Consider the following 115,047-nt stretch of genomic DNA (forward strand, 5'->3'; position numbering starts at 1 on the left):
AGTTTACTTTGAAGCCTTCACTCGTGTTGGTCAGGCATCCGCTCCCTGAGTCCTTCCAGTACTCATAGGTGTATCCGCAATGCATGTTCGTGCCGTTGTTGCAGACCTCCTTGTCGGGCTCCGTGCACGCCACGGGCATGCCGCCGGTCGAGCTCGAGCTCGTGGTCGCGCCCGCGCCCCCGGTCCCGTCCGAGCCCCCGGTCCCGCTCGCCGCCGTCGTCGTCGTCGCGCCGCTGCTGGTCGTGACGCCGGTGGTCACGCTGCTCGACGCGTCCGAGCCCCCGACCCCGCTGGTCGTCGTCGTCGTCGTCGTCGCCGTCGTCGTCGTCACGCCGCCGCTGGTGACGCCGCCCGTGGTCACGCTCCCCGGCCCAGCCGAGCTGCCGCCCGACCCGGGATCCCCAGAGCCATCGTCCGACCCCGAGCACCCCGCGGCAACGAAACCTAAAACCAAAGCGAAAGTTTGTAGTGAAGCTAGACGCACAGATCCTCCTTGGCTTGATGACGCTAATTCCCGGCAGCCGACCTTTTGATCACGGCTTGCACCAGCGCTCGGCGCCGCAACGACCCAGAGCGGCGTTCCAGCCGCCCGTCCCAGGGCCAGCCCTAAGGCTCGACCCGGCCAAGCATCGAACAAGGCAGCAAAACCGTTTAAGGTAGGTTTACTAACAGTGATCGAGACGAGCCGCCCGTGGCCAACCGCTCGGCATAAGTGGGTAGAAAAAGCAAAACGCTTCGAGCGTGTCAAGGCGAATGGCCCTGCTCTCTTCAGCCGACAGGAGGCTCGCTTTCGCGATCTGACTCCCTCGGGAGCGCTGGTGCGAGCGCTCGCTCCCGGTGGTTTTCCTCCCCGGCGAGGCCCCCGCCCGGGCGCGTCCGAGCTCTGCCGCCGTCAGGTTCTCGCGCCGCGTCGCCGCGGAGTGAGGTCGAGCTTCGCCATCGCACCGGTCCCTCGTCCAGCCCACCGCGGGCCGCCCTCGCTCCCGGAGGTCTTCCCCAGCAGAGCGCGCCCGTGCTGCGGCTGGAGATCGGACCGGCTGGGAGGATCCCGCGGAAACCCTCGTTCACAGGGAGAACGGCTCGCTGCTCTCCGGACGAACACGAGGCGCGCGCGTTCGTCGGCGAGCTCGGCGCGCCGCGCAGGGCGCCGCGCTCGCGGCGGCGGCGCGCGGGCCGGCGGCGCACGGGGATCCCGCGGCGCTGACCGCGGTCTCGATGGATGGATAGGATGGATCGCGCCCACGGACGTACCCGTCCCTGGCGCCGCCCGTCGGCCGGCGGTCCGTCGTCGCGCTACGGGACGTTCAGCCCGCGCACCACCGCCGGCCGCGCGACGAAGGCGTCGAGCACGCGCTTCACCTCCGTGAAGCCGTCGAATCCCACCACCTCCCCCGCGCCGTAGAAGCCCACGAGGTTGCGCACCCACGGGAAGATCGCGACGTCGGCAATGGTGTAGTCATCGCCCAGCATCCACGCGCGCCCGCGCAGGTGGCCGTCGAGGACGCCCAGCAGCCGCTTCGACTCCGCCACGTAGCGATCGCGCGGCCGCTTGTCCTCGTAGTCCTTGCCGGCGAACTTGTGGAAGAAGCCGAGCTGGCCGAACATGGGGCCGACGCCGCCCATCTGGAACATCACCCACTGGATCGTCTCGTAGCGGCGCGCCGCGTCCTCTGGCAGCAGCTTCCCGCTCTTCTCCGCCAGATACAGCAGGATCGCGCCGGACTCGAACAGCGCGAGCGGCTTGCCGCCCGGGCCCTGCGGGTCGAGGATCGCCGGGATCTTGTTGTTCGGGTTGAGCGAGAGGAACTCTGGCGAGAGCTGATCGTTGGTATCGAAGGAGACGAGGTGGGCCTCGTAGGGCAGGCCCATCTCCTCCAGCGCGATCGACACCTTCACGCCGTTGGGCGTGGCCAGCGAGTAGAGCTGGATGCGGTCGGGATGCTGCGCAGGCCACTTGCGTGTGATGGGGTAGGAAGACAAATCGGTCATACGGGATCTCTTGTCGTTGGAGCCGCCGGAGTGAGGCACTCCGGCCGGCTCGAGGCCGGGACGCGAGGCACTCCCGCGCCCGGGGGAGAGAACATCCAAACGTCTCGGGGCCGTCAAGCCCCAGCAGCGGGGCGCGCGCCGGTTGGCGACGCGACAGCATGGGCGGAGCGTCGCCTTTCTCCGCTCCTTTTTGGGCGATGCTCCGCGACGCCTGCGCTGACACGCCTCCCGTGATCGGATACTCCTCGAGGCCATGTCGCGCCGCCGCAATGCCTTCGTGATGTCCGCTGTCTACGCCGCCATGCTCCTCGCCGTCCCGCTCGCGTGCGGGGACGATCAGGAGCTCGACGCCGGTCCGGGAGAGGGCACCGGCGGCGGCGAGGCCGGCAGCGGCGGGACCGGTGGCGGCGGCGGGCTCGGCGGGCTCGGCGGCAGCGGCGGGCTCGGCGGCAGCGGCGGGCTCGGCGGCGGCGGCGGGGCCGGCGGCAGCGGCGGGGCCGGCGGCAGCGGCGGGGCCGGCGGCAGCGGCGGCGCCACCTGGCAGGGCGATGTGCTCTGTCCGACGTCGTTCGCGTTCGACGCGCCCCCGGGCGCCACGGACGTCCGCGTCCCCGGCGAGTGGAACGGCTTCGATCTCGGCACCGCCCCGGAGCTCGGCGAGGGCGGCGCGCAGGGGCAGCTCGTGGCCACGGTCGATCTGCCGCCCGGGCTGCACGCCTACAAGATCACGTATCGATACGGCGGCGAGCTCGCGTGGGTGCTCGATCCGGCCGAGGGGCGCCGCAAGTACGTGGACGGGATCGAGAACTCCGCCGTCAAGGTCCCTGACTGCCGCCTTCCGGCGCTCTCGGTCGCACAGAGCCAGGTGACCCGCGCCGCCGCCGGAGAGGGCGCCTTCGAGGCGCGGCTCGCGTACCGGGACGGCATCGAGGGCGCGGGCCCGGACGCGGCCGCGTTCGAGGCGATGCTGCAGGATCAGGACGGCGACGCGCGCCCGCTCACCGAGCAGGAGATCTCGGTGGACGAGCGCGGCGACGTGCGGATCGACGTGCGGGGCCTCGACGACGGCAAGCACCGGATCACCCTGCGCGGCGCGACCCGGAGCGGCCGTGTCGGCGAGCCGCTCCGGCTGGTGTTCTGGGTCGAGGCCGAGCCGTTCTCCTGGGAAGACGCGCTCATCTACATGGTCGTCACCGATCGTTACCGCGACGGCGATCCGGCCCTGAACGCGCCCGCCACGCCGGGCGCCGATCCGCGGGGCGACTGGGCCGGCGGAGATCTGGAGGGGCTGCGGCGCTCGATCGAGGACGGCACGCTCGACGCGCTGGGCGTGCGGGCCATCTGGCTCACGCCGTTCCAGGAGAACCCGGCCGGCGCGTACCCGGCGAGCGATGGAGTCCATCAGGTGACCGGGTATCACGGGTACTGGCCCATCAAGGCGCGCGAGGTGGATCCGCGGCTCGGCGGGGCCGAGGCGCTGCGCGCGGTGGTGGCCGAGGCGCACCGCCACGGGATCCGCGTGCTCCAGGACTTCGTGGTGAACCACGTCCACGAAGCTCACGAGTACGTCGCGTCGCACCCGGACTGGTTCCGGACCGGGTGCGTCTGCGGCACGGACGGCTGCGACTGGACGTCTCACGCCCTCGACTGCATGTTCGCGGGGTATCTGCCCGACGTGAACCACACCGTGCCGGAGGCCAACGCCGCGTTCGTCGCGGATGCGGTCTACTGGCTCGACGAGTTCGATCTCGACGGGCTCCGGGTGGACGCCGTGAAGCACGTCGAGGAGATCGCGACGCGCAACCTCGCCGCGGAGGTCCGGGAGGCGTTCGAGCCGGCCGGCACCCGTTACTTCCTGATGGGCGAGACGGCGATGGGCTGGAACGACTGCGCCCCGCCGTGCAACGACGAGAACTACGGGACGATCGCGAAGTACATCGGCCCTCAGGGGCTCGACGGCCAGTTCGACTTCGTCCTTTATCACGGGGTCTCGTACCGCACGTTCGCCTGGGGCGACAGAGGCATGCTGCACGCCGCGTACTGGGTCGAGGACGGGCAGAAGCGGTGGCCGGAAGGCGCGATCATGACGCCGTACATCGGCAGCCACGACACGGCCCGGTTCGCGACGCTGGCCGACTACCGGGGCCAGGACGTCGCGCACGGGCGGGATGTCCCGACCCGCCAGTGGTCGGACACCGCGGAGGCCCCGGACTCGTCCGACGTGTATGCCCGCGTGCGGCTCGCGATGGCGTGGCTGCTGGGCCTCCCCGGCGCGCCCCTGCTCTATTACGGCGACGAGTACGGCGAGTGGGGCGGCGTGGACCCGAACAACCGCAGCCTGTGGCGTGCGGAGGACGAGCTCACGCCGGACGAGCGGGAGACGCTCGATTTCGTGCGCCAGCTCGGCGCCGCGCGGCAGGGCGTCCCCGCGCTCCGCCGGGGCGCCTACGTGAACCTCACCGCCACGGAGGACACGCTGGTCTTCGGCCGCCGGCTCGCCGGGGGGAGGTCCGCGGTCGTGGCGCTGACGCGCGCGGCGACGGCGCAGCGCATCTCGGTCGAGGTGGCGGACGCGCTCGGCCTGCCGGCCGGCGCGGCGCTCAGGGACGCGCTCGGCGGCGGCGCCGAGACCGTCTCCGCGACCGGCGTGCTCTCGATGACCATCCCGCCGGGCGGCGCGGTGATCCTGGCGCCGTGATCCCCGGCGCTTCCGCCTCCGTCGGCGAGCCAGGGCGCCCGGCGCCGCTCAGGACGCGACGCGCACCAGCAGCTTGCCGAAGTTCTCGCCCTTGAGCAGCCCGATGAACGCCTCGGGCGCCTTCTCCAGACCGTCGACGATATCCTCGCGGTACTTGATGCGACCTTCGCGGATCCAGCGGCTCGTCTCCTGGAGGAACTCGGGGCGTTGCTCGGCGAAGTCGCCGACGATGAAGCCGCGCAGCGAGAGGCGCTTCGCGAGCACCTGCTTCATCAGGCCGGGAAGGCGATCCGGCCCGGGGGGCAGCGCGGTGTCGTTGTAATGCGCGATGAGGCCGCACACCGGCACGCGGGCGAAGGGGTTCAGGAGCGGCAGCGCCGCCTCGAACACCTCCCCGCCGACGTTCTCGAAATACACGTCGATCCCGCCCGGGCAGGCCTCCTTCAGGCGCGCTGCCAGGTCGGGGCCGCGGTGGTCGACGCAGGCGTCGAAGCCGAGCTCGCGCACCACGTAGTCGCACTTGCGCTGCCCGCCGGCGACGCCGACCGCGCGGCAGCCCTTGATCTTCGCGATCTGCCCCACGACCGAGCCCACCGCCCCGGAGGCCGCCGCGACCACCACCGTCTCGCCCGGCTTCGGCTGGCCCAGGTTGAGCAGCCCGGTGTAGGCCGTCATCCCCGGCATGCCCAGCACCCCGAGCGCCGTCGAGATCGGGCCGAGCGCTGGATCCACCTTGCGCAGGCCGCTCCCGTCGGTGATCGCGTACGCCTGCCAGCCGGTCCGCCCCTCGACGAGGTCACCCGGCGACAGGCCGTCGACGCTCGAGCGCAGCACCTCGCTCACCGCGCCCCCGACCATCACGTCGCCGACCTCGACCGGCGGCGCGTACGACGGGCCGGCGCTCATGCGGCCGCGCATGTACGGATCCAGCGACAGGTAGAGCGTGCGCAGCAGCGCGCGGCCCTCGCCGGGCTCGGCGAGCTCTTCTTCGATCAGCTGGAAATCGGACGGCCTGGGCTCGCCGACCGGCCGGGCGGCGAGGACGATCTTGCGGTTGCGCTGGGAGGTCATGGTCCGTCGATCCTGCTCGAAACGGGCGCGATTGCCAGCGCGCATCGGCGAGACGCAGGGATCCGGCGAGCGGCGCTCGCGGCCGGCGGGCTGGCCCCCGGCGGCGGGCGGCGGGCCGGCGGACGGCGGGCGGCAAACGATCACGGGAACACGCCGCGCCGGCGCTGTCCGATTGAGCCCCGCGGCCGTCGCGAGTATGCCGAAGCTGCACGATGGAGTCACTCAACGCGATCCAGCTGCCCGAGGAGCTCCGCGAGCCGCCCCCGCGCCCCTGGGCGGCGCTGCGGCACGCCCGGCACCAGCTGGCTGTCCTGGGCTATACGCTGCTCTTCTGGGTGGGGTTCGTCGGGGTCGGCTGGTTCTACCGGCACATCGAGTTCGTCGCGATGCTGCTCGTCTTCTCCTTCGCGGTCATGCCGTTCTTGCTCCTGTATCATGTGCTGAACAGCTACACCGCCTGCCGCCTGGCGCTGCGCGGCGCGCCGTCGGCCGCGCAGATCTTCGAGGGTGTCGTCGTGACGAGGTACGGGACGGTGAACGTCTGGCACGTCGTCGTCGCCGGCCAGCACGTGCGGATTCGCGCGGACGCGCCGCTCCTCAAGAGCATGGTGGTGCTCGTGACGCCGGAGACGAGCGGGGGAAAGCGCCGGATCGGCGTTTATCATCCCAAGATCGGCATCTGCACATCGCTCGTGTGAGCCGCGCGGGCCGCGCGGTTCGGGGGTGAGCGGCGCGCGCCTCGCGGCTCGGGTATTAGCGCGCTCGCGGCGCTGTTGTTGCTGGCGGGCCGCCGTGAGACATTGCTGGCATGCGAGCTGGGTGGGCTTTTCGCGTGCTGGCCGTGGTCGTCCTGGTGCTGGCCGCGGCGGGGTGGATGACCGCGCTCGGGTGCGCGGCGGGGCACGACCGCGCCGCCGCAGCGGCAGCGCAGGTGCAGCACCGGTTCCCGGCGCAGGCCGCCGAGGTGCTGGGCAGCAGCGCGCTCGACGCGCCGTCGGCGAGGGACGGCGGCTTCACGCTGGGCGCGGCGGGTCCGGCCGGGCGCGGGCCACGCCTCCAGGCCGAGCTGCCGCGCGACGGCGGCGGCTGGATGCGGCTCTCGGGCCCGGGCGGCTTCGAGGTGCGGGTGCGGGAGACCGGCGCCTCCGGCCCGGGGGCGATCGTGGACGGCGCGGTGATCTACGGCCGCGCCGGCGGCGCGTCGTTCTGGCGGGCGGCCGACGGCGGCATCGAGGAATGGCTCACCGTGGAGCCCGGCGCCGCGCCGGCAGGCGCGCCCGTGGCCGTCTGGGAGGTCGACGGCGCGGCGCTGCGGCAGCGCGGCGAGGCCGTCGAGGTGGTGGACGCGGCGGGGACCCCGCGGCTGCGCGTCACCGCGCCGCGCGCGTTCGCGGAAGGCGGACGGCCGGTCGCGGTGCGCCTCGAGGCGCGCGGGGCGGAGATCGCGCTGCTGGCCGAGGCGTCGGGGGAGCTCCTGCTCGTGGATCCGCTGTGGCGCCCCGTCGGGATGATGGTCGAGCGGCGGAACGGGGGGCATACGGCCACGCGGCTCGGCGGTGACGACGGGCGGGTGCTTGTCGCGGGCGGCTGGGGGGGCGAGGCCTATGTCGCGAGCGCGGAGCTGTATGACCGGGCGAACGACAGCTGGGCGCCGGCGCAGCCGATGAGCGGCCCGCGCCACGATCACGCCGCCCTGCTGCTGGACGGCGGGCGAGTCCTGGTCGTGGGCGGCGCCGACGGCCCGAGCGCGCTGGCGAGCGCGGAGCTGTACGACCCGGCGGAGGACCGCTGGGTACCGGCGCGGTCGATGAGCGACGCGCGCCAGGGCCCCACGGCGACACAGCTCGACAGCGGGTTGATCCTCGTCGTGGGCGGCTGGAGAGGCGGTACCCACCTCGCGAGCGCGGAGCTGTACGACCCACGGGAGGACACCTGGACCGCGGCGGCGCCCATGAGCACCGGACGCTACGGGCACACGGCGACGCTGCTCGGCGACGGGCGGGTCCTGGTCACGGGCGGCTTCGACGGCTTGGACGCGCTGGAGAGCGCGGAGCTGTACGACCCGGCGGCGAACAGCTGGACGCCGGTGCAGCCGATGAGCTCAGGGCGCTACCGGCACACGGCGACGCTGCTCGATGACGGGCGGGTCCTGGTCACCGGCAGCGCCGAAATCTACTCGGGAGAGGAAGGAGAGGAGGAGAGAGAGGGCGGGCTCGCGAGCGCGGAGATCTACGATCCGGTGAGCGGCAGCTGGGCGGAGACGGCGCCGATGAACTTCGGGCGCTCTCAGCACACGGCGACGTCGCTGGCGGACGGGCGGGTCCTCGTCGCGGGCGGATACTCGGTCGTGGGCGACGCCAGGTGGTCCGGGTACCTGGCGAACGCGGAGATCTACGATCCGACGGCGGGGTCGTGGTCGGATGCGCCGGCGATGGCCGTGGGCCGCAGCGGTCATACCGCGACCCTGCTCCCGGACGGCGGAGTGCTCGTGACGGGCGGCAATCAGGGCGGCGATGAGAACGCCGAGGTCTACGATCCGTCGGGCGCGAGCCCGTGGTCGGAAGCAGCTCCGATGATGCGCTCGCACTACCGGCATACGGCAACGCTGCTGGCCGATGGGCGGGTCCTGGCCGCCGGCGGCTACGGGCTCGGCCACATCCCCATCCCGAGCGCGGAGATCTTCGACCCCATCGCGCGCACCTGGACGGAGGAAGCACCGATGCTCGTCCCGCGCTACGAGCACACGGCGACGCTCCTCGACGACGGGCGGGTCCTGGTCGCGGGCGGCGAAGGGCCCGACTACGTCCCAATCGCGAGCACGGAGGTCTTCGACCCCATCGCGCGCACCTGGACGGCGGCAACGCCGATGATCACCGCGCGCGACGAGCACACGGCGACGCTCCTCGACGACGGGCGGGTCCTGGTCGCCGGCGGCTACGGGGCCGACTATATCCCCGTCGCGAGCGCGGAGATCTTCGACCCCGCGACGCACACCTGGACGGCGGCAGCACCGATGATCACCGCGCGCAACCAGCACACGGCGACGCTCCTCGACGACGGGCGGGTCCTGGTCGCCGGCGGCTACGGAGCAGACTACATGCACCTCGCGAGCGCGGAGATCTTCGACCCCATGACGCTCACCTGGACGGCGGCAGAACCGATGATCGCCGCGCGCTCCCAGCACACGGCGACGCTGCTCGACGACGGGCAAGTCCTGGTCGCCGGCGGCTACGGGGCCGAGTACGGCGGCCTGGCGAGCGCGGAGGTGTACGACCCGGCGACCCATCGCTGGACGGCGCGGGCTCCCATGAGCACCAGGCGATACCAGCACACGGCAACGCGGCTCCTGGACGGGCGGGTCCTGGTCGCGGGCAAGGCCGTATCCGAGAGCCACGGCGGCGCGAGCGCCGAGGTCTACGACCGGGCCACGGACAGCTGGTCTCCGGCAGGGACGATGTACTCCGAGCGATTTGGCCACGCAGCGACCCTGCTGCGCCATGGCAAGATTCTGGTCACCGGCGGTGGGGGCACCGGCGGCGTCCTCGCCAGCGCCGAGATCTACTCCCCCGCCCTCCCCGGCGCTCCCTGCGACACCGACGCGGACTGCGCCGGCGACTCCTGCGTCGACGGCGTCTGCTGCGACGCCCCTTGCGCGGGCGCCTGCATGGCCTGCTCCGCCGCGAAGAAGGGCGCCGGCCCCGACGGCGTGTGCGCGCCCATCCAGGCCGGCGCGGATCCGGACGACGACTGCGCCGCGGAGCCGGCCGCCGCCTGCGGCGCCGACGGCTCCTGCGACGGCCGCGGCTCCTGCCAGCTGTGGGCGCAGGGCACCCCCTGCGGCGCGGCCTCGTGCAACGGCGCCTCCGAGATGGTCGAGGCCCCCCTCTGCGACGGGCTCGGGGTCTGCGCCGAGGGCGACACCCGGTCCTGCGGCGATTACCGCTGCGTCGCGGGCGCCTGTCTCGCGGGCTGCACCTTCGACACCCAGTGCGGCGAGGCCGCCTACTGCGCGGAGGCCGGCGGCGACTGCCTGCCGAAGAAGCCGGTCGGCGCCGCGTGCGCGCTCGCGAAGGAGTGCCTCAGCGGGCTGTGCCTGGCCGGCGTCTGCACGCGCGACAGCGACGATGACGGGGTCGCCGACCACGAGGACAACTGCCCTGAGGTCCCGAACACCTCCCAGGCCAACACCGATGGTGGCCTGTCCGCGGGAGACCCTCTCGGCGACGCCTGCGACGACGACGACGACGCCGACGGCCACCCCGACGCGGCGGACAACTGCCCCCTTGTCGCGAACCCCAACCAGGCCGACGCCAACGGCGACGGGATCGGCGACGCCTGCGATTGCGCGAGCCCGCGCAAGGCCGACGGCAGCCCCTGCGACGACGGCAACGCCTGCACGCAGACCGATACCTGCCAGAACGGCGCCTGCGTCGGCAGCAATCCCTTCGTCTGCCCGCAGCCCGACCCCGCTGTCTGCCGGGTCGCCGTCTGCGAGCGGGCCACCGGCAACTGCGGACAGCGCTACAAGCTCGATCGCGCGCCCTGTCCGGGCGGCGAGTGCATCGCCGGGGGCTGCTTGCTCGCGGAGGGCTCCGGCGGCGGCGGCGCGGGGGGCGGCGGCGGCGACGGCGGCGATGGCGGCGCCGCTGCGTCGACCGGCAGCAGCGGCTCCGGCGACGGCGGCGCCGGCGGCGACGGCGGCGACGGCGGCTCCAGCAGCGACGGCGGCGCGCCGCCCAAGCCCGCCCCGGAGGGGAGCGGCCCACCGCACCTGCACGGAAACGGCTGCGCCGCGGCGCCCGACGCCGGCCCTGGCCCGCTCGGCTCGGCCGCGCCCTGGCTGATCGCTGCGGCCCTGGCCGCCACGCGGTGGCGGCGCCCGGGCCGCAGCCCGGCGACACGGCGCGCGCGCGCCACCGGCGGCGCTTAAGGCCGAGAAGCCGTCGCGGGCAGCGACCCGCGACGGCGCACATCGCGAGCCGCCTGAGCGTCGGTTGCCCCCGCGGAGGCATCCACCAGCGACATCAGGCGCTCATGCGCGAGCCGTGAGCGACATCAGGCGCTCATGCGCGAGCCGTGAGCGACATCAGGCGCTCACGCGCGAGCCATGAGCGACATCAGGCGCTCACGCGCGAGCCGCGAGCGCCACCCCCGTCGACAACGACGCTTCCATGATCGGGAATCGACGCCTCACGCGCGATGCGGCCCCTGCGAACGGACCCGCGATTCAGGATTCGCGCTGATCTGCCCCTCAGGGCAATTGGCATGAGGTCTGCGCCAGGCGCTGCCGGGCGCCCCGTGCCGGGCGCCCGCCTTCAGCCCCCTGCGGGGCGCCCGCCCTCAGATCGCCGACTTCACGAGCCGTAGCCGCTTCTCGGCCTGTCCCCGCTCGCTCAGCCGGAGCTCCGACGCCGCGGGCGCGCGGCGACGCACCGGCTGGTGCAGCCGCGCGCTCGTCAGGATCGCCTCGCACAGGTCGCCGAACTCGTAGCCTGCGGCCGCCGCGATCTTCGGCAGGAGGCTCGTCTGGGTCATGCCCGGCAGGGTGTTCACCTCGAGCACGTACTCGTTCTCTCCGCCGGTCACGAGCAGGTCCACGCGTACCGCGCCGGTGCAGCCGAGCGCCTGCGCCGCCCGCTCCGCCAGGTTCAGGACCCCGCGGTACCGGGTCGGCGGGAGGCGCGCCGGCATGTGATACTCGGTCATCCCCGGCGTGTACTTGGCCTCGTAGTCGTAAAGCCCCTTCTTCGGGACGATCTCGATCGCGCCAAGGACCTTCCCGTCCAGGATCCCCACGTTGACCTCGGTCCCCGCCACGAACCGCTCCACGATGGCGGCGTCGTCGAACTCGAACGCCAGGGCGAGCGCCGACCGGAGCTCCTCGAGCGACCCGGCCTTGGTCACCCCGAGGCTCGACCCCTCGCCGCGCGGCTTGACGATGACCGGGAACCCGAACGAGCCGTGGATCGCCTCGAGCTCATCGAGCTCCTGGTGCGCACCCACAGTGTAGTACGGAGGCGTCGGCACGTTGTGCAGCCGGAACATCTCCTTGGCCTTGAGCTTGTCCATCGCGAGGGCGCTCGCGAGCACGCTCGACCCGGTGTACGGGATCTGGGCGAGCTCCAGGACGCCTTGCACGCACCCGTCCTCCCCGAGCCGCCCGTGCAGGGCCAGGAACGCCGCGTCGAGCCGCGCGCGCTGCAGGGTGGCGCAGAGCTCCGTGCCGAACCGGTCCCCGAGCGTGATCCGGACGACATCGTACCCGCGCGCCTCGAGCGCCTCGGCGACGGCCGCGCCCGAACGCAGGGACACCTCGCGCTCGCCCGACGAGCCGCCCATCACGACGCCGACCCGCCTCCGGACTTGCCGCTCCACCATCGAAGAACCTCCGTCGCCTTCTCGTGAGGACACCAACGCCACGCCAGCGCCTCCCGTTCCAGTCAAACTGCCGGAGAGGTGCGGCGCAAAAACCAAGCCAGCTGCTTTCAAGGCCCCGAAAATCGGCGGCCTTGCAGCGGAGGGCGGTATTCCTGAGCTGTGGTTGAGGAAAACTGCGCCCGCCCGCCGTGTTCACCTGCCCACGGCGCGCTGACGCCCAACCCGGTATCAAGGCCGGCGGCGGAGGTCAACTAAACGGAGCGATCGCGCCGTCGGGGGGCGGACGCGGCCGGGCCCTGTCGCGGGGCCCTCTCGCGGCTTGCTCGGGAGTCGCGGGGCGTCAAGGGCTGCTCCGCGCGGCCCTCCGCACCCGGGCGGCGCGGCCGCGTCGCGCGCTTCGCGCCCGACGACTCGCCACGAGCGGCACACCGGATCTTGGCAAGGTGGGCAGCACCTTCGCCGGCTCACGGCGCGGGCACCGGAGGCACGGAGACACGCCCCTCCCCGCTTACGTGTCTCCGTGCTGAATCGTTGGCGCGGCCGCGCACCGTCGGCGCGCGCGCTCGGCTCGGGCGCTCGGCGCGCGGCGGCGCCGCCGTCAGCGCGGGTGTCTGTCGTCGTTCGCGCCGTTCGAGATAGCCTGATAATTCGTCACCATTCTCCGTAAGTGGCTGCGAAGGAGAGCGGCCGCGAATCCGGCGCGCAAGAGCGCTTTTCTGCCCCGCGGCCTTACACCGTTTGGTAGGCTCCCTCTCAGCCCATGCGGAGAGCTCTTGGCGCCTGTGGGTCAGGTCTGATCCTGCGGAGTTCCTCGGCTCGGTTCCTCAGCTCGGTAGCATCTGCAGCAAGTGTAGCAAGGGACACACCAGCAAGGGACACACCGCGGCGGCCTCATCATAGGACCCCTCGAGCGTGCGCCCTCGAGATGCCAGGGTAGGATACCTGCGTGCTCGTTTCCGATCTCGTCGCCACTTCCGATCGTGTCGCCACGACCTCCAGCCGTCTCGAAAAGATCGGTGCGCTGGCCGATCTCTTGCGCCGCCTCTCGCCCGAGGAGGTGCGGATCGGCGTCGACTGGCTGGCCGGGCGGCTGCGTCAGGGCCGGATCGGGCTCGGGCCTGCGATGGTCACCGAGGCCCGCCGCGCCGGTCCGTCCGCCGTCGAGCCCGCGCTCACCCTGGGGGAGGCCGACGCGGTGTTCACGGAGATCGCGCGCACCTCGGGCTCGGGGTCGGCGGCGCAGCGCCGCGCGGCGCTCGGCGGGCTCTTCGCGCGCGCCACCGAGCTCGAGCGCGACTTCTTCGCGCGGCTCCTCGTCGGCGAGCTCCGCCAGGGCGCGCTCGAGGCGGTCATGATCGAGGCGGTGGCGCGCGCCGCGGGGCTGCCGCCGGCCTCGCTGCGGCGCGCGGTCATGCTGGCCGGCGACGCGGCCGAGGTCGCCAAGGCCGCGCTGCTCGAGGGGGCGCCCGGCCTCCAGCGCTTCTCGCTGCAGCTGCTCCGCCCGGTGCAGCCGATGCTGGCGCAGGCGGCGGACGACGTCGCCTCGGCGCTCGGCGAGCTCCGCGCGGCGGCGCTGGAGTGGAAGCTCGACGGCGCGCGCGTGCAGGTGCACAAGGCCGGCGACGAGGTGCGCGTCTTCAGCCGCAGCCTGAACTCGGTCACGAAGGCGGTCCCGGAGGTCGTCGAGGCGGTGCGGGCGCTCCCGGTCCGCTCGATCGTGCTCGACGGCGAGGCGATCGCCTTCCGCGCGGACGGGGCGCCCCACCCGTTCCAGGTCACGATGCGCCGCTTCGGCCGCACGCTCGACGTGGCCGCGCTGCGCGCCGAGCTGCCGCTCCGGGCCCTGTTCTTCGACGTGCTGCACCTCGACGGCGAGGACCTGCTCGATCGGTCCGGCAGCGAGCGGGCCGCCGCGCTCCGGCAGGCGCTCGACCGGTCGCTGCGCGTCCCGCGCATCGAGCTGCCGACCGACGCCGAGGCCGAGGCGTTCTTCGGCGACGCGCTCGCCCGCGGCCACGAGGGGGTGATGGCGAAGTCGCTCGCGGCGCCCTACGAGGCCGGGCGGCGCGGCAGCTCGTGGCTCAAGGTGAAGCGGGCGCACACCCTCGACCTCGTCGTGCTCGCGGTCGAGTGGGGCAGCGGCAGGCGCCGGGGGCTGCTCAGCAACCTGCACCTCGGCGCGCGCGATCCCGGCGCCGGCGGGTTCGTGATGCTCGGCAAGACGTTCAAGGGCATGACCGACGAGATGCTCGCGTGGCAGACGCAGCGGCTGCTCGAGCTGGAGATCACGCGCGACGCGTATACGGTGTATGTGCGGCCGGAGCTCGTCGTCGAGATTGCGTTCGACGGGGTGCAGGCGAGCCCGCAGTACCCGGGGGGGGTCGCGCTGCGGTTCGCGCGGGTGAAGCGGTACCGGCCGGACAAGGCGGCGGGGGAGGCCAGCACGATCGACGAGGTGAGGGCCATCCATGCGGGGGCGCTGGCGCATGAGGCGGCGGAGAGGAGGGAGGCGGGAGGAGGAGAAGAGATGGGGGGGAGAGAGGGGGGAGAGGAGGAGAGGGGGGATGTGGGAGGGGGGCGAGGGCGAGAGACGGGTACGAAGTCGCGCACGCGCACGCGCACGCGCACGAGAGACGAGCACGAAGACGGGGGACGGGAGACGGGGGACGGAGGACGGGAGACGGGGGACGGAGGACGGGAGACGGGGGACGCTTGATGACCGCAGTCCGCCTCAGCGCGGAAGGTGCGCGAGGAGGATGTCGCCCCAGCCTTCGCTCTTCAGGGCGCCGAAGCCGGTCTGCGCTTCTTCGTAGAAGCTCGTCACGATCGCGAGGTTCCCTTTCGCGTCGATCGCGGAGGCGCCCATGCCGAAGAACCCGTTTTGCGTGTCGCTGATCATCGTGCCGACCTCGACGATCCGCCGCTGCGCGACGAACGCGCCAGTGCTTGGCTCGTAGGTGGCCATGTAGCTTCCCCGCTCGTCCACCACGCCGGCGCCGAGGTCGAAGGGCGCCCTGAGCGAGGCGATGAGCGCGACCCGGCCGTCGGGGGTGAACGAGAGGCTGGTCGAGACGACGCCGGCGGCCGGGAGCGGCTTCGCCCACCGGACCGCGCCGTCCTCGCCGGCGAGCTTCGCGAGGAACGCGCCGCCCGTGTCGCCGATCGGCCCCTCCCCGAGGTCGGCGCCCACCGCAAACTGGCCGGCGATCAGCACGTCGCCGCGCTCGTCCACGAGCAGGGTCTGCGCCTTGTCGCCGAGGCCCATGCCGTGATCCTCGGGCGCGCCGAAGTGCCTCGACCAGAGGTGGGCGCCGTCCTCCCCCGAGTACTTCGCCACCCAGGCTTGATCGCCCCTCAGCCCGGTGATCGTGCCCCCGCCGAGGTCGGCGCCTCCCGAGAAGTTCCCGGCGACGAGGATGTCGCCGTGGAGGTCCACGGCCACGCCGCCGATCGGGGCGAAGGACGAGGCGTATCCGGACAGGTGTCCCAGGTCCCTCGCGAAGCGGATTGTCCCGTCGGCGCCGAACCTGGCGAGCGTGAGGCTGCTCCCGGACTGGGCGGCGACGACGACGTCATCGCCGGGACCGACGGCCACACGGCCTCCGAAGTCGAAGCCGGCGCCGCCCAGGCGGTGCATCCAGCGCGGAGCGCCGCCCCGGTCGAGCGCGAGGACGAAGATGTCGTCTCGCTCCGGCTCGTCCAGCGCGAGGTCGCCGGCCTCGAGCGGTCCGCTCGAAATGTGGCCGACGACGGCGATGCCGTCGTCGGCGTCGACCGCGATCCCCGTGGCCGTCACCAGGCTGCCGCCGAAGCGCTGAACCCAGCGCAGGCCGCCGTCGTCCGCGTACTTGGCGATGAAGAGGTCCTCGAAGCCGGCGAGCGGCGTGGCGCCCGCGCCGAAGTCGGCCGCTCCGCGCGAGCTGCCGGCCAGGACGACGTTCGCGCCGGCGTCGATCGCGAGGGCCATGGCGTCCTCCATGTCGGGTCCCGAGATCTGCCGATGCCATGCCTCCTCTGCCGGAAGCGCTCCCCCGCGCCCACCCGCGCCCCCGCCCCCCACGGCGTCGCCGCCCGCGCCTCCGCCGGATCCCCACGATCCAGCGCTCGCGTCGCCGCTCGAGCTGGCGGCCGGCTCGGTCTCACGGATCTCACCGCAGCCGGAGAGGATGATCGAAGGGGCAAGGATCAGCAGAGCAGACGTGGTGATGCGCATGGTGTGACCTCCGCCGAACAGGCTATGTTCCCGCCGCAGGACCGCCCCTTAATTCCACCTTAAAGCGATTCGCGCACCCCCTCCCACGGCGCCCCCGTCCTCGCTCGCCCGTCGGCTCCGCCGGGGAGCGGGGCGTCACATGCAGTCCGAGAGGAAGTGCGCTCCGCGCGCCTCGAGCGCCGCGATGTTGCTCGCCTGAGCCGCGCAGTCGATCGGGTTTTGAATCACGGACACGCGGGCACCTGGGCTGAAATCCGGGTTGGCGACGAAGGGCGTCAGATCGGACACCGAGTTGTCCGAGAGGTCGAGGAGGTCCAAGAAACGAAGGCTCGCGAGCGGAGAGGCGTCGGAGATACGGTTTCTCCCGAGGAGCACGAATCTCAGCTCGGTCAGGGCCGACAGGGGCGAGATGTCGCTGATCTCGGCGTCGAACACCACGAGATGGGTCAGCGCCTTGAGATCTGACAGCGGCGCGAGCGTCGAGATGGGAAAATTGCCGAGCTTGAGCGCATGGAGGCGGCTCAGCGAGCGGAGCGGGTTGATGTCGCTGACCGGGTTTTTGTAGAGCGACAGCTCCGACAGGCTCGTCAGCGAGCCGAGGGCGGTGACGTCCGAGATGGAGGTGTTGCTCAAGCTCAGCTCTTCCAGCCGGACGAGCGAGCGCAGCGGCTCGGCATCGACGATCCGGTTGCCCCCGAGGCCCAGGGAGCGCAGCTCGGTGAGCGAGCGCAGCGGCGCGAGGTTGCTGATCTGGCTGCCCACGAGTTTTAGGGAGCGCAGCCCCGTGAGCGAGCGCAGCGGCGAGAGATCTTCCAGGCGATCAGCTCCGATGTTCAGCTGGGTGAGGGAGCGGAGGCACTCGATGCCGGAGAGGGAATGGAGCTCCCGAGAGGAGACCTGGAGGAAGTCGATCGACGCGACGTCGGCCGGAAGGAGCGGGCCCTCCGGCTTCGCCACGTACTTGCGCACCGTCGCCTCGAGCGTCGGGTCGATGAACTCGATGGGTCCGGCGCACTCCGCGGTGGCGCTGCCGCCTGTGCCACCGCCGCCGGCGGCATCGCTGCCGCCGCCGCCGCTGCCCGTGCCGCCGCCGCCGGCGCCGCCCGCGCCCGGCTCCTCTCCGGGGTCCGTCCACCCGCCCGCGCCGTCCCCGGACGTGGGGCCAGGGGGATCCTCCGCGCCTGTGGCGCCGCTCGAAGCGACGGGCGGCTCGGGCTCACGGATCTCAATGCATCCGGCGAGGGCGATGGCAGGGGCAAGGATGAGCAGAGCAGAAGCGATGACGTGCATGGCGTGACCTCCGCCGAGCAGGCTAGGTCCCCGCCGCGAGCTCGCCCCTTAATCCTCTCTTAAAGTGATTCGCGCGCTCCCCCTCCCGGCCGTTGCCCACCGATATCCGCAGGCCCCCGGAGAGGGTGATCGTGGGGCGGGGCGGGGTGGGGGATGGGCCGATGTTTGAGGCAGAGACATGGCGCCTCCGGCGCCGTGTCTCTGCCGAGTTCGGCGGGGCCCCCACCCCGCCCCGCCCCACGATCACCCTCGCCGGGGGCCGTCCAGCTGGCAACAGCCCCCTACCGCCGCTTCCCCCCGCCCCCGCCCCCGCCCTCGCCCGTCCCCCCGCGCGAATCGCCCCCTCCCCTCGCGCCCGGCTCCACCGCGACGTAGTGGACGGGCAGCGCCGGATCCAGCGAGTACCCCTCTGCGTCTCGCCGGAGCCACGGCTTCATCCCGAGCTTCCGCAGCTGGTTCATCGCCACGTAGATCCGGTTCGCCGCCGCTTCCGGCAAGATCCGCTCGCCGGGCCACCCCGCCTCCTTCAGCGCCGCGAGCGAGAGCCCCCGACCCGGCGCACACCGCTGCTGCTCGGCCAGCGCGAGGAGCAGGCGCCGCGCCGCGTGGCGCTCGCGCAGATCGTGCCAGCCGCTGCCCGGCGGGCGGACGAAGCGCGCCCCCTCGGTCAGGAGGAGCTCGCGCTCGGCCCCCGCCCGCGCCTCGGTCACGCCGCCCAGCGCGGCCAGGCTGCGCTCCAGGATCCGGAGCAGCAGCCGCACGTCGTCCGAGCGGCTCGCGCTCGACGGCGATCCCTCGCGGGCGCGCGCGATCCTGCGCCGCGCCGCGCCCTCGTGCGCCGCGGCCTCGTCGCCCCGCCCCGCGCGGCGCGCCGCCTGGGCGAGCGCGAGATCGACGAAGCCCGACGCCACGCGCGCGAGCTCCACGTCGGGCTCGTCGCCGAGCTGCGCGAGCAGCCGCTCGGCCGGATCGAGCGCGCGCCGCGCCTCGTCCACCTCGCCCACCGACGCGAGCGCCGCCCCGAGGCGGCAGAGCGCGATCGCCTCGGAGCGGCGATCCCCGACCTCGCGGAGCAGCGCCACGGCGCGGCCGTGGCAGGCGCGCGCGTCGGCGAGGCGGCCCTCCTCGTGGTGGAGCGCGCCGAGGTTGCCGAGCGTGATCGCGAGCAGCCGCAGGTCGCCCACCTCCCCGAGGATCGCGGCCGCGCGCTCGTAGCGCCGCCGCGCCAGCGCGGGCGCGCCGCGCTCCTGCTCGAGCAGGCCGGCGTTCGTCGAGAAGATCCCCTCCTGCCGGCCGTCGCCGATCTCCGCCGCGATCGCGATCGCCCGCTCGTAGTAGGCGGCGGCCTCGGCCTCGCGGCGCTCGTCGTGGTGGAGCGCGCCGAGGTTGCCGAGCGCGCGCCCCTCGGCGCGGCGGTCGCCGAGGGCGCGGTGGAGCGCGAGCGCCTGCTCGTAGTGGTCTCGCGCGCGCTCCATCTCGCGCCGGCCGTGGTGGAGCACGCCGAGGTCGGCGAGGATCCCGGAGAGCAGCGCCGCCTCGCCGAGCGCCGCCGCCTGCGCGCGGGCGCGCTCGAGGTCCTCGAGCGCCGCCTCCGCCTGCCCCCGCAGCCGCCGCGCGCGCCCCCGCGCCGCGAGCGCGCGGGCCACGACGCGCGGATCGGCCGCGAGCGCCTCGGCCGCGGCGAGCGCGCGGTCGAGCAGCTCGAGCTGCGCGCCGAAGGGGCCGCGGGTGCTGAGCACCGGCTCGATGGCGGAGAGCGCCCGCAGCGCGCGCTCGGCCGCGGCGCGAGGCGCTGCGGCGACCGCCTCCTCGGCCCCGGCGCGAGGCGTCGCCGCCGCGGCGAGCGCGCCCTCGGCGACGGCGAGCAGCTCCTCCAGGTCGCCGGCGATGCGGTTGAGCGCGTCGAGCGCGCCGCGCCGCTCGAAATCCGCGGCCGCGGCCTCGCCGGCGGCCAGGTAGAAGCCCGCGTGCCGTTCGGCCGCGGCCTCGCGCTCCCCGCGCTCGGCGAGCTTCTCGGCGGCGAGCTCCCGCACCCCCTCGTAGAGCGCGAAGCGCGTCGCCCCGTCGCTCCCCGGGGGCGCCGCGCGGAGCAGCGACTTGTCGCGCAGCGCCTCGATCCGGTGGATGGCGGCGGCGTCCGGCTCCGCGAGGACGGCCGCGGCCGCCGCGAGCGTGAACGGCCCGCGGAACACCGAGCAGCAGGCGAGCGCCCGTCGCTCGCGGTCGTCGAGGAGGTCCCACGACCACTCGATCGCGCTGCGCATCGTCGCCTGCCGCGCCTCCCTGCCGCGCGCCGCGCCCGCGAGCAGGTCGAGCCGGCTCCCGAGGCGCGCGAGCAGGCCGCGCACGCCGAGCACGCCCTCGCGCGCCGCCGCGAGCTCGATCGCGAGCGGGATGCCCTCGAGCCGCCGCACCAGGGCGGCGACGTCGGCGAGCCGCTCGTCGCCGGCCGGCGCGCCGACGCGGTGGGCCGCGGCGCGGTCGAGGAAGAGGGCCACGGCGGCGCTGCGCTCGGCCGAGCCCTCGGCGGGGAGCTCGAGCGGGCCGAGCTCGTAGCTGATCTCCCCGGGCAAGCGGGTGCGCTCGCGCGACGTCGCGAGGAAGCGTACCTCGGGCGCCGCGCGCACCCACGCGTCGAGGGCGGGCGCTGCCTGCTCGAGCACGTGCTCCAGGTTGTCGAGCACGACGAGCGCCGGCCCCACCGTCGCGAGGGCGCGGCCGATCCGCTCGACGAGCGTCGCTTCCCGGCGCCCTGCCGCGACCTGCGCGCCGATCGCGCGCGCGACCGCGCCGCAGACGGCGCGCAGGTCGCGGCAGGCGGTGAGCTCGCAGAGCCACACGGCCTCGGCCGGCCGCGCCTCGTCCCAGCGGCTGGCGAGCTCCAGGGCGAGCCGCGTCTTGCCCATGCCGGCCGGCCCCCAGACGGTCACGAGCCGCTCGCCGCGGCGGAAGAGCTCGGCGATCGCGGCGAGCTCGCGTTCGCGGCCGAGGAAGCGCGACGCGGGCGCGGCGAGGTGCCGCCTGCGCGGCCGGGCTGCGTCGGCCATGGGCTGACTCTCGATCAGGCGGGAGCGGAACTCAACGCCGGAGCGAGAAGGCGGCGGGGTGCGCGGCGGGGGTGCGGCGGGGAGCGCGGCGGGGGCTCAGGGTCGCCCGAGCGGCGTCACGAGCAGGTTCTTCCGTGTGCCGTCGAGCTCGACCTGCACCTGGATCCCGCGCCGGTCGAGCGCGGAGAGGGGCCGGAGCGGCGTCACCTGGGCGAAGCGGTCGCCGACGGCGCACCAGGTGCCCTGGAGCGCGGGCGACTCGGCGCCTTCCGGGGTGAAGACCACGGCGCCGGTGCGGCAGCCGCCGTCGTCTGCCGCGTAGAGGCCCTCGAGGCTGCCCTGCGCCGCGGGGCGCGCGCGGAAGGCGAGCACCGCGCCGTCGGGCGTGCGCAGCAGGCCGGATTCGCCGCCGGGATCGGCGGTGGCCGTCCAGCCGGCGCTCTCGATCGAGAATGCGCCGCTCGGGTCCTCGGGTCCCTCGAACCAGCGGGTCATGGTCGCGTACGTGCTCGCGCCGCCGCAGACGTAGAGCGTGACCGCGCCCTCGCCGCGCACGACGGCGAGCACGGCGTCGGTGCCGTCGACCGCGCCGACCGAGATGTCGGGCGGCGCGGGCTCGGGGCCGGCCGCGCACGCGGCGCAGAGCAGGGCGCCGAGCATCCCTGTTGCCAGCGCGAGCGCGCGGGCGCTCTTCATGTAGAGACCGATCTCCAGAGAGCGATGAACAGAACCCATGAGACCCGATGTTAATCGAAACCGGGGGCGGCGGGTGCGGGGCTCCGGGGCGGACACCGCCGGTTCCGTGCCCTCGAAGCCAAGGCGGAGCGGCGGGAGCGTTCGCGCTTTGCCCCTTCGGTCATTGACCCGCCAGGAGGCTCTGGTAAGGCCGGCCACCATCTTCGAGCAGGTGGCTCGGTCAATTGGGGAGGGGAAACCGATGAACCATCCTGCCGATCCCGGGCGGAGCGACCGTAGAGTGCCGGTGCGTGTGGGATTTTCGCTACGATCCAGAGAAGGCGCCGGCGGAGGTCACGAACCCCAACGCCGTCGACACAGACGACGAGAGACCGGGGTTGTTGATGAGCGGAGCGGCGACCGAAGTGTTCATGACGCGCCCAGAACAGAAGCGGCTCATTGCATTTCGGAGCACAGCCAAGGGCGAGCCGCGGGAAAAGCGAAGTGCCGTTCCAGTTGCCCTACTGCATGCTTCGACCCACGCGCGCCTCGGGCGCGGGCTCGGCATGGTCCCCGCCGGGCAGCCGCAGCGGTCGCGGCGCGCATCGTCCAGCGCAGCGCCGCCGTCGGCCACCTGGCCGAGCTCGCCAGCACGACGGTGCTGGCGGACCGTGCTGGCGGCCTGCTCTTCATGCGCGCGCTCGGCCGAGCGCTGCCTGCACCAGGAGCAGCAGCGCGTCGAGCTCCACCGGCTTGCTGACGATCCGGAAGGCTCCCGCCTTCGAGCAGCGCCCGACGGACTCATCGGATGCATAGCCCGTGACCACGATGATCGGCAGGTACGGGTTGAGGCGCTTCAAGGCGGCCACCGTCTCGTCTCCCCCCATCCCCGGCATCCGCAGGTCGGTGATCGCAAGGTCGAAGGGCTCCCGCTGTGCCTGCTGGACCGCCGCTTCGCCGCTCTCCGCGGTAGCGACCACGTACCCCTCCGAGGAGAGGAAGACATCCAGCGTGTCTCGAATGTCTTCCTCGTCATCGATCACCAGGACCCGATGGCCGCTGCCCTGGAGCTCGCTAAGGTCGGCGTTCACGTCTCCTCCTCGCATTGATCTGTCGCCCGAGAGCCGGGCAGCCCCATCCGGGCTGTGGCCTCCTCACCGGCTTCCCCTGGACCGGAAGCCTACCGCAACTCTCCAAGTCAGCGACGGTCCCGATCGCGTCGGCGTGCACCTCGATGCCGTTCCGTTGCGAGCGGCCAGCCGGGCCGGGCGCCCAGGTACGCGGCGCCGGCGAGCCCGGGGCGGCCGTGCGCGGCCTGCCGCGCCCCCGCGGGGAGGCCGCCGCGCCCTGATTGTTCGTGAGGGCTACACAGTCAGAGCGCGGCGCGCCGGCTAATCAGCCTGCCCTCGGCGAGCTATTCATCCCGTGTCGAACGACGGAGCGCTCGCCCGATCGGCTGCCCCGGCAGCGCCCGCGGGAAGGGTGGTCGAGCGCTCCCCATCCCCTCGCGCCTCGGCCGACTCCATGCCGGTCCGCGGCGCCCTCTCGCTATCTGGAGACGATCCGCATGAACACGCTCATGAAGTCCTTGATGGGTGCCGCGCTCTTGACGACGCAGGCGATGTCCGTGTCCGCGTGCAGCGGCGACGACGCGAGCGACGGCGACGGCAAGGGCCCCCTCTCCTTGCAGGTCTTCACGGCCGACGAGCCCGGCTTCAACGTCAACTCCACCCTGATCTCGGGCGAGCGCGACGCCATCCTCGTGGACGCGCAGTTCACCCGGAGCCAGGCGCGGCTCCTGAGCGACGCCATCGAGGAGACCGGCAAGCGGCTCACCACCGTGTACATCACCCATGGGCATCCGGATCATCACTTCGGGCTCGAGATCATCCGCGAGCGGTTCCCCGACGCGAAGATCCTCGCCAGACCGGCCGTCGCCGAGGAGATGAAGACGGAGGGCCCCAAGGATCTCGCGCAGTGGAAGCCGGTGTACCAGGACGACCTCACCGACACGCTCGTCGACGCCGAGCCCACCACGCAACCCTCCCTCGACCTGGAGGGCCACGAGATCCGCATCCTCGGCCCGATGCAGGGCGACATCGAGCAGAGCTTCCCCATCCACGTGCCGGAGCTGAACGCCGTGATCGCCGGGGACGTCGTGTACAGCGGAGTCCATACCTGGCTCGTGGACTCTGGCCGGGAGCAGCGCGACGCGTGGATCGAGACCCTGGAGGAGCTCTCCGCGCTCCCCCTCGAGACCGTGATCGCTGGACACAAGGATCCGGCGCGCGACGACAGCCCAGCGGCCATCGCCGAGACGGGCGAATACATCGAGGAGTTCAGCCGCGCCGTCGTCGCGAGCACGAGCGCCGAGGAAGTCGAGCAAAAGATGCTGGAGAGGTATGGTGACCTCGACCTCCCGATCATCCTGCAGCTGAGCGCCCAGGCGGCGTTCAGCGAGGCGGCGCCGTGACCGGCGCTCCAGGTCGCACGATGGCGCTCACGGCCCCGCCCGCTCGCCCAGCTCGGCCTTATGGCGCTCACCGCCCCGCCCGCTCGCCCAGCTCGGCCTTGAGGAAGCGGAGGAACTCGCTGACCTTGGCGGGCGCGTCGCGCCGCGAGGGCACCACGGCGAAGATGCCGCCCTCCGGGAGCGTATGGCTCGGCATGACGCGCACGAGCCGCCCCGCCTGCAGGTCCTCCCGCGCCTGGTAGTCGGGGAGCGCGCCGATCCCCGCCCCGGCGAGCACGAACGCACGCACGGCCACCCCGTGGTTCGCCACGACGCGGCGGCGCATCGACACGGTCTGCTCGTTCCCTTGCGCATCACGGAAGGTGCAGCGGTTCGGGTTCGGCAACGCCGCGTGGGCGACCCAGTCGAGGTTCGCCAGATCGGCCGGCACCAGGGGCACGGACACCCGCGCGAGGTACGCCGGCGAGCCGCACAGGATCTGCGCGAAGCCGCCCAGCGGGACGGCGTGGTGGCTCGAGTCGGCGAGCCAGCCGACGCGGATCGCCATGTCGAGGCGCCGCTCGACCATGTCGAGGATCTCGTCGCTCGTCACCAGATCGATCTGGACGCGCGGGTAGCGCCGCATGAACTCGGTCGCCGCCGGGACGAGCGTCGTCACCGCGAGGTCGAGCGGCGCGGTGACGCGCAGGACGCCGGACGGAGCGCGCTTGAGGCCCTGGAGCTGGGAGTGCACCTGCTCCGCGTCCCGCAGGATCCGGGAGGCGGTCGCGTGGTAGATCTCGCCGGCCTCGGTCAGCGACATGGAGCGCGTCGTGCGCTGCATCAGGGTGACGCCGAGGCTCGTCTCCAGCTGGCGGACGTGCTGGCTGACCATCGATTTGGTCATCCCGAGCACCTGCGCCGCCGCCGTGAACGAGCGATGCTCGACCACGGCCACGAACACCGCCATGCGGTTCAGATCGACACCCATGTTCCCGGGGAGGATGGCACGGAGGGAGCTCCTCGCGACGCGCCCCGCGGCGAGGATCCACGAGCGCGCCAGCCATGCGGGGCGATCGGCCCTCGAGCCCCGAGGCTGGTGTCTGGTGCTGCCATCGCTCAGGTGGACTGAGGAATCCGCGCGATGACCTTGATCTCGAAATCGAAGCCTGCCAGCCAGTTCACGCCGACCGCGGTCCAGTTCGGGTAGGGCGGCTCCCCGATCGCCTTCAGTCGAACGGCGTTCACCGCCTCCCACTGCTTGGCCGGGTCGGTGTGGAAGGAGGTCACGTCGACGACGTCGTCGAACGTGCAGCCGGCGGCCTTCAGCACGGCCGCGAGGTTGTCGAAGGCGAGCTGGACCTGCTTTTCGAAGACCGGCTCGGGCGACCCGTCCTCTCGGCTGCCGACTTGGCCCGAGACGAACAGAAGGTCGCCCGAGCGGATCGCCGCCGAATAGCGGTTGATCTCGTAGAGCGCCTGCCGACCGGCAGGGAAGATCGCATCGCGTTTGGCCATGATTTGCTCCTCTTCAAACAAGGCAGGCCCGACCTCCCGACGCGGCGTCGTTCCGCCGAGACAAGCGAGAGACGTTTGCACTGCTTCAGGGGTTCAGGTCCTCCGCGCTTCATTGCGCGGCACGGTCGTTGATATGCGCCCCGTGTGCCGGTATATAACCCCTACGCGCCGCATGTCAACACGCATACGCGGCGTATGTCTCTCATAGCAGATGGCAGTGATCGCGAGATGACGTGCGCAGATGGTGGAAGGCTTCTACCCGCGGAGCGTGCATGAACGCCGCCCGGCGGCGATCGCTGGCAGTCCGCTCGCGCCCACCGGCGCGCGGCTCATCCCCCGCCTCCCTCGGCCGCGCGCGCCGCGGCCCACCCCTCGCGCGACACGAGCTCGGCCACCCGCGCGTGGACCTCGTCGCGGATCTCCCGCACGCGCTCCACCGGCTTGCCCTTGGGATCCTCGAGGGGCCAGTCCTCACGCCGCAGCCCTGGGACCACGGGGCACGCCTCCCCGCATCCCATGGTGACGAGCAGCGCCGCCTGGCTCGCCAGCGCGTCGGTGAGCCGCTGGGGCTTCACGGCCGAGAGGTCGATCCCCTCCTCCGCCATCGCCGCGAGCACCTCGGGATGAACGCGGGGCCCGGGCTCGGTACCGGCCGAGACGGCGCGCGCCTTTTCAGGGTCGGACAGGGCGTTGAACCACGCCGCGGCCATCTGAGAACGCCCCGCGTTGTGAACGCAGGCAAACAACACGACCTTCATCGAGGTTCCTCCGGAAGAACGCGATCGACGACGCGATCGGCGACCTCGGGCAGGGCGGGGACGAGCCAGCGGAATGCCAGCGTCGCCGCCGCCGCCCCTGCGAGCTGTGCGACGATGAACCCCGGCGCGTCGGCCGGGCGGATGCCGGCGAACGTGTCGCTCGCGGCCCTGGCGAGCGTCACGGCCGGGTTGGCGAACGACGTTGACGAGGTGAACCAATAGGCGGCCGTGATGTACGCGCCCACGGCGAAAGGAGCCGACTCGGCCCGCCTCCGGACACTGCCCCAGATGACGGCGAGCAACCCGAACGTCGCGACGAACTCGCTCGCCAGCTGGGCGAGCCCCGAGCGCTCATGCTGCGACGCCGAGAAGAGGGCCTCTCCGAACATGACGTGCGCCGCGGCGACCCCCGCGAAGGCGCCGGCGACCTGGGCCAGGACGTACGCGGGCACCTCGCGCCAGGAGAGCCCGCCCTGGCTCGCGTCGGCGAGCGTGACGGCCGGGTTGAAGTGCGCGCCGGAGATGGCCCCGAAGGTCAGGATCAGGGCGACCAGCGCGGCCCCCGTCGCGATCGTGTTCGCGAGCAGGGCGATCGCCACGTTCCCGCCGGCGAGGCGCTCGGCCATGATCCCGGACCCGACCACGGTCGCGAGCAGCAGGGCCGTCCCGAGCGCCTCGGCGACGGCCCTGCGGAGGAGATCAGCGCGCGGCGGCATCGCCCTGCTTGGACGGGACGCAGCACGACGGCGCGCAGCACGCGGCATCGGTCTTCGAGGGCATCGCGGGCTGGCTCCCCATCACGGCCGCTTCGCCCTTCACCACGAACACCTCCCACGAGTTGCCGTCGGGGTCCTCGATCCAGACCTTGTCCTGCACCGCATAGCAACAGGCCGTGTCCTCCTCCGTGAACGTCCTGAGCTCCGCGGCCTCGAAGCGCCGCTTGGCCTCGAGCACGTCCTCCGTGCTCGCCACCTGGACGCCGAAGTGGCTCGCGTTGACGCCGGTGCGCGGCGCCTCCTGCATGGTGAGGTTCAGCGAAGGCTCCTTGAGGTCGAACTTCGCATAGCCGGGGCGGCGCTTTGTGGCGCGCACGCCAAAGGCCTTTTCATAGAACGCGACCGAGGCGTCGATGTTGGAGACGTTGAGAGAGAGATGAGGCTTGATGACATTCATCGCACACCTTCCTTCCACTTGCTTCCAAAAAGTTCGAAATAGAGAGGCAAAAAAAATCAGCAGCACGGCTTGCCGCGCTTGCAGCAGTCCTCCCACAGGTACTCCGTCAGCGCGCGGAGCGCCTCGTAGTCGGCGCTGTAGTAGTGAAACGTCCCTTCCCCGCGCGTCCTCAGGACGCCGGCATCGACGAGCCGCTTGAGGTGATGGCTCAGCGTCGAGGCCGCCAGCCCGACGTGCGCCTGGATGTCGCCCGCGGGGGCGCCCTCCATCCCGGCCTGCACCACGAAGCGCAGCACCGCGAGCCGCACCGGGTGACCGAGCGCGGCGAGCTGTTCGGCGTGACGGTCGAGCTTCGACGGCACACACTACTTCTAACATTGTCGAAGTAACCGCGCAAGCCCTCGTCGCAAAAATCCGAGCCGGTGCCGCCGTCCCACGAGGGGTCGTCCCTGGTCCCCGGAGAGAGGGAAGGAAGCACCGAGGCACAGAGGAACACGAAGAGCACAGAGGAACCGAGAGGCCACCAGCGCCGCTCGAGAAATGGGTGGCGCGGCGGCCCTGTGTGTCCGTACAATGACGATTTCTTGAACTGTCAATGAGGCTGGCAGTGGAAAATAGCACCATTGTTCGACGGGCACGCTTCCGCGGGCTCCACCGTTCCTTCTCGCTCGCCCTCGTCACGCTGAGCGTCGCCTGCGGCCAGGCGCCGACCGAACCCGGCGAGGGCACCCCGCAGGCGATCCCGTCCCTGACCGGGGATGTCGCGTTCTCCACGCCGAGCCAGACGTTCAGGGATCAAATCCAGGTGGAGATGTCCACCTCCATCGATGGGGCCGAGATCCGCTACACGCTGGACGGGCAGCTGCCGACCTCGGCCTCCACGCTGTACACGGGCGAGCCCGTGACCCTCACCGCCACGACGCAGGTCCGCGCGCAGGCGTTCGCGGGGGGCGCCGCGCGCGGCGCGGTGAGCACGGGCATCTACATCGCGCGCACCATCGACGCGACCTCCGACCTCCCCATCATGCTCATCGACGGCTACGGCCAGGGCAAGCCGACCGACAAGGAGGTCTATTTCGACGCGGCGGTGATGATCTGGGAGCCGGTCAACGGCGTCGCCTCGATCGCCTCGCTGCCCACGATGGCGATGCGCGGCGGCTATCACGTGCGCGGCCAGTCCTCGATGAACTTCCCCCAGACACCGTACAAGGTCGAGCTGTGGGGCAACGACGACAAGGACCTCGACTACCCGGTGCTCGGCATGCCCGCCGACTCGGACTGGGCGCTGATCCCCCCGTATTACGACCGCACGCTGATCCGCAATCCGTTCACCTACACCCTCGGCCGCGACATGGGCCTGGAGGCGCCGCGCAACGAGTTCGCCGAGGTCTACCTGAACTACGACGCCCGCGTCATCGGCGAAGCCGATTACCAGGGCATCTACTGGATCTCGGAGACCATCAAGAACAACGAGGCCCGCACCGATCTCAAGCAGCTCGAGGAGGAGGACCTCGACGCGCCCAAGATCAGCGGCGGCTACATCTTCAAGTTCGATCAGGCGGCCGCCGAGGAGCCGATGCTCACCTGCACCGGCTCGGATCCGCTCCCGTCGTTCGGAGGCTTCGGCGGCGGCGGCGGGCCCCGCCCCGGCCAGGGCGGCACGTGCTGGATCGATCTCGAGGTGGTGGATCCCGATCCCCTGAACGACGCGCAGGAGGCCTGGCTGACCCAATACATCCAGGAGTTCCACGACAGCCTCCATCAGACGCCGATCGGCGACTACGCGGCGTACATCGACGTGCCGTCGTTCATCGATTACCTGATCATCAGCGAGCTGACGCTCAACGTGGACGCTTACGTGCGGAGCGCCTTCTACCACAAGGATCGCGATCAGAAGATCAAGGCCGGCCCCCTCTGGGACTACAACTTCGCGCTCGGCGGCGTGGGCGCCCAGAGCGCGGCGCCGGAGTCGAACAACGACACCGGCTTTCGCTTCAGCGGCGCGAGGAACGTCAACAACTGGTATCAAAAGCTCACCGCGGATCCGGCCTTCATGGCGCAGGTGAAGGCGCGCTACACGGCGCTGCGCCAGACGCTCCTGTCGGAGGCCGCGCTCGAGCAGCGCATGGACGAGCTGAGCGCGCCGCTCGCGCAGGCCGCGGCCCGCGATCTCGCCAAGTGGCCGGTGTCGGACATCATCGAGTCGAGCGAGGGCTTCCTCGGCGGCCCCACCGCGCCGACGTGGGAGGGGCAGCTGCAGGTCATGCGCGACTTCCTGCGGGCCCGGCTCGCCTGGCTCGACGCCAACTTGCCATGACACGGCGCGAGCCGCCGCCGCCGGCCGCCCCCCGCGGCCCAGGTCAGCCGAAGCGGTAGTGCTTGCGAACCGGGGAGCGGACCTCCCACGTGCAGCTCAGGCCGGCGGGGAACGTCACCAGATCCCCCGCCTGGATCCGCACCGGCGCGCCCCCTCCCGCCGGCGTCACGATCACGTCGCCCTCGAGCAGGTAGCAGGTCTCCGGCTCGTCGTAGTGCCACGGGAAGGTCGACACCTCCTTCGTCCAGATGGGCCAGCTGCGCGCCCCGAGCTTCGCCAGCTGCTCCTCCGACGGACCGTGCTCCAGCTTGATCGACTCCATGGCTCCTCGTCCTCGCTCGATGTGCCCCCAGGCCCCGCTCCCGCGGCGCCCTCCGCCGCGGCCGATGCTAGCAGCCGGGCGCGTCCCGGCGGCACAGGTCGCGCGCCTCGCGCGCCAGCGCCTCCATGCGCCCGAGGCTCCCGCGCAGCGGCTCCGCGCCCTGGCCGGGCGCGGAGAGCAGCGCCTCCACCCGGTCGGCGAAGCCCTCGGGGCACCACGGGAGCGCCCGCGTCCGCTGCAGCGCGCCCTTCTCGTTCGAGACGTAGCGCTCGTTCAGCGCGAAGAGCGCCTGCACCAGGCACGCGGCGGCGCGGAACAGGCAGCCGCTCACGTACATCACGTCGCCGCGCCCCGCGGCCTTCTTCGCGGTGTCGATCGCGAAGCCGGCCTCCCACAGGAACCGATCGAGGAGCGCCCTCCGCAGGGCCGGCGGATACGGCGTCACGAGCGCCTTGAGCGGGGCGAGCACGCCCGCCGGATCGAAGAGCGGCCGGCAGTCGTGGATGTCGGCCAGGTAGTTGGAGCTGAAAAAGCCGTGCGGGTGCCCGGGCTGGTAGTCGCACGTCACCTGCCCCGCGCGGCATTCCTCGATCACGCGCCGCACGCGGGCGAGATCGCGGTAGAGCCAGTCGACGCGGTGCCCCTCGATCTCGAGCCACGCGCCCCCGTTGATCCACGGTCCCCACGCGCCGGGCGGCGTCACCACGTCCCCGGGGTCCGCAGCGAGGAGCTCCCGCGCGAGCGGCGCCACGGCGCCCTCGGCGCCGCCCGCGCAGAGCTCCCGCGCGAGCGCGCGCAGCGCCGGGAGATCGGGCGGGCGCTCCGGCTCGTAGTAGATGCCGAGATCGAGATCCGAGTCCGGGTGGCCGGCGCCGCGGGCGCGCGAGCCGCCCAGCACGACCGCCACGACGCCCGGGATCGCGCCGAGCCGCGCCGCAACGCGCGCCGCAACGTCCAGTGCCTCGCTCACGTCCAGCCGCCTCCTGCCGCTGTGCCCCGCGGCGCGCCGAGCATACCACCAGGCCGCGCCCGGGCGCCCGGACCGGCCGCCGCCGCGCCGCGCCGCCGCACCCCGCCCCGCCCGCTGTGCCTGCGCCCGCCGTTCTGCTAAACGGCATCGCGTGCCCGACCTGATCGTCCACCCGGCGGAGCGGCCGCTCATCGGGAGCGTGCCGGTCCCCGCGGACAAGAGCATCGCCCACAGGGCGCTCCTCCTGGCGGGGCTCGCCACCGGGCAGAGCCGCGTCCGCTGCGGGTCGCTCGGCGGCGACGTCCGCTCGACCGTGGACGCGCTGCGCGCCCTGGGCGTCCGCGTCGAGGAGCCGTCGCCCGGCGACCTCGTCGTCCACGGCGCCGGTCTCTCCGGCCTGCGCGCCCCCGACGGGCCCATCGACTGCGGCAACTCCGGGACCACCATGCGGCTGCTCTCGGGCATCCTCGTCGCCCAGCGCTTCGCCGCGCGCCTCGTCGGCGACGCGTCCCTCTCGCGCCGCCCCATGGAGCGCGTCGCGAAGCCGCTCCGCCTCCGCGGCGGGCGCATCGAGGGGCAGCTCGACCCGCGCACGATCGGCGAGATCACCGCGCCGCTCGACGTCGGGCCGCTCCCCGAGCCGCACGTGCTCTCGTCCATCGAATACGACCTCCCCGTCCCGTGCGACCAGGTGAAGAGCGCGCTCCTCTTCTCCGGCCTCTTCGCCGACGGCCCCACCTTCGTGCGCGAGCCGATCGTCTCGCGCGATCACACCGAGCGCATGCTCACCGCGCTCGGCGTCCCGGTCGACTCGGTCGGCGCGATGGTCTGCCTCGACGCGGCCCGCTTCTCCGGCGATCTGCCGGCGTTCGACCTCGACGTGCCCGGCGACCTCTCGGCCGCCGCGTTCCTCCTCGCCGCCGCGGAGCTCGTGCCGGAGAGCCGCGTGACCGCGCGCCGCGTCGGCCTCAACCCGACGCGCACCGGGCTGCTCGAGGTGCTGCGCGACATGGACAGCAGCGTCGCCGTCGAGATCAAGGGGGAGGCCCTCGGCGAGCCGACCGGCGATCTCCACATCGCCTCCGGGTCCGGCCTGCGCGGCGGGCGCGCGGGCGGCGAGCTCGCGGCGCGCGCCCTCGACGAGCTGCCCATCCTGCTCGGCCTCGCCGCGCGGGCGCGCGGCGTCACCGAGGTGTTCGACGCGCGGGAGCTGCGCGTGCAGGAGACCGACCGGATCGCGGCGATGGCGGCCGTGCTCGGCGCCTTCGGCCTGCGCTGCGAGGAGCGCACCGACGGGCTCCTCGTCGAGGGCAGGCCCGACCGGCCGCTCGACGCGGCCGACGTCGACAGCCGCGGCGACCACCGCATCGCGATGACGGCCGCCGTGCTCGGGCTCGCCGCGCGCGGGCCCACGCGCGTGCGCGACGCGGGGTGCATCGCGACGAGCTTCCCCCTCTTCGTCGGGACGCTCCGCGCCCTGGGCGCGCGCATCGAGGTCGAGGGCGCCCGCGCCGCGTGAGCGAGCGGGCGAGCGAGCGAACGAGGAGGAGCGCAGGTGACCGAACGGCAGAGACAGGACGACGCACGCCACCTCCCGGGCCAGGGCGAGCTCCGGCGGCTGCGCGTCGCCATCGACGGGCCGGCCGGCGCCGGCAAGGGCACGGTCGCGCGGGGGCTCGCCGAGCGGCTCGGCTACCTCCTCGTCGACACCGGCGCGATCTACCGCGCCGTCGCGCTCGCGGTCCACCGCGTCGGCCTCGCGTGGGACGAGACCGGCGCGATCGGCGCCCTCGCCGAGGATCTCGCGAGCGGCGGGCGCATCACGCTGGAGCGCGGCGCGGCGCCCGACTCCACGGACGCCGGCGCCGCGCACGCCGCCGCCGCGCGCGCCGCGTCGGCCGATGGGCCGCCGCACTCGAGCGTGGGCGGCAGCGGCATGCGGGTGCTGCTCGACGGCGAGGACGTCTCCAGCGCGATCCGCGCCCCCGAGATCAGCCTCGGCGCGAGCCGGGTCTCGGCGATCCCCGCGGTGCGCAAGGCGCTGCTCGCGATGCAGCGGCAGGCCGGCGCGGGCGGCGGGGTCGTGCTCGAGGGGCGCGACATCGGCACCGTGGTGTTCCCCGACGCCGAGGTGAAGTTCTTCCTCACCGCGCCCGCCGAGATCCGCGCGAAGCGGCGGTACGACGAGCTCGTCGCGCGCGGCATGACCGTCAGCTTCGAGGCGACGCTCTCCGACGTGCTCCGCCGCGACAAGGCCGACAGCGAGCGCGCCGTCGCGCCGCTCCGCAAGGCCGACGACGCGATCCTCGTCGACTCGGGGCACCGGAGCCCGCAGGAGATCATCGACGAGATGGCGTCGCTCGTGGAGATCCGTGCGCGCGGCGCGTGACGCCCGCGCCGCCGCCGCCGCTACCTTGATCGCGCTCGCGCTCCCGGCCTGCGGGGGCGCGGCGCCGCAGCCCGAGGCGCAGCGCGCGAGGATCCCGGACGGCCCGCGGGTCGTCCGGCGCATCGAGCCGGCCGATCTCCTCCCGGCCGATCTCGATCTCGTGGTGCGCGTCGACGTCGCCCGCATGCGCGCCGGCCTCGGCCAGGCGGCCGCGGACGAGCTCGCGCGGCGCGCGCTCGACGAAGCGCCCGACGAGGCGCCCGACGAGGCGCTCGAGAGCGCCCTCCGGCGCGCCGACGTCGTCTGGCTCGGCCTGCGGCTCGCCGATCTCGAGGCGGGCGACCGCGTCGTCGTCCTGGAGGGCCGGATGGCCGGGCTCGCGCCCGATCCCGATCGCTGGGCGCCGTCGCCGGTCGCGCAGGGCGTGCAGGGCGGCGTCGCCGTCTTCGATCGCCGCGGCGACGGCGTCGCCGCGCGCGCCGACACGGCGCGGATCGTCGCGCTCGGCGATCGCGCCGTCGCGCTCGTGTCCGCGGCCGAGGTGAGCAGCGTCGCGCGCGTCCTCCGCGACGGCCCGGACGAGCGCCGCGGCGACCCGGCCGCCGAGGGGCTCGTGAGCCTCGACCTGCGCGCGCGCCGGCTCCCCGCCTCGCTCGCGCGCCGCTTCCCGTCGGCCTCCGCGCTCGTCGCCGGCGTCGAGCGCGTCCGCGCCGTGGCGTCCCTCACCGACGAGGGGGTGCGCCTCGACGCCGAGATCGTCGGCGTCGATCCGGCCGGCGCCGGGCGCGCCCGGCGGTTCCTCGAGGTGCTGCGCGACAACGTCGAGGATGTGCGTTACGCAGATCTGATGAAGGCGCTCTCGATCGAGCAGGTGGAGCGCACCGTGCGGCTCCGCTGGCTCCTCCCGGCGCCCCTCGTGCTCGCCCTGCTCTCCCGGGGCTCGCCCGGCTGAACCGATGCCCGACACCCTGATCGAAGAACCGATCCGACCGACCGTGATCGACGAGGCCGCGGCGCCCGCGCCGGCCCCGGAGGCCGACCCCGCCGAGGCGACCCCCGCGAAGCCCGACGGCGGCGCCGCCCCGCCGCGCCCCGGCCGGCCGCGGGGGGCCGCGTGCCTCGCCGCGGCGCTCGCCGGCGTCGCGCTGCTCGCCGGCGTCGCGCTCGGCGTCTACTTCTTCTTCTTTCGCTACGAGCCGACGGCCCGGCGCCACATCCCGGGCGACGCGAACATCGTGGTCCGCCTCGAGACCGCGGATCTCGCGCTCTTCGGGCCCGTGCGCCAGCACTTCCTGCCGCTGGTCGAGGAGGCGCCCGCGGGCGCGTCGCGGCGGGCGCGCATCGAGGCGGCCACCGGCGTCGACGTCCTCTCGGACGTGCGCGAGATCGTGATCGCCTCGACCGACGCCGCGAGCTGGGTCGCGCTCGCGGGCGGGCGCATCCCGAAGGGCCGGTTCGTCGCCGGCATGGAGAAGGTCGCCCGCGAGGAGGGCTGGTCCGGCCTCCGCCGCGAGGGCGAGCTCCTGCTCGTCGGCGGCCCGCGCCCGCGCGCCGTGATCGGCCAGGCCGACGACGGCACGCTCGTCGTCGGCACGGACGTCGAGATCGTGAGCGCCGCGCTGCCCGCGTCGGACGAGTGGCAGCGCCTCGATCTGCCCGAGCAGGGCGCCGTCGCCTTCGCGCTCACGGGCGCCGCGTGGTCCGGCGCCGCCGGCGCGGCCTCGCCGCTGCTCCCGCGGGCCGGCGCGCTGTTCCGGCGCATCGATCACGCCTCGGGCACGCTCACGCTCGGCGCGGCGCCCGCGCTCGCGATGCGCCTCGCGCCCGTCTCGGGCGACACGGCCGCGGCGCTCGCCGCGGACGCCCAGGCGTTCCTCGGCAGCCTCAAGCTCGCGCTCGCGCTGCTCCCCGACGTCGCCGGCGCCGCGGCCGCGATCGACGGCGCCCAGGCCGCCGCGCAGGACGATCGCGTCGAGATCCGGACGAAATGGCCCGTCGAGGGCCTCGATCGCGCCTGCGCAGCGCTCGCACAGCGGGCGCGCGAGGCAGCGCACGACGCTGGCAGCACTCCGCGCGCCGCCCCCTGAGGATCGCGCCGCTTTGAGCCAGCGGGCTCGTCGTTTCTCAGGGAAACGACAAAAACCCACCGTGGCTCGGTCGTTGCATTGACAGAGGCCCCTCCTCAGACTACAGGCTCGCCTCTCCCGAGGGGCCGGGTGCATCGGTACGCGTGTGCCTGCCCCTCCGCCGCTCGTGCGTGGCACCAAGGGTCCATGCCTACGCCCGCGCGGCGAATCCCAGGGAAGGAAAGGAAACAAGAACGAACAACATGACTAGTAACATCCATATGGAGGCAGGCTCGTCCGGGGCGAGCATGGAGAGCTTTGCCGCGCTCTTCGAACAGAGCGTGGAAGGGGGCGATTTCGCGCGTGAAGGAGAGATCATCTCCGGCACCGTGGTCGCAGTGAACCGCGACTCCGTCGTGGTCGACATCGGCGGCAAGAGCGAGGGCGTCATCGCGCTGCGCGAGTTCGCGGACGCCGCGGGCCAGGCCGCCGTCAAGGCGGGCGACAAGGTCGACGTCTACATCGAGAGCCGCGAGAACGACGACGGCCTCGTCACCTTGTCGAAGGAGAAGGCCGACAAGATGAAGGTCTGGGATGAGATCTCGAACGCCTGCGAGGCGGACGAGCTCATCGAGGGCACGATCAGCCAGCGCGTGAAGGGCGGCCTCTCGGTCACCATCCGCGGCGGCGTGAAGGCCTTCCTCCCGGGCTCGCAGGTCGACCTCCGCCCGATCCGCAACTTGGACAAGCTGATCGGCCAGACCTACAAGTTCAAGGTCATCAAGTTCAACAAGAAGCGCGGCAACATCGTGCTCTCGCGGCGCGTGCTCCTCGAGCGCGAGCGCGACGAGATGAAGGCCAAGACGCTCGAGACGTTGACGGAAGGGATGACCGTCAAGGGGACCATCAAGAACATCACCGAGTACGGCGCGTTCGTCGACCTCGGCGGCATCGATGGCCTCCTGCACATCACGGACATGTCGTGGGGCCGCGTGAACCACCCGAGCGAGGTGTTCCAGGTCGGCGACGAGGTCCTCGTGAAGGTCCTCAAGTACAACGCCGACACCGAGCGCGTCTCCCTGGGCCTCAAGCAGACCCAGGAGGACCCCTGGAACCACGCCGAGGAGGCCTACCCCGCGGGCAAGAAGGTCCGCGGCAAGGTCATGTCGATCACCGACTACGGCGCGTTCGTCGAGCTGGAGCCGGGCGTCGAGGGCCTCATCCACGTGAGCGAGATGAGCTGGACCAAGAAGGTCAAGCACCCGTCGAAGCTGCTCGAGGTGGGCCAGGAGCTCGAGTGCCAGGTGCTCGAGGTGGACGCGCGCGCGAAGCGCATCAGCCTCGGCCTCAAGCAGCTGGAGCCGGATCCGTGGATGCTCTTCACGGACAAGTACCACCCCGGCGACAAGATCGCGGGCAAGGTCCGGTCGCTCACCGACTACGGCGTCTTCGTCGGGATCGAGGAGGGCGTCGACGGCATGGTCCACAAGAGCGACCTCTCGTGGTCGGTGCGCGTCAACAACCCGAGCGACCTGTACCACAAGGGCGACGACGTCGAGGCGATCATCCTCTCGATCAACCACGACGAGAAGAAGGTCTCCCTCGGCATCAAGCAGCTCTGGGACGACCCGTGGCCGACCATGCTGCAGGAGTACCCGCCCGGCCGCGTCATCGACGACGCGCAGGTGGTGAGCATCGTCGACTACGGCGTGTTCGTGCGGCTGCGCGAGGGCGTCGAGGGCCTCATCTCGCAGAGCGACGTGCAGGAGCCCGAGGACGGCAAGCTCAAGGTCGGCGACAAGGTCAAGGCCGAGATCTCCTCGCTCGACACGGTCGACCGCCGGCTCTTCCTGACGATGAAGAACATCGGCATGGAGCGCCCCGCCCCGGTCCAGCGCCAGCAGCAGAAGCGCAAGGACGACGACGACAAGCCGGTGGCCGGCACGATCGGCGATCTCATCAAGGAGAAGTTCGGCGGCAAGCTCGACCTGAAGTGACGTTGCCCGGCGCGCGGCCCGCCTGATCCGGCCGCGCGCCAGGCGCGCACTCCGCCGCACCGAAGGTACGGCGGGCTGCGGGCGCCCCGGTGCCGCTCGGCTCGCCGTGTGGACCCGATGTCGACGAGAGGCGAGGCCCTCCCCAGGGCCTCGCCTCTTGCTTTTTCCGGGGCGCCGCGGACGATCCCGCCGCGATGAGAGGCCCCCTCGCGCGCTCCGCCCTCGCCGCGCCGGTCCTTGCCGCCCTGGCGCTCGGCGCGCCCCCCGCCCGCGCCGACGGCCCCCTCGCCGGCCCCGCGGGCGGCGGCCCCCTCGCCGGCCCCGCGGGCGGCGGCCCCCTCGCCGCCGGCCCCGCGGGCCCCGTTGCCGGCCCGCGCCCCTTTGCCGGCCCCGCCAGCCCCCTTGCCCGCCCCGCGGGCCCCCTTGCCGGCCCCGCGGCCGGCGACCCCCTCGCCCGCCTCCCGAGCGGCCTGCCCCGTGTGACGTTCCCGGAACGGCCGCTCGCGCGCGCCTACGCGCCGCTGCGCGACCCCGACCCGTGGTTCGGCGATGACAAGGCGCGCCATTTCTGTGCGTCAATCGCCCTCGCCAGCGGCGGGTACGCGCTCGGCGCGCTCGCGACCGACGACCTCCACGGACGGATCGCGGTGGGGGCCGCGGTCGCGCTCGGCGCCGGCCTGGCGAAGGAGGCGTTCGACGCCGCCGGCTACGGCACCCCCTCGTTCCGCGACCTCGTCTGGGACGCGCTCGGCACGTCCGCCGGGCTTGCCCTCTCGGTCTGGTTCGACATCGCCGCCACGCCGATCGCCTTCTGAGGTTCGCGCCCCGGCCCGCGGCCGAGCGCGGGCGTCCCCGGGCGGGCATCCCCCGTGCGAGCCGCGCGAGGACGGCGCGAGGCGCGGGCGGCGATGAGGACGAGGGGGCGACGCGGCGGCCGTCGAGCACGGGCGGTGGTCCCGCGCGCGTGGCCGCCGTGCTAGCGTCTCCGCGACATGGGCAACCCCCTGTGGGCGCCCTGGCGCATCGAGTACATCCTTGCGCCGAAGGGCCAGTCCGACTGCATCTTCTGCGGCATCCCCCGCGCATCCCAGCAAGAACAGCGCGACCGGCTGGTCGTGACCGCGACCCGCCGCGCGTTCGTCATGCTGAACCGCTACCCGTTCGCCTCGGGCCACCTCCTCGTGGTCCCGCACGCGCACGTCGCCTCGCTCGACGCGCTCGAGCCGGCCGATCACGAGGCGCTCTTCCGCCTCGTGCGCGAGTCGGCGACCCGCCTGCGCGCCGCGCTCAGGTGCGAGGGCATGAACGTCGGGATCAACCTCGGCACCGCGGCGGGCGCCGGGATCGCCGAGCACCTGCACGTGCACATCGTCCCGCGCTGGCCCGGCGACACCAACTTCATGCCCGTGCTCGCCGACACGCGCGTCGTGCCGCAGGCGCTCGAGGCGACGCGCGACCACCTGCTCGGCTTCTTCGCCGATCTGCCCGCGTCGCTCGTCGACGACGGCGTCCCGGGCCCGGCCGCGCGCGAGGCGCCGTGAGCGAAGGGCCCTCGCGGCGCACCGTGTTCCTGACGGTGAGCGCCGTCCTGACGGCGGCGCTGCTCATCGTCTCGCACGCGGTGCTGCTCCCGTTCGTGCTCGCGCTCGTCGTGGCCTACGTGCTCACGCCGGCGGTCCTCCGGCTCGAGCGCGCGCGCGTCCCGCGGTGGGCCGCGATCCTCGTCGTCTACGCGCTCGTGATCTCCGGCGTCGCGGGCTTCTTCGCCCTCAGCGTCCCGCGGCTCGTCGCCGAGGGGAAGGCGCTCACCGCCGAGGCGCCGCGGCTCGCCGCGCGGCTCCGCGAGGAGTACCTGCCCGCGCTCGACGCGCGGCTCCGCCGCTGGTCCGGCCGCGAGCCGCTCGCGCCGCCGGAGGCGCCGCCCGCGCCCCACGCGCCGCACGAGGTCGCGCCGGACCCGGCGCTCGGCGACGTCGACGCGCCGCCCGGCGCCCTCGCCGCCCCCGGGGAGGACGGCTTCGAGCGCCCGCCTGTCCGCATCGTCCCCGGGCCGGACGGCTCCTTCGACGTGCGCATCGCCGAGGACGTCGAGATCCGCGAGACCGGCGACGGCGTCTGGCAGATCGCGCCGGCGCGCCCGAAGCACGCGCTCTCGAGCGCGAACATGCTCCAGGAGGGCTACGAGAAGGCGGCCGCCTACCTCAAGGAGAACTCGCTCACGGTCTTGCGCATCGGCCAGGCCATCGCGACCGCGATCTCGCGCGGCATCTTCAACCTCTTCATGACGTTGATGCTCGCGGGGTACATCATCCTGACGCACGAGAAGATCCTGCGCTTCTTCCGCGAGCTCTGGCATCCGAGCTCGCGCGACTCGTTCGATCGCTTCCTGCGCCGGCTCGACCGGGGGCTGTCCGGCGTCGTGCGCGGGCAGCTCCTCATCTGCCTCGTGAACGGCGTCCTCTCCGCGATCGGCTTCTGGCTCTTCGACCTCAAGTACTGGCCGATCCTCTCGGTCCTCGCGGCGGTGATGTCGCTGATCCCGATCTTCGGCTCGATCTTGAGCTCGATCCCGGCGGTCCTCATCGGCCTCACGCAGTCGTTCGGCACGGCGGTCGGCGTGCTCGCGTGGATCGTGGGCATCCACCAGCTCGAGGCGAACTTCCTGAACCCGAAGATCATCGGCGACTCGGCGAAGATCCATCCGGTGCTCGTGGTGCTCGCGCTGCTCATCGGCGAGCACTTCTTCCAGATCACCGGCGCGCTCTTCGCGGTCCCGTGCCTGTCGATCGCGCAGACGGTCTTCCTCCACTTCCGCGAGTCCACGCTCGGCCTCGCCGACCCGACGGCCTCGATCCCGCCGACGCGCGGCGCCGCGCTCGTCGCCCCCTCGATCGAGCCGCTCCCGCCGCTGCGCGGCTTCGAGACGGTCCGCCCAGCGGTCACCCCGCTCCCCGCCTCCACCCCCGAGGGCGACCCCCCCGCGCGCCCCGGCGACCCCGACGCCGCCGCGAGCTAGCCACCCCCCCTTCCACGACCGTAGGCCCCCGGGGAGGGGGGCCGTCGCGAGGGGCGCGCACGGGCTGGTGTCTGAGCCCAATTGACGCCCTGTGTCTGGCGTGCGCAGCACGCCGGGCACAGGGCGTCCCAGGCGAGTTCAGCCCGTGCGCGCCCCTCGCGACGGCCCCCCTCCCCGGGGGCCGGGCAGCTCGTCCGCCCGCCTCCGCTGGCCGCTCCCCCGCAGGCCGGCTATGAGAGCCGCGCCCCGCGAAGCGGCAACTCCGTCCGATCCACGACCTTCGATGAAGACCCCCGGCAAACCCACCCCGAAGAAGCAGAGCCCCAAGCAGCAGCGCGAGCAGGCCATCGCCGCGCTCCGCAGCGGAAAGCCGCCGGCCGACCCCCTCGCCCAGCTGAACCCGCGCTCGCTCGCCCTCCGCGTCGGCATCCCGGCGCTCATCATCTGGGCCATCGCCCTGGCGATCCCCGGGGTCTGGCCGAAGGTGGCCGCCGGCGTCCTCACGGTCGTGGTCGCGGGCGTCATCCTGTGGGCGCTGCGCTTCGCGACCAAGACGCGCGCCGTCGCGCAGATCGTGCAGACCGCCGACACCGCCGAGGCGCGCAAGGACGCGATCGCCAAGCTCGACACCGAGTTCAAGAAGGACGACGCGGCCGCGACGTTCGCGAAGGCGCAGCTCCAGATGCAGGAGGACCCGCGCGCCGCGCTCCGGACGCTCGAGACCATCAACCTCGACAAGGTGATGGCGCCGATGGCCGACGAGGCGCGCGCGCAGCGCGGCATGATCCACCTCATCCTGAGCGAGACGGACGAGGCGCGGGCGCTCGTCGACAAGATCGACATGACCCGCCACAAGGAGCCGAGGATCCGCGCCATGATGGCCGCCATCGTCGGCGAGGCGTGGGCCCGCACCGGGCAGGCCACGAAGGCCGTCGAGCTGCTCGAGACGTTCGATCCGAACGACGACGCGTTCGCCGAGCTCAAGCCGCAGCTGCTCCGCTCGCGGGCGTTCGCCTACGCGTGGGCGAACAACACGAAGCAGATGAAGAGCACGCTCCGGAGCCTGAGCGCGCTCAACCCGCAGTACCTGAGCGGGTTCATCACGAAGAAGAAGAGCCCGATGGGCGTCCCGCCGCGCGGCGTGCACCCGATGCTCGAGAAGGAGGCGTTCGAGATGCTGATGCGCTCCGGCGCCGTCCCGCGCAAGATGCAGCAGGTGAGGCGCGGCTGAGCGCGCCCGGCCGCGGCCGGCGGCGCGGACCGAGCCCACGCGCAACGCGCGCGCCCCCTTGACGCAGGGCGCGCCGAGCCGCTGAGATGCGCGGCCTGATGAGAGGGACCGCGCTGATCTACAGCTCGCACAGCCGCTGCAACATCATCCACAACGACTACATCGCGCAGCGCGCCCTCCGCGGGCGGGACAACAAGCGCGTCCTGTTCCTGCCGATGTCGGAGGCGCCCCGCGACGGCAACGAGCTCGAGCGGCAGGAGTTCGCGTACGGCAACTTCCGCTGGTTCTTCCAGTTCTACGAGCGGTTCGGCCTCGAGCACGTGCCGTTCTACTGGACCAGCGACCTGCGGCGGCAGGACGTCGACGTGCTCTGGGACCTCCTCGGGTCGTCCGAGGTGGTGATCCTCGGCGGCGGCTACAGCACGACGGGGCTCTGGCGGTACAAGCAGCTCGGCGCCCTGTTCGAGGGGGAGCCCGGCAAGTTCGGGCGCATCCTGCACGAGCGCCGGCAGCGGGGCCTGCTCACGGTCGGGTTCTCCGCCGGGGCCGACCAGCTCTGCCAGCACCTCTTCCGCCGCGTGTGGGACAGCCCGGGCGACAGCGACGGGTTCGGGCTCGCGCGCGACACGCTCGTGACGCTCCACCACGAGCCGAGCCGCAACGGCGACCTCTGGCACGCGGCGAGGCGCATGCCCCACTGCTTCGTGTTCGGGCTGCCGAACGACGCCGGGCTCAACGTCGACTGGGGTGTGCTCCCGTCCGGCAACCTCTGGCAGGTCTACGAGCTCATCGTCGACACGACCTGGGACGATCCGGCCGACGCCCTCCACGTGAAGACGCGGCAGGGGGCGCTCATCGATCACTTCGACAACACGGGCCGCCACTGGGCGTTCCACGGCGGCGACCACATCGTGCGGATCACGTCGCAGGACGGCCGCTACGACCGGGCCTGGATGACGGCCGGCGGGAGGCTCCTCGACTACTGGACGCGCGAGCCCGCCGGTCACGGGTCGATCGACGAGATCCTCGCGAGCCACTGATCGGGACGGCCGCGCGCCGCGCCACGCCCTTGCACAGCCCGCCGCCACGCCTGGCCGCGGGCCGACGTTGACGCCCGGCAGGCGGCGCGGCATCGCTCCGGGAGGCCGCCATGCCCGCTCGACCTTGCGCCTTCTGCAGCATCGCCCGGGGCGAAACGCCGGCCCACGTCGTCCTCGACGAGCCGGAGGCGATCGCGTTCCTGGACCACCGCCCGCTCTTCCCCGGCCACTGCCTGCTCATCCCGCGCGCCCACCACGAGGTGCTCACCGACCTTCCGTCAGAGCTCGTCGGACCGCTCTTCGCGACCGCGCAGCGCCTCGCGCGCGCCGTGGAGTCGGCGTGCTCAGCCGACGGCTTCTTCGTCGCCATCAACAACCGCGTCAGTCAGAGCGTCCCCCACTTGCACGTCCATGTGGTCCCGCGCCGTCAGAAAGACGGTCTCAAGGGCTTCTTCTGGCCTCGTCACAAATATGCGGGTGAGCACGAGATGGTCGCCCTGCGCGACGCCATCGTGACGGCGTTGGCTAGCGGTTGAATTCCGTCGCTATAACGGTTATCTGGACGGGGCGCCGACCTGGCTCAGGAGCGAGGCGTCCGTCCCCGACTGCGACACTTTGCCGCACATGGTATGGCCGCGTGGCGTCTTGCGACGAACCGGGCCCGCTGCCAGGTTAGGGAATAGACGGCGTTCGCCCCTGGTTCCAACGCCCGACGCTCTATCCATCCCTGAACGATGCTGGTTCTCCGGTCATTCCTCCCTCGGATCGCGCTGCTCTTCGCGCTGATCCTCGCGCCGCTTACGCTGGTACGGGGGAATATCAGCATCATCGAAGCGAGCAACTCCGATGTTTCGGGGTCGTTTCGGACCGGATCGACCGAGATCGACCAGGTTGATCTCGCTGGACTGCAGCCGTCTGTCCGTGCCGGGGCCCACCGGCTTCGCGCGATGCGCTCGGTACCCGGCGACGGCGCGAGGCGCCCTCGCGTCGCCCTCGTGGCCGATCTCCGGCCCGCCCGCCTCGCCTCCCCCGTCCCCCACCCTCCCGTCCGTCGCCCTCCACCACGTTTCCTGAATTGATCGGCTAGCTCCGTGGCCGAGGCCGCTCGCGGCCTGTCGCGGAGGAGCTGGAAACCGGAGGTGTTCACGACGACTGCCGCGCTGGATCGGCGCGGTCAACGAGAGGGTTTGTTCAAATGCAGAAGCTCGCTGACGGGTTGCACAAGTTCCAGACCGATGTCTGCCGCGGGTATCAGGATCTCTTCCAGCACCTGGCGAGGGGTCAGCGCCCCGAGGCGCTGTTCATCACGTGCTCGGACAGCCGGATCAACCCGAACCTCATCACGCAGACCCAGCCGGGCGATATCTTCATCGTGCGCAACGTCGGCAACATCGTGCCGCCGTACGGCGCGAGCAACGGCAGCGAGTCCGCGGCGATCGAGTTCGCGGTCGCGCACCTCGGGATCAAGCACATCATCGTCTGCGGCCACACGCACTGCGGCGCGATGCGCGGGCTGCTCGATCCCAACGGCCTCGACGAGCTGCCGGCGGTCAAGTCGTGGCTCCAGCACGCGGAGCTGACGCGCCGCCTGGTGCAGGAGAACTACCCCCACATCGAGGGGGAGAACCGCCTGACGATCACGGTCGAGGAGAACGTCCTCGCCCAGATCGAGAACCTCCGCACCCACCCGACGATCCGCGCGCGGCTCGCGCGCGGCGAGCTCTCGCTCTACGCCTGGGTCTTCAAGATCGAGACCGGTCAGGTCTTCCAGTTCGAGCATTCGAGCGGCCAGTTCGCGCCCATCGCCGACGCGGCGCCCCCGTCCGCGCTGCCGGAGACCACGGTCTACCGGCGCGCGGTCTGAGCGCCTCACTGGCACTGACCCAAGACTTACTGGAAGAGAGGGCCTTTCGATGCAGCTTCAAAATGCCATCCAAGCCAGCGCCGGGTCGGAGCACATGGGTGCTCGCGCCCCTGGAGCAGAAGGCACGGCCGCGCCCCGGGGGGAGGCGCACGGGGACAGCACGCCGCCGCTGGACTCGCGCCTCACCGGGAACCTCAAGTACGACATCCCTTCGGGCGTCGTCGTCTTTCTCGTTGCCCTGCCGCTCTGCCTGGGCATCGCGCTCGCATCCGGGGCCCCCCTCCTGTCCGGCATCGTCGCCGGGATCGTGGGCGGCCTCGTCATCCCGCTGATCAGCCGCGCTCAGCTCAGCGTGAGCGGCCCGGCGGCGGGGCTCGCGGCCATCGTGCTCGCGGGCATCACCAGCCTGCAGAGCTTCCAGGCGTTCGCGCTGGCCGTGGTCATCGGCGGCGCGCTGCAGCTCGGGCTCGGCGTGCTCAAGGCCGGCGCGATCAGCCACTTCTTCCCCTCCTCGGTCATCAAGGGGATGCTCGCGGCCATCGGCGTCCTGCTCATCCTGAAGCAGCTCCCCCACGCCATCGGCTACGACAAGGACAACTTCGCCTCCGAGTCGTTCAAGGCCGAGGGCGGCAACACCTTCACGATGCTGGCGCAGGCGCCGCAGGCGATCGAGTGGGGAGCGTTCCTCATCAGCGCCGTCTGCCTGGCCATCCTCGTCGGGTGGGAGAAGTCGCGCCTGGCGAAGATCTCCTGGCTGCCCGCGCCGCTCGTCGCCGTGCTCGTCGCCACGCTCGGCAACGAGCTGTTCAAGGTGGCGGTCCCGTCGCTCGCCCTGGAGCAGAAGCACCTCGTGACGCTGCCCACCGGCGACCTGACCAGCGCGCTCCAGCTGCCGGACTGGTCCGCGATCGCGCGGCCCGAGGTCTGGGTGCTGGGCGTGACCCTGGCGATCGTGGCCAGCCTCGAGACGCTGCTCAACCTCGAGGCGGTGGACCGGATCGACCCGTGGCACCGCAAGTCGCCGCCGAACCGGGAGCTCGTCGCGCAGGGCGTCGCCAACATGATCTCCGGGTTCGCCGGGGGTCTCCCGGTCACGTCGGTCATCGTCCGGAGCAGCGCCAACACCAACGCCGGCGCTCGCACGCGGGTCTCGGCCTTCACGCACGGCGCGCTGCTCCTGCTCGCGGTGGTCTTCGCCGCAGGGCTGCTCTCGCACATCCCGCTCGCGTGCCTCGCGACGATCCTGCTCGTCACCGGCTACAAGCTGGCCAAGCCCGCGATCTTCGCGGAGATGCGCAAGCTCGGCTGGAACCACTTCGTCCCGTTCGTCGTGACGATCGTGGCCATCGTGCTGACCGATCTCCTGAAGGGCATCGCCATCGGCCTCGCGGTCGGCGTCCTCTTCGTGCTGAGGACGCAGATGTCCCGCGTGTTCGACGTGATCCACGAGGGGGCGCGGGTGACGATCCGGTTCAACAAGGCGGCCTACTTCTTCACCCAGGGCAAGCTCGTGGCGCTGTTCGAGCGGCTGCCGAGCGACACCCACGTGGTGGTCGACGCCCAGGGGGCGTCCTACGTCGACCACGACGTCGCGGAGCTCATCCGCCGGTTCCAGCAGACCGCGGCCCGGCGGAATATCCAGGTCGAGATCCGCGGGTTGTAGAGCGGTTCTGAGCGGGGACGGGGACATCGTCCCAGGTCTCGTCCCCGTTTAGCGTTCTCCGCTCCCGCCTTCCCCTCCGTCCCCCGTCTCCCGTCTCCCGTCTCCCGTCTTCGTGCGCGTCTGCGTGCGCGTGCGCGTGCGCGTGCGCGATTCCCCGGAATTAGCGCGCACGCGCACGCGCACGCGCACGCAGACGCGCACGGGAGACGGGGACGGGAGACGACAGACGGAAGACGGGAGACGGGAGACGGGGACGGGGACGGGAGACGAGGCGTCCCCGAGGCACCGCGCAGCGCAGATGAGGGGCGCGAATTTGCCCGCCTGGCCCGTTTCGAGCGACGCTGCGCACGATGCGCCCAGCCCTCGAACCGGTCGACACGATGGACAAGGCTCCCCTCCCTCCCTCCTCGGGTTGATCGTGGTCGCTCGATTCGACAGCGGATCGCCCCGCCGAGCCGCGCGAGGGGCCGGGGACGCCGGGCTCGCCTACGTCGGGGGCGCGCCGCCGCCGCCGCGGCTCGAGGAGATCCCTCGAAAGCCGCTCTGCCTGCTCCAGGGCTACAGCGGGCTGCAGCAGTCGTGCGGAGACCTGTACACGCCGGCGTCGATCGAGGAGCTCCGGGTGCTGTTCCGCATGGCGAAGCGGACGGGGCGCAGGATCACGTTCCGCGCCGGGGGGCAGTCGTTCGACGGGCAAGCGCTGAACGACGACATCGTGATCTCGATGACGCGCTTCACCTCCATCGAGATCGACGAGGAGGGAGCGCGGATGACCGTGGGCGCCGGCGCCACGTGGGGAGCGATCGTGCGTGAGCTCGCCGCCCGCGGGTTCGTGCCGTACACCGTGGTCTCGACGAGCCACGCCACCGCGGGAGGCACGGTCTCCGGAGACTGCCTCTCTCGCTTTTCGAGCACCGGCGGCAAGGAAGGGCATTATGTCGAGCGGCTGACGCTCCTCACCCTCGACGGGGAGCTGCTCTCCCTCGGCCGCGACGAGGGGACGAGCGCGCTGTTCCACGCGGTGATCGGCGGCCTCGGCTACCTCGGCGCGGTGATCGACGTCACGTACCGCGTCGCGCGCGTCGCCCCGGCGGGCACCCCGATCCGGGTCGTCACCGAGGCGACGCGCTGCGGATCGCTCGAGGAGCTCGCCGCGGCGCTCCTCCCGCGCGCCGAGCAGCTCCTGCCCGAGGAGGGAGGGAGCGCGGCCCAGGAGGGGTGGCTCCCCGAAGCGCTCTTCTCCATCGCCTTCCACACCCTCGAGGGCAGCAGGAGCATGGTCATGCGGTCGCGGTACGTCGCGGGGACGTCGCACGCGCTCCGCCCGCTGCTGAACCATCGCCGCAACTACCCGCTCCGCGTCCCGATCGAGTGGCTGATGCGCGCGTCCGTCGTGAGCCAGGCCGTCTGGACGATCATCGACCGCTTCGTCTTCGACGTCTCACGCCCGAACGTCGACGAGCTCATGGGCTATCTGTTCTTCATGGATGGCAACGTGCTCGCGAACCGCATCGGGCAGGCCCTCGGCGCGCCGATGATCACGGCGCAGCAGACCTTCATGATCCCCTACGACCCGGGCGCCCGGGAGGACAGCCTGCGGCGGCTCGCCGGCTTCCTGAACAGGATCGACGAGATCGCGACCCGGGACGGAATCCCGCCGATGCTGCTCGACGTGCTCCACATCCAGGGCGACCGGTTCCTCCTCTCGGCGAACCACGGGACGGACGGGTTCGCGGTCACGGTCGCGTTCGCGGGCAGCGATGACGAGAGCGTGCGCCGCATCCGCCTGCGGTTCACCGAGCTCAGCGCGCACAGCCTCGAGATCGGCGGCCGGGTCTACCTGGTCAAGAACGTCCACGCGACCGCGGAGGACCTCCAGGCGATGTACGCGCACGCGCTCCCGGAGTTCGTCCGACTGAAGCAGCTCGTCGACCCCGACGGGCTCCTGCGCAACGAGTTCCTCGAGCGGGTGTTCCCCGCGCACTTCGCTCCGGCGCCACGGCTCGCCCGCGCGTGATCGCGGCGCGCCGGAGGCGAACCTCCTCCCTGATTTCCGGCATCGGCCCGGACAGCGGCGGAGAATCGCTGGTGGGGATTTTGCATCTTGAGAGGCAGGAGGCCAAGGGGCGCCGGGGGCCATGCATGCCAGTCAGCAGCGGGATCAACCCCTCCGTGCGCGCGGCGCGTGCGGGTGGGCTCGGCGGCTCTCCGGCATGCTCACCCCGCTGGTCCCGCTCGCGGTAGCCGCGTGCCGCGGCGACTGTCCGCGCGTCGAAGCCACGCAGACCGCAGACGCCGCGCAGCCGCGTGCTGACGGCGCGCAGCTTGGCGCTGACGCGCCGCGCGCTGACGCCGCGCAGCCGCGCGCAGGGGTGTCGGCGAGCCCGGCGGAGACCGCGCGACGGGAGAAGCCGTCGAACCCCGCGCCGACGGCGACCGTCGTCCCGGCGCCGTGGCACCTCACGATCCAGCCGACCGCAGGCGACGGCGTGAGGATCGCGAGCATGGATATCCGCAGCTTCACATCCCCCCTGCTGGAGCCGGGCGACGTCATCCTCGCCGTCGACGGGCGGCCGGTCCACTCGATGACGGGGCTGGAGAGCGACCTGCGCGCCTGCGCGCCCGGGGACATGGTGGTGCTCACCGTGCTGCGCAACGAGACCACGATCGACTACGCGATGCTCCAGGTGCCGGCCGACGACGCTCCGGCGTCCGCGCCGGCCAGCGCAGCGGAGCAGGGCCGGCCCGGCGGCGGCTGACCGCGCCCTCGCCTCCGCCGCGGGCGCGATCGAGCGGCCCCGCCCCAGGGCGGACGGCGCGTCCGTCAGCGCGCTCGAGCGCCGCGCCCCCTGGCGGGCGCCGTGGCGCCGCCTCGCTTGCCGCTCAGGAAGGCGAACGCCTGATCGACCTGATCGTCGGTCATCGCGTGCCCCGCGCGCGGCTTGCCGAGCGACCTCGAAGGCCATTTCAGCCGGCGGAGCATCTTCGCGAGCGCGACCTGGTCCCGGTGCGCCGGGTCCTTGCCGCCCCAGCCGACGAAGATCGGCGCGCGCACCTTGGTCTGCGCGCCCGCCCGCTCCAGGTAGCGCGCGCCCGAGCCGCCCGCGAACGCCGCGTAGCCGTCGACCGGCAGCCGCCCGCGCATCGCCAGCGACGTCGCGTAGTACGCGCCGTTCGAGAAGCCGAACACGAGCACCCGCTCGAAGCGCCCGCCCGCGCGCCGCTCGAGCTCCGCGCGCGCCGCGTCCCACTCGGCGAGCAGCGCGTCCTCGTGCGCCGCCTGCGCCGCGGTGGCGGTGGGCCAGCACCACCAGTCTTCCATCGTCTTCGGCCCGATCCCCCTGCGGCCGCGCGGCATCATCACGGCGACGCCGTGCCGCGCGCCGGCCCGCGCGGCGCCCCGCTGTTGCGCCCACTGCCACCCCGAATCGGGCTGAACGACGCCGTGCAGGTAGATCACGAGCACGCGGGGGCCCGGCGCTGCTTTGGCCGGCAGGAAGGCGCACACCTCGCCGGGCAGCGCGGCGAGCTCCGGCGCGCACCACCGCGCCGCCGCCGCGGCCTGCGGCGGCGCCGGCGCGTCCGCCGAGGGCGCGTCCGCCGAGGGCGCGTCCGCCGAGGGCGCGCCCGCCGAGGGCGCGCCGGCCGCAGGCTGGACGGCGCCGTCGCCGCTGGCCGAAGCGGGCGCGCCCGCGGCCAGGAGCGCGGCCAAAGAGAGCACCATCGCGAGCGAGCGCATGCGGGCGCAGTACCATGCCCGCGCCGCCGCCGGGTAGCGCGGCGCGCCCGCCGGCGGCGTGGCGGTCGCCTGCCCCGCTCAGGGATCGAACGAATAGACGTCGTGGTTCCAGAGCTGACCGGGGCCCACGCCGCCGTCGCAGGCGAAATCCCACCCCGAGAACAGGTACATGGTGCCGTTCACTTCCGCGGCGACATGTCGCTTGAGCCTGACCAGCGGATCGCCGCCCGGCGACAGCTTGGTCCACTTCCGCTGAATCGCGCTGTACCGCCAGAGCTCCTCGACGGGGTTCTGCTCGAACGGCGCGCCGCACCCCGACGAGCCGCCCGACACGTCGCCTCCTTGCAGGTACAGGTCCCAGCCGATGACGGCCGCGGCGCCGTAGTTGCGCGGCGGCGTGATGTCGCGCCGCGCGCGCGGCGTCACCTCGGTCCACCGGCGGGTGCGCAGATCGAACTCCCAGGTATCGTCCAGCATCTCGAAGCCAGCGGCGCCCATCGTCTCGCCGCCGTACAGCGTCAGCTTGCCCCGGATCGGCGCCGTCCCCGCCATCGCCTCGTGCCGGCCGCGCGGCGAGCCGGGAGCGCCGGCGGGCACGAGCTCCTTCCACCGGTTCGATCCCAGATCGTACGCCCAGAGATCGTTCATGAACTCGAAGGCGCTGGTCACTCCGCCGAAGACATACAACTTCCCGCCGGCGAACCAGACGTTCGGGCGGGACCGGCCGACCGGACCGGCGTTCTCGGGGTGGATCTCGATCCAGGCGTCCGCGTCGGCGTCGTACGCCCAGAGATCGTCGTACGCGACGAAGTCGGAGAAGTCAGGGCTGTACGTCGCCCCGCCGAACACCAGCATGACGCCATTGCACTCGTCGGCCGCCGCGCCGGCGAACACACGCGGCGGCGGCAGGTCCCCCGCCGGTTCGAGGAGCTCCCAGGAATCGAGCGCGGTGTCGAATCGATAGAGATCGTTGTAGAAGGTGTTCTCGAAGGTCGAGAAGTCGTCTTTCATGCCGCCGAACAGGTAAACGGCGTCGCCGATCGCGGCGACCGCGGGGGTCGAGCGCTCCGTCGGCGCCGGACCGGACGTGACCCGCTTGGTCCACGTGCCGGAAGCCCAGGCTTCGGCTGAGAACAGAACGACCGTCATCGCCGCCAGCGCGACGACGAGGTGCCGCGACGGCTTGCGCGCGCGAGCCGCGTCGGGCGCCAGGCCGCCCAGGCGCCCCCCACGGACGGAACGGGACACGCCCCGTGCCAGGAAATTCTTCATACCCCCTACCCTCCAGCGGCGAGTCCGCTCGATGGCGCACCGCTCGAAACATTCGCTCGGCGACCGCTGATTTGAGCTCGCCGAGGATAGGCTACGCAGATCGATCCCACAAAACAAGAATCGAGCACCGCCCATCGAATGCGCGCCGCCGAGGAGCCGGGCAATGGCTTGCGCACCTTGCACAAGATTACGCACGATTCCGACGCTCAGGCATTGCGCGCGGCAACGCCCCACGGACAGGCGCGCCAGGGACGCGTCTCCTGGCGTGAGAAGAAGAGAAGAAACACAGAGGCGCAGAGGGCACGGGGGAGAAAGGAAGAGAGCAGGGCGAGCGGCCCCGCGGCGCGGGGCGATGCGGATCAGAGCCGCATTTCGACGCCCGCGCCCGACGCGCTCAGCCACGGGGTCACCGAGCCCGCCTTGGGGGGGCTCGGCGCTGACTCGTTGAGCAGCAAGTAGAGCCCGACGCCCACGGTCGCGATGCCGACCCCGCCGAGGACGTCGCCCACGATCCCCTTGGCCCGCGCCGAGCTCGCGTCCGAGCCCGTGCCCGATCGCGCGTCGCTCGCCTGCTTCAAGCCGGAGAGGCCGAGGACGGCGCCCCCGGCGAAGAGCGCGCCGCCCACGCCCATCACGACGACCGGGAGCGTCCGGCTCGGCCCCTCGGAAGCCTCGGCCAGGGGAGGCAGACCGCCCCCGGCCGCCGAGGCCCGCGAGGCCCCGGCGGCGGCCGGCGCGAGCGCGAGCGGGACCTCGACCGAGCCGCCGGCGGCGACGCTGAACCGGGCCGCCGCGGCGCGGTACCCCGGAGCGCTCGCCACGACCTCGTGGTCGCCCGGGTCGAGCTCGAGCACCTGGCCCGGCGCCGCGCGCACCGGCTTGCCGTCCAGCGCCAGGGCCAGCCCGTCGACCTTGCCCGGCGCGACGGCGAGCGTCGCGCGGCCGATGCGCTTTTCGAGCTTCGCCACGGCCTCGCGCGCCGGACCGACGTAGGGCGCGGTCGTCGGCGTCGCCGGCTCGGCCAGGAAGGCGCGAAAGCTGGCGAGCGCGTCGACGAGGCGCCCCGTCTCCTTCTGCGCGACGCCGAGGCTGTACCGCGTGAGGGGCGTGGCCTTGATCTCCAGCGACCGGGCGTACAGCGCCCGCGCCTCCTCCCAGCGCCCCTCGCGGGCGAACTTCGCCCCCTGGACGAACAGCACGCGCGCCGCAGCCACATCCCCCTTGCCCTGCGCCGCCGCGGGGAGCGGGGCCGCGGCGAGGAGCAGCGCCGCGGCGACGGAGACGAGCGTCCGCCTGGATCGCGCAGGAGAATGCGTCCTCATCGACACTCCCCCTCTCGGCAGTGCTTGCCGTGCGGACATCGGTTGTCGCAAGCGCCGCAGTGATTGCGGTTGTTCCAAAGGTTGGTCTCGCAATGGTGCGCCGGGTCCCCGTCGCAATCGGCGAAATGGGCGTTGCAGTGCGCTTCGCCGCCCGAGCTGCTGCTCTCGCCGCCTCCCTCGCCGCTCCCGCTGCCGGCACCGCCAGCGCCGCCGCTCCCGCTGCTCGCGCTCTCGCTGCCGCCGCTTGCGCTGCTTTCGCCCGGGCCGCCGCCGCTCGGGCCCGGGCCGCCGCTGCTTTCGCCCGGGCCGCCGCCGCTCGGGCTCGAGCCGCCGCTCGCGCCCGCGCCGCTCCCGCTGCTCGCACTCTCGCCGCCGCCGCTGCTTGCGCCGCCCCCGCCGGCCGCGCTGGTCGTCGCGCCCGCGCCGCCCCCGCCGGCCGCGCTGGTCGTCGCGCCCGCGCCGCCTCCGCTGGCCGCGCTGGTCGTCGCGCCCGCGCCGCCTCCGCCGGCCGCGCTGGTCGTCGCGCCCGCGCCGCCCCCGCCGGCCGCGCTGCTCGTCGCGCCCGCGCCGCCCCCGCTGGCCGCGCTGGTCGCGCCCTCGCCGCCGCCGCTGGCGCCCTCGCCGCCGCTGGCGCTGCTCGTCGCGCCCTCCGGGCCGCCGGTGCTCCCGCCGCCGCTCGCGCTCGTGCCGCTGCTCCGGCTGAGAGCGCCGCCGCCGCCCCCGTCGCCGGCCTGATCCTCGGGCCCCAGGGCGTCCTCGGCCGCTTCGTCCTTGTCGGACAGCTCGGCGCCGATCAGCGCGGAGCAGCCGCCGGATCCAAGCGGCGCCGCGGCGAGCGCGACCAGGAGGATCAGCAGGTCGCCCGAGGCGCGAACGGCGCGGAATTTCACCCCACGATTGCGCATGACCACCTCAGAAATCGGGCGCCGCCGGCAGCGGCATGGACGTGGACGGAGGCGCCTGACGCGGCGGCTCGGCCCGCTGCGCGCGCGGCTCGGGCCGCTGCCGACGCGGCTCGGCCCGCTGCGGGCGCGCTTCGTCCCGCTGCGGGCGCGCCTCGTCCCGCTGGGCGGGCGGCTCGGCCGGCGCCGAGGGCGGCGCGATCTCGTCCCACGGGTCGGCCAGCTCGCCCCAAGGATCGGCCGGATCGTCCCACGGATCGGCCGGCTCGGCCGGCTGCGCGGGCGGCTTGCTTGCCGGCGCGCGCCGCGCGGCCATCTCGAGGGCGCTCGCGCGCGGCCCCCCGCCCTCGGCAGACACGACGTCGGCCGGAGGCGCGGCCGGGGTCGCCCCCGGCAGCGCCAAGGCAGCGCCCGGCTCGAGGACCGGCGCTGCGGCCGCGACCACCGGTTGCGCGGCGCCCGCGCTCGCGCTCCCGCCCCGCAGGTTCAGGCCCATCACGACGACCACCGGCGCGACGAAGGCGACGAGCACCCCCACCAGCAGCGCCTTCTGGAGCCGCAGCGGGGGCGCGAGCCCGATCGGAGCGGCCGGCACGCCCTCGGGCATCTTGATGGTGCCGCCCCGGCGCCCGGCAGGCGTGGCCGCCGCGACCAGCGTCTTCCCTGCGCCGCGCAGGCGCGGCGCCGCCGCCTTCGGCCCGGACACGGCGCCGGCGACGCCGGTCGTCGCGAAGGCCGGAGCCGGCCGCTCCGCGGTGAGCGGCGACTCCGGCCCCCGCGCGAGCCACTGGTGCGCGAGCGACGTGCCCGCCACGTCCGCCGTGACGCCGCGCTCGACGGCCCAGGACGCCAGCGCGCGGCCGAGCGACCGCATGTTGGGCCACCGCTCGGCCGGCGACTTCGCCAGACCCCGGCGGAGGATCGACCAGAGCTCCTCGTCGCCGGCGCCGAGCTGCGTCGTCGGCACCGGCTCCTTGTTGAAGATGGCCGAGATCACCGCGCCGAGGGTCTCCCCGGTGAACGGCCGCTGCCCGGTGATGAGCTCGTACAGCACCACGCTGAACGCCCAGACGTCCGTCTGCTCCCCGACCTCCAGCTGGCCGTCGGCCTGCTCCGGCGACATGTACTCGGGGCTGCCGACGATCATCCCTCGTTGCGTGATCGCGGGGCTCACCGCGTTGGCCAGCTTGGCAATGCCGAAATCGACGACCTTCGGGACATGGCCGCCCGCGCCGTCCGGCACGACGAGGATATTGGCGGGCTTGATGTCGCGATGAACGATGCTCTGCGCGTGCGCGGCCGCGAGCGCGCACGCCACCGGCAAGAGCATCTGGACCGCCTGCTCCGCCGGCATCCGGCCGTTCGCCTCCAGCCAGTTCGAGAGCGACGTCCCCTCGAGGAGCTCCATCACCAGGAACGGCTCACCCGAGTCGGTCTCGCCGAAATCGAAGACGCGCACGATCGCCGGGTGTCCGAGCCTCGCCGTCGCGCGCGCCTCCCGGAGCAGGCGCTCTGCGGCGTGCGCGTCGAACTGGTCCTCGTGGAGCACCTTGATCGCCACGTCGACGTCGAGCCACAAGCTGCGCGCCCGCCACACGGTGCCCATGCCGCCGGCGCCCAGCCGGCCCACGATCTGGTACTTGCCGGCGAGGACCTCGCCCACGGCGCGCTCGCGCTTCGGCAGCCCGCGGACGCAGGACGAGACCCCCCCCGTGCTCGCATCGCCTCTTCGGGCGATCGCTCTGCTCTGGCCGGGGACGTGGTGCTCGCCGTTCATGGGTCGACCTCCACGAAAGCAAGCGGCGAACCATCCCCCCTTCCCCGGCCTCGGCCGTCGCTGCAGCGACGAAATCCCCGGCCAACGCCCCCTCGCCCGCGCCGCCGGCGGCGAGCTCGGCCTTCAGCCGCGACCTTTCGCGGCAAATAAAGCAAGAATCCTTATTTTTCGAGGGGAATCGGGCACGCGCATCGGTCACGCTGGGGCAATTTGCACCGGAACATGGCAAGCGGGAGCGAGGCCCCTCCCCGGTCCTCTCCAGGGCTTCGATGCCGGGTTCATCGACTCGATCCCTGCGACAGCGCGCTGCCCGCGACTCCTCATCACCGGCGACCGGCCAGGTTCCCCGCCGGCGCACGTCAAAGCGCCGGCGGGGGGAGCAGCCTCCGCGCGACCCCATCAGGAAGATTCCCATGCTGTTGGACGCCCCGCCCTGGGTCGCTCCTCGGTAGGGAGAGCGCTGCCCTGTCGGACGACGTGCCCTGTGGGCGCTCTCCGGTAGGAAGGGCTCCACGCTGTCGGACAACGTGTCCCGAGGACGATCTCCCTCAGGAGGTTCCTCATCGCTGCGGGTCCGCGCTACACTCGACGGCGACGTGGAGTCCACCACCGCACCCAGGACAACCCTGGACGACTCGCTCGGAACGGCCTCGGAACGCTTGCGTTCCAGGAGGCCGACGCCTGGGCTGGTGCTCGTCTTCTCCGTGGACTGCCCTCGCTGCGACGTCCTCCCGCTCAAGGACGGCGAGCTCGAGCTCGGGCGCGGCGAGGTCGGGGGTGTCCCCCTGGACGACCTGCGGATGTCGCGCAGGCACGCGCGCGTGCGCTGGAACCAGGGCCAGTGGGAGGTCGAAGACCTTGATAGCCGGAACGGAACTTCGCTCGACGGCGTGCCGCTGACCGGCGCGCGCGCGGGCGACGAGCTGCGCATCGTGCGCACCGGCTCGTCGGTGTTCGTGATCCAGGCCGACGTGGAGCCGTTCCGGGCGGGGATCTCCACGGCCGGCGGCACGATCCTCGGGCCGACCCTCGCCCGCGCGTGGGACGCGGTCGATCGCGCGGCGCGCTTCGGGACCGCGCTGCACATCACCGGCGAGAGCGGGACCGGCAAGGAGCACGCGGCGCGGGCCTTCCACGCCCTCGGCCCGCGCCGCGGGGGGCCGTTCGTCGCCGTGAACTGCGCCGCCATCCCCGACGGCCTCGCCGAGCGGCTGCTCTTCGGCGCGCGGAAGGGGGCGTACTCGGGCGCCGCGGCCGACTCCGAGGGGTACGTGCAAGCCGCCAACGGCGGGGTCCTCTTCCTCGACGAGGTGGCCGAGCTCGATCTCGGGGTGCAAGCGAAGCTCCTCCGCGCGCTCGAGGCGAAGGAGGTGATCCCGCTCGGCGCCTCGCGGCCCGTGCAGGTCGATTTCGCGCTCGTGTCGGCGACCCACAAGGACCTGCGCGCGCAGGTGGCCGCAGGGAAGCTCCGCGAGGATCTCTTCTTCCGCATCGCGCAGCCGGCGGTCCGCATCCCGCGGCTGCACGAGCGGCCCGAGGAGGTCCCGTGGCTCGTGGACGCGGCGCTGCGGAGCGTGGGTGCCGCCGTCGAGCGCGGCGACGCGGGCGCGCCGCCCGTGGCCCACGCCTCGCTCATCGAGGCGTGCCTCGTGCGGGCGTGGCCCGGAAACGTGCGGGAGCTGATGGCGGAGATCCGCGCGGCGGCGCAGGAGGCGCAGATCGAGAAGAGCCCGGTGGTCCAGGCGCGGCACCTGTCGCCCTCGGCGGGGCAGGCCTTCGCCCCGGCGCAGGCGGGCATCTCGGAGCACCCCTCGGACAGGGGCCGGCGGTCGTCGCTGCCCCCGGCCGGCGAGCGGCCGGCGCGGCGGGCGGCGGCGCTGCCCGCCGACGACGTCATCGAGGAGGTGCTGCGCCGCGAGGGCGGGAACGTGGCGCGCACGGCCCGCGCGCTGGGCGTGCACCGGACCCAGCTCCGCCGCTGGCTCGGCCGGCGCTCGGCGACCGACGAGGTCGCCGGCGACGACGACGACGCGGAGGGGTGATCCGCGGACGCTCCGCCCCGGGGCGCCGGGTGCGCCCCCCCCGGCGCCGGGCGGCGCGCGCTCAGGCGTCCACGTTCACCGCGGTCTGCCGCGTCAGGGCGGTGGCCGAGTGCCCCGCGTGCAGCGTGAACACGCCGGGCTCGACCTGCCAGCGGCCCGCCGCCCAGTGCGCGAAGGCCCGCGGCTCGACGGTGACGGCGACCTCGACCGTCTGATCGGGCTCGGCCTCGACGGCGGCGAAGCCGGCCAGCCAGAGCACGGGGCGCTCGACCTCGGAGCCCGGCCGCGACAGGTAGAGCTGGACCACGTGGCGACCGCGGCGGGGCCCGACGTTGCGCACCTGCACCCGCGCCTCGACCGCCTCGCCCGCGGCGACGCTCGCCGGCGCGTCGATCCCGAGGATCTCCCAGCGCGTGTAGCCGAGGCCGTGCCCGAACGGGTAGGCCGGGGTGACGCCGGCGCGGGCCCAGGCCCGGTACCCGATGTTCAGCCCCTCGGCGTAGATCAGCTTGCCGTGCTCGGGCTTCGTCGACAGCACGGGCACGTCCTCCTGGCGCGCCGGCCACGTCGTGGGCAGGCGGCCGCCGGGCTCCACGGCGCCGAGCAGCACGTCGGCGACGGCGCTCCCGAACTCCTGGCCCGGGAACCACGTGAGGAGCACCGCGGCCACCTCGTCGCGCCAGGGCAGGGTCACCGGCCCGCCCGAGTTCACGAGCACGATGGTCCGCGGGTTCACCGCCGCGACGGCGCTGACCAGCGCGTCCTGGCGGCCGGGGAGCCCGAGCGCGCTCCGGTCGAAGCCCTCGCTCTCGATCGCCTCGGTGGTGCCGACGACCACGATCGCCACGTCGGACGAGCGCGCGAGCTCCACGGCGCGCGCGAACTCCTCGTCGTCGGACGGCGCGGGGACCTCGACGCCGAGGGAGAACGCCACCGCGACCGCGCCCGGCTGGACCGAGTGCGTGAGGGCGAGGTCGAGCTCCTGGCCGGCGGCGAAGGTCAGCTCGGCCGCCCGGTGCGGCGGGGCGAGCAGGGCCGCGGCGAGGTCGTCCTTGTCCGGCGCGATCGCCTCGTCGAGGAGGACCTGCCCGCCGCCGGTGAGGCGGTAGGCGCCCACCCCGGCCACGCCGATCCGGTAGCGGCCGGCCTCGGCGGCGCGGAACCGCGCCGTCACCTCGATGAATGCGGCCCGCTTCGCGCGCTCGTCCCCGATGAACGTGAGGCGCCCCACGCCGCGATGCTCCTCGTGCACGACGTTGCCCTGCGCGTCGAGGAGCCGCACGCGCACGCCGTTCTCGCCGGTCGCGGGGTCGACCACCTGGTCTCCGGCGACGGGCACGAGGCCTTCGTGGATGCGGGCGCCGACGGCGTGGAGCACCTCGGCGCGCTGGCCGAGCGCGGCGCGCAGCCCGTCGAGCGGCGAGACCGCGTAGTGCGGGTGCACGCTGGCGCTGCCGCCGCCCTGGATCCGCCCCTCGGCGGCGTTCGGGCCGATCACGGCGACGCGCCGCAGGCTGGCCGCGTCGAGGGGGAGCGCGTCGCCGTGGTTGCGCGCGAGCACCATGCCGGCCGCGGCGGTCTCGCGGGCGAGGCGGGCGGCGTCGGCGGCGGGGAGCTGGGCCGGCGCGGGGGCGGCCGGCGCGACGCCCTCGAGGGCGCCGACCCGGGCGGCGAGCCGGAGCAGGCGGCGGACCTTGTCGTCGACGGCCTGCTCGGGCACGGCGCCGCTCCGGACGGCGGCGACGAGCGCCTGACCCCACGGCCCTTCCGGGCCTGGCATGGCGAGGTCCATGGCCGCGCGGCCCGCGGCCTCGGTGGAGCGGGTCGCGAACCAGTCCGAGACCACGACGCCGTCGAAGCCCCACTCGTCCTTGAGCGGCGAATCGAGCAGGGCGTTCTCGGTCATGGTCGGTCCGTTGACCGCGTTGTACGAGGCCATCACGAGCCACGCGCGCGCGCCGGCGATCATCCGCTCGAACGGCGCGAGGTAGAGCTCGCGCAGCGTGCGCTGATCGACGCGGACGTCGACGGTGAACCGCTCGGTCTCGGAGTCGTTGGCGACGTAGTGCTTGGGGGTGGCGCCGACGCCGTGGGCCTGCAGCCCGCGGACGTAGGCCGCGCCGATCCGGCCGGTGAGCAGCGGATCCTCGGAGAAGCACTCGAAGTGCCTGCCGCCGAGCGGGCTGCGGTGCAGGTTGACGGTCGGCCCCAGGACGACGTCGACGCCCTTGCGCCGCGCCTCGGACGCGAGGAGGGCGCCGAGGCGCTCGATCAGGGCCTCGTCCCAGGTGGCGGCGAGGGCGGTGGCGGAGGGGAGGCTCACCGAGGGGTCGCGCTCGTCCCAGTGCTCGCCGCGCACGCCGACCGGGCCGTCCGAGACGACGATGCGGCGCAGGCCGATGGCGGGCTCGGGGTAGGTGCTCCAGAAGTCGGCGCCGGTCAGCAGGCGGACCTTCTGCTCGAGCGACAGCGCGGCGAGGGCGTCCGCCACCCGCCGCTCGACGGCCTCGGGAGAATGATCGGTCTTCTGGGGATGAGCGGACTGCGAGTCGGCGACGGCCATGGACCCTCCTGGGAGCGCAGAGGCGAAGCGCGGAGACGCCGCCCCGCGGCGGCGCGCCAGAACGGTACGTAGAACATCAAGGAAACACCAGGTGCACAGGAGAGCCTCGATCGCGCGTGTTGGCGGGCACGCGCGGGCAGGCGCAGAGCCCGCCGCGGGGCGCGCGGGGGGCTGGGGGGCGGATGCCGCCGGGGTGCGAGCGGCGCGCCTGATTCCATAGGTCAGGATGGCCGGCCCGGGGTCCGGTGAGAGAGCTCAACGGCGCGTGATGGGTTTCAGATCGCCACCTTGCCTTCGAGATAAAAGATACACGCGCCCTCCAGCTCGACGCGACCATCGACCAGCCGGCAGACGAGCTCTCCGCCGCGCCTGGAAGCCTGGAACGCGAACAATGCCGTCTTGTTCAGCCGCGCCGCCCAATACGGCGTCAGCGCACAATGTGCGCCGCCTGTGACGGGATCTTCCGGGATCCCCTTGGCCGGCGCGAAGTAGCGGCTGACGAAATCGTACGACGCGTCTCCCGGCGCGGTCACCACGACCCCTGCGCGGTCCATGCGCGCAATCGCAGCGATGTCCGGCGACAGCGCGCGCACGGCCTGCGCATCCTCCAATACCGCGATGTAATTGAATGTATCGGTGAGCACCTCCACCGGAACATCGCCGAGCGCCTCGGCCAGGTTGGGCGGCGGCGTCGTCGGAACAGGCTGTCGAGACGGGAAATTCATGACATAACCGGTCTGCGTCCGCCGCACCGTCAAAGGTCCGCTGGCCGATTCGAAGATCACCTCGGTGCGGCCGGGCTCCAGGCGCTCCATGACGACCGCCGCGCTCGCCAGGGTCGCATGGCCGCAAAGCGGCACCTCCGTCGTCGGCGTGAACCAGCGCAAGCGATAACGCTCCCCGTCAGGGACCAGAAACGCCGTCTCGGCCAGGTTGTTTTCGGCCGCGATGTTCCGCAACAGCGCATCATCCCAAAAGTGATCCAACAGCATCACCGCAGCCGGGTTTCCCGCGAACAGACGGCTCGTGAAAGCATCCACCTGGTAGATCGGTATGATGTTCATAGATGTGTTGCTGCAAATTCAAATCAGCGCGAAGGCCATGACAATGTGGACACCGAGCGCAATGCCCTACATTGCCTGGGCGCGCGTCTCCAGCCATGTCCTAGCGGTTCCATCGACGTGCGGAAGGATGTCTGACCCGCGACTACGGGCACGCGCAGACGCCGCCGTGGTGGGAGCAGCAACCCCGCTTCACGTAGGTGCAGGTCGGCGACAGCGTGCCGTCGCAGCAGCAGACGCGGCCCTCGGACGCCGGCCGCGGTCGCGCCGGCGCAGCTCGCCCGCCGCCCGGTCGCGCCGGGGCGGGCGCGCCTTCGGCCTCGCGCTGCTCCTCGGCGGCCCTCGCAGCCTCGCGCTCGGCGATCAGTCGCCGGCCCTTCACGAGCGACGCGCGCACCTGGGCCGCGCGCTCGTCGCGCGGGGCGGCGCCGGCGAGGTAGCGGAGGAGGGCGTCGCAGGCCGCGGCGTCGCCCTGCTGGGCGCAGGCGAGCTCGCCCGCGGCGAGATCGAGCTCGGCCGCGTGGGCCGCCTCGTCTCGCCGGCGCGCCTCCTCGGCGGCCTCGAGCTCGGCGCGGCGGCGCTCGGCCTCCGCGGCCTCGTCGGCCTGCCGCTGCGCCTCGATCCGCGCCTGGCGCGCCTCGCGCTCCTGCCGGTACCGGGCGACGAGGGCGCTCGCGGCCCGCAGATCGGCCTCGGCGCCCTCGCAGAACGACGCGCACCGGTCGACGCGGTCCCGCGCTTCGAGCTCCAGCACGAGGCAGTCGGGCTCGCTCCGACAGCCGCGCGCCAGGCGGGCCGGGAGCCCGTCGTCGTTGCGCGATCCGCCGCCGGGATGGCATCCGGCGGCGAGGACGGCGAGAGAAAGCCAGAAGACGGCAAGGCGGCTCACTGGGGTGATTCTCGTGCCGCGCGCGAAGGACGTCGAGGCCTCGGGAGGCGGGACCCGAGAAACCCGCAGGAGCACGCGCTCGCGTACGCCGGACGAGGACGGGAGAGGCCGCCACGGCTGCCGAGCCTGCCAACCACGCCGTCGCCCTCGGGGACGACACGGCGGCTCGGGCGTCCGCGATGGGATCGGTCAGCTGCTCGGGCTGACGGTGCAGATGCATAGGTAAGCCATTGAACGTGTAGGTACGTCATCGATGGGGGATGTCTTGTCCCCTGAGCGCAGCGACAGTAGGAAGCTGGGAATGCGTCGACACCTGACGAGCCGCGCTCTCGCCTCGATCGCCGTCACAAGCCTCCTCGCGACGACGGCCTGCAGCTCCGGCGGAGACGAGTCCCCCGCTCCGGACGAGGAGGCCGTGGTCACCGTCGCCCAAGCCCGCGCCCTGACCGAGGGCTCGACGGCGACGGTCGAGGGTTTCGCCACGGTCGCGCCCGGCACCTTCAGCTCGGCGACCAGCGAGCAGGGCTTCGCCCTCCAGGACGCCACCGGGGGGATCTACGTGAGCCTGCCGGACGCGCTCGATTTCGGCCTCGATGCCCGGGTGCGCGTCACGGGGCAGCTCGGGCAGACGGCCCAGCAGACGGTGCTCAACGCCGCGGCGGCCTCGGTCACGGTGCTCGATGGGACCGAATCCATCGCGCCGACGGACGTGAAGACCGGCGACGTCGGAGAGCCCGTCGAGGGGCTGCTGGTCCGCGTGAAGGGTAGCGTGACCACGGCCGTGGAGGACGACCAGCCCTACGGCTTCCAGGTGTACATCGACGACGGCTCGGGCGAGATCCAGGTCTTCGTGCATGTCGTGGACGGCGAGCCCGTCATCGACACGACGTCGCTCGAGGTCGGCCTGGCCATCGAGGTGACCGGCCTCGCCGCGCAGTACGAGGAGACCTACGAGGTCGCGCCGCGCCGGGCAGGAGATCTCGTGCTCGTGGAGCAATGAGCGGGCGCGACGGCGTGTCGAGCGCGAACTCCGCCCCTCAGGGCAGCTCGGATCTCGCCGAAGATCTCGTTGTTGCCGAAAGGGGCGTTCTTTGTCGAACGCGTCGACGGACGTGACGAGAAGGCCGGAGGACGCTGGCAAAGACGAGGAGGCGGCCGTCCTGGCCGCGGCGCGCGCCGGAGACCACGCGGCGTTCGCCGCGCTGAGCGAGCGCTACCGCCGTCGGCTCCGCGCGCACTGTTATCGCATGCTCGGCTCCTTCGACGAGGCCGAGGACATGGTGCAGGAGGTCCTGCTCCGCGCCTGGCGCGGCCGCGAGGGGTTCGAGGGGCGATCGCTGTTCCGCACCTGGCTCTACCGCATCGCCACCAACGCCTGCCTGAACGCGCTGGAGCGCGCCCCTCAGCGGGTCGTGCCGCAGGACGTGGCGCCGCCGGTCACCGCCGCCACCCCGCCGTCCGAGGCGCGCTCCGCGCCGCCGTGGGCGCCGGAGGTCCCGTGGCTCCAGCCGTTCCCGGACGACCTGCTCGACAGCGGGCCGCCGCCCGACGCCGCGGTGGAGGCGCGCGAGACCCTCGCGCTGGCGTTCCTGGCCGCGCTGCAGCACCTGCCGCCGCGCCAGCGCGCCGCGCTCGTCCTGTCCGAGGTGGTGGGCTGGTCGGCGGCCGAGATCGCGGACCTGCTCGAGCTGACCGTGCCGTCGGTGACCAGCGCGCTCCAGCGAGCGCGCTCGACATTGCGCGAGCGCCTCCCCGCCGGGGCGCCGGACGCGTCCGCCGTCGCGCCGGCCACGGAGCTCGAGCGCGCCGCCCTCAAGGTGTTCATGGACGCGTGGGAGCACGGGGACACCGCCGAGCTGACCCGGCTCCTGCGCGAGGACGCGCGCTGGGCGATGCCGCCCGCGCCGCTCTGGTTCGACGGCCGCGCGGCGATCGCCAACCTGCTCGCGCTGTTCCCGCCCCGCTGGAAGGGGCGCGCGTTCAGGATGGTGCCGGTCGGCGCCAACCGACAGCCGGCGGCGGCGGCCTACCTGCGCCCGCCGGGCGAGTCGGAGTTCCGGCTGTCGGGCGTCCACGTGCTGCGCGTCTCTGACGGCCAGATCGCGGAGATCATGACGTTTTCGCCCGAGCTGTGCGCCGGGTTCCGGCTGCCGGCGAGCCTCACCGATTAGTTTTTCGCCGCCTCGGGTCTACGCGGCAGGACCACCAAAAGGAGACCCGAGATGAAGAAAACGACCTCCAGGGACGGCACCACCATCGCGTTCGACCAGACCGGGCAGGGGGCGCCGGTGATCCTGGTGATGGGCGCGTTCAACGACCGGACGACGGGCGCGCCGCTGTCGGCGTACCTGGCGCGGCGGTTCACCGTGCTCGCCTACGATCGCCGCGGGCGCGGCGACAGCGGCGACGCGGCGACGTACGCGATCGACCGTGAGATCGAGGACCTGGACGCGGTGATCCGGGCCGCGGGCGGCGCCGCGGCCGTCTTCGGCTACTCCTCCGGCGCGCTGCTCGCGCTCGGCGCCGCGGCGCGCGGCCTGGCCATCACGCGGCTTGCGCTCTACGAGGCGCCGCCCGCCGGGGGGCCGCCCGCCCAGCCCACAGAGCACGTGCAGGCGCTGGCGTCGCTGGTCGCGGCCGGGCGTCGCGGCGACGCCGTGGAGTACTTCCAGCGGCGCATGGTCGGGATCCCCGACGAGGTCGTGGCCCAGCTCAGGCACGCCCCGTTCCGCCCCGCGCTGGAGGCGATGGCGCACACCCTGGTCTACGACGCGACGATCGTCGCCGACGGGCGCATCACCGCCGCGCTCGCGGAGGTCCGCCAGCCGACGCTGGCGATCGCCGGCGATGCGAGCGCGCCGGTCATGCGCCAGGTCGCCGAGACGCTCGCCGCGCGGCTGCCCGGCGGACGGGCGGAGACGATCGCGGGCGCCACGCACCACATCGAGCCCGCCTTGCTCGGGCCGGTGCTGGAGCGCTTCCTCGACGGCTGAGCGTCCGCGGGGTAGTGAGCGACGCCTCGGCCATGAGCCTCTCGACCGTGCTCCGGGTCCTCGGCCGCGACGACGGCGAGGTCCACAGCGTGTTCCGCACCGGATCGCGCGTGTACGGCACCGCGACCGCGGCGTCCGACGAGGACTTCGTCGCCGTCCTCGCGCGGCGCGACGCGAAGCAGGACCTCGCGTTCGCGCCCGGCGTCAACGTGGTCGTCCACGGCCTCGACACCTTCCGCGACGCCATCGCCGAGCACAGCGTCTTCGCGCTGGAGTGCCTGTTCCTCCCGCCCGAGCACCGGCTCAAGGAGGCGAGGCCGCCCTTCCCGTTCAAGCTCGACCGGAAGAAGCTCGCCGCGTCGGCCGCGAGCCGCTCCGCGTCCGACTTCAAGAAGGCCGGCGCCCGCTTCGACGAGGAGCCCGAGGCCTCGAAGAAGAAGCTCTTCCACGCGCTCCGGGTGCCGCTCTTCGCCGTGCAGATCGCCGAGACCGGCGCCATCCGCGACTACGGCGCCGCGAACCCGTACTGGCGCGAGATCCTCGGGGACGAGCGCCTCGACTGGGAGCCGTACCGCGCGACCTACGGCCCGCTCCGCGAGGGGCTCTGCGCGCGGCTCGCGGCGCTGGCCTCACGGCGGTAGCCGCGCCGGCCTCAGGGCGGCGGTCCTTCCGCGGGCGCTGCCGCGAGCCGCTGCGGCCGGATCTCCTGGTGCATCCAGTGCTCGTCCGTCTGCACGTGCCCGCGCCGCACCCACTTGGCGAGGCACCGCTGGAACGCCGCGTCCGGGAACTCGCCCGCGACCCGCACCACCACCCCCTCGCGCGGGCCGCCGAACGCCGATGGCTCACGCGCCAGCGCGCTCGTCAGCGCCTCGAGCTCGCGCTCGCCCTCGACGCGGCCCCGGAACAGGACAGGCACCGTGGGGAGCCCCAGGTCGTTCGCCTGGGCCACGACCATGTCCCAATCCCAGAAGAGCCCCCGCGCGTCGTCGCGCACGCCGAAGACCAGCGAATAGCCCGGCAGCGCCTCGTATTCGATGGAGTGGACCGCATAGCAATACTCGCAGAAGACCGACGTGCCCTCCGAGAGCAGGTGAGCGATGCGCGCGTGGGTGGCCTTCGCGAGATCGAAGCTCGGGTGAGACGGAGGGCCCGAGTGCGAGCGCGAGAAGACGCTCTTTCGCGTGTACGTGAGGTTGCTCCCGTCGCACTTCTCGGTGATGACGATCTCCACGCCGAGCAGCCCCGACACGTCGGCCATCCTCTTGTCGTCGGACGTGCCGCCCGGCGACCACGGAAGGTGGAACGAGCGCGGGTATTTGGCGGACATGGGAGCGCCAGGGTAGCACCGGCCGCCCGGCGCGGACATGCTACGGTCCTGGCGCCGTGCGTGCCTGCGTCAGCGCGCGCTCGCCAGGGGGTGCTCCACCATGTCCGCTGCGTCCTCGCTCCTCGATCTCCTCACGCCCGATCCGGAGCGTGTCCCCTGGGACGAGCTCCAGGTCTTCGACTGGATCCGCGCGCTCGAGGGCTGCCCGCAGGACCCGATCCACCACGCCGAGGGCAACGTCTGGATTCACACCCGCATGGTGCTGGAGACGCTCCTCGGGCTGCCCGAGTGGCGAGCGCTGCCGCCGGAGGAGCAGCGCGTGGTGTACCTGGCGTGCCTGCTCCACGACGTGGCGAAGCCGGCGACCACGCGCGAGGAGGAAGGTCGGATCACGGCCAAGGGCCACTCGCGCGCGGGGGAGCTGCTCGCGCGCCGCCTGCTCTGGGAGCTCGGCGCGCCGTTCGCGCTGCGCGAGCACGTGTGCGCGCTCGTGCGCTACCACCAGATCCCGTTCTACCTCATCGAGCGGGGCGACGCGCAGCGCATGGCCGCCGAGATCAGCCTCCAGGCGCGCTGCGATCTGCTCGCGCTCGTGGCCGAGGCCGACATCCGGGGGCGCGTCTGCGCGGACATGGGGCGCATTGTCGACAACATCGAGCTCTTCCGCGAGCTCTGCCGCGAGGAGGGGTGTTACCGGGAGCCGCGCGCCTTCGCGTCGGATCACACACGCTTTGTGTATTTCCGCTCCGATCCTGCGGGCGGGCGCCACCCGGACGTGGAGGTCTATGACGACACGCGCGCCGAGGTCGTGGTGATGAGCGGGCTGCCGGGCGCCGGGAAGGACACCTATGTCCGCAACCACTTCGCCGACTGGCCGGTCGTCTCGCTGGACGCGCTGCGGAGCGAGCTGGAGATCGACCCGACCGATAGCCAGGGACAGGTGGTCCAGGCGGCGCGCGAGCGGGCGAAGGAGCACCTCCGGCGCGGGGAGCGGTTCGTGTGGAACGCGACGAACCTGTCGCGGCAGCGGCGCGGGCCCGTGCTGCAGATGGCGGCGGACTACGGGGCGAGGATCCGCGTGGTCTACGTGGAGGTGCCTCGCGCGGTGCTGTTCGCGCAGAACCGGGCGCGGGAGGCGGCGGTGCCGGAGGCGGCGATCCGGCGGATGATCGAGCGGTGGGAGATCCCGGGGAAGACGGAGGCGCACGAGGTCGTGCTGGCGGTGCGCGGAGAGGGGTAGGCGCGCGGGGGAGCCAATCCCGAGCTGACCGGCCCCCGGAGAGGGTGTTCGCCGCGCCGGGGCGACGGCTGGACGGCGCCGGGCGGAGCGCCCCGCCCGGGCCGGCCGGCTGCGCTCGCAGGCGCGACGCGGTAAGCTGCGGTCCGGAGCGACGTATGCCCTTCCAGAGCGAGAACTCCCCCGTCCCGATTCCCCCGCCCGGCGAGGACGAGCTCCCGTACGACGATGGAGAGCCGATGGAGTCCGAGCGCCACCGCGCACAGATGGACATGCTCATCGAGGTGCTGAAGCTCTTCTGGCACGACCGCGACGACGTGTACGTCGCCGGCAACATGGCCATCTACTTCAGCGAGCTGCAGGCGAAGAAGAACGACTTCCGAGGCCCCGACGTGTTCGTCGTGCTCGACACCAACCGGCGCGAGCGCAAGTCATGGGTCGTCTGGCAGGAGGACGGGAGGACGCCCGACGTGGTGATCGAGCTGCTCTCCGAGAGCACCGAAGCCGTCGATCGCGGCGAAAAGATGCGCGTCTACGCGAAGCTCCTGCATGTGCCGGAGTATTACCTGTTCGATCCGTTCTCGGGCGCGCTCGAGGCCTATGCGCTCGATCGGGCCACGCGGTCCTACGTGCCGGTGCCGCCCGAGGCGAACGGCGACGTCGTGAGCGCCTGCCTCGGCCTGCGACTCGGCGTACGCCGTGGCACCTACCTCGGCCGCGAGGCCGACTGGCTGCGCTGGCTCGATGCCCAGGGGCGCGTGCTGCCGACCGCCGAAGAGCAGGCCCGCGCCGCCGAAGAGCAGGCCCGCGCCGCCAGCGACGAGGCGAAGCGGCTCGCCGCCCGGCTCGCGGAGTACGAAAAGCGCTTCGGGCCGCTACCGGGCAGCGGCTCGGACTGAAGCGACGAGCCCCTCTCTGCCCCCACGGCGCCCCCGCGCCCTCCCGGTCCACCCCGTCCGCAGCCCTACGCGCTGCCCTCACCGCCCACGCGCGCATCCCCCAGGCGCCCCAGGATCTCGTCCACCGTCTGCTCGACCGTGAAATCCGATGTGTCCAGCCACAGGCCCAGCCGCGGCGTCTCCTCGCGCAATACGCGGTCGAAATCGAGGACCGCCGAGGTGTCCTGATACCCGCGCTTCGCTCGGCCCGCCTCCCGCGCCGCGACCACGGCGGGACGCGGGCAGAGGACCACCACGTGCAGAGGACGATGCGCGTAGCACCGCACCACCTCGGCGAGCCCAGCGCCCAGGATGATGTCCTGGTGGACGACGGTGAACCCGGCCTCGAGATACAGGTCGGCCGCCGCCGCCGCGATGCGGTACCGGAGCCGCAGCTGCCGCTCGGCCTCCTCGGAGAGCTCGAAACCCAGCTCGGCGCGGCCACCGACGATCATGCGACGAAACACGTCGCCCCGCAGATGCACGCTCCTCGGCAGCCGCTCGGCCAGCCGCTGAGCGACCGTCGACTTTCCAGCGGCCATGAGCCCCGTGATCAGGACGATGGCCGGAGACTCCAGCAGGCTCCCTCGCGCGGTCATGACGGACGATCCTTCCTCCTCGACCCCCCGGCGCTCCCCTCCGCTACCTCCGCCCGAACCCAGGCGCCAGCATCGCCGTCCACCGCGCCGGGCTCTTGATCCGCTCCCGCGCCATCACCGCGTCCGCCACAAGGATCCGCTGCAGCCCCTTCTCGCCGCCGAGCAGCTCGCCCGCCTGACGCCGGGCCGCCGCGGCGTAGATCGGCATGTCCGCGGCGTCGAACCCCGCCGCCGCCGCCTCCAGCTGCGCGATCGCCTCGTCCCGCTCGCCGCGCAGCTCCGCCGCGCCCGCCCGGAGGAGCGGCACGAACGGGTCGGACCACGCCGTCCTCTCCCGGGCGAGCGCGGCCGCGTCCCGCAGCGCCGCCTGGATCAACGGCTCGGGATCGGTCGCGCCCTCGGCCGCGGCCAGCGCCGTGCTCGCGCGCTCCACGTGCGCCATCACCCGGCTGTTCTGCATCATCAGCAGCATCGAGCCCTCGATCTTCGGCCACGCCTCCGCGAGCCGCCTCAGCGCCGCGCCGGCGCGGCCGGCGTAGCGGTCGACGTAGGTCTCGCCGAGCAGCCCCACGAAATGCTCGAGGTGGAACCCCGACGCCGTCCACCGCGACAGCGCCCCCGCGACCGCGCTGCGCGCCGCCGCCACGTCGTCCGACGCGAGCGAGACCCACGCCGCCTGCGCGCCGAAGATCGCCGCCGCATAGCGATCGCCCCGCTGCTCCGCCCCCCGGAGCACCGCCGGCATGGTCCGCGCGAGCGCGTCGATCTGCCCACGGTAGTACCGCATCCACGACGTCATCAGCTGCGTCGTCGCGAGCTCCCAGGCGACGCCGGCGCACCGGTCGCGCAACATCTCGTCCGCCCGCTCGTACCAGTCGGACGCCGCCCGCCAGCGGCCCGCCGTGAACGCCTCGAGCATGCCCGACACCATCATCGACAGGCCGAGGAGGTGCGGGCTGTCGAGCCGCTCCGCGAGCGCGCGCACCGCGGCGACGAGCTCCTCCGCGCGCGCCCGGCCCGGCGACCCGATCATGCACGCGGACGACGCCTCGAACGCGAGCGCGCGGCCGATGCGGTACGGCTCGCCGGCGCGCAGCGCGAGCAGCAGGGCGCGCGCCGAGAACTCGGCGGAGCGGACCATGTCGACCGCCGACAGGCCCACCGTCACCGTCCAGCAGGCGTCGATGCGCGCCAGGTCCTCCGGGCGCACCTCCGCCTCGGGCCGCTCGCGGAACCGCAGGCCCCGGAGGCGCAGCTCCGCCCGGTGCAGGAGCAGCGCGACGAGCGCGCGCCGCGGCGTCTCCGGGAACGACAGGCCGACCGCCGCCAGCACGGCGCGCACGTGCTCCAGCCCCTCGTCGATGTGCCCGCTCCGCAGGTACTGCTCCGCGGCGCGGCGGCGGAGATCGAGCGACCGCGCGCCGTCGTCCCCCTCCGCCGCCGCCGCGTAGAGCCTCGCCGCCTCCGCGCCCTTGCCCGCGTCGACGAGGGCGTCGGCGCACCGCACCTCGAGCGCGCGCCGCTCCGCCTCCGGGACGGCCGCGCCGCGCGGGAGCAGGTCGAGCGCGAGCTCGTAGAGCCGCGCCGCGCGCTCGAACGCGAGCGCCTCGGCCGCCTGCTCGGCCGCGACCGCCGCGAGCTGCCCCGCGCGCGCCCCGTCGCCCGCGCCGAGCCAGTGCCGCGACAGCGTCTCGGCGTCCGCCGTCCCGAGCGCCTCGAGCGCCCGCGCGAGCCGCCGGTGCCGCGCCGCGAGCTGCTCCGGACCGAGCCGGCCGACCACGGACGCGCGCACGAGGTCGTGCGACGCCTCGACGAGCTCGCCCTCGCCGGCGGGCCGCGCGACGATCAGATCCTCGGCGCGGAGGAGCGCCATCGCCGGCGCGCGCTCCTCGCCGTCGACTTTCGCCGCGCGCGCGGCGACCGCCGCGTCGATCGGCTCCCCGGCGACGGCGATCACCTCGAGCAGCCGGAGCGCGTGCTCCGGCAAGCGGTGGAGCCGCGCCCCGAGCGCCCGCTCCCACGCGGCGTCGCCCCGCGCCCCCATGTCGCCCGCCGGCTCCTGCGCGTCGAGGACGAGCTCGCCGAGCAGCCGCGGGTTACCCCCGGAGGCGCGGGCGATGGCGTCCGCCCGCGCGCGGGTGCCCTCGCCGCGCGCGAAGAGGAGCGCGAGCGCGAGCTCCTCCGCCTCGAGCGGCAAGAGCGGCCCGACCTCGATCTGGCGCAGCTCGCCGTCCCGGCGCGGCGGCGGGGCCCACTCGAGGCCGAGCGAGGCGGGCTCGGTCGGCGCGGGGGCCGGGCGCGCGGCCCCCATCCCGTCGAGCAGCGCGCGGAGCGGCGCGCTCGCCTCGACGTCCTCGGCGCGGTAGCTGCCGAGGAACATCATCGCGGGCGCGTCGGGCGGGCGCGTGAGCTCGAGCAGGAGCGCCACGCTGTCGGCGTCGATGAACTGGAGGTCCTCGATCGCCACGACGAGCGGGCTGCGCTCGGCGATGCGCCAGAGCAGCTGCCGGAGCGCCGCGAAGCAGCGCTGCCGCAGCTCCTGCGCGTCGGGCGACTCGCTCACGCGCGGCGCCGACGCGACGGCGGGCACGCGCGAGAGCGCCGGGAACACCCGGACGAGCGCGCGGACGTCGCGCGGCAGGAGCCGCTCCGCCTCCTCGGCGGAGACGCGCCGCAGGAAGCGGCACAGCGACTCCATGACGCCCCCGAACGCCTTGTAGGACTCGGTCGCCCCGCTCGCGCAGCGCCCCCGCAGGACGACCGGCCCCTTGTCGCGGCGGAGCCCCATCAGGAAGTGGTGGATCAGCGCGCTCTTGCCCATGCCCGCGCCGCCGCGGACGAGCACGCAGGTGGGCCGCTCCAGGAAGAGCGCCTCGGCGGCGCGGTGCAGGGCGCGCAGGTGCGGGCGGCGGCCGATGAAGTGCGCGATCGTCGGCGGCACGAGCGAGGGCAGCGCGCTCTCCGGCGCGGCCTCGGCGCCCGACGCGGCCTCGGCGCCCGGCGCGGCCTCGGCGCCCGGCGCTGGCGCTGCGCCCGGCGCTGGCGCTGCGCCCGGCGCTGCCTCGCCCCCCGGCGCTGCCTCGCCCCCCGGCGCTGGCGCGGCGCCCGCCGCTGCCTCGGCGCCCGGCGCCGGCGCGGCGCCGCCCGGGTCCTCCGCTCCGCGCCCCCCGCCCGGCGCCACGGTCACTTCTTGCTCAGGAACGCATCCATCGCCCGGCGGTGCTCGGGGCCGTTCCACTGCTCGGCGAACGCCCGCCGCTCGACCTCCACCGCGGAGGCGCGCAGCGCCTCGCGCACCTTGCACAGCGCCCGCTTCATCGCCGCGACCGAGGTGCGCGGGCTGTCGGCGATGCGGTTCACCTGCGCGATCGCGCGGCTCCGCGCCGCGCCGGTCGGGACGATCTCGCTCACGAGGCCGATCCGGAGCGCCTCGGCGGCGTCGATCCGCTCCGCCGTCAGGAGCAGCCGCGACGCCTCCAGCGGCCCCACCCGCTCGCAGAGCCGCGTCAGCCCGCCCCACGCCGGCGACAGGCCCATCTTGACGTGGCGGAACGAGAGCGCGGCGTGCTCCTCGACGATGACGAAATCGCAGAGCAGGAGCAGCTCGCAGCCGCCGCCCAGCACGTCGCCCTGCACCGCCGCGACGATCGGCACCTCGCTCTCCTCGAACGCCGAGAGGCCCTCGAACATCGCGAGGACGTCGCCGCTCTCCGCGCCGCCCTCGGCGAGCGCGTGGAGCTCGCGGATGTCGCCGCCCGCCACGAAGACGCCGCCGCTCGCGGCGGTGATCACGACGCCGCGCACGCGCGGGTCCGAGGAGGCGAGGCGGATCGCCTCGCCGAGGCGCCTCGCGAAGGCGCTGTCGATGGCGTTCCGGCACTCGGGGCGATCGATGGTCAGGACGACCGCATCGCCGGCCGCCTCGACCCCGAGGGTCACGAGGCGGCCCTCCGCGCGCCCCTCCCGTTCGTCAGCACCGCGGGCTTCCTGCGGCTCGCGCCAGACCCGTTCTCCGCCGCGCGGCTGAGCCGCCGCGTCGGCGGCATGCGCTCGTCGTGGATCACCTCGGCGATCCGCGCCTCGAGCGTGCGGCGGCTGAGGCCGCGCTGCTCCGCCGCGTACCGCTCGGCGTAGCTGATGATCGCGCCCGCGACGTCGACGCCGCTCGCGCGCTCGATCCCCTCCAGCCCGGGCGAGCTGTTGATCTCGAGGATCTTGGGCCCGGAGCGCGCCTCGAGCATGTCGACGCCGGCGACCTCGAGGCCCATCGCCTTCGCGGCGCGGATCGCGACGCTCCGGTAGACGCGCGGCAGCTTCACCCGGTCGCCCTTGCCGCCGCGGTGGAGGTTCGAGCGGAACTCGCCGGGCTTCGCGACCCGCCGCATCGACGCGACCACGCGGCCGCCGACGACGATGACGCGGATGTCGCGCCCCTTCGACTCGCGCACGTACTCCTGGAGCACGATGTCCTGGCCCATGGCCCAGAACGTCTCGAGCAGCGCGTGCACGGCGTGCGGCGTCTCGGCGAGCATGGTGCCGATGCCCTGGGTGCCCTGCTGGAGCTTCACGATCGCGGGGCAGCCGCCGACGAGCGAGAGCGCCGCCTCGACGCCGGCCGGGCTGCGGGCGCAGACGGTGATCGGCACGTTGAGCTTGCGGCGCGTGAGCAGCTGGAGCGCCCGCAGCTTGTCCCGGCTCCGCGCGATCGAGACGGCGCCGTTCAGGACCGGGACGCCCATGAGATCGAACTGGCGGACGACGGCGAGGCCGTAGTTGGTGATGCTGGCGCCGATGCGCGGGATCACGATGTCGAAGCGGGGCACCGCCGAACCACCGACGAGCAGCGACGGCCGACCGCGCGACACCACGATCTGGAAATCGAGCGGATCGATGACGCTGACGTCGTGACCACGCGCGCGCCCCGCGAGCACGATGCGGCTCGTCGAGTAGAGGGACGCGTTGCGCGACAGGACGAGGAATCGCATGTGGCCCGGAGGCTAGCAGAGCCCGCAGACTGCGTGGATGGGTGCGCGAGCCGATTCATGTTTCGCGCCTCTTCTACGAACGGCCCGCGCGGCGTCTCCCGCGGCCCGCGCCGCCCGCGCCGTCCGCGCCGCGTCGCGCGCCGCGCCATCGGCCCCCGTTTTCCATGCGGCCCAGCGCGGCGACGCGCGGGGGCCGCTCGATTTCGGCGCGGCGGACCGGGCGCGGGCGGAAGCGCGGCGGCGCGGCGCTTGCGCTGGAAAATGTTTCGTGTACGAATTTTTTCGGTCCGCCGGCGAGGAGGGGTTCGCGATGTGGCAGCCGTTCACGGAGGAACATCAGCAGTTCAGGAAAACGGTGCGGGCCTTCGCAGAGAAGGAGCTCGCTCCACACGTGGAGGAGTGGGAGGCGTCGGAGTGCTTCCCCAACTGGGTGTTCAAGCGCGCCGGCGAGCTCGGGATCCTGGGCGCGCACTTCCCGGAGGAGCACGGCGGCGCCGGGCTCGACTATTGGTTCTCGGCGGCGAAGGCCGAGGAGCTCGTGCACTGCACGATGGCGGGCGTCTCGATGGGGCTGCTCGTCCAGAGCGACATGGCCACGCCGGTGATCAGCGACATCGGCACGGAGGAGCAGATCGAGGAGTTCCTCCGGCCGGCGCTCGCGGGCGACAAGATCGCGGCGCTCGGGGTCTCGGAGCCCGGGGCCGGCAGCGACGTGGCCGGGATCCGGACCACGGCGCGCAAGGACGGCGACGACTACGTGCTGAACGGCCAGAAGACGTTCATCACGAACGGGACGCGCGCCGACTTCGTGACGCTGCTCGCGAAGACGTCGCCGGACAAGGGGGCCCACGGCTGCTCGTTCTTCCTCGTGCCGACGGCGCTCCGCGGCTTCAACGTCGCGAAGAAGCTGAAGAAGATCGGCAACAAGTCGTCGGACACGGCCGAGCTCTTCCTGGAGGACGTGCGGGTGCCGCGGCGCTACCTGCTCGGCGAGCCGGACCAGGGCTTCGCGTACCTGATGCAGAACTTCCAGACCGAGCGGCTCGTCGCCGCCGTGGGCGCCATCGCGAGCTCGTTCGTGACGCTCGACAGGTCGGTCGAGTACGGGCGCGAGCGGACGGCGTTCGGCAAGCCGATCATCAAGCGCGAGTCGTGGCAGCACAAGTTCGTGGACCTGTACACGCGCTGCGAGGCGGCGCGCGCGTTCGTCTACAAGTGCGTCGACCACTACAACGACGAGCGGTACGTGCGGAAGGTGCCGATCAGCTTCGACACGGTGAAGCTCATCTCGATGGCGAAGATCCTGGCCGGCGACGTGGCGAACGATGTCGTGGACACCTGCCTGCAGTTCCACGGCGGCTGGGGCTACATCGAGGAGTTCCCCATCGCGCGCGCCTGGCGCGACCAGCGGCTCCTCCGCATCGGCGGCGGGACGACCGAGACGATGAAGTACTACCTGGCGAAGCTGATGAACTTCTGAGGGCCGCCCGCCCGATCGGCCACCCCCGGCGGGGACCGCGCGCGGCCCTGCCGGGGGGCGCAGGAGCGGCGAAACGGGCCTGGCGGACGCAAGGCGGACGGAAACGACGCGCCGACGAAAAAAAGTAGAGACAAGCGGAGCGAGAGGCTGTAGATATGCCGCTCCCAACGAACGGGGCTGTAGCTCAGCTGGGAGAGCGCATGACTGGCAGTCATGAGGTCAGGGGTTCGATCCCCCTCAGCTCCACCGATAGGACCGACGGACTCCCGCGGGAGTCCATCACGCCGCGCCTGCCTGCCGGCGTGCTTCTTCAGAGCCTTCTTTAGCTGCGCGTCTCGCGCGGCGCGCCGCCTGGCGCCGCCCCGCGGCTCGGACCGAGCAGCAGGCCGGCGCGGGGGCGCTCAGAACGCGCCGAGGTAACGCGGCGGCAAGCCGACCCGCGGATCGACGTGGAAGGCGCCCGCGTGCACGAGCGCGCGGCCGTCGGCGCCGACGTCGAAGCGGTGGACGACGCCCCCTTCGGTCTCGGCATCCGCGGCGAGGCACCGCCCGCACGCCTCGGCGCAGCGCACCTCGCCGAGGGAGAACGGGAGCTCCTTCGAGCGCAGCAGGACCTCGGGCTCGCCGCGCTCGGGCGCGGAGCCGGCGAGCTCGACCGCCGTGAGCGTGTCGTCGACCGGCCCCCCCTCGCTGAGCGCGTCGCGGCCGAGCGTCGAGAACAGGAGGCGATCCTCGGCGGCGAACGCGACGGAGAAGCCGGGCGTCCCCGCGCCGAGCTCGGCGGCCGTCCAGCGCGCCTCCTCGACGAGGCCCCCATCGCGGCGCGCGAGGACGACGAGGCCGGCCTCGCCGACGTTCGACGTGGCGTCGCCGCCGAACGTCCCGGGGCACACGACCGCGAGCCTCGATCCGCCGGCGGACGCGGCCAGCCCCCCGCACCCGTGGAGCCCCTCGAGCACCGTGACCTCCCGGATCGCGTCGCTGCGCGCGTCGATCTCGACCAGGCGCGACTCGGCCGACGCGACGAAGTCGAGCGAGGTCGCCGTGAGCAGCACGTAGACGCTGTCGCCGACGAGCACCGCGCGGCCCGGCCGGGGGTAGAACGCCGGGTCCTCCCCGGCCAGGGCGGGCGCGAGATCGATCCGGCCGACGATCGCGCGGGCGCCGGGGTCGACGACGAGCACGTCGCTCCCGCCGTCGATCGGCGCGGCGTCCGGGTCGAGGTTCGGCTCGTGGCGCGTGACGTACGCCTTGCCCGGCGAGACCTCGACGTAGTCCTGCGGGTTCGCGCGGAACGCGGTGGCGACGGCGAGCTGCCCCGCGGGCTCGCCGCTCCGGACGTCGATCCACGTGAGCACGGACGCGGACCGGTCGAGCAGCACCAGCCGATCCCCGCGGACCGGCGTCGTCGGGACCACGACGTCCCCCGAGAGCGGCGAGGCGAGGCCGGGCGAGCTCGATCCCGACGAGAGGATCGACGCGGAGAGCGCCGCGCCGTCCCAGCTCACCAGGCTGACGTTCGTGGACTGGTAGTCGCTGCTGACCACGACCGCGCCGCGCCCGCACGGGCCCGCGACGACGTCCGTGCCGCCGGTGCTCGGCGGCGGCTCCGGCGCGTTGCACCCGATCAGCGCGCGCGCCGCCCCCGCGGCGAGGATCGTCCGAGAGAGGGCCCCGAGGGCCGCCCCCCGCCCCAGGTCGATGCGAGACGCCGTCACCACCACACCTCCGTCGCTGCGTGAAAGCTCCGCCCGGGGAGCTCGAGGTTGAACAGATCGAACGTCCTCGCGGCGAAGACGTTCGCGATCGCGAAGCGCGCCGAGACCCGCCGGAGCGCGAGGACCGCGAGCTCCACGTCGACCGTCGCCTGCTCCGGGAGCGGCCGGAGACCCGCGGGGTCGGCGGCGCGCGAGGCGCGGTAGAAGAGCCGCGCCGAGAGCGAGGCGCGGTCGACGCCGAGCCGCGCGGGCTCCGCGTACACCTCCAGGGACGGCGCCGCCACGAGGCGCGCCTGGTACGGGATGAGGTCGTTCGCGACCGCGCGGCCCGGCGAGGTGTCCCGCGGGTCGAGCGCGGTGAGCGCGAGGCCGGCGCGGACGTGGTCGAGCGCCGAGGCGGACGCGGTGAGCTCCAGGCCGAGGACGCGCGCGCTCGCGACGTTGTACGGCCGCAGCACGCCGATGAAGGCGGGGCGGTGCGCGACGAGCCCCGAGGCGAAGCGCGAGAAGCCGAGGATCTCGAGGGAGATCTCGGCGCGCGCGGCCGGCGCCGCCGCGGCGAGGCGGACGCCGAGCTCGGCCGAGAGGCCGCGCTCGGGGGCGAGCTCCGGGTTGCCGACGACGATCGGCGAGCTGCCGTGGAGCTCGCCGAGCGCGGGGACGCGCACGTAGCGGCCGAGGTTCCCGAAGAGGGAGACGCCGCCGCCCGCGAGGCGGAGCCGGGCGCCGAGGCGGCCGCTCGGCTCGAGCGCGTCGACCGGACCGCCGGCGCCGCCGTGGCTCGTCCGGTGGAGCTCCACGGCGCCGAGCGCGTAGCCCTCGAGCGAGGGGATGGGGGCGTAGCGGAGGCTCACCGACGCGCGGGAGGTGGCGCGCGAGGCGCGGAGCGGCGCTCCGCCGACACGATCGAGGGCGATGAGCTCGCGCTCGTGGGCCGCCGAGGCCGAGACGGCGAGGTCGTCGGCCGGGCGGTAGCGGACGGCGGCCTGGCCGGCGCCGCGCGCGCCGCGGCTCTCGACGAGCGGCGACAGCAGGCCGAGCTCGCCCCGCGGATCGCGGACGACCTGGCTCGAGAGGATCGCCGAGCTCGTGAGCTCGAGGCGGCACCGATCGACGCCGCCCGCCTGCGGGCCGGCGCACGGGGCGGCCGCGGCGATCGCGCCGAGCCAGCGCTGCACATGGGCGCGCGCGGCCCGCGCCGGCGTCTCCGAGAGGCCGGTCGCGCCCTGGTCGCGCGCGAAGCCGTTGCCGATCGCCGTGACGCTGCCGCCGCCGGGCAGGCGGTAGCGGCCGACGCTCCAGAGGTCGTAGGCGTCGGCGTCGGCGTTCGGCCTGGGCAGCGCGCGCCCCGTCCGGCGGTCCGTGACGAGGTAGTCGTTGTCGGCGGCGCGCCGGCCGATCGCGATCATGGCGCCCGCGCGCTCGTCGCCGAGGCCCGCCGACGCCCACGCGGCGCGCTCGCCGAAGCTGCCGGCGCCGAGCCCCACGGAGGCGCGGGGCGCGCGCGGCAGCGACGGCTCGAAGAAGATGGCGCCGCCGATCCCGAGGCGATCGGCGTGCTCGGGCGCGTTGCCCCGGTAGACCTCGACGCGCTGGATCATCCAGAGCGGGACCATCGAGAGATCGGCGGTGCCGGTCACGTCGTCGTTGAGCCGGACGCCCGCGAGGTACACCGGCGTCTCGGCGCTGCTCGCGCCGCGGATGGACGCGGTCGCGAGGTCCGACGCGGCGCCCGTGCGGGAGACCTGCAGGCCGGGGACGCGGCTCAGCACCGCGGACGCCGCGGCGCCCGGCGCGCGGAGCTCGTCGCCGCGGATCACGTGGGACGCCGCGGTGGGATCCCGCGCGGCCACGGTGGACGCGCGCTGCCCCTCGACGCGCACCTCGAGCGCCCGGCCGCGCGGCCGGGCCGGCGCGCTCGCGGCCGGCGCGGCGACGGCGTCGCCTCGTTCGTCGCGCGCGCCGCCGCCTTCGCGCGCGCCGCCGCCTCCGCGCGCGCCGCCGCCTCCGCGCGCGCCGCCGCCTCCGCGCGCGCCGCCGCCTTCGCGCGCGCCGCCGCCCGCCGCGCCCTCCCGGCCTCCCGCGCCCGCCTCCTGGCCCCGCGCCCGCGGCGAGAGGCCGGCGGCGGCCACGAGCGCCGCGCAGGCGAGCGCCCAGGGGCGCCTCACGGGCACAGCGCGTGGACGACGCCCACGGCGTCGAGGTCGAAGACGTCGGGCGTGCCGGCGCGATCGGTGATCCGCACGAACCGCGCGAGCGGAACCCCGATCTCGGCCAGATCGAACGGGTCGCCGCCCGCCGACGGCGGGTCGAGCGGATCGATGCCGTTCTCGTCGGGGTTGGCGTGCACGGGGTGCCATCCGGCGCAGCCGTCGTACGGATAGCGATCCGCGGCGCAGGGGAACGCCGACCAGGCGGCGCCGTCCTCGCTCACCTCGACCGTCGCGAGCTCGGCGAACACGCTCGCGGCGTCTTCTTCGCCGCGCGCGAAGGCGTTCTCGAACACCAGGAAATCGGCCCCGGGCCCGTCGACGATCGCGTTGCCCTCGAACGCCACCACGATCGACCCGCCGTCGCCGAGCGAGAGCACGTCCAGCGAGCCGCCGCAGCAGCCGGCGCCCCTCGGCGGGCCGAGGACGACGTCCGGGTACCGGTCCTGTCCGAACCCCTGCCCCGGCCCGAAGCAGGCCGACACCACGCGCGTCGCGAACCGCGCGCCCGGACCGCCGCACGCCGCCTCGCCCGCGCCGGGAGCGCCGCCCTGGCCGCCGGAGAGGCACGAGCCGCCCGCGCCCGCCGCGGCGGGCTCGCCGGCCCCGTCGTCCGGGGGCGCGCCGGCGCCGCCGCACCCGGACAGGACGCTCGCGGAGGAGCAGAGGCAGACGACGAGGGCACGCAGCGACATCCTGGACCTGTTCGAGCGAGCGCGCGCCGCGGCATCTCCACGTCGGCGGCGGCCGGCCTGCCTCGGTCCCGCGAGGATCTGCGTCTCCCCATCTCCCCGGAGCGGGACCTCTTCGGCCGCACGGGCGGCTATCACGGGCCCCCGGGACGGTCAACGCGCTTCCCCGGCCCCCCGCGGGAGGGTAGAAAACCCGAAACATGGCTCTCTCGCCTCCCTGGGTATTCCCGGAGCTCGACGCGAGCGCGGCGGGCGCGGCGCGCGCGCGGCAGGACACGCTGACCAAGCCGCGCGGCAGCCTCGGGGCGCTCGAGGATCTCGCCGTGGCGCTCGCGGGCATCCAGGGCGGGCCGCCCGCGAGCCGGCCTGCGGCCGCGGTGCTGTTCGCCGCCGATCACCCCGTCGCCCGGCACGGCGTGTCGGCCTACCCGGCCGAGGTCACGGCGGCGATGGTCGCGAACTTCGTGCGCGGCGGCGCCGCCTCCAGCGTGCTCTGCCGGCACCTCGGGGTCGAGCTGCGGGTCGTGGACGTCGGCGTCGCCCACCCGTACGAGCGCGCGGGCGGCGCCGGCGCGCAGCTGCGGCGCGACCCGGTCGCCGACGATCCCATCGGCGACCTGCGGGTCGAGGACGCGCTCTCGGAGGCCGTCTACGAGCGCGCGCTCCGCGCCGGCGCCGCCGAGATCGACGCGCTCGGGGGCGACACGCGCGTCGTCCTGCTCGGCGAGATGGGCATCGGCAACACCACGGCGGCGTCGTCCATGGCGGCGCTGCTCCTCGGGCTCGCCCCGGAGGACGTCGTCGGCGCGGGGACGGGCGTCACGGGCGACGCGCTGTCGCGCAAGGTCGAGGTCGTGCGCGACGCGACCCGGCGCGTCCAGGGCGCCTCGAGCGCGTTCCGCGCCGATCCGCGCCGCGTCGTGCGGGCGGTCGGCGGCAAGGAGATCGCCGCGCTCGTGGGCGCCATGGCGCGGGCGATCGAGCGGCGGATGGCGGTGCTCGTCGACGGCTTCATCGTCTCGACCGCGGCGCTCGCGCTCGTCCGGATGGACGCCCGGGCGCGGGCGGGCATGCTCTTCGCGCACCGCTCGGCCGAGCGCGGTCACGCCCACGTCCTCGCGGCGCTCGAGGCCCGCCCCTTGCTGGATCTCGGCATGCGGCTGGGCGAGGCGAGCGCCGCCCTGGCCGCGCTGCCCCTGCTCGACGCCGCGTGCGCCCTCCACGCCGGCATGGCGACGTTCGCGAGCGCGAGCGTGCCCGACCGCGCGCCGCCAGGGACTCCATGACGCTGCCGCCGGTGCTGCGCGGCGCCCGCGCGGCGACGACCTTCCTCACGCGCGTCCCGGTCGGCGGCTTCCCGTACGCGGATGCGGACTGGCGCTGGGCCTCGGCCTGGTTCCCGTTCGTGGGCGCCGGCCTCGGCGCCGTCCAGGCCGCGGCGTGGCTGCTCGTCGACCGGGGCGGCGCGCTCGTCGCGGCCAGCGTCGTCGTGGCGCTGGGCCTGCTCCTCACCGGGGCCTTCCACGAGGACGGGCTCGCGGACACGGCCGACGCGCTCGGCGGCGCCTTCGATCGCGCGCGGCTGTTCGAGATCCTCAAGGACAGCCGCATCGGCTCGTTCGGCGCCGCGGCGCTGATCGTGGTCCTCGTGCTGCGCATCGCCCTGCTCGCGCGGCTCGACGGCGCGGCGCCGGTCGCCCTGGTGCTGACGCAGTGCCTCTCGCGCGCCCCGCCGATCTGGCTCATGGTCGCGCTGCCGTACGTGACCCAGGGCGGCTCGCGCAGCCGGCCGGTCGCGCGGGCGGCGCTCCCGCAGGCGCTCCTCGGCTCGGTGTGGCCGGCGCTCTCGCTCGCCGTTGCGCACGCCGCCGGGGCCGTCTCGGCGGCCGAGGCGGCGGCCATGCTCGGCGCGGCGGCCGCCGCCGCGGCGGTCTGCGGCCTCCGCTTCCGCGCCCGCGCGGGCGGCATCACCGGCGACTTCCTGGGCGCGACGCAGCAGATCGCCGACTGCGCCGCGCTGCTCGCCCTCGCGCTCGCGCGGGGCGGCTGAGCCGCGGGCGCGCCGGCATGGATCCCCTCGCCCCTTCGCTCATCGCGTTCCGCCACGCCCCCGTCGCGCTCTCCGGCGTCTGCTACGGCCGCCTCGACGTCGCCGCGGAGCTCGCGCCCGGGGACGCCGCGGCCGCGATCGAGCGCGCGCTCCGCGACCTCGATCTCCGCCCCGGCGTGGTCTGGTCGTCGCCGCTCTCCCGCTGCGCGCTCCCCGCGGCCGAGCTCGCGGCGCGCCTCGGGGTGCCGCACGCGATCGAAGCGCGCCTCGTCGAGATCGCCTACGGCGCCTGGGAGGGGCGCGCCTGGTCGGACATCGAGCGCGGCGACCCGGACGCGTACGCCGCGTGGCTCGACGGCTGGGAGCGCGTCGGGCCGCCCGGGGGCGAGTCGGCGATCGAGGTCGAGGCCCGGGTGCGGTCGTTCTGGCGGGCGCTCGGCGCGTCCGGGGCGTGCGGCGCGCCCCGCGACGACGCGGCGCACGCCGGTGCGCGCCCGCACCTCCTGGTGGCGCACGCGGGGGTGATGCGGGCGCTGCGCGTCGTCGCCTGCGGCGCCACCTGGCCCGAAGCGATGAGCGCGCCCGCGCCTCACCTCGCGCCCGAGCGCTTCCCGCTCCCCGCGCCCGCCCTTCTTCCGCTGGCGGCCCCCTGAGGGGCGCGTACCCTCCTCGGGCATGACCCCGCACGAAGAGCTCGCGCTCCTGCTGCGCCCGGCGGCTGGAGGCCTCTACCTCGTCTCGACCGGGCGCGCGCAGCAGCTCGAGGTCCAGCGACGGCTCTACGGCGCCTCGACCCAGGACGAGGTCTTCGCCCGGTTCCGCGCGTCGTTCGACCGCATCGCCAGCGCGCGCGCCGTCTTGCTCGGCGTCCCCTCCGACGTCGGCGCCGGGTTCCTCCGCGGCTCCAACATGGGCCCGCAGGCGATCCGGACCGCGCTCCTCGACGCTCACCCGGATTTCCCCGAGCGGGCGCGCGACATCGGCCTCGTCGACATCGGCGACGTGTTCGTCGTGCCGCAGCTCCTGCACGACGACATGCTCTCGGAGGCCCAGAAGGCCGCGTCGCGCCGCGCCCTCTACCCCGGCGTGCCCGAGCCCGTGGCCGCGCGGCTGCCGGTCTCGCCGCTCTCCATCGCCGAGCGCGCGCTGGATCTCGTCTTCTCGATCAACCCGGACGTCGCGCCCATCGTGCTCGGCGGCGATCACTCCACGGCCTTGCCGGTCGCGCGCGCGATCGCGACCGCGCGCGCGCGGGGCGCGCGCCAGCGGCCGTGGGGCATCGTGCAGCCCGACGCGCACACCGATCTCCTCGAGGAGCGGCTCGGGGTCGCGTACTGCTTCGCCACCTGGTCGTACCACGCGAACGAGCTGGTCGGGCGGGGCGGCCGGCTGACCCAGGTGGGGGTCCGCGCCTCTCAGAAGCCGCGCGAGCACTGGGAGAGCCGCTACGGCGTGCGGCAGTTCTGGGCGGCCGAGTGCCGCGCCGATCCCGAGGCGGCGCTCGACGCCATCGTCGCGCACGTGAAGAGCACCGGCGTCGAGGGCGTGTATTTCTCGAACGACATCGACGGCACGGACGCCGCGTACGCCGACGCCACCGGGACCCCGGAGCCGGACGGCCTCTCGCCCGATTTCGTTGTCGCGCTCATCCGCCGCCTCGGGCGCGAGGTCGGCCTGATCGGCGGCGACGTGATGGAGGTGGCGCCGGCGCTCCAGCCGACGCCGGAGAGCGCGGCCCGCACGCTCGCGCTCGCGGTGCGCTACCTGCGCGAGACGATCGAGGCCGTCGTCGGCCGCGCGCTCGCCTGACCCGGCGCTCTCGCCTGGCGCCGCGCGCTCGCCTGGCGCCGCTCAGGGATCGGACCCCTTCGCCGCGGGCAGCGAGGCGTCCCGGGCCCAGTCGCTCCACGACCCCTCGTAGAGGATCGCGTCCGCCCGGCCGAGCGTCGCCAGCGCGAGCAGATCGTGGCAGGCGGTCACGCCCGAGCCGCAGTAGCAGACGACGGTGCTCGCCTCGAGCGCGCCGAGGTCGCGGTAGCGCCGCTCGAGCTCGGCGCGCTCGCGGAACGGCCCGGACGGCCCGCGGAGGTTCTCCGCGAACGGGGCGGAGCGCGCCCCGGGGATGTGGCCCGGGCGCGCGTCGACGGGCTCGGTCTGCCCTTCGTAGCGCTCGCGGGCGCGCGCATCGAGGATCGCCGCCGACGGCTCGCGGCGCAGCCGGTCGACGGCCGCCTTGTCGGCCACTGGGGCGCCGCCGCCGGCGAGCTGCATCGGCGGCGCCGGCGCGATCGCGGGCGCGTCGGTCGAGAGCGGGTGTCCCGCCGAGGTCCACGCCTGGAGGCCGCCGTCGAGCACGCGCCCGCCCGGATGGCCGAAGTAGCGCAGCAGCCACCAGAGCCTGGCCGCGATGGCGCCGCCCGCGTCGTCGTAGCCGACGACGAGCGAATCCGGCGCGACGCCGATCCGGGCGAGCACGCGCGCGAACGCCGCTGCGTCGGGCAGCGGGTGGCGCCCGGGGCCGGCCTGCGCCGGACCGGAGAGGTCGGCGTCGACGTCGAGGTGCACGGCGCCGGGGATGTGCCCGCGGGCGTACTCGTCGGCGCCGCGGCGGCCGCTGAGGTACCAGCGGCAGTCGACCACGCGGACGCGGGGATCGCCGGCGTGCGCTGCGAGCCAGGGGACATCGACGAGGGGGCCGGGGGGCACGGGGAGGGGGTCGCGCATGCGCGGCAGGGTAGCGCTGCGGGGCCGCCGGCGGGGCTCGCGATCGAGCGCCGCGAGGCGCATCGCCGGGTCGCGCTCGCCCGCGAGCCGGCCACATCCCGGCGCCGGCGATGCGCGGAGCCGCCGGCGTTACTGGCTCGCTTCCGCGAACATGTTCGTGTTGCCGGTCTGGTATGCGAATTCGAAGATTACCTGTTTGATCTTCCAGCCGCCTTCTTCCCGGATCAGCCCATAGCGGTAGTGCCCCGCGACCATCCAGTCCTCGCCGCCCGGCGCGCGCGCGAACCGGTGGTACGCGCGCACGTGGCACTCGGCGGAGGCCTCTTTCCCGCTCACCTCGACGTCGATGGGGCCGAGGAAGTGCTGCGAGGCATCGATGGCGCCGTGGAACTTCTTCCAGGACGCCAGCAGGTCGTCGGCCTTCTGTTCGAGGGCCTCGCCGCCGAGGATCGATGAGAAATCGTTCAACACGACATCCGCATAGAAGCCGCGGAGCTCGACCCAGCGCCGCCGGTCGAGGTTGTGAGCGACACGGGTAATGACGCTCCGGATCGCTCGCTCATCCTTCAGATCATCGGACATGGACGGGTCCTTTCGTCGGCAGGCCACGCTCCCCTCGTGCAGCTCGCACGGACCGCCCGGTCAGCCCGGATCGGCGGTCGTGGGGACGTGGCGGCGCGCGCATGGGGGTTCCTACGTCGTACCTCTGGCGGCGCGCCGGAATCAAGCTCGTTCGCGGCTCGTGACGGACACGAGCGCCCTTGCGGGCTAGCCTCAGAAGAGCTTGCCGTAACTGCCCGACAGGAGATAGCTCGCCTTCAGCATCAGTCCGACCTCGTGGGCCGCGCCCGGCCACGGCCCCCACGACGGCCGGTAGTACGGCAGGAGGTATCCCCACCAGCGCTCGTCGAGGAGGTCCATTGGATTCTTGATGGCGGTGGGCGGATAGAAGGGAATCGGCAGGCCCACGGAGACATGGAACGCCGTATCGCTCGCCCGGCCGTCGGGCGAGGCGTAGTTGCCCAGGCCGACGCCCGCGCCGAGGCTGACACCGAAATACACCCCGAGCTCGACGTAACCGTGGGCGAGTGTCCCGTCGGAGATCACGCCGCCCAGCGACGCCGAAACCACGGGATACGGCTGCAGCGTCAGCTCGAGCGGGAAAGCCGGCAGCCACTGCCCGGCAACCCACCGCGCCGCCGCTCCACCGCCAAAGGCGAGCCGCAGCGGAGGGTCGGCGGCGCGCGCGAGGCGCTCCCCGGCCGCGCACGGCGAGAGCAGCGCGGCGGCGACACAGACGCGGAGTGTTGCACGGACCCGCCTCGATCGTCGTCGTGAAGGAGCGAACATCGAGAGCATGAAAGCACGACATGCTCCCTGCCCGGCGCGGGACGTCACGCCTGACCGCCCTGCCCCCCACCCACGTGATCAGGCGGCCGAGGCAGCGCCGACGGCCGAGCGCCAACCCCGCCCGCTGCGTGCCTCGAGCGCGCGGTAGCCCCTTCGAGGCCACCGCCCGCGCGCCCGCCGCTTCCGTGCGATGCCGCCTGCCCGGCTCGCCCGCCCCGCCGCGCTCGCCTACAGTCCACCGGCGAGCGCGACCAGCCCCGAGCCCCACGGAGGCGACCCGTTGAGCCCCATCCTCTCCCTCTGCGACGGCTACCGACTCGATCTCTCCGACTACGCGCGCACCGGCCTGCGCGTCGGCATCTGGGCCTCGTCCGGGCGCGGCAAGAGCTTCGGCGTCGGGGTGTTCTGCGAGGAGCTGCTCGCGGCCGGCATCCCGGTGGTCGCGATCGATCCCGAGGGGGAGCTCCACACGCTGCGCGAGCGGTTCCGCGCGCTCGTCCTCGGCGGCGCCCACGCGGACCTGCCGCTCTCGTCCCGCGAGCGCGCGGCCGAGCTCGCGCTCGCGCGGGTGCTCGACGAAGGCCTCGGCCTCGTCGTCGACCTGTCCGATCAGCCGACGAGCCGCGCCCAGCAGGAGGCCGCGCTCCCGTTCCTCGAGCGGCTCTGGGCGCTCCTGTCCGAGCGCCGCGCGCCGGCGGCCGTCGTGGTCGAGGAGGTGCACCTCTTCGCCCCGCAATCGGGCGCGTCGCTCACCTCGGAGATCCTGCACCGCCTCGCCAAGCAGGGCCGCAAGCGCGGCGTCCTCCTCGTCGTCGCGAGCCAGCGCACGCAGGCCGTCTCGAAGGAGCTCATGAGCCAGCTCAACTTCCCGGCGATCGGCGGCTTCGAGATCGAGCGCGACTACGACGCGGTGAAGGCGCTCGTCGACGGCCACCCGTTCGAGGAGTTCCGCGCGCTCCCGGCCGGCGAGTTCTACCTGCCCGCCGCCGGGCGCTTCGAGCGCTGGCGCGCCCGCCACACCGCCCACGGCGGCGACGCGCCGAGCTGGACCGGCGAGGCCGGCGGCGCGCCGCGGATCGCCGACGCCGCGCTGAGCACGCTCATCGACGAGCTGCGCGAGGCGCTCGCGGGCGAGATCGCGCGCCCGCCTGCGCCGGATCCGAGCGCCGCGCTGCGGGCCGAGATCCGCCGCCTCAAGCAGCAGCTCGAGCAGGCCGACGAGGCGCGCAGGGCGGCCGAGGCCGAGGCCGAGCGGCTGCGCACGGCGCTGCAGGTCGCCGGCGTCGTCAAGGTGGTGATCCAGAACGAGATCGTGGCGCGCGCCAGCCAGAGCGACGGCGCGCGCCCGCAGGCGGCGCCCGCTCCCGGCGCGCCGCCAGCCCCGGCTCCCGGCGCGCTGGCCGCGCACGCCTCCGGCGCGCCGGCCGCGCACGCTCCCGGCGCGCTGGCCGCGCACGCCCCCGGCGCGCCGCGGAGCCACCTCCCAGCGTCGCCAGCGGCCCCGCTCGCGCCGGCGCCGGGCGGCGCGGCCGTGAAGGTCGTCGCGAGGCCCTCCTCGCCGTCGCTCCGGGATCTCGCGATGCCGCCCGCGGCGTTGCTCCAGGCGCGCGGCGTCCAGCGGATGGTGAGCGCCGCGAGGAGCCACGCGCGGCGGCGCTCGCCCCGCTCGGCGGCGCACGTCGCCCTGGCCGCGAAGCTGCTCGCCGGCGGCGCGGCGCTGACCGCGGAGGAGCTCGCCGCTCGCGGCGGCTCGCGCAGCCAGGTCGAGATCCGCCGCGCCGCGCGCGCGCTCGCCGCGCTCGCCCACACGGGCTTCGCCGCGGTCCAGGGCGGCCGTCACGCGCTGAACGAGGCGGCCGTGCTGCGCGCGCTCCAGATCGGCTGAGGGCGAACGGCGGCGGCTCAGCCCTCGCGGCCCCCCGCCGCGCCCGCAGCGCGCGAGGCGCCCCTGCCGGAATCACGGGATCGTGATGTCGACATAGTATCCGGCGCTCCCGCTCGGGACCGTCACGGCGCCGGAGCCGGCGGCGAACGTCCCGTCCGGCGTGAGGTTGGCCGGGTTCTGTCCCAGGGGGAGCGCCTGATACCACGTCAGCCGGGTGATCTCTCCGCCGCCCGTGGCGATCCGCAGCTGCACGTTACCGCTCTTGTAACGGAATCCGCCGCTCACCGGGTCGCTCGAGAACGACGTCCAGGAGGAGCTCACCGGCAGCTGAAACTGCTGCGAGCCGCTCTGCGCCGGCGGCGTGCCGCTGCCGTCCGTGTGGCTGAAGGTCACGCTCTTCTGGCCGAGGTACTGCAGGTTCGCCGTGCTCACATAAAAGTATTCCGTGCCCGCCTGGTAGGAGCCCACGCCGCTCCCTCCGATCGCGAGGGCTCGAAAGAATGGCTGGCCGTTCGAGAAGGTCGCTGTGTACAGCCGCCAAGGAGTCAACATGCCAGGGTCAAGCTGAGCTTCGCTGACCGAGTCGAGCTCCTCGTTCTCTGGTTGCTCCATCCCCTCGGCGACGACGCAGCCCGACGCCGTCAGCAAAACGAAGACCGCCGTCCCCAACCGCATCAACATTCTCTGCGCCTGCATATGAACCGCACCTTCCTATGTATTTTCATGCTCCGGATCCACGGCTCAGCCATGGCATTGCCGCTTTCCTGCATCTCCATCGCCCTGTGGCTCACGCCCGCGGGGCGCCAAGGCCTCCGACGGCGCGGCGCGACGAGGCTCCGCCATCCCGCCGCGAATCCAACAATGGTCTCCTTCGCGCGAGGCTCGCCGTTCGCGCAAAAGCAAACCATCATGCGAGCGCGGCATGACCTGCCGCGCGGCCGATGATACTGCGGTTTTCGCGTGGTGTTCGCCCAAAAAAATGGCGAAATCGTGCGATTCCTGAAAACCTAAAGAGGAGATCGGAAAGCTCCTGCGCGGGCTGCGCGCCAAGCGATTGACCGTGCGTCATGCACCGCCCGGTGAAGTCGAAGGGGACCGACGGAGCGCGCCGGTTCGCCACCGCCGCTTCGTTTCTGAGCGACGCGGCGCTAGCTAGCAGCTGGAAGCGAACATCAGGCGGATCGTCGCGATCGCCCCCAGCACGAACAGCCCCGCGAAGAAGATCGTCCGCTTGCGCCGCAGCTGCTCGGCGGTGAGCCCGCCGCTCTCGGGCGCCTCGTCCGGCGCGATCTCTCCGCTGCCGCGCGCCGCAGACACCCCGGCCAGGCTGCTCGCCCCCGCCGGCGCGCTCGCCGCGCTCGCCGCGCTCGCCTTGCCCGCCGCGCTCGCCGCCGCCGCCGCGCTCGCCGCGCTCGCCTTGCCCGCCGCGCTCGCCCCCGCCGGCGCGCTCGCCGCGCTCGCCTTGCCCGCCGCGCTCGCCCTGCCGGTCTTGTGCGCCGCCGCCGCGCCGCCCGAGGCCTCCGCCGCGGCGCGGCTCCGCTGGAGCTCGCCCTCCGGCGTCGTCGACGCCGCGAGCGCGCGCGGGCGCGGCGGCATGTCCTCCGGGCCGTCGAAGTCGAGGTACTGCACCGAGAGCGAGCCCACCGCGGCGCCGAGCGGACGCGGGGCGCCGCTCCTGCGGAGCGACGGCGCGCTCCGCCGCGCGTCGGGCGCCGACGGGCGGCCCGACGGCCGGTCCCCGGACGCAGCGACCGGCACGCCCGACTGCGCCCTCCCCAGGAGATCCGGCGAGCTCTGCCCCGGCCCGCTCGCCGGCGGGAGCGACGGCGACGCGTGGCAGCCGGCGCCGCTCAGCGAGCCCGTCCTCGCGATGTACGCCTCGACGTGCTCCTTCAGCTCGCTCCTGGCCTCGTCCTCGGCGCCGTGCCCCATCCCGCGGAGGACCTGCTCGAGCTCCTCGGCCAGCTTGCCCGCGCTCGCGATGCGCCGCTCGACGCGGAACTCGGTCGCCGCGTCGAGCGCGTCCGCGAGCGGCGCGCACAGGTCGGGCAGGAGCTCGCGCGCGCGCGGGATCGGCGTCGACGCGACGCGCATGATCAGCTGCGCCTGCGTGTCGGCCTTGCGCACCCGGCTGCCGAGCAGCGCCTCGAGGAGCGTGAGCCCCAGCGAGAACACGTCCGCGCGCCCGTCGAACGGCTCGCCGCGCGCGAGCTCCGGGGGCATGTACGGGAGCTTGCCCTTGAACATGGCGCCGTCGGCCTGCTCGCCCGCGAGGCCCGGGATCCGCGCGACCCCGAAGTCGGTCAGGCAAACGCGGCCATCCCGCGCGATCAAGATGTTGGAGGGCGAGACGTCGCGATGGACGACCGCGTAGCGCCGCCCGTCGGCCTCGCGCAGGCTGTGCACCGCCTCGAGCGCCCTCGCCATCTCCCGGCCGAGGTACGCCACCGCGCGCGGCGAGAGCGCGCCCACCTTCCTGAGCACGCGATCGACGGCGGGCCCGTCGATGTAGTCGAGCGCGAGGTACACGGAGCCCTCGACGTCCCCGAGCTCGATCAGCCGCACCACGTTCGGGTGATCGAGCCGCGCGATCACCTCCGCCTCGGCGAAGAACGACTCCCTCGCCGCGTCGCCGAGCTCGGGCCGCGGGGCCAGCCGCTTCAGCGCGACGCGGCGCCGGGAGCTCGGCGGCTGCTCCTGCTCGGCGAGCCACACCTCGCCCATGCCGCCCTTGCCCAGCATCCGGACGAGCCGGTACTTGCCCGCGAACAGCTCCGGCGGAGGATCGGACTCGGCATGCTTGCGACGCGGGCGTGAGGCGGGCATCTCGGTGTGCGGCGCGGGGCCTCGACGTTCGTCGAGGCTAGCCCTCCTGCGCTGGGTCGAGGGGGTGCAGGGAGCGCATGCCCGATCCTATCGCCGCGCGCGCGCCGCAGGAATCGTCGCGTCGATGCCCGGCGCGGATCCAGCCTGCGTGTACTGCGTCCCGGCTCACCCTCGATCGCGCCGGCCGCCCCGTCACTCCAGCGTCTGCTCCTCGCGGATCGGCTCCCGCATGGTCGTCGCCGGGAACCACTCGAAGAAGCGGTGGATGAGCTGCCGCCGCTCGGGCTCGATGTACTCGAACACCGCGCCCCGGTCGTTGATCTCCCAGAACTCGTTGCTCGTCACGGCCAGGAGCTCCGCGCGGATCGAGCGCAGCCGGTCGGGCCGCTCGTCGCGCATGTCGCGGTAGATCCGCCGCGCGAGCGCCTCCTCGCCCTTCTGCAGGTAGTACGTGGCGAGCTTGACCTGCGCCTTGCGGACGCCGCGGAGCGACGGCTCCTGCTGGTCGAGCTCGGCCTCCTTGTCCACCTCGAGGAAGAGCTGGAGCAGCTCGTCCCGGGCAGGTGCGTGGAGGTCGTACGCGCGCTCGTTGACCACGCAGAGGTCGAACGCGACGGTCTCGGTCAGGAACGCGAGCCCCATCGCGTGCGCCGTCTGCGCGTAGTACTTGAAATACCGAGCGATCTCGAGGACCTGATCCCCCCAGCCCGCCTTGAGCAGCTCCTCGGCGAGGTAGCGGTACTGGTTCAGGTTGTTGTAGGCCGCGGCGATGTCCTTCGCGTTGAGCGAGCGGCGCATGTAGGTGTTGAAGAACTTCACGACGACCGCGACGGCCGCGCGATCGCCCGCGGCGATGGCGGTCTGCCCGATGTAGCGCGTGTCGATCGCGATGCGCGTGATGAGGTCGGGCATCGCCGTGAGCGCCTCGCGGTAGACCATGAGGAACTGGCGGAGCGCCTTGTACTCGAGCCAGGTCCGCGTGGCCGAGAGCTTGCCGAGCGCCTCGGCGTTCATGCTCACGAAGTCGGCGTCCTTGGCGAGGCGGTCGCGGATCTGGAACCAGCGCGGATCGAGCGTCGCCTTGTGCGGCAGGTACGCGACGACGAGCTCCGACAGCGAGTCGACGGTCTTCGACGCGATGCCCTTGTCCTTCTGGTCGATCGCGTTGAGCGCCACGTCGGCGAGCTGCTCCAGCGACGAGAGCGCCGTCACCCGCCGCTCGTCGACCTCGCCGTCGCTCTCCTGATCCGCGGGGCGCAGCGCCTGCTCGATGCCGCTCCGCTTGATCCGCCCGACCACGTTGTCGGGCTCGACGAAGTCGAACACGTACAGGAAGTACGGCGCCATCATGAGCAGGCTCGCGGTGAGCAGCCCCATGGTGACGAGGACGCCGTACGTCGGGACGAAGGCGTGCTCGGTCGAGCCCTCGCCGACGCGGATCGAGAAGTTGACCCACAGCGAGAACACCGCGCTGACGACGAAGAAGCCCATCACGACCATGTTCGTCCGGTCGCGGAAGAACATCTCGGTGATCCGCGGCGTGTACCGGTTCGCGGCGAGCTGCACGATGATGGAGGCGACCGTGATGACGATGCCGAGAATGGCGGCGATGACCTCGCCGATGCCGCCCATGATGTGCTCGGCGTCGCTCGGCGACATGTGCAGCAGCACCTCCCGGATCGGGATGCGCTCGTTCCCGTGCCGCGCGATGTCGAGCAGGTAGACGACCGACAGGGTCGCCATGCTGACGCCGAGGAGATACGACATCGGCCGCAGCCAGATGCGGGCCAAGGCCGCGCCGCCGCGGCGCCTCCCCTCGTCGTCCCCTGCGGTCCGATCCGAGCTCATCACGTGACCGCCGCTCTCTCCACGCGCCTGCCCCCCACGAGCCTGCCCCAGGCGTTCGCCACGACAGGCGGCAGCCCGATTATTTCTTCTCCGGCGGGCTGTCGAGATCTTCAGCGAGGTAGCTGAGGATCACCTCGTCCAGCGACTTCTCGCTGATGAGATCGTCCCCGAAGATCGACGCGCCCTCCTGCGGCCGGTTGGTGGCGAAGATGCTGGCCGGGCGCGAGGCCGCGTAGCGGCCCGAGCCGGGGCTGCCCGCGAAGTGCTCGACCGCGACCGGGGCCGCGGGCGGCGGCGAGGGGTGCTCCGGGTGGACGTTGCTGTAGACGCCGGCGCCGGAGGCCGCGGACTCCGACCGCCGCCCGATCACCGACGCGGGCGGCGGCGGGAGGTCCTGGATCTGCTGGAAGAACGGAGTCTGCGCCTCGGCCGCGGCGCGCTCGAGGGCGTCGAGATCGAGATCGATGGACGGCTCGGACTTCTTGATCTCCGGGGGCGGGCGCACGGCCCTGCCGGTGAGCGGGCTGGCCGCGCGCGCGCCGCTGCCGAGCCCCTGGATCCCGACCGGATCGAGCTCGAGCCGCGGGCGCGCGCTGGCCGAAGCGGGCGCCGGCTCGGGCGCCGCGGCGCGCGCCGGCGGCGCGGCGGCGGGCGCGGGCGCCGGCCTCGCGGGCGGCGCGGCGGGCCTCGGCGGCGGCGTCGGCGCGGGGGCCGGCCTCGGGCGCGGCGCCGCCTCGGGCGCGAGGGGCGGCACGACGGGCGACGCGACCGGCGACGCGAGGGGCCGCGATGGCGGGGGCGGCTTCGGCGCGCTCGGGACCTCGGGCGACGACGGGGCCGGCGGCCGCGCGGCCTTGCTCGGCTCGGGGGCGGCGGGCGCCGCTGCCGCGGGGGCCGAGACGGGGGGCGCGGCGCTGTCGTCGAACAGGTAGTCGAAGTGGCCGTCGCGCAGGGCGATGAACATCGCCTTGTGCTGCTCCTTCATCATGCCGCGCACCGTCTCGGCGAGCGAGGCCTGGCCGACGTGCTCCGCGTACGACGTCTTCGTGGTCTTGAGGATGCGCCCGCCGTCGGCGAAGAGGTGCGTGATGATGTGCGGGTGGCGAATGCCCGAGTCCTCGGTCTGTATGTGGAACAACCGCCCCTTGTGCCGGACGTTGTTGTTGAAGCCGAGCAAGGGCGACGGGGCTTTCACGACAGGCAATCCGAGGTTGGGGAGGTGAGGAGATCGCGCCACCGGGGAGCGCTCGCCACGGCCGAGACTATCACAGCACGGCGCGCCAGGAACGATCCGCAACGTGCCCCCGTTCCTTCACGTGGGGGCGCATGTCGGAGCCGGTCGTCCGCTGGGCTGCTCCCTCGGGGCTCCGCCCCGCTCCGCAGCCGGGCGTCCGCTTCGCGGCCGCCGGCGTCGAGCGCGGCGCGCGCCGGCCGGATCAGGGCAGACAGCGCTCCAGGTCGTCCGCATTGCCCGCTTGCAGGGCGCACGCCACCTCCGCCTGGGTGAGGTCGGCCTCGCAGCGGACGAAGCCGCGCTCGCCGGCGGCCGCCCGCGCCATCGCCTTCCGTTCGGCCACCTCGGACACGGCGGGCTCAGGCGTGGCCGCGCGCAGCGCGAGCTCGACATAGCGGTCGAGGAGCGCGGCGCACGCCTCGGCGGTCGGGCGCGGCGAGAGGCGGCGGAGCGCGGCGCGCCCGGCGACGACCCCGACCACGAGCAGCACGATCGCCAGCGTCGCCAGCACGTCGGCGCGCGTCGCCGGCCGTGTCACTCCAGGCACCGATCGACCTGCTCCGGGGTGCTCGCCTGCCGGACGCACGCCATGGCGGCGTCCGTGATCCGCCGCCCGACGCACCGGTCGATGAGCTCCTTGCCGCGGGCGTCCCGCACCGCCGCCGTGCGCTCCTCGACGACCTTCGGGTCGACGACGTTCTGGGCCCGGAGCTCGATCTCCGCGCTCCGCTTGAAGATGGCCTCGCACTCGTCGCGGCTCGCCGGGTGCCCGCACCCGGCCGCGAGCGACGCGCCGCCGACCAGGGCCAGACACGACGCGAGCCAGAGGACCCGGTCGCGGCGCGGACAGCCGGCGACCGTGGAGACGGAACGCCGCCTCCGCAGAAGGGAAGTTGAGCCAGGGCGGCGACGCATGGCCGCGACGATGGCGCCACGCCCGGTGGGGCGCAACCAGGTCCAGCTCCCGGCCGGAACGCGGCCGGAAACCGACGCCCGCCGGCCCGGCGCCGGCCCTGGGCCCGCCGGAACGCTCTCCGGCCCGAGTCAAGATGGAAACCTCGCGTATTGCTGGAACGCGTGTGCAGGTCTGTTACGATTGCTTTCTGTGCGCAAGGCGAGCGAGCACGGTGACAGCGTGGACGGCGCTCGATCCGTCCGTACGGGCTCTGGGGGGCGCCGCACGAAATCGACGGCGAAAGCCGTTGCGGGCAGCGTCGTTGCGGGTGGCGGGGAGGACGCCGGGCGGGACGCTCCACGAGAGAAGCGGCCCAGCAATGCGCCGCGGCGGCGCGCGCCGGCGAAGACGCTGACGCCGGAGGAGATGCTGCGGCGGGCGCTGGGCGCGGAGACGCCGCGCTCCCGGGCGCTCTGGGCGCGGCGGGGCCTGTCGCTGCGGGGGCCGCTCGACCGGACGACGCAGGCGATGCTGCTGCGCCAGCTCTACCTCGCCTATTTCGAGACGCGCCGCTTCGAGCGGGCGGCCGAGGTGGCGGAGCAGGTCCTCTCCCTCGGCGTGCTGCGCGACGTCGCCCACCAGGACGCGGCGCGCGCGAAGCAGGCGCTCGGGGACATCGACGGGGCGGTGGGGCACCTCCGGCTGGCGGCGCGCACGGGGCCGGCGAGCCGGCGGGCGTTCCACTGGTGGACGCTGGGCAGCGTGTACCACCTGGCGCGCCGGTACGACGAGGCGATCGGCGCGCTCACCCGCGCGGCGCGCTGGGGCACGCGGGACAAGCCGCTCTACCAGGGGCACCTCGCCGTCGTGCAGTGCGAGAGCGGCAGGACGGTGGAGGGGCTCGGCGCGCTGATCGACCGGCTCTCGGAGGTGCCGGCGGGCCAGGGGTACGGCCGCTTCGTGCTCGGGCAGATGGCCTACTTCGACCGTCGCTGGGACGAGGCCAAGAAATACCTGGAAGCCTTCGTACAGCGGAGCACCTCGGGGAGGGCGGCGGTCGCGATCGCGCTCGGGGGGGAGATCGAGGCCGCGCGCCAGACGCTGGCGTCCCTCCCGAAGCGCTGATGCCGGCCTGAACGGACGGCCGCGCGCCGCACGGGGGCGATCGCTTTGCTATAGAACCTCCGTGATGACCGCTTCGACTCGTTTCAAGGGAAGCGCCGGCGCCGCCCCGGCGGTTGGTCGACGGGGCGCGGACGGCGCGGCCGGGGCGCTCGGGCGCGCGCTCGCGGCGCTCGCGGCGCTCTCGGTGCTCGCGTCCCCGGCGCTCGCCCTGGCCGCGGATCAGCCGGATCTGTTCACCCGCGGCCTCCAGGCGGGCCCGGTCTTCGCGGGGCTCGCCGCGCTCGCGGGCGGCCTGCTCACGTGCCTCACGCCCTGCGTGTACCCGATGATCGCGATCACCGTGAGCATCTTCGGGGCGCGGGAGGCGAAGTCGCGGCGCGAGGCGATGCTGCTCTCGACGAGCTTCGTGCTCGGGATCGTCGTGCTCTTCACGACGATGCTCGTGGTCGCGGCGCTCACGGGCAGCCTGTTCGGCAGCGTGCTCTCGAACCGGTGGGTCATCGTCGGCATCGCGGGGGTGTTCATCGCGATGTCGCTCTCCATGTTCGGCGCGTTCGACATGGCGCTGCCCGAGCCGCTGATGCAGCGGCTCTCGCAGGTCGGCGGCATCGGCTACGGCGGCGCGTTCCTGCTCGGGCTGGTGAGCGGCCTGGTCGCGGCGCCGTGCACCGGGCCCGTCCTCACCGGCATCATCCTCTGGATCGGGAAGACCCAGAGCATCGGCCTCGGGGCGCTCGTCGGCGCCACCTTCGCGCTCGGGCTCGGCCTGCCGTTCTGGCTCGTCGGCGCGTTCGCGGTCGCGCTGCCGAAGGGGGGCAAGTGGATGCTCGGCGTGAAGTCGTTCTTCGGGATCGTGATGCTGGTCGTCGCGCTGTATTTCCTGAAGACGACGTTCCCGGCGCTGTCGTCGCTCGCGCAGCCCACGCCGCAGTTCATGGCGGTCATGGCCGGGCTGGTCGTGGTCGGCCTCCTGCTCGGCGCGGTGCACCTGTCCTGGGACGACGGCGGCGCCGGGGTGAAGGCCCGCAAGGGGCTCGGGATCGCGCTCACGGTGACCTCCGGCTTCCTGCTCGTCGCGAGCCTGGATCTGCCGAGGCTCGCCTCGCCCGTGCCGTCGGCGGTGGCCGGCGAGGCCGCGCCGCGGCAGCTCACGTGGCTGCACCAGGAGCCGGTGGCCGTCTCGAAGGCGAAGGCGGAGAAGCGCCCGCTGCTCGTCGACTTCACCGCCGAGTGGTGCGGCGCCTGCAAGCAGCTCGACAAGGACACCTTCTCGGATCCGCGCGTCATGGCCAAGGCCGCGCACTTCGTCGCGGTGAAGGTCGATGCTACGGACGACGAGGATCCGCAGGTCGACGCGGTGAAGGGCAAGTACAAGGTCGTCGGCCTGCCCACGGTGGTGATCTACGACTCCACCGGGGCCGAGCGGAAGCGCTTCAACGACTTCGTCGGCCCGGACGTGTTCCTGGCGGCGCTCGAGGGCATCGAGTAGCGGCGCGCCACCGCCCATGCGCCCTTCCCTGCTCGCCGCCCTCGCGCTCTGCTTCCTGATCCTCGCCGGCTGCGGCGGCGCTCCGCGACCGCTCACCGGGACCGTGGTGATCGGGCTGACGAGCGAGCTGCGCGCCGGCGTCGAGATCGATCGGCTGCGCATGGTCCTGCGCGCCGGCGGCGAGGTGCTCCGCGACGACGTGATGACGCACAGGAGCGGGCAGCTGTTCTTCCCGAGGGAGCTCTTCTTCCGCGATCTCGAGGACGGGACGGCGGTGGAGATCTCCCTGGAGGCGTTCGGGCCGGAGGACGCGGAGCGGCCGGTGCTCGTCCGCGCCGCGTCGACGCGGGTGATCGGCGGCCGCGAGCTGCTGCTGCGCGTGCGCCTCGAGCAGGAGTGCGCCGTCGCGCCCGGGGATCCCACGTGCCCGGCGCCGCAGACCTGCGTGGCCGGCGGCTGCAGCGCCCCCGACGTGGATCCCCGGCGGCTCGAGCCGTACAGCGCCTCGTGGAGCGTGGACGCCGTGCCGGACGCCTGCAAGCCGGCCGGCGGGGGCGAGCCGGTCGTCGTCGTCGGCGAGGGGCAGGCCGACTACTTCGCGCTCGAGGATCTCGACGAGGTCCAGGTGGAGGCCGGACCGCAGGGCGGCTACCACATCTTCGTCGCCATCCGGCTCAAGAACCTCCGGCAGTCCGGCTCGATCACGGTCGTGAACGGCGCCGTGCCCGAGCTCGGGTACACGGTCGAGCCGCTCCGGGTCATCTTCACCCTGGACCAGGACGAGGGCGGCTTCTGCAAGCTGGCCGGGCTGCGGTTCCGGCTCGACGGGGAGCGGACGATCGACGAGCTGCTCGGGAAGGTCGTCGACGTCGAGGTGACCGTCACGGACGCCGACGGGGACACCGGGACCGGCAGGCGCAAGGTGACGCTCTCGCGGACCATCCTGTAGCGCGCGGCCTCACTCGCGCGCGGCGCGCCAGCGCGCCATCCGGCCGCCGGTGAGCAGGTCGAGGGACGCCTCGGCCTCGAGCGCCGCGAGCGTGGCGGCGCGGCGCTCCTCGGGGCTCCGGCCCGGATCGGCCGAGAGCGCGACGGCGCGCTGCCAGGCGAAGAGCAGCTCGAGCACGCGCGCCGTGAGCTTCGCCTGCAGCTCGGCGCGCTCGCGGCGGAGGCGCTCCAGGGCGATCTCCTCGTCGGCGAAGACCAGGCGATCGAGCCGCCAGGTCGCGCGCGCCTCGAGCCAGAGGCTCGTGCCGCCGGAGGCCGTCCTCCGCGCCGGATCGTACTCGGTGGGGGCCAGGTTCTCCGCCTCGTCGACGAGGCGCGAGACGCGGAGCCGGAGCTCGGGGAGCAGCGACGACGTCCGGGCGCGCGACGCGATGGCGTCGATGCGCGCCTCGGGATCGAGCAGGCGCGACTGCCGCAGCGCCGCCTCGACGATCGCGCGGGCCATCGCCGGCGTGACCCGGACCGGCAGCGGGAGCGGCGGCTCGGCCTCGGCCGGCGGCGGCGGCGCGGGAGGTGTCGCGGGAGGCGCCTCCGCGGGATCGGGCGCCGGCGCCGCGCGGGGCAGGCTCGGAGGCGCGGGCTTCAGCCGCGGCGCCTCGGGTTCGGCGACGGCGGAGGGAGGGGGCACGCCAGGGCGATCGGAGAGCCGCTCCAGGGGGATGCTGGCGAGCAGCATGCCGCTGAGGGAGCGCTCGCCGCCTTCGAGCCGCGCGAGCCCGAGCTGGAGCGAGACCCAGAGCGGCTGCGCGCGCCCGGGGGACGGAGCCCAGAGCTCGTGGGGCGCGGCGTCGAGGCGGTCCACGCGCGGGTCGAGCGCGGTCGGCTCATCGTCGAAGGGGAGCTCGGCGCGCGCCTCGGGCGCGGAGAGGGCGCAGGCGAGCGCGCCGAGGAGGGAGAGAACGGGGGTGGCGGGGGATCGGTGGTTCGGTTGCACGCGAGCTGGGTCGACCGCCGCGCGCCGCCAGTTGCGTGAACGGGGCGTCCGGCTCGCTCAGCGGCTCCCCGAGGGCGGGCGCGCCGCGGTGGCGAAGCTCCGCCACAGCTCGGTTCCGCCGCCAGGGGGCCGAGATCGCTCGGCGCCGCCGCGCAGCTCGCTCGCGCCGCCGCGCAGCTCGCTCGCGCCGCCGCGCAGCTCGCTCGCGCCGCCGCGCAGCTCGCTCGCGCCGCCGAGGGATCGAGACCGCTCGGCGCCGGCGCGCCGGAAGGCCTCGCTGGCGTGGGGCTGGCCGACGGGCCCCGGCCAGGCGCTCTCGCCGCCTCCCCGGAGCAGGTCGCTCGACCCGCCGCGGGTCGCCGCGATCGCCTGCGCGAGCGCCTCCGCGGTCGGCACCGTCCCCGAGGGGAAGCGCGGCGGCCCCTCGCTCGGCGGCTCGCGGGTCGCCGCGACCGCCCGCGCGAGCGCCTCCGCGGGCGGCGCCGCGCCCGAGGGGAAGCGCGGCGGCCCCTCGCCCGGCGAGGCGAGCGCTGGTCCTGGGGCGATCGCCGCGCCGGGGTCGGGCGAGACCGCGTCGGCCGCGGGGGTGCCGAGCGGGGTTGGTGCGATGGCTCCGGGAGCGGCGTCGCTGCTCGCTGCCGGCGCGGCGGCTTCCGCCGCGATGTCGCGGGCCGGGGGGGGCGCGGCAGCGATGGCCACATCGGTGCCGGCGACGGGCGCGGCCTCGGCCGCCCCGGGTTGCGCGGCGCTGCTCGCGGCCGGCGCGCTCGGGGCCGGCGGAGGTGCGATCACGGAGCCCGCGCCCACAGCGTACGCCGGGGCGACGCTCTCCCCAGCCTGACCGCTCGCCCCCGGGGTGGGCAGGGACGCTGCTTCCGCGCCGAGCGCGCCGGACGCCACGGACGGCGCATCGCCGCCGGCGCCTTCGAGGTGCGGTTGCGCGTCGCGCGTCGGTCCGGCGGGGCTGTCCGCCGGGACCTCGTCCTTCAGCGCCGCCTGCGCGGAAGCGTCGGGCTCCGGCGTGGGCGACCTTTGCACGAGCGGCAACGCGCGCGGCGCAGCGACCTCGAGGCCCACCGCGAAGGGCTCGAACCTGTCGCCGTCGAGCCAGCCCGTGCACATCCGGAGGTGCGAGCCGGCCGGGATGTCGCGCACGAACATGTCGCCGAAGAGCGCGTCGATCGCGAGATCCCGCTGCTCGACCACCGGCCTCTCCCAGCTCGGGAGCACCGCGACCACGCGGATCACGAGCTGCCCTCCCGGGCGGCGCGCGCGCGCCCGCGCGAGCGTCCGGGGGCGCACTTCCCAGTAGACGTAGAGCGTCTCCGGATCGACCGCGAGGCCGACGACCTCGTCGAGGTCGTACCGCGCCGGGGGCTCCGCGCGCTCGTCCTGCAAGGCCGCAGCGAGGCCCGGCGCCGCTCCCGCGACGACGCGCTCCGCGATGGCCTCCGGCGCCGGAGCGTCCGCGGGAGAGGGATCTCGCGGCGGCTGCGCGGGCTCGATGTCGGCAGCCGCGGGAACGGGCTCGGGCCGACGATCCTGCTCGCCCGCGATGGGGGCCTCGGGCTGCTCGCTCGGTCCGGTGTCCTTCGCGGTCTCTGCACCGGTGTCCGTCGCTCCCTCTGCACCGGCGTCCGTCGCATCCGCGGCCTCGACGCCCGTCTCCTTCGCATCCGCGGCCTCGACGCCCGTCTCCTTCGCATCCGTGGCCTCGACGCCGGTCTCCTTCGCATCCGCGGCTTCGGCCTCAGCCTCCTTCGCATTCGCGCTCTCGGCCCCCGCCTCCGCCTCCGCCTCCGCGCTTTCGGCCTCCGCCTCCGCGCTTTCGGCCCCCGCCTCCTCCGCGTCCGCCTCCTCCGCGTCCTCTTCCTCCGCCGCCGCAGCCCCCACCCCCGCGCCTTGCGCCGCCGCCCCCTCGCCCTGCGCGCGCTGCGCCTGCTCGATCAGCCGCTCCCGGAGCCGCCGCGCGTCCTCGTGCTGCGGCTCGCGCTCGAGGATCTCGTCCAGCACGGCGATCGCCCGGTCCGTGTGCCCCTGCGACGCGTAGATCTCGGCGAGCGTCGTCGTCGCCCGCGGCGGCGGCGGGGGCGGCGGCCACTGCTCGGGCGGGGCCTCGCCGCGCAGCGCGCGCGCGGTCTCCGGCATGTGCAGGCCGCGCTCGACCACGCGCGACAGCAGATCGCGCGCCCGCCCGAGGAAGCCGCGCAGCCGGGCCCGCTCCGGCTCCCCCTGCGCGGTGCGCGCCAGGATCTCGTCGACGAGCTCGGCCTTCGTGAGCACGCGCGGCCGCGGCACCCCGAGGCCCTCGGCGCGCGCTATCAGCTCCTCCCGCGTCAGCCCGTCGAGCTCCCGGCGCTCCATCGCCGTGGACGCTACCACATCCGCCGCGCGCCCACCGGCGCGCGGCCGCTCAGCGAAAGGCGCCCTCCGCCGCCGGATCCGGGGCGAGCGGCGCGAGCCGCGCGCGCGCCGCCTCGGCGTCGCGCGCGATCTGCGCCTTGAGCTCCGGCAGGCCCGAGAACCGCCGCTCCTCGCGCAGCCGGGCGACGAGGTGCACCCGCAGCGCCGCGCCGTAGAGATCCTCGTCGACGTCGAACAGGTGCACCTCGAGGTTCGGCCGCGCCTGCTTCGACGGCTCGACCGTCGGGCGCACGCCGAGGTTCGCCACGCCGCGGGCGAGCGCGATCGCGCGGCCCGACGGCGTCACCCGATCGACGAGCGTCGCGTACACGCCGAACGGCGGGAGCGCCTCCTCGAGCTCGTCGAGGTTGCAGGTGGGGAAGCCGATGGTCCGGCCCCGCTTGGCCCCCTGCGCGACCACGCCGGACAGCATGTGCGGGCGCGACAGCATCTGCTCGGCCGCATCGAGATCCCCGCGCGCGATCGCGGCGCGGACGCGGGTGCTCGACCACGCCCCCTCGGCGTCGCCCACGAGCGGGTGCGACCGCGTCTCGAAGCCGAGATCCTCGCCGAGGCGCCCGAGCGTCGTGAAGTCCCCGGCGCGCCCGTGGCCGAACCGGAAGTTCGCGCCGACCAGGACGACGCGCGCGGCGAGCCGATCGAGCAGCACGCGCCGCACGAACTCCTCCGGCGTCTGCGCCGCGAACGCGCGATCGAACGTCACCACGTCCACCCGGATCGCCGGCTGCACGCGCCGGATGAGCTCGATCTTGCGCGGCAGCGCCGTCAGCGTCGGCGGCGGGGTCCGGCCAAGGACGCTCGCCGGATGCGGCGCGAACGTGAGCGCCACGGGCGAGAGCCCCCGCCGCTCCGCGTCGAGCGCCGCGTCGGCGAGCAGCGCCTGGTGCCCCCGGTGGACGCCGTCGAAGTTGCCGATGATGACGAGGCTGCCCCGCGGCCCGACCGCGGCGCCCCCGCCCTGCCCGCCAGCGGCGGCAGCAAAATACTCCACAGACGCTACCTAACCCGAAGCAGCGCCGAACGAAAAGCCGGTGGGCAAGCCAGGGCCAGGGGGAGCCGCCCGGCACGATACGCATGTACAGCCAAGCGTCCGATGTACAGAGCCGCTTGACGGCCCCATGTCCGGCTGATAGAGCCGCGCTCCCCTAAATGGGCTGGAGGCGCGCCGTGTTTAAGAGAGTCAGTATCTTCTCCGGCAACGCCAATTTCGCACTCACCCAGGAAATCTGTCAGGTCCTCGAGCAACCCATGGGGAAGTCGCGCGTGTCGCGCTTCTCCGACGGGGAGACGTTCTGCGTCATCCAGGAGAACGTCCGGGGCGTCGACACCTACGTTGTGCAGCCTACCTGCTCGCCGGTGAACGACAGCGTGATGGAGCTCCTGATCATGGTCGACGCGCTCCGCCGCGCCTCGGCCGGCTCGATCACGGCGGTCATCCCCTACTACGGCTATGCCCGGCAGGACCGGAAGGTCGCGCCGAGGACGCCGATCACGTCGAAGCTGGTCGCCGACCTCATCGTCGCCGCCGGGGTGAACCGGATCGTCGCGCTCGACCTGCACGCCGGGCAGATCCAGGGCTTCTTCAACATCCCGTTCGACCACCTGTTCGCGATGCCGGCGCTGCTCGACCATCACCTCCGCGAGCACTACGGCAAGGACGTGGTCATCGTCTCGCCGGACGCCGGCGGCGTCGAGCGGGCCCGCGCCTACTCGAAGCGCCTCCAGGGCACGCTGGCGATCATCGACAAGCGCCGCGAGCGGGCGAACGAGAGCGAGGTCATGAACATCATCGGCGAGGTGGCCGGCAAGCACTGCCTCATCCTCGACGACCTCATCGACACCGCCGGCACCCTGGTGAACGCCGCCAACGCCCTGATGAAGCAGGGCGCCAAGAGCGTCGCCGCCTGCGCCACGCACCCGGTCCTGTCCGGCCCGGCCGTCGAGCGCATCAAGGACTCCCCCCTCACCGAGGTCGTCGTGACGAACTCGATCCCGCTCTCGGACGAGGCGAGGGCGTCCGGTAAGTTCAAGGTCGTCTCGGTGGCGCGGCTGCTCGCCGAGGCGATCCGCCGCATCCATCACTCGGACTCGGTGAGCTCGCTCTTCGTCTGACCGGCGGCGCGCGTCCGGCGGAACCGGCGGAACCTTGCGCAACCTCGCGAAAGGGACCCCGGTGGCGCAGGTCGCCCGCGCTCCCGCACAAAACGCCGCTGCCCGGCGACGAAGGCTCGACTTTCCGTTTCACGTTCTGCTATAGCGCCGCACCCTACGCCGGAGTGGCCCGCGCACCGCGGGCCTCCGGATCACTTCTGGAGCCGTCGTCATGGAGATCATCAAGCTCAACGCCACGAGGCGCGAGGAGAGCGGCAAGAGCGCGTCGAGCCGCCTGCGCCGCGCCGGACAGATTCCCGCCATCGCCTACGGGCGCGAGCTCGCGCCGCTGTCGGTCGCCGTCTCGCCGAAGGCGCTCCTTCAGGTGCTCGGCTCCGACCACGGCAAGAACTCCGTGGTCGAGCTCGCCATCGAGAACGGCGAGACGCTCACCGTCATGGTGCGCGACTACGACTACCACCCGATCTCCCGGGAGCTCGTCCACGCCGACTTCATCCAGGTGAAGCTCGACCAGCCCGTCGACGTGCACATCCCCTTCCGCACCGTGGGCAAGCCGAAGGGCGTGGTCACCGGCGGCGTGCTCCAGCAGATCTTCCGCACGATCCCGGTGCGCTGCCTGCCCGAGAAGATCCCGTCGTTCATCGAGATCGATGTGACCGAGCTCGACATGGGCGAGTCGTACAAGGCGAGCGGGCTGAAGCTGCCCGAGGGCGTGAAGGCCCTGCTCGCCGACGACCAGACGATCGCGGTCGTCAACGCGCCCGAGAAGGCGGGCGCCGAGGAAGAGGCGAAGCCCGCTGCCGGCGCGCCTGCCGCCGCGGCCGCTGCGCCTGCCGGTGGCGCGGCTGCCCCCGCCAAGGGCGGCGCCGCCCCCGCGGGCGACAAGAAGGACAAGAAGTAGCCCCGGACCGGGCGCGGGCCGCCCCTCGCCTCGGCCCCCCGAGGCGCGCGCGGCCCGCCCCGCCCTGCGCCGCGCCCCCGCGCATCGCAGCCCGCCCCTGTCCCAAGGATTCCAGGGATCCAGCAGAACCCGCTCGCCATGCTGCTCGTGGTCGGCCTGGGAAATCCGGGCAAGGAATACGCCGCTCACCGGCACAACGTCGGCTTCATGGCCATCGACGCGCTGGCCGACGAGGTCCGGGCCGATCCGTTCCGCGAGAAGTTCTCGGGCGTGCACGCGAAGGCGGAGATCGCCGGGCAGCCGGCGATCCTGCTCAAGCCGATGACCTACATGAACGAGTCGGGCCGCAGCGTTCAGCCGGCGATGGCCTTCTTCAAGGTCGCGCCGTCCTCGCTGGTCGTGCTGCACGACGAGCTCGACCTGCCGTTCGGCACGGTTCGCCTGAAGGTCGGCGGCGGGCACGCGGGGCACAACGGGCTGCGCTCGATCGTCGCGCACTGCGGGACGGGCAACTTCGGGCGCGTCCGCCTCGGGATCGGGCGGCCGCCGCCGGGCTACCGCGGCGAGGTCGCGGGCTACGTGCTGTCGGGGTTCGACGCGGTCGAGCGCGCGAGCCTGCCCGACTGCTTGAAGCAAGCTGTCCAAAGTGTGCTAGAAGTCGCCGCCCGCGGCTTCGACGCCGCGATGAACGTTCGAAACACCCGGCCCAAGCCGGGCAAGAGGCAAAAGGGCGAAGGGGACGGGCCGACAGACCCGGCCCCTGCGGCGAAGGGAGAGAGGGGTCCCCTCCCCCCGACGCAGAAGCCCTGATCCTCGACGGAGACAGGTCGTCGAGCCCGCGCTCGCGCCGCTCGGCAACCTGCTCCTTTCCTCGCTCCGGGGCGTCGCCCCGGGGCCACAGGCCGAGAGGGAAGACCGAAGAATGAGCCGACAGGTAACGGCGCCCGGGCGCGCCAAAGAGTACGAAACCATTTACATCCTGCGACCCGACATCGACGCCGACGGCGCCGAGCGGATCGGGACGCGCCTCGCCGAGGTCGTGACCCGCGAGGCCGGTCGCCTGACCAAGGTCGAGACGTGGGGGCGCCGCCGCCTCGCGTACGACATCGCCAAGCACCGCCGCGGCGTCTACGTGTACCTGAAGTACCTCGGGGGCGGGAAGGTCGTCTCCGAGGTCGAGCGCAACCTGCGCCTCGCCGACGGCGTGCTGAAGTACCAGACGGTGCTCGTGCGCAACGACGTCGAGGTCCAGGGCCTCACGGTCGCCGACGAGGACGTGAAGTTCGAGCGCCTCGAGCTCGCGCCGATCGAGGACGACCGCGACGACTCGCGCGAGCGGCAGCTCGGCCTGATCGAGCCGGAGCGCCGCGTCGACCGGAGCTCCGAGGCGGCCCCGGCGGGCGACCTCGACGACGCTGAAGAGGGCGAGGCGGAAGGCGCCGCCGACGAGGAGGAGAGCTGACCATGAACGGCCGCAACAACGACATGGGCCGCAACGGCGGCGCTGACTACGACGATCGCGACTTCGGGCGCACGCCCGACCTGAACGCGGACGCCCCCGGGCGCCGCCGCACGGGCCGGAAGCGCGTCTGCCGCTACTGCGCGGACAAGGCGCTGGTCATCGACTACAAGGACCCGCAGGCGCTCAAGTACTTCATCTCGGAGCGCGGCAAGGTCGTCCCGCGCCGCATCAGCGGCAACTGCGCGCGCCACCAGCGCAAGGTGACGCTCTCGATCAAGCGCGCGCGCAACATCGCGCTCTTGCCGTTCACCGTGACGGCGTAGGAGGTCGATCATGGCAACCCACATCCATGTGGTCCTCACGGAGGACCTCCACAACGTCGGCAAGAGCGGCGAGCTCGTGAAGGTTCGCCCCGGCTTCGCGCGCAACTACCTCATCCCGCGCGGCCTCGCGGTGGGCGCCACCGCCGAGAACGTGTCCCGCATCGAGCACGAGAAGCGGGTCGCCGAGTCGCGCGCCGCGAAGACGCGCTCCGAGGCGGAGCAGCTCGCGGCCAAGCTGAACCAGGTGAAGCTGACCATCAGCCGCCCGGTCGGCGAGGGCGACAAGCTGTACGGCTCGGTCACGGCGCGCGACGTCGAAGAGGCGCTCGCTGCGCAGGGCTTCAGCGTCGACCGGCGCCGCATCGAGAGCGACACGATCAAGACGCTCGGCGCGCACACCGTGACGATCCGCCTCGCCCCGTCCATCACGGCGTCGGTCGAGGTCACGGTCGCCGCGAAGTAGCGTCCCGGAAGCGCGGCTCGCCCGCGCTTCCACCTCGTCCGCCACGCGCGGCTCGCCCGCGGTCCGTCCGCGCGCTCGCCTCCTCAGCCGCGCTTCCGCCTCACCCACGCCCGCGCGACGTCGTGCCCCCGCGCCACCGCGCGCAGCATGAGCGCCGGATCGGCCCACCGCGCTCGGGCCTCCCAGGCGAGGCTCGCCAGCATCCCGGCGCAGAACGCGTCACCCGCGCCCGTCGGATCGAGCGGCCGCACCGGGCGCGGCGCGACCGCGCGCTCGCCCTCGGGGCCGAGCACGAGCGTCGCCCGCGCGCCGTCCGTGACGACCAGCGTCGCCTCGGGCCGGAGCCGCTCGCGGAGCGCGCGCGCCGTCGTCCCCAGCACCTCGAGATCGCCGGTGCTGCACTTCACGAGATCCGCCTGCGCGAACAGCCGGAAGCAGCCGCGCACGCCGTCGCCGGTTCCCGCGCCCGCCCCCGCGGGCCCCGCCGCGCGCCCGGCGCGCGGCCACATCCGCGGGCGCGCGTTGACGTCGATCGAGACCGCGCACCCCTCGCGTCGGGCGCCCGCGGCCGCCCGCGCGATCGCGCCGATCGCCCCGCGCACCGGCGCGATCCCGGTGAAATGTACGACCCGGGTCTGCCATCGCGCAGGCAGCGCCGCGGCGAGCTCGCGCGCCTCGAGCTCGCCCTGCCGGTAGCCGGCGAAGCGCGCCTCGCCCCGCGCGATCGCCACGAGCATGAGGCCGGTCCGCGCCGCGCCCAGCGCGAGCCGCCCCACATCGACGCCGGCCGCAGCGACCTCGTCCCTGAGCCCGCGCCCCAGGGCGTCGTCGCCCAGCGCAGCGCACACCCCCGACGGGACGCCCAGCCGGGCGAGCGCCATCGCGGTGTTCACCGCCCCGCCCCCCGGTACGCGGCGCAGCAATTTTGCCTGCTCGAGCGGAATGCCCTCCGGCGTGTAGAGGTCCCACAGCGCTTCACCCACGCAGATCACCTCGGTGGGTTCAATCCTTGTTTGACGCGTTTTGTGATCCACAATGGCGGCTCCCCGCGACGGCGCATGCCCGGGGGCGAAGCGTCATCGCAGCTGAGTCAAGCGGGAAAGGAAATGGCGATGAGACCGGCGTTGCTCAATTTCCATACCTCGCCGCCGCCCGCGGCGCCTCGCCGCGCCGCATCCCCGCGGCGCGGCGAGCCCCCGCGTCGCGGCGCGACCGAGCGCCCCTCGAACGTGGAACCTGCATTGAGATGCCCACCGCACGAACGCTCACTGCAATGCAAACACAAAACCTTCTCAGCGCGGCCCATGTTCTGATAGACGGAACTCGACCCTGCACCCGACGCCCCGAAGGACCGCTGCGCCTTCGGGGCGTCGCCCATTTCGGCGCCTGTGGAAAAGCTCGGGGCGGGATGGGGGCAATCGGTGGGGAGGAGATGCACGGATGATGAGAATGATGGAGCGCCGCGGCCAGCGGCCCCAGAGGATCGAGCCTCCCATCGTCGCCGGACGGGTACCGCCGCACGACCTCGACGCCGAGGCGGCGGTGCTGTCGGCCATCCTGCTGCACCGCGACGCGCTCGATCGGGTGCTCGAGATCCTGAAGGCGGACCATTTCTACAGCGAGGCGAACAGCCGCATCTACGAGGCCGCGCAGGAGCTCGCGTCCGGCGGCACGCCGATCGACATCGTCTCGGTCGCCTCCTGGCTGCGCGACCGGGAGCGCCTCGCCCAGGTGGGCGGCGCGGCGTACCTCGCCCAGCTCGCGGACGCGACGCCGGCGGTCGCGCACGTCGGCGCGCACGCGCGCGTCGTCTACGAGAAGTGGCGCGTGCGCCAGCTCATCGCCACGTGCCAGCGCGTCGCGGCCGAGGGGTACGGCGACGTCGGCGTGGTGCAGGAGTTCATCGACGGCGCGGAGCAGGCGGTCTACCAGCTCGCGCGCACGCCCCAGGGGACGTCGACGCAGCCGATCGCCCAGGTGCTCAAGGCCGCGTTCGAGCAGATCACCGCGGCCGCGGAGCGCGGCGATCGCATCACGGGCATCTCTACCGGGTTCGAGAAGCTCGACGCCAAGACGGCCGGCCTGCACGACGGCGACCTCTCGATCGTCGCCGCGCGCCCCGGTATGGGCAAGACGTCGTTCGTCCTCAACCTCGCCGTGAACGTGGCGTCGCCGCGCACGGTGAGCTCCCCGGGCCCCGACCAGGCGGGGCACGGCATCGAGCGGCACGAGCCCGGCTTCGGCGCCGCCGTCTTCTCGCTCGAGATGCCGCGCGAGCAGCTCGCCACACGTATGGTGTGCAGCGAGGGCCGCGTCGACGTCGGCAAGCTCCGCCAGGGCTTCCTGCAGCCGGACGACTGGCGCCGCCTGACCGAGGCCGCGTCCTTCCTGTCGACCCTGCCCATCTGGATCGACGACACGCCGGCGATCAGCCTGCTCGAGCTGCGCGCCAAGGTGCGGCGCATCCAGGCCGAGTACGACCGGCCGCCCAGCGACGGCAACTCGGGGCGGCGCGTCGGGCTCGTCGTCATCGACTACCTGCAGCTCATGAAGGGGCGGGACGGCGTGAGCAGCCGCGAGCAGGAGATCAGCGAGATCTCCCGCGGGCTCAAGCAGCTCGCGAAGGAGCTCAAGGTCGCGGTCATCGCGCTCTCCCAGCTGAACCGCGCGGTCGAGACCCGGACCACCAAGGACAAGCGCCCTCAGCTGTCGGACCTCCGCGAGTCGGGCGCCATCGAGCAGGACGCCGACAACATCATCTTCATCTACCGCGACGAGTACTACAACCCGGAGACCACCAACCACAAAGGCATCGCGGAGCTCATCGTCGCCAAGCAGCGCAACGGGCCGACGGGCAAGGTGCTCACGCGGTTCACCTCGTCGTGCACCCGGTTCGACAACCTCGCGCCCGGCGATTACCCGGACATGGTGGACGACGAGTAGCCCGGCATGTCCGTCTGGTACGTCCCCGCCCTCCTCGCCGCGGTCTGCATGGCCGGGCATTACCTGATGCTGCGCGCGGCGGCGGGCCGCGTCGGCGACGCCCTCGGCGCGCTGTGCATCGAGGCCACCGCGGCCGCCGGGATCCTCGCCTTTCTCGTCCTCCGCCCGGGCGCGGAGGCGCCTCCGACGGCGCAGGGGGTGCTCTGGGCGTGCGCCTCCGGCCTGTTCATCAGCGGCGTGACCACGCTCGTCTTCACCGCGCTGCGGTTGGGCGGCCCGGTGTCCGCGACCGGGCCGATGGTGTTCGCCGGCGGCGTGGCGCTCGCCGCGCTCTTCGCGCCGCTGCTCTTCGGCGAGGCGTTCACCGCCCGCCGCGCGCTCGGCGTCTGCCTGGGGATCGCCTCCCTCGTCGTCCTCGCCACCGAGCGCTCCTGACCCAAGCGGCGCCGCGGCCGCGCATCGGAACAGGACCGATGATCCGCCCGATCGAGATGCCCCGTCGCTCCCCCGCCAGCCCTTCGCGCGCGCCTCGCGCGACGCGGCGCGCCGGGCTCGTCGCGCTCGCGCTCGCCGCGGGCGCCTGCGCGCCGCCGGTGCAGGGGGGCAGCGTCGCCGTGTCCTCCGGCGCGGCCGAGCGGCTCGGCATGCTCTGCCGGTGGGGGCACGGCGGCGGCGAGCAGGGAGAGCTCTGCCCGGGCGACGCGGTCGCGGCTCGGCCGGCGCGCGTCCGGCGGATCACGGCGCCCGCGGACGCGCTCTCGGGGCCGCTCGCGGCGGGGCGGCCGGGCGACTACCTGCTCGAGAACGACGAGGTCGCGGTGGTGGTCGAGCAGCTGGGCCCGGGGACGGGCCTCGCCGAGGGCGGCGGCAACCTCATCGACGCGGCGGACGCGCGGGAGCGGAGCGACGAGCTCGGGCAGATCGTCCCGCGGCTCGGCGCGCCGCCGCGGCAGGTGATCTACCGCGACATCGCGACGGGCGCCGGCGAGGGCGGCGCGGCGTGGATCGAGGCGCGCGGCGAGGTGCGCGGGCGCGAGCTCGAGGGCGGCGCGCTCTCCGTCACCACCCGCTACACGCTCGCGGCGAGCGGCCGCGCGGTCGTGATCGCGACGTCGCTCCAGAACGACGGCGACCGCCCGGTCGAGGCGCTCGATCTCGGCGACGTCGTCCACTGGGGCGCCGCGGAGCACGTCGCGCCCGGCGCGGCGCCTGGGCTCCGCGGCGAGCGCGAGGCGCCGTACCTGGCCGGCGTCGGGTCCCGCGTCGCGTACGCGCTCGTCCCGGCGGGCGGCGCTCTAATCCACGCGCGCGGCGGCGCGGGCTTCAGCGACGCGACGTTCGCGCGGCAGGCCGCGCTGCCGCCGGGCGGGCGCGCCGCGTACCAGCGGATCCTCGCGATCGCGCCCCGCGGCGACGCGCTCGCCGTCGCGACGGAGCTCTTCTTCCTCGGCGGGGGCGCGCCCGGCGGCGTCGCGCTCGAGCTCGTGGACGCCCGCGGCGCGCCGCTCCGGCCCATGGCCGGCCGGGCCACGCTGACGCCGGTCGCCGAGGAGGGCGCCGCGCCGGCCGCCGGCGCGCTCGACCTGTGGTTGCGGACCGGCGAGCGCGAGCCGCTCACCGTCGAGGCGCCGCCCGGCCTCTACCTCGTCGGCTTCGAGGGGAGCGGCCGCCGCGCGCTGGGGACCGCGCGGGTCCGGATCCGCGCCGGCGAGATCGCCCCGGCGCGGCTCGCGCTCTCCGGCGTCGGCCAGCTCGATCTCCGGGTGGAGGAGCGCGGCGCTCCGGCGCCCGCCGCGGCCCCGGCGCCCGCCGCGGCCCTGGATCTCCTCGGCCCGCTCACGCCGGCGAAGGTCAGCTTCTTCGACGCCGCGACCGGCAAGGCCGTATCGCCGCCGCGGCTCGCGCTCGCGGGCGAGCTCCATCTTCCCCTGCCGCCCGGGCGCATCCGGGTCGTCGCCTCGCGCGGGCCCGAGTACGCGCTGGCCGAGGCGACGGTCGACATCGCTGAAGGCGCCCGGTCGCCGCTCGCGCTGACGCTCCAGCGGGTGGTCGACACGTCGGGCTACATCGCGTGCGACCTCCGGCAGCACACCGCGCGGAGCGCCGACGCGGGCGTCCCCTCGGCCGTGCGGCTCGCCTGGAGCGCGGCGGAGGGCGTGGAGTGCGCCGTGGCGACCGAGCACAACCTCGCCGCCGATCTCCAGCCGGACGTGGCCGCCCTGCAGCTCGACGCGCAGCTGCGCATGCTGCCGGGCGTGGAGCTCACGCGGGGCCGGGGCGGCGCCGGGCTCGGGAGCCTCAGCGTGTTCCCGCTCGGCGGAGCGGCGGCCGCGCCCCGAGAGGGCGCGCTGCGGTGGGTCGGCGAGACCGCGGGCGAGCTGCTCCGCGAGGTGCGCGCGCTGCCCGGCGAGCGCGTCGTCCAGGTGAGCCGGTACCACGGCGGCGGTTCGCCGCTGCACGGCCCCGGAGCGCCGCAGGGGGCGCCGGAGGAGGGGGCGCGCGAGCTCGCGCAGATCGTCGGGGACGGCGGCGGCGCGGATGCGCTCGAGGTGTGGACCGGGCGCGAGGTGGCCGCGCGGGACCGGGCGCTGGAGGAGCTCTGGGCGCTGCTCCGCGCGTCCCGCCCGGTCACGCCCACGGCGACGAGCGACACGCACGGGCTGCACGGCGCGGAGGCGGGGACGCCGCGCACGTACGTCGCGGTGGCCGGCGACGATCCAGGGCGGCTCGACGTGGGGGACCTCGTCGCGGGCCTGCGGCGGCGGCGCGACGTCGTGATCACGAACGGGCCGTTCGTGACGATGCGCCTCGGCGAGGCGCGCCAGGGGGGCGTCGCCTCGGCGCGGCGCGGGGCGCGCGGGGGGCCGCCGACGCTCTCGATCCGGGTCGAGCGCGCGCCCTGGGTCGACGCGCGCGAGCTGCACGTGCTGGTGGGCGGCGTCGCGAGCGGGGCGCCGATCCCGCTGGAGGGCGCGCGCACCACGGCTGCGGGCGCGCTCGTCGATGAGATCGAGATCCCGGTGGTGCTTGGAACGGGCGGCGGGCGAGGGCCGGCGCGGCCGGGCGCCCGCGTCGGCGGGGCGGGCGGTGGCGGGCGGCCTGGGCAGGGCGCGCGCGGCGCGATCGCCGTCGCCGAGGACACGTTCGTGGTCGCGATCGTCCGGGGGCGGCGGCCGCTCGAGCCGGTGCTCGCCGGCGAGCCGGACGAGATCCTGCCGTTCGCCATGACGGCGCCGCTCTGGATCGACGCCGACGGCGACGGTCGCTCCCTCGGCCGCGCCGCGGCGCCGTGAGCGGGGCGAGGTGGGCTCATCCGCTGGTCGCGGGCCGGAGGCGCACCGCTCGTTGTGACCAGAGCTCGATGAGCTCGGCGATCACCGCCTCCCGGTCCGCCACGTCATCGAGCAGCTCGCCGAGCCGCTTCTGGCCGTCCGCGCGCGACAGGACCTCGAACACCGCGGCAGACACAGGGTACGTGGCCTCGTTGTAGGTCGTGGCGAGGGCGCGCTCCAGCGCGTATCCGCCCGGCGTCCGGCCCCGCACCGAGATCAGCTTGATGAACGCCGGTAATTCGGGGACGAGCGCCGCGTAGGCCGTGAGCGGCACAGGCCTCTTGCGGACGAGGTAGTCGCCCACGACCAGGCAGTCGAGCCGCGTGGTGAGAAAGCACGTCACGCAGTCGTCGACCGAGTCGACGATCGGCTCGGCATTGTTGTTGAAGGACGTGTTGAGCACCACCGGTACGCCGGTGATGTCGCCGAAGGCCCGGATGAGCCGCCAGAACCGCTCGTTGGTGCGCTCCGACACCGTCTGGACCCGCGCGGTCCCGTTCACGTGAGTGACGGCGCCGAGGAGCTGCCGCTTGTCCTCGTGGACCGGCACCGTGAAGATCATGAAGGGCATGGCCTCGGCCCCGCCGAGGTCGAAATACTCGTGCGCGGCCTCCTCGATGACGGACGGGGCGAAGGGCCGGAACTCCTCGCGCTTCTTGACCATCGCGTTGATGATATCCTTGTTCTCCGCCGGCCTGGGATCCGCCACGATGCTGCGGTTGCCCAGCGCGCGCGGGCCGAACTCGGAGCGGCCCTGCGCCCACCCGATCACGCTCCCCTCCGCGATCAGCTCGGCGGCGGTCCTCGGGGCGTCGGCGAGCTCCTCCACCGTGACGAGATCACGCCACGCCTCGAGCGCCTGGCCCACCTCGTCCCGCGCGCCGAGCGGCGTGCCCCAGTACAGGTGCTCGATCGCAGGAGGCCTCCGGCCCGGGGCCTCTCGCATGTGCACGGCCACGGCGGCGCCGAGGGCACAGCCGGCGTCGTGCGCGGCCGGCTGCACGAACACCCGCTCGAACAGGCCCGATCGGAGGATCTTGCCGTTCATCGTGCAGTTGTGGGCGACTCCCCCCGAGAGGCAGAGGTTCTCCTGCCCGGTCTCGCGGCGGAAGTAGCCCAGGCAGTGGAGGACGATGGTCTCGAGCGCCTCCTGGAGCGCGGCGGCGACATCCTTGTGAACCTGGGTGATCGCCTCCCCCGGAGCGCGCGGCAAGAGCACGTCGTGGAGGCCGAGGATCCTGTCGAAGTCGACGGCCCACGCGCCCTCCGGGAGCAGCGTGACCATCCTCTGGAACAGCGCGCGGTACCTGCTCGGATCGCCGTACGGGGCGAGCCCCATCACCTTGTATTCGTCGAAGAGGCCATAGCCGAGGAACCGGATCGTCTGGACGTAGAACATGCCCAGCGAGTCCCGCTCGGGGATGTCTCTCAACGGCTCGAGCTTGCTGCCAGAGCCGATGGATACCGATCCCGACTCGCCGTCGCCACAGCCGTCCAGCGTCAGCACCAGGCTGTCGTCGAACCCCGAGCAGAAAAACGCGCTCGCCGCGTGGGCGGTGTGGTGCTTGACGAACCGGATGCGCGCGGGGGGGAGCTCGACGCCGAACTCGGCGCGCAAGAGCTGCCGCATGACGTCGCGCGCCGTGCGCGCCTCGGGGCCGATGGGGAGGAGCCCCCGCTTCAGCTGGTCGTCGCACCACGCCTCGCTGATGTAGAAACAGACGGCATCGATGTCGTCGAGCCGGAGCCCCTGCCCCTCGACGCAGAAGCGCATCGCCTGGAGAGGGGCCTTGTTCGAATGCTTGAGGCGGCTCAGGCGTTCCTGCTCGATCG

Annotated in this window: 92 protein-coding genes, 1 tRNA gene and 1 pseudogene (2 of these 94 only partly in view); 48 read left to right on the plus strand and 46 right to left on the minus strand. The window is 73.7% G+C overall.

All coding sequences use genetic code 11. The features are described from left to right. Together WME83_RS40110 and WME83_RS40115 are read right to left on the minus strand one after the other, a co-directional pair. A protein-coding gene (locus WME83_RS40110; protein ID WP_437314989.1) for a glycoside hydrolase family 11 protein crosses the window boundary here: on the minus strand, positions 1 to 361 show its 5' end (the start). Its footprint begins 464 nt before the window's first position; the window shows 361 of its 825 coding nt (coding positions 1-361); it begins with the start codon at positions 359 to 361; the stop codon falls past the left edge of the window. Positions 362 to 1,293: 932 nt separating this feature from the next. Then, entirely contained in the window at positions 1,294 to 1,989 is a 696-nt protein-coding gene (locus tag WME83_RS40115) for a glutathione S-transferase N-terminal domain-containing protein (protein WP_437314990.1), read from the minus strand. Between the two features lie 280 nt (positions 1,990 to 2,269). Between WME83_RS40115 and WME83_RS40120 the strand changes: the two genes are divergently transcribed. Next, positions 2,270 to 4,687: an alpha-amylase family glycosyl hydrolase gene (locus WME83_RS40120; protein WP_437314991.1), complete on the plus strand. Its 2,418-nt coding sequence runs from the start codon at positions 2,270 to 2,272 to the stop codon at positions 4,685 to 4,687. 48 nt (positions 4,688 to 4,735) lie between these two features. Here the strand turns inward: WME83_RS40120 and WME83_RS40125 are convergent, their stop codons facing one another. Continuing rightward, entirely contained in the window at positions 4,736 to 5,758 is a 1,023-nt protein-coding gene (locus WME83_RS40125) for an NADP-dependent oxidoreductase (protein WP_437314992.1), read from the minus strand. A 212-nt stretch (positions 5,759 to 5,970) separates the two neighbouring features. Here WME83_RS40125 and WME83_RS40130 point away from each other — a divergent pair, with 212 nt between their 5' ends. After that, positions 5,971 to 6,456 carry a hypothetical protein gene (locus tag WME83_RS40130; RefSeq protein WP_437314993.1) on the plus strand — a complete coding sequence of 162 codons (486 nt, stop codon included), beginning with the start codon at positions 5,971 to 5,973 and terminating at the stop codon, positions 6,454 to 6,456. 134 nt (positions 6,457 to 6,590) lie between these two features. Further along, positions 6,591 to 10,688, plus strand: coding sequence for a kelch repeat-containing protein (locus WME83_RS40135; protein ID WP_437314994.1), 4,098 nt, complete (start codon positions 6,591 to 6,593; stop codon positions 10,686 to 10,688). A 410-nt stretch (positions 10,689 to 11,098) separates the two neighbouring features. Here the strand turns inward: WME83_RS40135 and WME83_RS40140 are convergent, their stop codons facing one another. After that, on the minus strand, positions 11,099 to 12,136 hold the full coding sequence (locus WME83_RS40140) for a D-alanine--D-alanine ligase (protein WP_437314995.1): 1,038 nt from the start codon (positions 12,134 to 12,136) through the stop codon (positions 11,099 to 11,101). A 946-nt stretch (positions 12,137 to 13,082) separates the two neighbouring features. Here WME83_RS40140 and WME83_RS40145 point away from each other — a divergent pair. Further along, positions 13,083 to 14,612 (plus strand): annotated as a pseudogene (locus WME83_RS40145) (ATP-dependent DNA ligase); the annotation flags it as partial. A 255-nt stretch (positions 14,613 to 14,867) separates the two neighbouring features. Here the strand turns inward: WME83_RS40145 and WME83_RS40150 are convergent. From WME83_RS40150 to WME83_RS40170, 5 genes are all read right to left on the minus strand, one after another. Continuing rightward, entirely contained in the window at positions 14,868 to 16,103 is a 1,236-nt protein-coding gene (locus WME83_RS40150; RefSeq protein ID WP_437314996.1) for a hypothetical protein, read from the minus strand. A 381-nt stretch (positions 16,104 to 16,484) separates the two neighbouring features. Next, entirely contained in the window at positions 16,485 to 17,639 is a 1,155-nt protein-coding gene (locus WME83_RS40155; protein WP_437314997.1) for a leucine-rich repeat domain-containing protein, read from the minus strand. Between the two features lie 281 nt (positions 17,640 to 17,920). Beyond that, positions 17,921 to 20,686, minus strand: a complete 2,766-nt coding sequence (locus WME83_RS40160; RefSeq protein WP_437314998.1) for an ATP-binding protein — start codon at positions 20,684 to 20,686, stop codon at positions 17,921 to 17,923. A 96-nt stretch (positions 20,687 to 20,782) separates the two neighbouring features. After that, positions 20,783 to 21,421, minus strand: a complete 639-nt coding sequence (locus tag WME83_RS40165) for a hypothetical protein (protein WP_437314999.1) — start codon at positions 21,419 to 21,421, stop codon at positions 20,783 to 20,785. Between the two features lie 629 nt (positions 21,422 to 22,050). After that, the gene (locus tag WME83_RS40170) at positions 22,051 to 22,452 is read right to left on the minus strand and encodes a response regulator (protein ID WP_437315000.1); all 402 of its coding nucleotides are present in this window, start codon (positions 22,450 to 22,452) and stop codon (positions 22,051 to 22,053) included. Between the two features lie 476 nt (positions 22,453 to 22,928). Between WME83_RS40170 and WME83_RS40175 the strand changes: the two genes are divergently transcribed. Further along, positions 22,929 to 23,834: an MBL fold metallo-hydrolase gene (locus tag WME83_RS40175; RefSeq protein WP_437315001.1), complete on the plus strand. Its 906-nt coding sequence runs from the start codon at positions 22,929 to 22,931 to the stop codon at positions 23,832 to 23,834. Positions 23,835 to 23,901: 67 nt separating this feature from the next. On the opposite strand, the gene WME83_RS40180 is transcribed toward WME83_RS40175, so the two are convergent. From WME83_RS40180 to WME83_RS40205, 6 genes are all read right to left on the minus strand, one after another. Then, entirely contained in the window at positions 23,902 to 24,804 is a 903-nt protein-coding gene (locus WME83_RS40180; RefSeq protein WP_437315002.1) for a LysR family transcriptional regulator, read from the minus strand. Between the two features lie 128 nt (positions 24,805 to 24,932). Further along, positions 24,933 to 25,331 carry a RidA family protein gene (locus tag WME83_RS40185; RefSeq protein WP_020739951.1) on the minus strand — a complete coding sequence of 133 codons (399 nt, stop codon included), beginning with the start codon at positions 25,329 to 25,331 and terminating at the stop codon, positions 24,933 to 24,935. Between the two features lie 329 nt (positions 25,332 to 25,660). Beyond that, the gene (locus WME83_RS40190) at positions 25,661 to 26,089 is read right to left on the minus strand and encodes an arsenate reductase ArsC (protein ID WP_437315003.1); all 429 of its coding nucleotides are present in this window, start codon (positions 26,087 to 26,089) and stop codon (positions 25,661 to 25,663) included. Beyond that, a complete protein-coding gene (locus WME83_RS40195; protein ID WP_437315004.1) occupies positions 26,086 to 26,805 on the minus strand; it encodes an MIP/aquaporin family protein in 720 nt (239 codons plus the stop codon). The genes WME83_RS40190 and WME83_RS40195 overlap by 4 nt, the downstream gene beginning before the upstream one ends. Then, on the minus strand, positions 26,789 to 27,262 hold the full coding sequence (locus WME83_RS40200) for an ArsI/CadI family heavy metal resistance metalloenzyme (RefSeq protein ID WP_437315005.1): 474 nt from the start codon (positions 27,260 to 27,262) through the stop codon (positions 26,789 to 26,791). The genes WME83_RS40195 and WME83_RS40200 overlap by 17 nt, the downstream gene beginning before the upstream one ends. Before the next feature lie 56 nt (positions 27,263 to 27,318). Continuing rightward, positions 27,319 to 27,624: an ArsR/SmtB family transcription factor gene (locus tag WME83_RS40205; protein WP_437315006.1), complete on the minus strand. Its 306-nt coding sequence runs from the start codon at positions 27,622 to 27,624 to the stop codon at positions 27,319 to 27,321. A gap of 245 nt (positions 27,625 to 27,869) precedes the next feature. On the opposite strand from WME83_RS40205, the gene WME83_RS40210 reads away from it, so the two are divergent. Continuing rightward, complete coding sequence (locus WME83_RS40210) at positions 27,870 to 29,579, plus strand: CotH kinase family protein (RefSeq protein ID WP_437315007.1); 1,710 nt, start codon at positions 27,870 to 27,872, stop codon at positions 29,577 to 29,579. A 43-nt stretch (positions 29,580 to 29,622) separates the two neighbouring features. Here WME83_RS40210 and WME83_RS40215 read toward each other — a convergent pair whose 3' ends face one another. Together WME83_RS40215 and WME83_RS40220 are read right to left on the minus strand one after the other, a co-directional pair. Next, positions 29,623 to 29,901 carry a cupin domain-containing protein gene (locus tag WME83_RS40215; protein WP_437315008.1) on the minus strand — a complete coding sequence of 93 codons (279 nt, stop codon included), beginning with the start codon at positions 29,899 to 29,901 and terminating at the stop codon, positions 29,623 to 29,625. A gap of 67 nt (positions 29,902 to 29,968) precedes the next feature. Continuing rightward, positions 29,969 to 30,871 carry a nucleotidyltransferase domain-containing protein gene (locus tag WME83_RS40220; protein ID WP_437315009.1) on the minus strand — a complete coding sequence of 301 codons (903 nt, stop codon included), beginning with the start codon at positions 30,869 to 30,871 and terminating at the stop codon, positions 29,969 to 29,971. A gap of 151 nt (positions 30,872 to 31,022) precedes the next feature. Between WME83_RS40220 and aroA the strand changes: the two genes are divergently transcribed. The 15 genes from aroA to WME83_RS40295 all read left to right on the plus strand — a co-directional run bounded on the left by aroA (position 31,023) and on the right by WME83_RS40295 (position 48,896). Further along, a complete protein-coding gene (gene aroA / locus WME83_RS40225; protein WP_437315010.1) occupies positions 31,023 to 32,390 on the plus strand; it encodes a 3-phosphoshikimate 1-carboxyvinyltransferase in 1,368 nt (455 codons plus the stop codon). A 36-nt stretch (positions 32,391 to 32,426) separates the two neighbouring features. Then, on the plus strand, positions 32,427 to 33,260 hold the full coding sequence (gene cmk, locus WME83_RS40230) for a (d)CMP kinase (RefSeq protein WP_437315011.1): 834 nt from the start codon (positions 32,427 to 32,429) through the stop codon (positions 33,258 to 33,260). Further along, positions 33,244 to 34,212, plus strand: a complete 969-nt coding sequence (locus tag WME83_RS40235) for a hypothetical protein (protein WP_437315012.1) — start codon at positions 33,244 to 33,246, stop codon at positions 34,210 to 34,212. Before cmk ends, WME83_RS40235 begins: the two co-directional genes overlap by 17 nt. Positions 34,213 to 34,216: 4 nt before the next feature. Continuing rightward, the gene (locus WME83_RS40240; RefSeq protein WP_437315013.1) at positions 34,217 to 35,347 is read left to right on the plus strand and encodes a hypothetical protein; all 1,131 of its coding nucleotides are present in this window, start codon (positions 34,217 to 34,219) and stop codon (positions 35,345 to 35,347) included. A 170-nt stretch (positions 35,348 to 35,517) separates the two neighbouring features. Further along, positions 35,518 to 37,323, plus strand: a complete 1,806-nt coding sequence (locus tag WME83_RS40245) for a 30S ribosomal protein S1 (RefSeq protein WP_437315014.1) — start codon at positions 35,518 to 35,520, stop codon at positions 37,321 to 37,323. Positions 37,324 to 37,517: 194 nt separating this feature from the next. Beyond that, positions 37,518 to 38,138, plus strand: coding sequence for a hypothetical protein (locus WME83_RS40250; RefSeq protein WP_437315015.1), 621 nt, complete (start codon positions 37,518 to 37,520; stop codon positions 38,136 to 38,138). 177 nt (positions 38,139 to 38,315) lie between these two features. Then, positions 38,316 to 38,864 (plus strand): HIT family protein, encoded by a 549-nt coding sequence (locus WME83_RS40255; protein ID WP_437315016.1) that lies wholly within the window; start codon positions 38,316 to 38,318, stop codon positions 38,862 to 38,864. Continuing rightward, positions 38,861 to 40,339 (plus strand): AI-2E family transporter, encoded by a 1,479-nt coding sequence (locus WME83_RS40260; protein ID WP_437315017.1) that lies wholly within the window; start codon positions 38,861 to 38,863, stop codon positions 40,337 to 40,339. Before WME83_RS40255 ends, WME83_RS40260 begins: the two co-directional genes overlap by 4 nt. Positions 40,340 to 40,622: 283 nt before the next feature. Then, positions 40,623 to 41,570, plus strand: a complete 948-nt coding sequence (locus tag WME83_RS40265; RefSeq protein WP_437315018.1) for a hypothetical protein — start codon at positions 40,623 to 40,625, stop codon at positions 41,568 to 41,570. 98 nt (positions 41,571 to 41,668) lie between these two features. Beyond that, the gene (locus WME83_RS40270; RefSeq protein WP_437315019.1) at positions 41,669 to 42,610 is read left to right on the plus strand and encodes a hypothetical protein; all 942 of its coding nucleotides are present in this window, start codon (positions 41,669 to 41,671) and stop codon (positions 42,608 to 42,610) included. 110 nt (positions 42,611 to 42,720) lie between these two features. Then, entirely contained in the window at positions 42,721 to 43,146 is a 426-nt protein-coding gene (locus tag WME83_RS40275) for an HIT family protein (protein WP_437315020.1), read from the plus strand. A 659-nt stretch (positions 43,147 to 43,805) separates the two neighbouring features. After that, entirely contained in the window at positions 43,806 to 44,474 is a 669-nt protein-coding gene (locus tag WME83_RS40280; protein ID WP_437315021.1) for a carbonic anhydrase, read from the plus strand. A 94-nt stretch (positions 44,475 to 44,568) separates the two neighbouring features. Next, positions 44,569 to 46,137 (plus strand): SulP family inorganic anion transporter, encoded by a 1,569-nt coding sequence (locus WME83_RS40285; RefSeq protein WP_437315022.1) that lies wholly within the window; start codon positions 44,569 to 44,571, stop codon positions 46,135 to 46,137. Positions 46,138 to 46,555: 418 nt separating this feature from the next. Next, positions 46,556 to 48,154, plus strand: coding sequence for an FAD-binding oxidoreductase (locus WME83_RS40290; RefSeq protein WP_437315023.1), 1,599 nt, complete (start codon positions 46,556 to 46,558; stop codon positions 48,152 to 48,154). A gap of 487 nt (positions 48,155 to 48,641) precedes the next feature. Continuing rightward, positions 48,642 to 48,896 (plus strand): PDZ domain-containing protein, encoded by a 255-nt coding sequence (locus tag WME83_RS40295; RefSeq protein WP_437315024.1) that lies wholly within the window; start codon positions 48,642 to 48,644, stop codon positions 48,894 to 48,896. Positions 48,897 to 48,961: 65 nt separating this feature from the next. Here WME83_RS40295 and WME83_RS40300 read toward each other — a convergent pair whose 3' ends face one another. The 3 genes from WME83_RS40300 to WME83_RS40310 form a co-directional block, all read right to left on the minus strand. Further along, a complete protein-coding gene (locus tag WME83_RS40300) occupies positions 48,962 to 49,861 on the minus strand; it encodes an alpha/beta hydrolase (protein WP_437315025.1) in 900 nt (299 codons plus the stop codon). 93 nt (positions 49,862 to 49,954) lie between these two features. Continuing rightward, the gene (locus WME83_RS40305; protein ID WP_437315026.1) at positions 49,955 to 51,148 is read right to left on the minus strand and encodes a Kelch repeat-containing protein; all 1,194 of its coding nucleotides are present in this window, start codon (positions 51,146 to 51,148) and stop codon (positions 49,955 to 49,957) included. Between the two features lie 359 nt (positions 51,149 to 51,507). After that, complete coding sequence (locus WME83_RS40310; RefSeq protein ID WP_437315027.1) at positions 51,508 to 52,470, minus strand: hypothetical protein; 963 nt, start codon at positions 52,468 to 52,470, stop codon at positions 51,508 to 51,510. A 132-nt stretch (positions 52,471 to 52,602) separates the two neighbouring features. On the opposite strand from WME83_RS40310, the gene WME83_RS40315 reads away from it, so the two are divergent. Then, positions 52,603 to 53,205, plus strand: a complete 603-nt coding sequence (locus tag WME83_RS40315) for a hypothetical protein (RefSeq protein ID WP_437315028.1) — start codon at positions 52,603 to 52,605, stop codon at positions 53,203 to 53,205. A 177-nt stretch (positions 53,206 to 53,382) separates the two neighbouring features. Here WME83_RS40315 and WME83_RS40320 read toward each other — a convergent pair whose 3' ends face one another. Further along, positions 53,383 to 55,149, minus strand: coding sequence for a protein kinase domain-containing protein (locus tag WME83_RS40320; protein WP_437315029.1), 1,767 nt, complete (start codon positions 55,147 to 55,149; stop codon positions 53,383 to 53,385). A gap of 659 nt (positions 55,150 to 55,808) precedes the next feature. Here WME83_RS40320 and WME83_RS40325 point away from each other — a divergent pair. Beyond that, complete coding sequence (locus WME83_RS40325) at positions 55,809 to 57,191, plus strand: sigma 54-interacting transcriptional regulator (protein ID WP_437315030.1); 1,383 nt, start codon at positions 55,809 to 55,811, stop codon at positions 57,189 to 57,191. 61 nt (positions 57,192 to 57,252) lie between these two features. Here WME83_RS40325 and WME83_RS40330 read toward each other — a convergent pair whose 3' ends face one another. From WME83_RS40330 to WME83_RS40340, 3 genes are all read right to left on the minus strand, one after another. Next, positions 57,253 to 59,754, minus strand: a complete 2,502-nt coding sequence (locus WME83_RS40330) for a beta-glucosidase (protein WP_437315031.1) — start codon at positions 59,752 to 59,754, stop codon at positions 57,253 to 57,255. Positions 59,755 to 60,029: 275 nt separating this feature from the next. After that, positions 60,030 to 60,818, minus strand: coding sequence for a PhzF family phenazine biosynthesis protein (locus tag WME83_RS40335; RefSeq protein WP_437315032.1), 789 nt, complete (start codon positions 60,816 to 60,818; stop codon positions 60,030 to 60,032). A gap of 142 nt (positions 60,819 to 60,960) precedes the next feature. Then, positions 60,961 to 61,704 (minus strand): hypothetical protein, encoded by a 744-nt coding sequence (locus tag WME83_RS40340; RefSeq protein ID WP_437315033.1) that lies wholly within the window; start codon positions 61,702 to 61,704, stop codon positions 60,961 to 60,963. A 301-nt stretch (positions 61,705 to 62,005) separates the two neighbouring features. Here WME83_RS40340 and WME83_RS40345 point away from each other — a divergent pair, with 301 nt between their 5' ends. From WME83_RS40345 to WME83_RS40360, 4 genes are all read left to right on the plus strand, one after another. After that, complete coding sequence (locus WME83_RS40345) at positions 62,006 to 62,704, plus strand: OB-fold nucleic acid binding domain-containing protein (RefSeq protein ID WP_437315034.1); 699 nt, start codon at positions 62,006 to 62,008, stop codon at positions 62,702 to 62,704. 112 nt (positions 62,705 to 62,816) lie between these two features. Further along, the gene (locus WME83_RS40350; protein WP_437315035.1) at positions 62,817 to 63,875 is read left to right on the plus strand and encodes an RNA polymerase subunit sigma-70; all 1,059 of its coding nucleotides are present in this window, start codon (positions 62,817 to 62,819) and stop codon (positions 63,873 to 63,875) included. A gap of 51 nt (positions 63,876 to 63,926) precedes the next feature. Continuing rightward, the gene (locus tag WME83_RS40355; RefSeq protein ID WP_437315036.1) at positions 63,927 to 64,697 is read left to right on the plus strand and encodes an alpha/beta fold hydrolase; all 771 of its coding nucleotides are present in this window, start codon (positions 63,927 to 63,929) and stop codon (positions 64,695 to 64,697) included. 32 nt (positions 64,698 to 64,729) lie between these two features. After that, the gene (locus WME83_RS40360) at positions 64,730 to 65,338 is read left to right on the plus strand and encodes a hypothetical protein (RefSeq protein WP_437315037.1); all 609 of its coding nucleotides are present in this window, start codon (positions 64,730 to 64,732) and stop codon (positions 65,336 to 65,338) included. A gap of 11 nt (positions 65,339 to 65,349) precedes the next feature. On the opposite strand, the gene WME83_RS40365 is transcribed toward WME83_RS40360, so the two are convergent. After that, entirely contained in the window at positions 65,350 to 66,027 is a 678-nt protein-coding gene (locus WME83_RS40365) for an RNA ligase family protein (RefSeq protein WP_437315038.1), read from the minus strand. A gap of 100 nt (positions 66,028 to 66,127) precedes the next feature. On the opposite strand from WME83_RS40365, the gene WME83_RS40370 reads away from it, so the two are divergent. Continuing rightward, entirely contained in the window at positions 66,128 to 67,267 is a 1,140-nt protein-coding gene (locus tag WME83_RS40370) for an AAA family ATPase (protein WP_437315039.1), read from the plus strand. A gap of 155 nt (positions 67,268 to 67,422) precedes the next feature. Next, entirely contained in the window at positions 67,423 to 68,163 is a 741-nt protein-coding gene (locus tag WME83_RS40375; RefSeq protein WP_437315040.1) for a Uma2 family endonuclease, read from the plus strand. Between the two features lie 65 nt (positions 68,164 to 68,228). Here WME83_RS40375 and WME83_RS40380 read toward each other — a convergent pair whose 3' ends face one another. Genes WME83_RS40380 through WME83_RS40395 form a run of 4 tightly spaced genes read right to left on the minus strand, consistent with a single transcriptional unit; the run spans position 68,229 to position 73,786 of the window. Then, positions 68,229 to 68,801 carry an AAA family ATPase gene (locus WME83_RS40380; protein ID WP_437315041.1) on the minus strand — a complete coding sequence of 191 codons (573 nt, stop codon included), beginning with the start codon at positions 68,799 to 68,801 and terminating at the stop codon, positions 68,229 to 68,231. 43 nt (positions 68,802 to 68,844) lie between these two features. After that, entirely contained in the window at positions 68,845 to 71,982 is a 3,138-nt protein-coding gene (locus tag WME83_RS40385; RefSeq protein WP_437315042.1) for an AAA family ATPase, read from the minus strand. Between the two features lie 2 nt (positions 71,983 to 71,984). After that, positions 71,985 to 72,740, minus strand: coding sequence for an enoyl-CoA hydratase/isomerase family protein (locus WME83_RS40390; protein WP_437315043.1), 756 nt, complete (start codon positions 72,738 to 72,740; stop codon positions 71,985 to 71,987). Beyond that, positions 72,737 to 73,786, minus strand: a complete 1,050-nt coding sequence (locus tag WME83_RS40395) for a RimK family alpha-L-glutamate ligase (protein WP_437315044.1) — start codon at positions 73,784 to 73,786, stop codon at positions 72,737 to 72,739. The genes WME83_RS40390 and WME83_RS40395 overlap by 4 nt, the downstream gene beginning before the upstream one ends. Positions 73,787 to 74,096: 310 nt before the next feature. Here WME83_RS40395 and WME83_RS40400 point away from each other — a divergent pair, with 310 nt between their 5' ends. After that, on the plus strand, positions 74,097 to 75,266 hold the full coding sequence (locus tag WME83_RS40400; protein WP_437322097.1) for an acyl-CoA dehydrogenase family protein: 1,170 nt from the start codon (positions 74,097 to 74,099) through the stop codon (positions 75,264 to 75,266). 173 nt (positions 75,267 to 75,439) lie between these two features. Next, positions 75,440 to 75,512, plus strand: a tRNA-Ala gene (locus WME83_RS40405). A gap of 155 nt (positions 75,513 to 75,667) precedes the next feature. Here WME83_RS40405 and WME83_RS40410 read toward each other — a convergent pair. The 3 genes from WME83_RS40410 to WME83_RS40420 are packed head-to-tail and all read right to left on the minus strand — an operon-like array spanning position 75,668 to position 79,889. Next, positions 75,668 to 76,984 (minus strand): hypothetical protein, encoded by a 1,317-nt coding sequence (locus tag WME83_RS40410; RefSeq protein WP_437315045.1) that lies wholly within the window; start codon positions 76,982 to 76,984, stop codon positions 75,668 to 75,670. Next, a complete protein-coding gene (locus tag WME83_RS40415) occupies positions 76,981 to 79,152 on the minus strand; it encodes a TonB-dependent receptor plug domain-containing protein (RefSeq protein ID WP_437315046.1) in 2,172 nt (723 codons plus the stop codon). The genes WME83_RS40410 and WME83_RS40415 overlap by 4 nt, the downstream gene beginning before the upstream one ends. Next, positions 79,149 to 79,889, minus strand: coding sequence for a hypothetical protein (locus tag WME83_RS40420; protein WP_437315047.1), 741 nt, complete (start codon positions 79,887 to 79,889; stop codon positions 79,149 to 79,151). The genes WME83_RS40415 and WME83_RS40420 overlap by 4 nt, the downstream gene beginning before the upstream one ends. Before the next feature lie 197 nt (positions 79,890 to 80,086). Between WME83_RS40420 and cobT the strand changes: the two genes are divergently transcribed. From cobT to WME83_RS40440, 4 genes are read left to right on the plus strand one after another with little or no spacing between them, the layout of a single operon-like run. Further along, positions 80,087 to 81,172: a nicotinate-nucleotide--dimethylbenzimidazole phosphoribosyltransferase gene (gene cobT, locus WME83_RS40425; RefSeq protein ID WP_437315048.1), complete on the plus strand. Its 1,086-nt coding sequence runs from the start codon at positions 80,087 to 80,089 to the stop codon at positions 81,170 to 81,172. Then, positions 81,169 to 81,936 (plus strand): adenosylcobinamide-GDP ribazoletransferase, encoded by a 768-nt coding sequence (locus WME83_RS40430; RefSeq protein ID WP_437315049.1) that lies wholly within the window; start codon positions 81,169 to 81,171, stop codon positions 81,934 to 81,936. The genes cobT and WME83_RS40430 overlap by 4 nt, the downstream gene beginning before the upstream one ends. A gap of 17 nt (positions 81,937 to 81,953) precedes the next feature. Next, positions 81,954 to 82,589 carry a histidine phosphatase family protein gene (locus WME83_RS40435; protein WP_437315050.1) on the plus strand — a complete coding sequence of 212 codons (636 nt, stop codon included), beginning with the start codon at positions 81,954 to 81,956 and terminating at the stop codon, positions 82,587 to 82,589. Positions 82,590 to 82,611: 22 nt separating this feature from the next. Then, on the plus strand, positions 82,612 to 83,745 hold the full coding sequence (locus WME83_RS40440; RefSeq protein ID WP_437315051.1) for an arginase family protein: 1,134 nt from the start codon (positions 82,612 to 82,614) through the stop codon (positions 83,743 to 83,745). A 42-nt stretch (positions 83,746 to 83,787) separates the two neighbouring features. On the opposite strand, the gene WME83_RS40445 is transcribed toward WME83_RS40440, so the two are convergent. The 3 genes from WME83_RS40445 to WME83_RS40455 form a co-directional block, all read right to left on the minus strand. Further along, positions 83,788 to 84,660 carry a sulfurtransferase gene (locus tag WME83_RS40445; RefSeq protein WP_437315052.1) on the minus strand — a complete coding sequence of 291 codons (873 nt, stop codon included), beginning with the start codon at positions 84,658 to 84,660 and terminating at the stop codon, positions 83,788 to 83,790. A gap of 129 nt (positions 84,661 to 84,789) precedes the next feature. Beyond that, positions 84,790 to 85,242: a nuclear transport factor 2 family protein gene (locus WME83_RS40450; RefSeq protein ID WP_437315053.1), complete on the minus strand. Its 453-nt coding sequence runs from the start codon at positions 85,240 to 85,242 to the stop codon at positions 84,790 to 84,792. A 192-nt stretch (positions 85,243 to 85,434) separates the two neighbouring features. Beyond that, entirely contained in the window at positions 85,435 to 86,019 is a 585-nt protein-coding gene (locus tag WME83_RS40455) for a hypothetical protein (protein WP_437315054.1), read from the minus strand. A 271-nt stretch (positions 86,020 to 86,290) separates the two neighbouring features. On the opposite strand from WME83_RS40455, the gene WME83_RS40460 reads away from it, so the two are divergent. Beyond that, positions 86,291 to 87,895: a helicase HerA domain-containing protein gene (locus tag WME83_RS40460; protein ID WP_437315055.1), complete on the plus strand. Its 1,605-nt coding sequence runs from the start codon at positions 86,291 to 86,293 to the stop codon at positions 87,893 to 87,895. A 72-nt stretch (positions 87,896 to 87,967) separates the two neighbouring features. On the opposite strand, the gene WME83_RS40465 is transcribed toward WME83_RS40460, so the two are convergent. From WME83_RS40465 to WME83_RS40490, 6 genes are all read right to left on the minus strand, one after another. After that, complete coding sequence (locus WME83_RS40465; RefSeq protein ID WP_437315056.1) at positions 87,968 to 88,576, minus strand: hypothetical protein; 609 nt, start codon at positions 88,574 to 88,576, stop codon at positions 87,968 to 87,970. A gap of 471 nt (positions 88,577 to 89,047) precedes the next feature. Further along, entirely contained in the window at positions 89,048 to 90,721 is a 1,674-nt protein-coding gene (locus WME83_RS40470; RefSeq protein ID WP_437315057.1) for a protein kinase domain-containing protein, read from the minus strand. A gap of 192 nt (positions 90,722 to 90,913) precedes the next feature. After that, the gene (locus tag WME83_RS40475; protein WP_437315058.1) at positions 90,914 to 92,569 is read right to left on the minus strand and encodes a DUF2254 family protein; all 1,656 of its coding nucleotides are present in this window, start codon (positions 92,567 to 92,569) and stop codon (positions 90,914 to 90,916) included. Between the two features lie 79 nt (positions 92,570 to 92,648). Continuing rightward, positions 92,649 to 93,764, minus strand: coding sequence for a hypothetical protein (locus tag WME83_RS40480; protein ID WP_437315059.1), 1,116 nt, complete (start codon positions 93,762 to 93,764; stop codon positions 92,649 to 92,651). A 241-nt stretch (positions 93,765 to 94,005) separates the two neighbouring features. Continuing rightward, positions 94,006 to 94,350 (minus strand): hypothetical protein, encoded by a 345-nt coding sequence (locus WME83_RS40485; protein WP_437315060.1) that lies wholly within the window; start codon positions 94,348 to 94,350, stop codon positions 94,006 to 94,008. Then, entirely contained in the window at positions 94,338 to 94,718 is a 381-nt protein-coding gene (locus tag WME83_RS40490; RefSeq protein WP_437315061.1) for a hypothetical protein, read from the minus strand. Before WME83_RS40490 ends, WME83_RS40485 begins: the two co-directional genes overlap by 13 nt. 406 nt (positions 94,719 to 95,124) lie before the next feature. On the opposite strand from WME83_RS40490, the gene WME83_RS40495 reads away from it, so the two are divergent. The 3 genes from WME83_RS40495 (at position 95,125) to WME83_RS40505 (ending at position 98,261) form a co-directional block, all read left to right on the plus strand. Beyond that, entirely contained in the window at positions 95,125 to 95,823 is a 699-nt protein-coding gene (locus WME83_RS40495) for a tetratricopeptide repeat protein (RefSeq protein WP_437315062.1), read from the plus strand. A gap of 64 nt (positions 95,824 to 95,887) precedes the next feature. After that, positions 95,888 to 97,312: a protein-disulfide reductase DsbD family protein gene (locus WME83_RS40500; RefSeq protein WP_437315063.1), complete on the plus strand. Its 1,425-nt coding sequence runs from the start codon at positions 95,888 to 95,890 to the stop codon at positions 97,310 to 97,312. Positions 97,313 to 97,328: 16 nt separating this feature from the next. Continuing rightward, a complete protein-coding gene (locus tag WME83_RS40505) occupies positions 97,329 to 98,261 on the plus strand; it encodes a hypothetical protein (protein WP_437315064.1) in 933 nt (310 codons plus the stop codon). A gap of 9 nt (positions 98,262 to 98,270) precedes the next feature. Here WME83_RS40505 and WME83_RS40510 read toward each other — a convergent pair whose 3' ends face one another. Genes WME83_RS40510 through ribF form a run of 3 tightly spaced genes read right to left on the minus strand, consistent with a single transcriptional unit; the run spans position 98,271 to position 102,669 of the window. Beyond that, entirely contained in the window at positions 98,271 to 99,254 is a 984-nt protein-coding gene (locus tag WME83_RS40510; protein ID WP_437315065.1) for a hypothetical protein, read from the minus strand. Between the two features lie 57 nt (positions 99,255 to 99,311). Then, complete coding sequence (locus tag WME83_RS40515) at positions 99,312 to 101,636, minus strand: DUF4912 domain-containing protein (RefSeq protein WP_437315066.1); 2,325 nt, start codon at positions 101,634 to 101,636, stop codon at positions 99,312 to 99,314. Positions 101,637 to 101,667: 31 nt separating this feature from the next. Continuing rightward, positions 101,668 to 102,669: a riboflavin biosynthesis protein RibF gene (gene ribF / locus WME83_RS40520; RefSeq protein ID WP_437315067.1), complete on the minus strand. Its 1,002-nt coding sequence runs from the start codon at positions 102,667 to 102,669 to the stop codon at positions 101,668 to 101,670. A gap of 158 nt (positions 102,670 to 102,827) precedes the next feature. Between ribF and WME83_RS40525 the strand changes: the two genes are divergently transcribed. The 6 genes from WME83_RS40525 to rplI all read left to right on the plus strand — a co-directional run bounded on the left by WME83_RS40525 (position 102,828) and on the right by rplI (position 106,939). After that, a complete protein-coding gene (locus WME83_RS40525) occupies positions 102,828 to 103,790 on the plus strand; it encodes a ribose-phosphate pyrophosphokinase (protein WP_437315068.1) in 963 nt (320 codons plus the stop codon). Between the two features lie 211 nt (positions 103,791 to 104,001). Next, positions 104,002 to 104,691, plus strand: a complete 690-nt coding sequence (locus tag WME83_RS40530; protein ID WP_437315069.1) for a 50S ribosomal protein L25/general stress protein Ctc — start codon at positions 104,002 to 104,004, stop codon at positions 104,689 to 104,691. 138 nt (positions 104,692 to 104,829) lie between these two features. Further along, a complete protein-coding gene (pth, locus tag WME83_RS40535; protein ID WP_437315070.1) occupies positions 104,830 to 105,501 on the plus strand; it encodes an aminoacyl-tRNA hydrolase in 672 nt (223 codons plus the stop codon). A gap of 112 nt (positions 105,502 to 105,613) precedes the next feature. Continuing rightward, on the plus strand, positions 105,614 to 106,153 hold the full coding sequence (gene rpsF / locus WME83_RS40540; protein ID WP_437315071.1) for a 30S ribosomal protein S6: 540 nt from the start codon (positions 105,614 to 105,616) through the stop codon (positions 106,151 to 106,153). Between the two features lie 2 nt (positions 106,154 to 106,155). Beyond that, the gene (rpsR, locus tag WME83_RS40545) at positions 106,156 to 106,476 is read left to right on the plus strand and encodes a 30S ribosomal protein S18 (protein ID WP_012239546.1); all 321 of its coding nucleotides are present in this window, start codon (positions 106,156 to 106,158) and stop codon (positions 106,474 to 106,476) included. Positions 106,477 to 106,486: 10 nt separating this feature from the next. Further along, positions 106,487 to 106,939: a 50S ribosomal protein L9 gene (rplI, locus tag WME83_RS40550; protein ID WP_437315072.1), complete on the plus strand. Its 453-nt coding sequence runs from the start codon at positions 106,487 to 106,489 to the stop codon at positions 106,937 to 106,939. Positions 106,940 to 107,022: 83 nt separating this feature from the next. On the opposite strand, the gene WME83_RS40555 is transcribed toward rplI, so the two are convergent. Next, complete coding sequence (locus WME83_RS40555; RefSeq protein WP_437315073.1) at positions 107,023 to 107,973, minus strand: PfkB family carbohydrate kinase; 951 nt, start codon at positions 107,971 to 107,973, stop codon at positions 107,023 to 107,025. A gap of 406 nt (positions 107,974 to 108,379) precedes the next feature. Between WME83_RS40555 and dnaB the strand changes: the two genes are divergently transcribed. From dnaB to WME83_RS40570, 3 genes are read left to right on the plus strand one after another with little or no spacing between them, the layout of a single operon-like run. Continuing rightward, on the plus strand, positions 108,380 to 109,882 hold the full coding sequence (gene dnaB, locus WME83_RS40560; RefSeq protein ID WP_437315074.1) for a replicative DNA helicase: 1,503 nt from the start codon (positions 108,380 to 108,382) through the stop codon (positions 109,880 to 109,882). A gap of 6 nt (positions 109,883 to 109,888) precedes the next feature. Next, positions 109,889 to 110,317: a hypothetical protein gene (locus WME83_RS40565; RefSeq protein ID WP_437315075.1), complete on the plus strand. Its 429-nt coding sequence runs from the start codon at positions 109,889 to 109,891 to the stop codon at positions 110,315 to 110,317. Between the two features lie 56 nt (positions 110,318 to 110,373). Continuing rightward, positions 110,374 to 113,175, plus strand: coding sequence for a CehA/McbA family metallohydrolase (locus WME83_RS40570; protein WP_437315076.1), 2,802 nt, complete (start codon positions 110,374 to 110,376; stop codon positions 113,173 to 113,175). A 16-nt stretch (positions 113,176 to 113,191) separates the two neighbouring features. On the opposite strand, the gene WME83_RS40575 is transcribed toward WME83_RS40570, so the two are convergent. Then, positions 113,192 to 115,047, minus strand: partial view of a carbamoyltransferase family protein gene (locus WME83_RS40575; RefSeq protein ID WP_437315077.1) — the 3' portion only. The gene runs 127 nt beyond the window's last position; only the last 1,856 of its 1,983 coding nucleotides appear in the window; the start codon falls outside the window, past its right edge; it ends in the stop codon at positions 113,192 to 113,194.

This window comes from Sorangium sp. So ce385 (assembly GCF_051474135.1).
Lineage (GTDB): Bacteria > Myxococcota_A > Polyangia > Polyangiales > Polyangiaceae > Sorangium > Sorangium cellulosum_D.

Excerpts from the sequence above, each read along its gene's own strand:
- WME83_RS40175 (WP_437315001.1), top strand. The coding sequence starts at position 22,929 with ATGAACACGCTCATGAAGTCCTTGATGGGTGCCGCGCTCTTGACGACG.
- WME83_RS40355 (WP_437315036.1), top strand. The coding sequence starts at position 63,927 with ATGAAGAAAACGACCTCCAGGGACGGCACCACCATCGCGTTCGACCAG.
- rpsF (WP_437315071.1), top strand. The coding sequence starts at position 105,614 with ATGAGCCGACAGGTAACGGCGCCCGGGCGCGCCAAAGAGTACGAAACC.
- WME83_RS40395 (WP_437315044.1), bottom strand. The coding sequence starts at position 73,786 with ATGCGATTCCTCGTCCTGTCGCGCAACGCGTCCCTCTACTCGACGAGC.
- WME83_RS40475 (WP_437315058.1), bottom strand. The coding sequence starts at position 92,569 with ATGAGCTCGGATCGGACCGCAGGGGACGACGAGGGGAGGCGCCGCGGC.
- WME83_RS40435 (WP_437315050.1), top strand. The coding sequence starts at position 81,954 with ATGGATCCCCTCGCCCCTTCGCTCATCGCGTTCCGCCACGCCCCCGTC.
- WME83_RS40455 (WP_437315054.1), bottom strand. The coding sequence starts at position 86,019 with ATGCTCTCGATGTTCGCTCCTTCACGACGACGATCGAGGCGGGTCCGT.
- WME83_RS40505 (WP_437315064.1), top strand. The coding sequence starts at position 97,329 with ATGCGCCCTTCCCTGCTCGCCGCCCTCGCGCTCTGCTTCCTGATCCTC.
- WME83_RS40150 (WP_437314996.1), bottom strand. The coding sequence starts at position 16,103 with ATGGCCCTCGCGATCGACGCCGGCGCGAACGTCGTCCTGGCCGGCAGC.
- WME83_RS40125 (WP_437314992.1), bottom strand. The coding sequence starts at position 5,758 with ATGACCTCCCAGCGCAACCGCAAGATCGTCCTCGCCGCCCGGCCGGTC.
- WME83_RS40270 (WP_437315019.1), top strand. The coding sequence starts at position 41,669 with ATGAGAGGGACCGCGCTGATCTACAGCTCGCACAGCCGCTGCAACATC.
- WME83_RS40490 (WP_437315061.1), bottom strand. The coding sequence starts at position 94,718 with ATGCGTCGCCGCCCTGGCTCAACTTCCCTTCTGCGGAGGCGGCGTTCC.
- WME83_RS40300 (WP_437315025.1), bottom strand. The coding sequence starts at position 49,861 with ATGGTGCTCTCTTTGGCCGCGCTCCTGGCCGCGGGCGCGCCCGCTTCG.
- WME83_RS40130 (WP_437314993.1), top strand. The coding sequence starts at position 5,971 with ATGGAGTCACTCAACGCGATCCAGCTGCCCGAGGAGCTCCGCGAGCCG.
- WME83_RS40180 (WP_437315002.1), bottom strand. The coding sequence starts at position 24,804 with ATGGGTGTCGATCTGAACCGCATGGCGGTGTTCGTGGCCGTGGTCGAG.
- WME83_RS40365 (WP_437315038.1), bottom strand. The coding sequence starts at position 66,027 with ATGTCCGCCAAATACCCGCGCTCGTTCCACCTTCCGTGGTCGCCGGGC.
- WME83_RS40165 (WP_437314999.1), bottom strand. The coding sequence starts at position 21,421 with ATGGGTTCTGTTCATCGCTCTCTGGAGATCGGTCTCTACATGAAGAGC.
- dnaB (WP_437315074.1), top strand. The coding sequence starts at position 108,380 with ATGATGAGAATGATGGAGCGCCGCGGCCAGCGGCCCCAGAGGATCGAG.
- rplI (WP_437315072.1), top strand. The coding sequence starts at position 106,487 with ATGGCAACCCACATCCATGTGGTCCTCACGGAGGACCTCCACAACGTC.
- WME83_RS40185 (WP_020739951.1), bottom strand. The coding sequence starts at position 25,331 with ATGGCCAAACGCGATGCGATCTTCCCTGCCGGTCGGCAGGCGCTCTAC.
- WME83_RS40120 (WP_437314991.1), top strand. The coding sequence starts at position 2,270 with ATGTCCGCTGTCTACGCCGCCATGCTCCTCGCCGTCCCGCTCGCGTGC.
- WME83_RS40445 (WP_437315052.1), bottom strand. The coding sequence starts at position 84,660 with ATGCGCGACCCCCTCCCCGTGCCCCCCGGCCCCCTCGTCGATGTCCCC.
- WME83_RS40440 (WP_437315051.1), top strand. The coding sequence starts at position 82,612 with ATGACCCCGCACGAAGAGCTCGCGCTCCTGCTGCGCCCGGCGGCTGGA.
- rpsR (WP_012239546.1), top strand. The coding sequence starts at position 106,156 with ATGAACGGCCGCAACAACGACATGGGCCGCAACGGCGGCGCTGACTAC.
- WME83_RS40525 (WP_437315068.1), top strand. The coding sequence starts at position 102,828 with ATGGGCTGGAGGCGCGCCGTGTTTAAGAGAGTCAGTATCTTCTCCGGC.
- WME83_RS40280 (WP_437315021.1), top strand. The coding sequence starts at position 43,806 with ATGCAGAAGCTCGCTGACGGGTTGCACAAGTTCCAGACCGATGTCTGC.
- WME83_RS40400 (WP_437322097.1), top strand. The coding sequence starts at position 74,097 with ATGTGGCAGCCGTTCACGGAGGAACATCAGCAGTTCAGGAAAACGGTG.
- WME83_RS40250 (WP_437315015.1), top strand. The coding sequence starts at position 37,518 with ATGAGAGGCCCCCTCGCGCGCTCCGCCCTCGCCGCGCCGGTCCTTGCC.
- WME83_RS40240 (WP_437315013.1), top strand. The coding sequence starts at position 34,217 with ATGCCCGACACCCTGATCGAAGAACCGATCCGACCGACCGTGATCGAC.
- WME83_RS40295 (WP_437315024.1), top strand. The coding sequence starts at position 48,642 with ATGGATATCCGCAGCTTCACATCCCCCCTGCTGGAGCCGGGCGACGTC.
- WME83_RS40155 (WP_437314997.1), bottom strand. The coding sequence starts at position 17,639 with ATGCACGTCATCGCTTCTGCTCTGCTCATCCTTGCCCCTGCCATCGCC.
- WME83_RS40420 (WP_437315047.1), bottom strand. The coding sequence starts at position 79,889 with ATGTCGCTGCGTGCCCTCGTCGTCTGCCTCTGCTCCTCCGCGAGCGTC.
- WME83_RS40500 (WP_437315063.1), top strand. The coding sequence starts at position 95,888 with ATGACCGCTTCGACTCGTTTCAAGGGAAGCGCCGGCGCCGCCCCGGCG.
- WME83_RS40335 (WP_437315032.1), bottom strand. The coding sequence starts at position 60,818 with ATGAACATCATACCGATCTACCAGGTGGATGCTTTCACGAGCCGTCTG.
- WME83_RS40190 (WP_437315003.1), bottom strand. The coding sequence starts at position 26,089 with ATGAAGGTCGTGTTGTTTGCCTGCGTTCACAACGCGGGGCGTTCTCAG.
- WME83_RS40465 (WP_437315056.1), bottom strand. The coding sequence starts at position 88,576 with ATGTTGATGCGGTTGGGGACGGCGGTCTTCGTTTTGCTGACGGCGTCG.
- WME83_RS40305 (WP_437315026.1), bottom strand. The coding sequence starts at position 51,148 with ATGAAGAATTTCCTGGCACGGGGCGTGTCCCGTTCCGTCCGTGGGGGG.
- WME83_RS40115 (WP_437314990.1), bottom strand. The coding sequence starts at position 1,989 with ATGACCGATTTGTCTTCCTACCCCATCACACGCAAGTGGCCTGCGCAG.
- WME83_RS40215 (WP_437315008.1), bottom strand. The coding sequence starts at position 29,901 with ATGGAGTCGATCAAGCTGGAGCACGGTCCGTCGGAGGAGCAGCTGGCG.
- WME83_RS40265 (WP_437315018.1), top strand. The coding sequence starts at position 40,623 with ATGAAGACCCCCGGCAAACCCACCCCGAAGAAGCAGAGCCCCAAGCAG.
- WME83_RS40470 (WP_437315057.1), bottom strand. The coding sequence starts at position 90,721 with ATGCCCGCCTCACGCCCGCGTCGCAAGCATGCCGAGTCCGATCCTCCG.
- WME83_RS40195 (WP_437315004.1), bottom strand. The coding sequence starts at position 26,805 with ATGCCGCCGCGCGCTGATCTCCTCCGCAGGGCCGTCGCCGAGGCGCTC.
- WME83_RS40570 (WP_437315076.1), top strand. The coding sequence starts at position 110,374 with ATGCCCCGTCGCTCCCCCGCCAGCCCTTCGCGCGCGCCTCGCGCGACG.
- WME83_RS40310 (WP_437315027.1), bottom strand. The coding sequence starts at position 52,470 with ATGAGGACGCATTCTCCTGCGCGATCCAGGCGGACGCTCGTCTCCGTC.
- WME83_RS40345 (WP_437315034.1), top strand. The coding sequence starts at position 62,006 with ATGCGTCGACACCTGACGAGCCGCGCTCTCGCCTCGATCGCCGTCACA.
- WME83_RS40430 (WP_437315049.1), top strand. The coding sequence starts at position 81,169 with ATGACGCTGCCGCCGGTGCTGCGCGGCGCCCGCGCGGCGACGACCTTC.
- WME83_RS40360 (WP_437315037.1), top strand. The coding sequence starts at position 64,730 with ATGAGCCTCTCGACCGTGCTCCGGGTCCTCGGCCGCGACGACGGCGAG.
- WME83_RS40450 (WP_437315053.1), bottom strand. The coding sequence starts at position 85,242 with ATGTCCGATGATCTGAAGGATGAGCGAGCGATCCGGAGCGTCATTACC.
- WME83_RS40160 (WP_437314998.1), bottom strand. The coding sequence starts at position 20,686 with ATGGCCGACGCAGCCCGGCCGCGCAGGCGGCACCTCGCCGCGCCCGCG.
- WME83_RS40275 (WP_437315020.1), top strand. The coding sequence starts at position 42,721 with ATGCCCGCTCGACCTTGCGCCTTCTGCAGCATCGCCCGGGGCGAAACG.
- pth (WP_437315070.1), top strand. The coding sequence starts at position 104,830 with ATGCTGCTCGTGGTCGGCCTGGGAAATCCGGGCAAGGAATACGCCGCT.
- WME83_RS40370 (WP_437315039.1), top strand. The coding sequence starts at position 66,128 with ATGTCCGCTGCGTCCTCGCTCCTCGATCTCCTCACGCCCGATCCGGAG.
- WME83_RS40565 (WP_437315075.1), top strand. The coding sequence starts at position 109,889 with ATGTCCGTCTGGTACGTCCCCGCCCTCCTCGCCGCGGTCTGCATGGCC.
- WME83_RS40255 (WP_437315016.1), top strand. The coding sequence starts at position 38,316 with ATGGGCAACCCCCTGTGGGCGCCCTGGCGCATCGAGTACATCCTTGCG.
- WME83_RS40285 (WP_437315022.1), top strand. The coding sequence starts at position 44,569 with ATGGGTGCTCGCGCCCCTGGAGCAGAAGGCACGGCCGCGCCCCGGGGG.
- WME83_RS40375 (WP_437315040.1), top strand. The coding sequence starts at position 67,423 with ATGCCCTTCCAGAGCGAGAACTCCCCCGTCCCGATTCCCCCGCCCGGC.
- WME83_RS40530 (WP_437315069.1), top strand. The coding sequence starts at position 104,002 with ATGGAGATCATCAAGCTCAACGCCACGAGGCGCGAGGAGAGCGGCAAG.
- WME83_RS40320 (WP_437315029.1), bottom strand. The coding sequence starts at position 55,149 with ATGAACGGCGAGCACCACGTCCCCGGCCAGAGCAGAGCGATCGCCCGA.
- WME83_RS40495 (WP_437315062.1), top strand. The coding sequence starts at position 95,125 with ATGCTGCGGCGGGCGCTGGGCGCGGAGACGCCGCGCTCCCGGGCGCTC.
- WME83_RS40330 (WP_437315031.1), bottom strand. The coding sequence starts at position 59,754 with ATGGCCGTCGCCGACTCGCAGTCCGCTCATCCCCAGAAGACCGATCAT.
- WME83_RS40380 (WP_437315041.1), bottom strand. The coding sequence starts at position 68,801 with ATGACCGCGCGAGGGAGCCTGCTGGAGTCTCCGGCCATCGTCCTGATC.
- WME83_RS40200 (WP_437315005.1), bottom strand. The coding sequence starts at position 27,262 with ATGAATGTCATCAAGCCTCATCTCTCTCTCAACGTCTCCAACATCGAC.
- cobT (WP_437315048.1), top strand. The coding sequence starts at position 80,087 with ATGGCTCTCTCGCCTCCCTGGGTATTCCCGGAGCTCGACGCGAGCGCG.
- WME83_RS40140 (WP_437314995.1), bottom strand. The coding sequence starts at position 12,136 with ATGGTGGAGCGGCAAGTCCGGAGGCGGGTCGGCGTCGTGATGGGCGGC.